At 37.9% G+C, this 115,343-nt stretch carries 118 protein-coding genes, 3 tRNA genes, 2 pseudogenes and 1 other annotated feature (2 of these 124 only partly in view); of the genes and pseudogenes, 29 read left to right on the top strand and 94 right to left on the bottom strand.

Annotation, left to right across the window (positions count from 1 at the left end):
• The 5 genes from BQ5367_RS11285 to ppdK form a co-directional block, all read right to left on the bottom strand.
• Positions 1-1,517, bottom strand: partial view of a transglutaminase-like domain-containing protein gene (locus BQ5367_RS11285; RefSeq protein WP_071442587.1) — the 5' portion only. 595 nt of this gene lie to the left of the window's left edge; the window shows 1,517 of its 2,112 coding nt (coding positions 1-1,517); the start codon lies at positions 1,515-1,517; its stop codon lies beyond the left edge, outside the window.
• A gap of 1 nt (position 1,518) precedes the next feature.
• Positions 1,519-2,442 (bottom strand): DUF58 domain-containing protein, encoded by a 924-nt coding sequence (locus BQ5367_RS11280; protein ID WP_071442586.1) that lies wholly within the window; start codon positions 2,440-2,442, stop codon positions 1,519-1,521.
• Positions 2,432-3,373 carry an AAA family ATPase gene (locus tag BQ5367_RS11275; RefSeq protein WP_071442585.1) on the bottom strand — a complete coding sequence of 314 codons (942 nt, stop codon included), beginning with the start codon at positions 3,371-3,373 and terminating at the stop codon, positions 2,432-2,434. Before BQ5367_RS11275 ends, BQ5367_RS11280 begins: the two co-directional genes overlap by 11 nt.
• A gap of 58 nt (positions 3,374-3,431) precedes the next feature.
• The gene (locus BQ5367_RS11270) at positions 3,432-5,822 is read right to left on the bottom strand and encodes a DUF2207 family protein (RefSeq protein WP_071442584.1); all 2,391 of its coding nucleotides are present in this window, start codon (positions 5,820-5,822) and stop codon (positions 3,432-3,434) included.
• A 155-nt stretch (positions 5,823-5,977) separates the two neighbouring features.
• Positions 5,978-8,602, bottom strand: a complete 2,625-nt coding sequence (gene ppdK, locus BQ5367_RS11265) for a pyruvate, phosphate dikinase (RefSeq protein WP_071442583.1) — start codon at positions 8,600-8,602, stop codon at positions 5,978-5,980.
• Between the two features lie 151 nt (positions 8,603-8,753).
• On the opposite strand from ppdK, the gene BQ5367_RS11260 reads away from it, so the two are divergent.
• Complete coding sequence (locus BQ5367_RS11260; RefSeq protein WP_083383256.1) at positions 8,754-9,635, top strand: YitT family protein; 882 nt, start codon at positions 8,754-8,756, stop codon at positions 9,633-9,635.
• A 54-nt stretch (positions 9,636-9,689) separates the two neighbouring features.
• On the opposite strand, the gene BQ5367_RS11255 is transcribed toward BQ5367_RS11260, so the two are convergent.
• From BQ5367_RS11255 to BQ5367_RS11230, 6 genes are read right to left on the bottom strand one after another with little or no spacing between them, the layout of a single operon-like run.
• Positions 9,690-13,958: a PolC-type DNA polymerase III gene (locus tag BQ5367_RS11255; RefSeq protein WP_071442582.1), complete on the bottom strand. Its 4,269-nt coding sequence runs from the start codon at positions 13,956-13,958 to the stop codon at positions 9,690-9,692.
• Positions 13,959-13,984: 26 nt separating this feature from the next.
• On the bottom strand, positions 13,985-14,665 hold the full coding sequence (gene rnc, locus BQ5367_RS11250) for a ribonuclease III (RefSeq protein ID WP_071442581.1): 681 nt from the start codon (positions 14,663-14,665) through the stop codon (positions 13,985-13,987).
• A 32-nt stretch (positions 14,666-14,697) separates the two neighbouring features.
• The gene (recG, locus tag BQ5367_RS11245) at positions 14,698-16,692 is read right to left on the bottom strand and encodes an ATP-dependent DNA helicase RecG (protein ID WP_071442580.1); all 1,995 of its coding nucleotides are present in this window, start codon (positions 16,690-16,692) and stop codon (positions 14,698-14,700) included.
• Between the two features lie 21 nt (positions 16,693-16,713).
• On the bottom strand, positions 16,714-17,604 hold the full coding sequence (locus tag BQ5367_RS11240; protein ID WP_071442579.1) for an SPL family radical SAM protein: 891 nt from the start codon (positions 17,602-17,604) through the stop codon (positions 16,714-16,716).
• Positions 17,605-17,606: 2 nt separating this feature from the next.
• A complete protein-coding gene (locus BQ5367_RS11235; RefSeq protein WP_071442578.1) occupies positions 17,607-18,746 on the bottom strand; it encodes a CapA family protein in 1,140 nt (379 codons plus the stop codon).
• A 7-nt stretch (positions 18,747-18,753) separates the two neighbouring features.
• The gene (locus BQ5367_RS11230) at positions 18,754-19,608 is read right to left on the bottom strand and encodes a M15 family metallopeptidase (protein WP_143052395.1); all 855 of its coding nucleotides are present in this window, start codon (positions 19,606-19,608) and stop codon (positions 18,754-18,756) included.
• 237 nt (positions 19,609-19,845) lie between these two features.
• Here BQ5367_RS11230 and BQ5367_RS11225 point away from each other — a divergent pair, with 237 nt between their 5' ends.
• Positions 19,846-21,219 carry an NAD(P)/FAD-dependent oxidoreductase gene (locus BQ5367_RS11225; RefSeq protein WP_071442577.1) on the top strand — a complete coding sequence of 458 codons (1,374 nt, stop codon included), beginning with the start codon at positions 19,846-19,848 and terminating at the stop codon, positions 21,217-21,219.
• Between the two features lie 15 nt (positions 21,220-21,234).
• Here the strand turns inward: BQ5367_RS11225 and BQ5367_RS11220 are convergent, their stop codons facing one another.
• The 6 genes from BQ5367_RS11220 to BQ5367_RS11195 all read right to left on the bottom strand — a co-directional run bounded on the left by BQ5367_RS11220 (position 21,235) and on the right by BQ5367_RS11195 (position 26,098).
• A complete protein-coding gene (locus BQ5367_RS11220; RefSeq protein ID WP_161940492.1) occupies positions 21,235-21,861 on the bottom strand; it encodes a helix-turn-helix domain-containing protein in 627 nt (208 codons plus the stop codon).
• A gap of 81 nt (positions 21,862-21,942) precedes the next feature.
• Entirely contained in the window at positions 21,943-22,992 is a 1,050-nt protein-coding gene (locus BQ5367_RS13435) for a GNAT family N-acetyltransferase (RefSeq protein ID WP_143052394.1), read from the bottom strand.
• Positions 22,993-23,003: 11 nt separating this feature from the next.
• Positions 23,004-23,936, bottom strand: coding sequence for a GNAT family N-acetyltransferase (locus BQ5367_RS13600; RefSeq protein ID WP_161940491.1), 933 nt, complete (start codon positions 23,934-23,936; stop codon positions 23,004-23,006).
• On the bottom strand, positions 23,923-24,681 hold the full coding sequence (locus BQ5367_RS11205) for an aminoglycoside adenylyltransferase domain-containing protein (protein WP_071442575.1): 759 nt from the start codon (positions 24,679-24,681) through the stop codon (positions 23,923-23,925). The genes BQ5367_RS13600 and BQ5367_RS11205 overlap by 14 nt, the downstream gene beginning before the upstream one ends.
• A 3-nt stretch (positions 24,682-24,684) precedes the next feature.
• Positions 24,685-25,269: a J domain-containing protein gene (locus BQ5367_RS11200; RefSeq protein ID WP_071442574.1), complete on the bottom strand. Its 585-nt coding sequence runs from the start codon at positions 25,267-25,269 to the stop codon at positions 24,685-24,687.
• On the bottom strand, positions 25,253-26,098 hold the full coding sequence (locus tag BQ5367_RS11195; protein ID WP_071442573.1) for a DUF5685 family protein: 846 nt from the start codon (positions 26,096-26,098) through the stop codon (positions 25,253-25,255). The genes BQ5367_RS11200 and BQ5367_RS11195 overlap by 17 nt, the downstream gene beginning before the upstream one ends.
• A 555-nt stretch (positions 26,099-26,653) precedes the next feature.
• On the opposite strand from BQ5367_RS11195, the gene BQ5367_RS11190 reads away from it, so the two are divergent.
• Positions 26,654-27,316 carry a lactate utilization protein gene (locus BQ5367_RS11190; protein WP_083383254.1) on the top strand — a complete coding sequence of 221 codons (663 nt, stop codon included), beginning with the start codon at positions 26,654-26,656 and terminating at the stop codon, positions 27,314-27,316.
• Positions 27,317-27,323: 7 nt separating this feature from the next.
• Here the strand turns inward: BQ5367_RS11190 and BQ5367_RS11185 are convergent.
• Positions 27,324-27,572 (bottom strand): annotated as a pseudogene (locus BQ5367_RS11185) (helix-turn-helix domain-containing protein); the annotation flags it as partial.
• 38 nt (positions 27,573-27,610) lie between these two features.
• Between BQ5367_RS11185 and BQ5367_RS14035 the strand changes: the two are divergent.
• Both BQ5367_RS14035 and BQ5367_RS13150 read left to right on the top strand, forming a co-directional pair.
• A complete protein-coding gene (locus tag BQ5367_RS14035; RefSeq protein WP_074022022.1) occupies positions 27,611-27,823 on the top strand; it encodes a transposase in 213 nt (70 codons plus the stop codon).
• Positions 27,824-28,039, top strand: a complete 216-nt coding sequence (locus BQ5367_RS13150) for an undecaprenyl-diphosphate phosphatase (protein WP_083383253.1) — start codon at positions 27,824-27,826, stop codon at positions 28,037-28,039.
• 137 nt (positions 28,040-28,176) lie between these two features.
• Here the strand turns inward: BQ5367_RS13150 and BQ5367_RS11180 are convergent, their stop codons facing one another.
• Genes BQ5367_RS11180 through BQ5367_RS11160 form a run of 6 tightly spaced genes read right to left on the bottom strand, consistent with a single transcriptional unit; the run spans position 28,177 to position 31,270 of the window.
• On the bottom strand, positions 28,177-28,356 hold the full coding sequence (locus BQ5367_RS11180; RefSeq protein WP_071442572.1) for a hypothetical protein: 180 nt from the start codon (positions 28,354-28,356) through the stop codon (positions 28,177-28,179).
• A gap of 40 nt (positions 28,357-28,396) precedes the next feature.
• Entirely contained in the window at positions 28,397-28,627 is a 231-nt protein-coding gene (locus BQ5367_RS11175) for a CAP domain-containing protein (protein ID WP_071442571.1), read from the bottom strand.
• A gap of 17 nt (positions 28,628-28,644) precedes the next feature.
• Positions 28,645-28,938: an S-layer homology domain-containing protein gene (locus tag BQ5367_RS13145; RefSeq protein WP_074022021.1), complete on the bottom strand. Its 294-nt coding sequence runs from the start codon at positions 28,936-28,938 to the stop codon at positions 28,645-28,647.
• A 36-nt stretch (positions 28,939-28,974) separates the two neighbouring features.
• A complete protein-coding gene (locus tag BQ5367_RS11170) occupies positions 28,975-29,241 on the bottom strand; it encodes an S-layer homology domain-containing protein (RefSeq protein WP_071442570.1) in 267 nt (88 codons plus the stop codon).
• A 34-nt stretch (positions 29,242-29,275) separates the two neighbouring features.
• The gene (locus BQ5367_RS11165) at positions 29,276-30,379 is read right to left on the bottom strand and encodes a hypothetical protein (protein ID WP_071442569.1); all 1,104 of its coding nucleotides are present in this window, start codon (positions 30,377-30,379) and stop codon (positions 29,276-29,278) included.
• 3 nt (positions 30,380-30,382) lie between these two features.
• Entirely contained in the window at positions 30,383-31,270 is an 888-nt protein-coding gene (locus BQ5367_RS11160; protein WP_071442892.1) for a mechanosensitive ion channel family protein, read from the bottom strand.
• 258 nt (positions 31,271-31,528) lie between these two features.
• Between BQ5367_RS11160 and BQ5367_RS11155 the strand changes: the two genes are divergently transcribed.
• Positions 31,529-32,701 carry an IS110 family RNA-guided transposase gene (locus tag BQ5367_RS11155; protein WP_071442568.1) on the top strand — a complete coding sequence of 391 codons (1,173 nt, stop codon included), beginning with the start codon at positions 31,529-31,531 and terminating at the stop codon, positions 32,699-32,701.
• Between the two features lie 205 nt (positions 32,702-32,906).
• Here BQ5367_RS11155 and BQ5367_RS11150 read toward each other — a convergent pair whose 3' ends face one another.
• From BQ5367_RS11150 to BQ5367_RS13430, 3 genes are read right to left on the bottom strand one after another with little or no spacing between them, the layout of a single operon-like run.
• Entirely contained in the window at positions 32,907-33,149 is a 243-nt protein-coding gene (locus BQ5367_RS11150) for a hypothetical protein (protein WP_071442567.1), read from the bottom strand.
• 60 nt (positions 33,150-33,209) lie between these two features.
• Positions 33,210-33,599 carry a hypothetical protein gene (locus BQ5367_RS11145; protein ID WP_071442566.1) on the bottom strand — a complete coding sequence of 130 codons (390 nt, stop codon included), beginning with the start codon at positions 33,597-33,599 and terminating at the stop codon, positions 33,210-33,212.
• Between the two features lie 23 nt (positions 33,600-33,622).
• Entirely contained in the window at positions 33,623-35,956 is a 2,334-nt protein-coding gene (locus BQ5367_RS13430) for a helix-turn-helix domain-containing protein (RefSeq protein ID WP_071442565.1), read from the bottom strand.
• Between the two features lie 241 nt (positions 35,957-36,197).
• Between BQ5367_RS13430 and BQ5367_RS13140 the strand changes: the two are divergent.
• Positions 36,198-36,917, top strand: a pseudogene (locus BQ5367_RS13140) (IS256 family transposase); the annotation flags it as partial.
• Here the strand turns inward: BQ5367_RS13140 and BQ5367_RS13425 are convergent.
• Both BQ5367_RS13425 and BQ5367_RS11125 read right to left on the bottom strand, forming a co-directional pair.
• Positions 36,830-37,468 carry a helix-turn-helix domain-containing protein gene (locus BQ5367_RS13425; RefSeq protein ID WP_235858783.1) on the bottom strand — a complete coding sequence of 213 codons (639 nt, stop codon included), beginning with the start codon at positions 37,466-37,468 and terminating at the stop codon, positions 36,830-36,832. The pseudogene BQ5367_RS13140 and the gene BQ5367_RS13425 sit on opposite strands and share 88 nt — an antisense overlap.
• Positions 37,469-37,627: 159 nt before the next feature.
• Positions 37,628-38,212 carry a hypothetical protein gene (locus BQ5367_RS11125; protein WP_071442562.1) on the bottom strand — a complete coding sequence of 195 codons (585 nt, stop codon included), beginning with the start codon at positions 38,210-38,212 and terminating at the stop codon, positions 37,628-37,630.
• A 686-nt stretch (positions 38,213-38,898) separates the two neighbouring features.
• Here BQ5367_RS11125 and BQ5367_RS11115 point away from each other — a divergent pair.
• From BQ5367_RS11115 to BQ5367_RS11055, 13 genes are all read left to right on the top strand, one after another.
• A complete protein-coding gene (locus BQ5367_RS11115; RefSeq protein ID WP_071442560.1) occupies positions 38,899-39,939 on the top strand; it encodes an AAA family ATPase in 1,041 nt (346 codons plus the stop codon).
• Between the two features lie 425 nt (positions 39,940-40,364).
• The gene (gene mobV, locus BQ5367_RS11105) at positions 40,365-41,330 is read left to right on the top strand and encodes a MobV family relaxase (RefSeq protein WP_071442558.1); all 966 of its coding nucleotides are present in this window, start codon (positions 40,365-40,367) and stop codon (positions 41,328-41,330) included.
• An 8-nt stretch (positions 41,331-41,338) separates the two neighbouring features.
• Positions 41,339-42,193, top strand: coding sequence for a ParB/RepB/Spo0J family partition protein (locus tag BQ5367_RS11100; protein ID WP_071442557.1), 855 nt, complete (start codon positions 41,339-41,341; stop codon positions 42,191-42,193).
• 44 nt (positions 42,194-42,237) lie between these two features.
• Entirely contained in the window at positions 42,238-42,462 is a 225-nt protein-coding gene (locus tag BQ5367_RS11095; RefSeq protein WP_071442556.1) for a YdbC family protein, read from the top strand.
• A 22-nt stretch (positions 42,463-42,484) separates the two neighbouring features.
• On the top strand, positions 42,485-42,676 hold the full coding sequence (locus BQ5367_RS11090; RefSeq protein WP_071442555.1) for a hypothetical protein: 192 nt from the start codon (positions 42,485-42,487) through the stop codon (positions 42,674-42,676).
• Positions 42,677-44,365 (top strand): recombinase family protein, encoded by a 1,689-nt coding sequence (locus BQ5367_RS11085; protein WP_071442554.1) that lies wholly within the window; start codon positions 42,677-42,679, stop codon positions 44,363-44,365.
• 156 nt (positions 44,366-44,521) lie between these two features.
• Complete coding sequence (locus BQ5367_RS11080) at positions 44,522-44,902, top strand: TnpV protein (RefSeq protein ID WP_071442553.1); 381 nt, start codon at positions 44,522-44,524, stop codon at positions 44,900-44,902.
• 131 nt (positions 44,903-45,033) lie between these two features.
• A complete protein-coding gene (locus BQ5367_RS11075) occupies positions 45,034-45,231 on the top strand; it encodes a helix-turn-helix transcriptional regulator (RefSeq protein WP_071442552.1) in 198 nt (65 codons plus the stop codon).
• Between the two features lie 3 nt (positions 45,232-45,234).
• Positions 45,235-45,678 (top strand): hypothetical protein, encoded by a 444-nt coding sequence (locus BQ5367_RS11070; protein WP_071442551.1) that lies wholly within the window; start codon positions 45,235-45,237, stop codon positions 45,676-45,678.
• A 6-nt stretch (positions 45,679-45,684) separates the two neighbouring features.
• The gene (locus tag BQ5367_RS11065; RefSeq protein ID WP_071442550.1) at positions 45,685-46,026 is read left to right on the top strand and encodes a DUF3784 domain-containing protein; all 342 of its coding nucleotides are present in this window, start codon (positions 45,685-45,687) and stop codon (positions 46,024-46,026) included.
• Positions 46,027-46,233 carry a cysteine-rich KTR domain-containing protein gene (locus BQ5367_RS13135; RefSeq protein ID WP_074022020.1) on the top strand — a complete coding sequence of 69 codons (207 nt, stop codon included), beginning with the start codon at positions 46,027-46,029 and terminating at the stop codon, positions 46,231-46,233.
• A gap of 456 nt (positions 46,234-46,689) precedes the next feature.
• Positions 46,690-47,115, top strand: a complete 426-nt coding sequence (locus BQ5367_RS11060) for an RNA polymerase sigma factor (protein ID WP_071442549.1) — start codon at positions 46,690-46,692, stop codon at positions 47,113-47,115.
• A gap of 83 nt (positions 47,116-47,198) precedes the next feature.
• Complete coding sequence (locus BQ5367_RS11055) at positions 47,199-47,672, top strand: RNA polymerase sigma factor (protein WP_071442548.1); 474 nt, start codon at positions 47,199-47,201, stop codon at positions 47,670-47,672.
• 64 nt (positions 47,673-47,736) lie between these two features.
• On the opposite strand, the gene BQ5367_RS11050 is transcribed toward BQ5367_RS11055, so the two are convergent.
• Entirely contained in the window at positions 47,737-48,090 is a 354-nt protein-coding gene (locus BQ5367_RS11050; RefSeq protein ID WP_143052393.1) for a hypothetical protein, read from the bottom strand.
• Positions 48,091-48,505: 415 nt separating this feature from the next.
• Here BQ5367_RS11050 and BQ5367_RS13555 point away from each other — a divergent pair, with 415 nt between their 5' ends.
• From BQ5367_RS13555 to BQ5367_RS13415, 3 genes are read left to right on the top strand one after another with little or no spacing between them, the layout of a single operon-like run.
• Entirely contained in the window at positions 48,506-48,664 is a 159-nt protein-coding gene (locus BQ5367_RS13555; RefSeq protein WP_154667094.1) for a hypothetical protein, read from the top strand.
• A gap of 4 nt (positions 48,665-48,668) precedes the next feature.
• Positions 48,669-48,962, top strand: a complete 294-nt coding sequence (locus BQ5367_RS13595; protein WP_071442546.1) for a hypothetical protein — start codon at positions 48,669-48,671, stop codon at positions 48,960-48,962.
• Complete coding sequence (locus tag BQ5367_RS13415) at positions 48,907-49,308, top strand: hypothetical protein (RefSeq protein WP_143052392.1); 402 nt, start codon at positions 48,907-48,909, stop codon at positions 49,306-49,308. Before BQ5367_RS13595 ends, BQ5367_RS13415 begins: the two co-directional genes overlap by 56 nt.
• Positions 49,309-49,317: 9 nt before the next feature.
• Here BQ5367_RS13415 and BQ5367_RS13740 read toward each other — a convergent pair whose 3' ends face one another.
• The 17 genes from BQ5367_RS13740 to gndA all read right to left on the bottom strand — a co-directional run bounded on the left by BQ5367_RS13740 (position 49,318) and on the right by gndA (position 62,350).
• A complete protein-coding gene (locus tag BQ5367_RS13740; protein ID WP_154667093.1) occupies positions 49,318-49,470 on the bottom strand; it encodes a hypothetical protein in 153 nt (50 codons plus the stop codon).
• Between the two features lie 195 nt (positions 49,471-49,665).
• Positions 49,666-49,752, bottom strand: a tRNA-Leu gene (locus tag BQ5367_RS11030).
• A 23-nt stretch (positions 49,753-49,775) separates the two neighbouring features.
• Entirely contained in the window at positions 49,776-51,542 is a 1,767-nt protein-coding gene (locus tag BQ5367_RS11025; RefSeq protein ID WP_071442543.1) for an aminopeptidase P family protein, read from the bottom strand.
• A 26-nt stretch (positions 51,543-51,568) separates the two neighbouring features.
• Positions 51,569-52,861: a polysaccharide deacetylase family protein gene (locus BQ5367_RS11020; protein ID WP_071442542.1), complete on the bottom strand. Its 1,293-nt coding sequence runs from the start codon at positions 52,859-52,861 to the stop codon at positions 51,569-51,571.
• A 40-nt stretch (positions 52,862-52,901) separates the two neighbouring features.
• Positions 52,902-53,306 (bottom strand): large conductance mechanosensitive channel protein MscL, encoded by a 405-nt coding sequence (mscL, locus tag BQ5367_RS11015; RefSeq protein WP_071442541.1) that lies wholly within the window; start codon positions 53,304-53,306, stop codon positions 52,902-52,904.
• Positions 53,303-54,862 carry an NAD(P)/FAD-dependent oxidoreductase gene (locus tag BQ5367_RS11010; RefSeq protein ID WP_071442540.1) on the bottom strand — a complete coding sequence of 520 codons (1,560 nt, stop codon included), beginning with the start codon at positions 54,860-54,862 and terminating at the stop codon, positions 53,303-53,305. The genes mscL and BQ5367_RS11010 overlap by 4 nt, the downstream gene beginning before the upstream one ends.
• Positions 54,862-55,818 (bottom strand): metal ABC transporter substrate-binding protein, encoded by a 957-nt coding sequence (locus BQ5367_RS11005; protein ID WP_071442891.1) that lies wholly within the window; start codon positions 55,816-55,818, stop codon positions 54,862-54,864. The genes BQ5367_RS11010 and BQ5367_RS11005 overlap by 1 nt, the downstream gene beginning before the upstream one ends.
• Positions 55,819-55,835: 17 nt before the next feature.
• The gene (locus tag BQ5367_RS11000; RefSeq protein WP_071442539.1) at positions 55,836-56,468 is read right to left on the bottom strand and encodes a zinc metalloprotease; all 633 of its coding nucleotides are present in this window, start codon (positions 56,466-56,468) and stop codon (positions 55,836-55,838) included.
• Positions 56,465-56,923 carry a M23 family metallopeptidase gene (locus BQ5367_RS10995; protein ID WP_071442538.1) on the bottom strand — a complete coding sequence of 153 codons (459 nt, stop codon included), beginning with the start codon at positions 56,921-56,923 and terminating at the stop codon, positions 56,465-56,467. The genes BQ5367_RS11000 and BQ5367_RS10995 overlap by 4 nt, the downstream gene beginning before the upstream one ends.
• Positions 56,920-57,708: a septum site-determining protein MinD gene (gene minD / locus BQ5367_RS10990; RefSeq protein WP_071442537.1), complete on the bottom strand. Its 789-nt coding sequence runs from the start codon at positions 57,706-57,708 to the stop codon at positions 56,920-56,922. Before minD ends, BQ5367_RS10995 begins: the two co-directional genes overlap by 4 nt.
• Positions 57,666-58,247 (bottom strand): hypothetical protein, encoded by a 582-nt coding sequence (locus BQ5367_RS10985; protein ID WP_071442536.1) that lies wholly within the window; start codon positions 58,245-58,247, stop codon positions 57,666-57,668. The genes minD and BQ5367_RS10985 overlap by 43 nt, the downstream gene beginning before the upstream one ends.
• Positions 58,220-58,777, bottom strand: coding sequence for a rod shape-determining protein MreD (locus BQ5367_RS10980; RefSeq protein WP_071442535.1), 558 nt, complete (start codon positions 58,775-58,777; stop codon positions 58,220-58,222). Before BQ5367_RS10980 ends, BQ5367_RS10985 begins: the two co-directional genes overlap by 28 nt.
• A complete protein-coding gene (gene mreC / locus BQ5367_RS10975; RefSeq protein WP_071442534.1) occupies positions 58,774-59,601 on the bottom strand; it encodes a rod shape-determining protein MreC in 828 nt (275 codons plus the stop codon). Before mreC ends, BQ5367_RS10980 begins: the two co-directional genes overlap by 4 nt.
• 34 nt (positions 59,602-59,635) lie before the next feature.
• On the bottom strand, positions 59,636-60,301 hold the full coding sequence (gene radC, locus BQ5367_RS10970; protein WP_268874464.1) for a RadC family protein: 666 nt from the start codon (positions 60,299-60,301) through the stop codon (positions 59,636-59,638).
• Positions 60,302-60,311: 10 nt separating this feature from the next.
• Positions 60,312-60,710, bottom strand: a complete 399-nt coding sequence (locus tag BQ5367_RS10965; protein WP_071442532.1) for a hypothetical protein — start codon at positions 60,708-60,710, stop codon at positions 60,312-60,314.
• A 45-nt stretch (positions 60,711-60,755) separates the two neighbouring features.
• On the bottom strand, positions 60,756-60,929 hold the full coding sequence (locus BQ5367_RS13545; protein ID WP_154667092.1) for a hypothetical protein: 174 nt from the start codon (positions 60,927-60,929) through the stop codon (positions 60,756-60,758).
• A gap of 65 nt (positions 60,930-60,994) precedes the next feature.
• Positions 60,995-62,350 carry an NADP-dependent phosphogluconate dehydrogenase gene (gene gndA, locus BQ5367_RS10960; protein WP_071442531.1) on the bottom strand — a complete coding sequence of 452 codons (1,356 nt, stop codon included), beginning with the start codon at positions 62,348-62,350 and terminating at the stop codon, positions 60,995-60,997.
• A gap of 114 nt (positions 62,351-62,464) precedes the next feature.
• On the opposite strand from gndA, the gene BQ5367_RS10955 reads away from it, so the two are divergent.
• Together BQ5367_RS10955 and BQ5367_RS10950 are read left to right on the top strand one after the other, a co-directional pair.
• Positions 62,465-62,552, top strand: a tRNA-Ser gene (locus BQ5367_RS10955).
• A 184-nt stretch (positions 62,553-62,736) separates the two neighbouring features.
• Positions 62,737-63,189, top strand: coding sequence for a hypothetical protein (locus BQ5367_RS10950; RefSeq protein WP_071442530.1), 453 nt, complete (start codon positions 62,737-62,739; stop codon positions 63,187-63,189).
• Positions 63,190-63,218: 29 nt separating this feature from the next.
• Here the strand turns inward: BQ5367_RS10950 and BQ5367_RS10945 are convergent, their stop codons facing one another.
• The 13 genes from BQ5367_RS10945 to priA form a co-directional block, all read right to left on the bottom strand.
• Positions 63,219-63,722 (bottom strand): superoxide dismutase family protein, encoded by a 504-nt coding sequence (locus BQ5367_RS10945; RefSeq protein WP_071442529.1) that lies wholly within the window; start codon positions 63,720-63,722, stop codon positions 63,219-63,221.
• A 48-nt stretch (positions 63,723-63,770) separates the two neighbouring features.
• Complete coding sequence (locus BQ5367_RS10940; RefSeq protein WP_071442528.1) at positions 63,771-64,508, bottom strand: serine hydrolase; 738 nt, start codon at positions 64,506-64,508, stop codon at positions 63,771-63,773.
• Between the two features lie 142 nt (positions 64,509-64,650).
• A tRNA-Lys gene (locus tag BQ5367_RS10935) sits at positions 64,651-64,726 on the bottom strand.
• A gap of 186 nt (positions 64,727-64,912) precedes the next feature.
• Entirely contained in the window at positions 64,913-65,503 is a 591-nt protein-coding gene (locus tag BQ5367_RS10930; protein WP_071442527.1) for a recombinase family protein, read from the bottom strand.
• A gap of 61 nt (positions 65,504-65,564) precedes the next feature.
• Entirely contained in the window at positions 65,565-66,866 is a 1,302-nt protein-coding gene (gene rimO, locus BQ5367_RS10925) for a 30S ribosomal protein S12 methylthiotransferase RimO (RefSeq protein ID WP_071442526.1), read from the bottom strand.
• A complete protein-coding gene (locus tag BQ5367_RS10920) occupies positions 66,863-67,375 on the bottom strand; it encodes an NUDIX hydrolase (RefSeq protein WP_071442525.1) in 513 nt (170 codons plus the stop codon). Before BQ5367_RS10920 ends, rimO begins: the two co-directional genes overlap by 4 nt.
• A gap of 37 nt (positions 67,376-67,412) precedes the next feature.
• Entirely contained in the window at positions 67,413-67,652 is a 240-nt protein-coding gene (locus BQ5367_RS10915; protein ID WP_071442524.1) for a TIGR04076 family protein, read from the bottom strand.
• Positions 67,649-68,467, bottom strand: coding sequence for a pyridoxamine kinase (locus BQ5367_RS10910; RefSeq protein ID WP_071442523.1), 819 nt, complete (start codon positions 68,465-68,467; stop codon positions 67,649-67,651). The genes BQ5367_RS10915 and BQ5367_RS10910 overlap by 4 nt, the downstream gene beginning before the upstream one ends.
• A gap of 79 nt (positions 68,468-68,546) precedes the next feature.
• Positions 68,547-69,281 carry a TrmH family RNA methyltransferase gene (locus tag BQ5367_RS10905; RefSeq protein WP_071442522.1) on the bottom strand — a complete coding sequence of 245 codons (735 nt, stop codon included), beginning with the start codon at positions 69,279-69,281 and terminating at the stop codon, positions 68,547-68,549.
• 10 nt (positions 69,282-69,291) lie between these two features.
• A complete protein-coding gene (locus tag BQ5367_RS10900; RefSeq protein ID WP_071442521.1) occupies positions 69,292-69,609 on the bottom strand; it encodes a branched-chain amino acid transporter permease in 318 nt (105 codons plus the stop codon).
• The gene (locus tag BQ5367_RS10895) at positions 69,610-70,281 is read right to left on the bottom strand and encodes an AzlC family ABC transporter permease (protein ID WP_071442520.1); all 672 of its coding nucleotides are present in this window, start codon (positions 70,279-70,281) and stop codon (positions 69,610-69,612) included.
• Between the two features lie 36 nt (positions 70,282-70,317).
• Entirely contained in the window at positions 70,318-71,568 is a 1,251-nt protein-coding gene (gene rsmB, locus BQ5367_RS10890; protein WP_071442519.1) for a 16S rRNA (cytosine(967)-C(5))-methyltransferase RsmB, read from the bottom strand.
• A gap of 7 nt (positions 71,569-71,575) precedes the next feature.
• Positions 71,576-73,720: a replication restart helicase PriA gene (gene priA / locus BQ5367_RS10885; RefSeq protein ID WP_071442518.1), complete on the bottom strand. Its 2,145-nt coding sequence runs from the start codon at positions 73,718-73,720 to the stop codon at positions 71,576-71,578.
• 74 nt (positions 73,721-73,794) lie between these two features.
• Between priA and BQ5367_RS13735 the strand changes: the two genes are divergently transcribed.
• From BQ5367_RS13735 to BQ5367_RS10870, 3 genes are read left to right on the top strand one after another with little or no spacing between them, the layout of a single operon-like run.
• Positions 73,795-74,115 (top strand): DUF6440 family protein, encoded by a 321-nt coding sequence (locus BQ5367_RS13735; RefSeq protein WP_071442517.1) that lies wholly within the window; start codon positions 73,795-73,797, stop codon positions 74,113-74,115.
• Positions 74,105-74,968, top strand: a complete 864-nt coding sequence (locus tag BQ5367_RS10875) for an HAD family hydrolase (protein ID WP_071442516.1) — start codon at positions 74,105-74,107, stop codon at positions 74,966-74,968. The genes BQ5367_RS13735 and BQ5367_RS10875 overlap by 11 nt, the downstream gene beginning before the upstream one ends.
• Before the next feature lie 10 nt (positions 74,969-74,978).
• The gene (locus tag BQ5367_RS10870) at positions 74,979-75,830 is read left to right on the top strand and encodes an aldo/keto reductase (protein WP_071442515.1); all 852 of its coding nucleotides are present in this window, start codon (positions 74,979-74,981) and stop codon (positions 75,828-75,830) included.
• A gap of 201 nt (positions 75,831-76,031) precedes the next feature.
• Here BQ5367_RS10870 and BQ5367_RS10865 read toward each other — a convergent pair whose 3' ends face one another.
• From BQ5367_RS10865 to gmk, 3 genes are read right to left on the bottom strand one after another with little or no spacing between them, the layout of a single operon-like run.
• Positions 76,032-76,847: a zinc ribbon domain-containing protein gene (locus BQ5367_RS10865; protein WP_071442514.1), complete on the bottom strand. Its 816-nt coding sequence runs from the start codon at positions 76,845-76,847 to the stop codon at positions 76,032-76,034.
• A gap of 47 nt (positions 76,848-76,894) precedes the next feature.
• Positions 76,895-77,812: a M28 family peptidase gene (locus BQ5367_RS10860; protein ID WP_071442513.1), complete on the bottom strand. Its 918-nt coding sequence runs from the start codon at positions 77,810-77,812 to the stop codon at positions 76,895-76,897.
• Between the two features lie 36 nt (positions 77,813-77,848).
• A complete protein-coding gene (gene gmk, locus BQ5367_RS10855) occupies positions 77,849-78,412 on the bottom strand; it encodes a guanylate kinase (protein WP_071442512.1) in 564 nt (187 codons plus the stop codon).
• A gap of 99 nt (positions 78,413-78,511) precedes the next feature.
• Here gmk and BQ5367_RS10850 point away from each other — a divergent pair, with 99 nt between their 5' ends.
• Positions 78,512-80,149: an Rqc2 family fibronectin-binding protein gene (locus tag BQ5367_RS10850; RefSeq protein ID WP_071442511.1), complete on the top strand. Its 1,638-nt coding sequence runs from the start codon at positions 78,512-78,514 to the stop codon at positions 80,147-80,149.
• A gap of 114 nt (positions 80,150-80,263) precedes the next feature.
• Here BQ5367_RS10850 and rpe read toward each other — a convergent pair whose 3' ends face one another.
• The 31 genes from rpe to BQ5367_RS10695 all read right to left on the bottom strand — a co-directional run.
• Positions 80,264-80,923: a ribulose-phosphate 3-epimerase gene (gene rpe / locus BQ5367_RS10845; protein ID WP_071442510.1), complete on the bottom strand. Its 660-nt coding sequence runs from the start codon at positions 80,921-80,923 to the stop codon at positions 80,264-80,266.
• Entirely contained in the window at positions 80,923-81,786 is an 864-nt protein-coding gene (gene rsgA / locus BQ5367_RS10840; RefSeq protein WP_071442509.1) for a ribosome small subunit-dependent GTPase A, read from the bottom strand. Before rsgA ends, rpe begins: the two co-directional genes overlap by 1 nt.
• Positions 81,779-83,455: a Stk1 family PASTA domain-containing Ser/Thr kinase gene (gene pknB / locus BQ5367_RS10835; protein WP_071442508.1), complete on the bottom strand. Its 1,677-nt coding sequence runs from the start codon at positions 83,453-83,455 to the stop codon at positions 81,779-81,781. Before pknB ends, rsgA begins: the two co-directional genes overlap by 8 nt.
• Positions 83,448-84,173: a Stp1/IreP family PP2C-type Ser/Thr phosphatase gene (locus tag BQ5367_RS10830; protein ID WP_161940489.1), complete on the bottom strand. Its 726-nt coding sequence runs from the start codon at positions 84,171-84,173 to the stop codon at positions 83,448-83,450. The genes pknB and BQ5367_RS10830 overlap by 8 nt, the downstream gene beginning before the upstream one ends.
• Before the next feature lie 19 nt (positions 84,174-84,192).
• Positions 84,193-85,236, bottom strand: coding sequence for a dual-specificity RNA methyltransferase RlmN (gene rlmN, locus BQ5367_RS10825; RefSeq protein ID WP_071442506.1), 1,044 nt, complete (start codon positions 85,234-85,236; stop codon positions 84,193-84,195).
• A 65-nt stretch (positions 85,237-85,301) separates the two neighbouring features.
• On the bottom strand, positions 85,302-87,191 hold the full coding sequence (locus tag BQ5367_RS10820) for an LTA synthase family protein (RefSeq protein WP_071442505.1): 1,890 nt from the start codon (positions 87,189-87,191) through the stop codon (positions 85,302-85,304).
• Between the two features lie 71 nt (positions 87,192-87,262).
• Positions 87,263-89,107: a DUF5696 domain-containing protein gene (locus tag BQ5367_RS10815; protein WP_071442504.1), complete on the bottom strand. Its 1,845-nt coding sequence runs from the start codon at positions 89,105-89,107 to the stop codon at positions 87,263-87,265.
• Positions 89,108-89,129: 22 nt separating this feature from the next.
• Positions 89,130-91,877 (bottom strand): isoleucine--tRNA ligase, encoded by a 2,748-nt coding sequence (ileS, locus tag BQ5367_RS10810; RefSeq protein ID WP_071442503.1) that lies wholly within the window; start codon positions 91,875-91,877, stop codon positions 89,130-89,132.
• A gap of 31 nt (positions 91,878-91,908) precedes the next feature.
• Positions 91,909-92,106, bottom strand: a binding site (T-box leader).
• A complete protein-coding gene (locus tag BQ5367_RS10805) occupies positions 92,103-92,561 on the bottom strand; it encodes a DivIVA domain-containing protein (protein WP_071442502.1) in 459 nt (152 codons plus the stop codon). (Overlaps the previous feature by 4 nt.)
• Before the next feature lie 11 nt (positions 92,562-92,572).
• Complete coding sequence (locus BQ5367_RS10800) at positions 92,573-93,325, bottom strand: YlmH/Sll1252 family protein (protein ID WP_071442501.1); 753 nt, start codon at positions 93,323-93,325, stop codon at positions 92,573-92,575.
• Positions 93,309-93,704 carry a cell division protein SepF gene (locus BQ5367_RS10795; RefSeq protein WP_071442500.1) on the bottom strand — a complete coding sequence of 132 codons (396 nt, stop codon included), beginning with the start codon at positions 93,702-93,704 and terminating at the stop codon, positions 93,309-93,311. Before BQ5367_RS10795 ends, BQ5367_RS10800 begins: the two co-directional genes overlap by 17 nt.
• A gap of 284 nt (positions 93,705-93,988) precedes the next feature.
• Entirely contained in the window at positions 93,989-94,225 is a 237-nt protein-coding gene (locus BQ5367_RS10790; protein WP_071442499.1) for a YlmC/YmxH family sporulation protein, read from the bottom strand.
• A gap of 41 nt (positions 94,226-94,266) precedes the next feature.
• The gene (locus BQ5367_RS10785) at positions 94,267-95,043 is read right to left on the bottom strand and encodes a SigB/SigF/SigG family RNA polymerase sigma factor (RefSeq protein WP_071442498.1); all 777 of its coding nucleotides are present in this window, start codon (positions 95,041-95,043) and stop codon (positions 94,267-94,269) included.
• A gap of 83 nt (positions 95,044-95,126) precedes the next feature.
• A complete protein-coding gene (sigK, locus tag BQ5367_RS10780) occupies positions 95,127-95,831 on the bottom strand; it encodes an RNA polymerase sporulation sigma factor SigK (RefSeq protein ID WP_071442497.1) in 705 nt (234 codons plus the stop codon).
• Complete coding sequence (locus BQ5367_RS10775) at positions 95,828-96,532, bottom strand: hypothetical protein (RefSeq protein ID WP_071442496.1); 705 nt, start codon at positions 96,530-96,532, stop codon at positions 95,828-95,830. The genes sigK and BQ5367_RS10775 overlap by 4 nt, the downstream gene beginning before the upstream one ends.
• A gap of 108 nt (positions 96,533-96,640) precedes the next feature.
• Positions 96,641-96,979: a hypothetical protein gene (locus BQ5367_RS10770; RefSeq protein WP_071442495.1), complete on the bottom strand. Its 339-nt coding sequence runs from the start codon at positions 96,977-96,979 to the stop codon at positions 96,641-96,643.
• 3 nt (positions 96,980-96,982) lie between these two features.
• Entirely contained in the window at positions 96,983-99,418 is a 2,436-nt protein-coding gene (locus BQ5367_RS10765) for a hypothetical protein (RefSeq protein ID WP_071442494.1), read from the bottom strand.
• A gap of 239 nt (positions 99,419-99,657) precedes the next feature.
• Positions 99,658-100,290: a manganese catalase family protein gene (locus BQ5367_RS10760; protein ID WP_071442493.1), complete on the bottom strand. Its 633-nt coding sequence runs from the start codon at positions 100,288-100,290 to the stop codon at positions 99,658-99,660.
• Positions 100,291-100,293: 3 nt separating this feature from the next.
• Entirely contained in the window at positions 100,294-101,055 is a 762-nt protein-coding gene (locus BQ5367_RS13295) for a spore coat protein CotJB (protein WP_202615299.1), read from the bottom strand.
• A complete protein-coding gene (locus BQ5367_RS10750) occupies positions 101,045-101,233 on the bottom strand; it encodes a spore coat associated protein CotJA (protein WP_071442492.1) in 189 nt (62 codons plus the stop codon). Before BQ5367_RS10750 ends, BQ5367_RS13295 begins: the two co-directional genes overlap by 11 nt.
• A gap of 171 nt (positions 101,234-101,404) precedes the next feature.
• Complete coding sequence (locus BQ5367_RS10745; RefSeq protein WP_071442491.1) at positions 101,405-103,255, bottom strand: ABC transporter ATP-binding protein; 1,851 nt, start codon at positions 103,253-103,255, stop codon at positions 101,405-101,407.
• Position 103,256: 1 nt separating this feature from the next.
• Positions 103,257-105,404 carry an ABC transporter ATP-binding protein gene (locus BQ5367_RS10740; RefSeq protein WP_071442490.1) on the bottom strand — a complete coding sequence of 716 codons (2,148 nt, stop codon included), beginning with the start codon at positions 105,402-105,404 and terminating at the stop codon, positions 103,257-103,259.
• A 2-nt stretch (positions 105,405-105,406) separates the two neighbouring features.
• Complete coding sequence (locus BQ5367_RS10735) at positions 105,407-105,871, bottom strand: MarR family winged helix-turn-helix transcriptional regulator (RefSeq protein WP_071442489.1); 465 nt, start codon at positions 105,869-105,871, stop codon at positions 105,407-105,409.
• A gap of 64 nt (positions 105,872-105,935) precedes the next feature.
• Positions 105,936-107,045 (bottom strand): amidohydrolase, encoded by a 1,110-nt coding sequence (locus BQ5367_RS10730; protein WP_071442488.1) that lies wholly within the window; start codon positions 107,043-107,045, stop codon positions 105,936-105,938.
• Positions 107,046-107,109: 64 nt separating this feature from the next.
• Positions 107,110-108,042, bottom strand: a complete 933-nt coding sequence (locus tag BQ5367_RS10725; RefSeq protein WP_071442487.1) for a 3'-5' exoribonuclease YhaM family protein — start codon at positions 108,040-108,042, stop codon at positions 107,110-107,112.
• Positions 108,032-110,023, bottom strand: coding sequence for a glycosyltransferase (locus BQ5367_RS10720; RefSeq protein ID WP_071442486.1), 1,992 nt, complete (start codon positions 110,021-110,023; stop codon positions 108,032-108,034). Before BQ5367_RS10720 ends, BQ5367_RS10725 begins: the two co-directional genes overlap by 11 nt.
• A complete protein-coding gene (locus BQ5367_RS10715; RefSeq protein ID WP_071442485.1) occupies positions 110,020-111,042 on the bottom strand; it encodes a lysylphosphatidylglycerol synthase transmembrane domain-containing protein in 1,023 nt (340 codons plus the stop codon). Before BQ5367_RS10715 ends, BQ5367_RS10720 begins: the two co-directional genes overlap by 4 nt.
• Positions 111,039-112,049, bottom strand: coding sequence for an LTA glycolipid anchor biosynthesis glycosyltransferase, IagA/BgsA family (locus BQ5367_RS10710; protein ID WP_071442484.1), 1,011 nt, complete (start codon positions 112,047-112,049; stop codon positions 111,039-111,041). The genes BQ5367_RS10715 and BQ5367_RS10710 overlap by 4 nt, the downstream gene beginning before the upstream one ends.
• Before the next feature lie 111 nt (positions 112,050-112,160).
• Positions 112,161-113,765 (bottom strand): CTP synthase, encoded by a 1,605-nt coding sequence (locus BQ5367_RS10705; protein ID WP_071442483.1) that lies wholly within the window; start codon positions 113,763-113,765, stop codon positions 112,161-112,163.
• 2 nt (positions 113,766-113,767) lie between these two features.
• Positions 113,768-114,325 (bottom strand): ANTAR domain-containing protein, encoded by a 558-nt coding sequence (locus tag BQ5367_RS10700; protein ID WP_071442482.1) that lies wholly within the window; start codon positions 114,323-114,325, stop codon positions 113,768-113,770.
• A gap of 1 nt (position 114,326) precedes the next feature.
• Positions 114,327-115,343 carry the 3' portion of a glutamine synthetase beta-grasp domain-containing protein gene (locus tag BQ5367_RS10695; RefSeq protein WP_071442481.1) on the bottom strand. Its footprint extends 87 nt past the window's final position, so only the last 1,017 of its 1,104 coding nucleotides appear in the window; the start codon falls outside the window, past its right edge — the gene reads right to left on this strand; its stop codon occupies positions 114,327-114,329.

The raw sequence follows: 115,343 nt of genomic DNA, 5'->3' as shown, positions 1-115,343 counted from the left end.
ACAACTTTTGCATTCATATAGGAATCAAAAGAAGAAGCATCTACATGATAACCCTCTGCATAACGGGCAGGAATGCCATAATAACGAAACATCAATGTAGCTGCTGTTGCAAAATGAACACAATAACCTCTTTTATTTTCTAGAAGGAAGTATTCTAGAAAATCTTTTCCATCTGGTATGGAACCTGGAGCAAGCGTATATCTATATTCACTAAGAACAGATAAAATACGGCTTGTTGCCTCATCTATTGACAGCCTTTCTTGACTAAGATCCATTTTATCTTTAAAGAGTATTTGTACATCATTTGGAACATCTAAATAATATTCATCTACAAAACTTGCATATCCTCCATATTTTCGATTAAAGGTAACTGTTTTAGGATTCCATACCTGATAAACAGCTGTTTCATTTTTATTCTGAAGCTTTATAAAAATATCACGATTCATCATATAATCAGCATCAATAGAACGCAAATAATAAGGAATAGGCGCATAAACGTTTCCTGACCTTAAATCTGTTACGGTAATATCTTCGGTATCAACAGAACTAACATCATATTTAACGATCCATTCATAAGAACGTTCAAATTCCGACTCACTCAATTCTGAGTAAGCTTCTTCTTCCAAAGCTTTCCAGCTATTATCCTCATAAATCGCTCCACTATAATATTTAAGATATAAATCTTCTCTTCTATTTCGTCGAACTTCAAGATGCTGAACACCTGTATAAAAACGATTGCCTGCCAGATTTAAATCAAGCCGGTCATCATCAAACTGTAATGTTGAGAAAAAAGTAATCAGTGAATTCACCTGATCCAAAAGAAAATCTATTGCAAAAGGTTTATAAGCCATCGCTTTAAATCTTGATTCACTCAGGACTTTCATGAAACCACCCGAAACCAGGCAAACTGAAAGACTTACGATCAAAAGCTGTCTGCCTCTTGCTTTCCAGTCAATCAAGATCTTTTTATCATTCAAGACAATAAAAAGCATAAACCAGAAAGCAAACTGCAAAATCATCAAAAACCAATTTAATTGAATTTGAAAAATCAAAGAAGGAGAGACAAAGATTAAAGTAACTGTAAAAATCAAGGATGTTTTTTTTCCGTTAAAAAGTAGACACATGATTTCTGAAACAAAAATCTGAAGCAATAAAAGGAGCATCAACACTTCATTTTGTATTTGATTCACAGAAAAATAAACATTAAATATTTGAAAATTTAATCCTGTATATATTCCGTATGTCTCTACAACTTCATTGTATACGTACATTAACGCATCAATCAAAATACTTTGATTCAATAAAACTAAGATCACACCGCCAACTAAAATGGCCCAGCGAATCCAGACATATTTTACATAATTCCATAAGAAATAAATTCCTACAGTAATGATAAGCAGCAATAAAAACGCTGCAAAACCACTATTTAAAATATCAAAATGATAAATAAGCATCAAAGGAGGAAGCATACACCCCAGGCAATAAAGAATAAAGGTAAGCAGATCATTCTTTTTCATCTTATTCACCTCCTTCAATACCCAAATCAGTAATCACCCATTCAGAATGAACAGAATTTCCCTCTAGTGCTTTTGGATTTGAAAGAATAGTCGTTAATACATTTTCATACTCTTTTAAATCAGATATCTTTTCTTCCATCAGCTTATTTTTTGAATACCATTGTATCTGACACTTTGATTTTTGTAATGTCAGATGATAAACAAATTGATATAAATAAGAAAGAACCTGTCGGCAGGATTCTTCATCTTTTGAAAGATCAAGAAACAATTTCATCGTCATACTTGAATCTTTATGTTTATCTTTGATCATTAATTTTGATTGACGATAGCTCACCTTATAATGAATATCCTTTATCGAATCACCCTCACGATATTCACGAAGATCATAATCATCTTTTTTTTGATAATTATAATACTGAAGCTTCTCATTTATCTGAGAATTTAATCTGCGATAAACTTCATCAATATATGGATAACAAATATCCTGCATCGTTTCCTGATATTTTATTTTTTTTGAAAAAAGGCCTAGCATATCAATGATTCTGCATGATTTAATAGAAATCACTGATTTACCTAATTTAAAATTAGATTCATCCAGAGGTATCACTACCTTGTCTCCACTAACAAGAAATTGTTTAGATTGTGAAAAAGAGGTATCCAAAAAAAGATTATGAATCACAATATCCACTTTCATTCGCCCTATAGGAAAAATACCTTTCCCTATAAATACCAATGTAGCATTTTTTTCTTGTTTGACGAATTGAAATGTAATTTTATGATGCATCATGAGCATGCTGAAAAGACTTATCAACATCATTGAAAACAAAAGCACGATCAGCAGCAATAAGTAGTAGGCTCTTGTTATAAGAAAAACAATGATAAGAAGAAAAGTTAACAGTAAAACAAACAAACGTCTAGCCAGCATTATTTTCACTCAGCGAAGGCTGCTGAACAGAATTCAGAACTTCCTGAAGAATCTGCCTTTTTAAATCATTTTCTTTTGATTGTCGAGCACTCGCCAATAAGATACGATGTCCTAAAACATCAAATAAGACTTCTTGTATATCTTTCGGAATAACATAATTACGATCATGAAGATAAGCATTTGCTTTTCCCATTTGAATCAAACAAATTGATCCACGTGGTGAAGCTCCCATTGAAAGCTGAGAATGAGAACGTGTCATATACACTAATTGAACAGCATATTTCATAATCTCATCATGAACAAAAATCTGATCTACTTCTTTCTGCATTTCCCGCAATTCATCAGCAGTAACTACTTGTGAAATCTGATAATTCTCAGGATGCTGTTTACGTCTTAAAATTTCAACTTCATTTTCAGCGCTTGGGTAACCGAGCGAAAGACAGATCATGAAACGATCCAGCTGACTCTCCGGAAGGAGCTGGGTGCCTGCAGATCCAAAAGGGTTTTGGGTTGCTATAACATTAAATGGATCATACGCTTGAAAAGTAACCCCATCTACAGTTATCTGGTTTTCCTCCATGACTTCTAATAAAGCAGATTGTGTTCTACTTGAAGTACGATTAATTTCATCAGCCAAGAAAAGATTACAGAAAACAGCTCCTTTATGTAATACAAAATTACCACTATTCTGATCAATAGCATTAAAGCCAACGATATCACTTGGCAACACATCAGGCGTAAACTGAATTCTGCGCCATTCAAGTCCTAACGCTTTCGCAAAAGCATTCGCCAGCGTAGTCTTTCCGACACCAGGCATGTCCTCTAGCAGAATATGTCCCCTGCTTAGAAGTGCCATCATGATCTTACTCACTTCATTTTCTTTGCCAACAACAACTTTATTGACTTCATCAATTATTTGTCTAGCTCTCATATTTCCCTCCTGTTTTTCTTATTTTAACATATTCTGCATCAAATAATCATAAATCTTTTTACCAGCCGCGAGAGCCTCCGCCTCCGCTGCCGCCACCGGAACTTCCACCGCCAGAGAAGCCTCCGCCTCCACCGCTGAAGCCACCACCGCCTCCAGAGGATGAAGATGAAGGAGAAGCCATACTATGGCTCATTGAACGAGACACCGTTCTTGCGAAAGTATTAAAAGCTGCATAGGTCATTACATCACCAGTCTGATATGAAGGAGGTTCGACCGTCAGATCATCAAATTTATCCTGCCATATCTTTGTAACGTGCAAAGCTTGAGCATAAGGAAGAATATGATAGTAATATTCAGGATTTTCTTCTAAAAGTCTTTCCAACTGATCTTTTTCAGCTTCCTTAATAAAACGTTTAAAGCCTCTTAATTGACCAACCAGTTCTAATGCCTGAGGCGTATATTTTTTTATTCCTTTTGCGATAAGAAATGTGAATATACAGCTTATAGTTACAACGATCAATTGCATCTGATAGATTTCTGATATAACTTTAATCATCAATAAAAATATGATAATTGGTGACAAAAGGAAAAGATAATAGAAAAACTTGAAAACAATTGTATCCTTAGTAGCGAAAAGTCTTGAAAGCAATGCCATAAATACCATAAATACAAAAGCAGGGGAAAAAGAAAGCAGCTTAATAATAAACTCACTGACCCATTCACTCGATTCTGCCATACTTAAAGCTGCCACCATCGCTAAAAAAAGCACAACAGCCAAACTGCAAAAAATAACTTTCATTATTTTCCCGATAGTTTCATACATAGGCATTTCTTTATAAATCTGAATAATCTTTTTCTTTGCACGATTGATATCAACATAAAATCTATGTTCTAAATCATCCGCAGTAACTTCATTGTCATGTCCATAAGCAAACATACTTTCAAATAATTTTTTCTCATACATCGGACATTGACTAGGAAGTTCACTGACTTTAACCAAAGTAAAATCATCATCGATCCCTTTGATTTGTAAAGCCCCTAAACCAGCCCAATAAAAAATTAAAGAAGTCATATCATCATTAGAAAGGCGATTATCAATGACATAACCCACTTCAGCACTGTTCATTCCCCTTGGAGGATAAAAAGTAACAGGTTCCACAAAACGAGGCCTCATCACGACATATCGCAAGATGATAGCAATAATAACCAATCCAATGCTTAAAACAGGGATCACCTTGATAGATGCCGGAGTAGGACGATAGAAATCAGCAGCAGATAAATACAACGTAAATTCTAATCTTTCTGCCGGCTGCAAAACATCTTTTGTTGTTAGTATCAGTGTATTCCCATTTTCACTAATTTCGTAGCGTTGTGAATCAGATGTATCATTATATCTTCCAATAAAAACATTATGATCAGCAAGTGCAGGCATTGTAATCTCAAAATGTACATTTTCTGTCTGTGCATCCTCATATCGATCTAATAATGACATATTTAATTCTCCGTCAAAAATAATTTTTGGATGTAATATATAATTCATTTCGATTGTATATTCACCTGCTTCATCTAAATGAGCATAATATTCGGAAGACTGATTTACTCTATTAACAAGACATTCAAAATCACGCACCTCTGTTTCAGAACTATAAAAAGCATCAAAATCAGGACTTAAAGGATAAGAAACATCTTTTTCATTTGCAGTAAGCTGAATTGTCTGCGTTACATGAAAATCTTGCGCTTCATCAATACTAATCTGAATTGTTTTCTGATGAACGATATACGGATATACATAGACAGGTGCATCTGCGAATGCCCCCTGATTAAGCTGGATCTGTACAGTTGCTGCTTCATATGGTTCAATCGTCTGATTTGATTCTATAAATATTTCGTTTTCACCTATTGTATAATCTAATTTTTCATTATCTCTGCTGCCGTAATATCCTTCAGTAAGAGTTACATTTTCAACTGTTGTATTCTCTGGCCATACGATATGAGCACTTAAATGATTGGTTGGCGAATCAAAATCATCACCTATTAGATTTAAATAAATATAATCATGGTCCTGATCATAATCCTGATAATGCGCAAGCGTATAAGTCAATACATAACGTTGATTTCCTGTAACTGTTTTATCCTCATCACCTATTCTTATATCAATACCTGAGTAGGTTTCTTCTATTTGATAGGGTGCCCCTTCTACATGAATATCTGTGATCTTATATCCTTCTACATCACTTTCTTCAGGAATACTACGAATAATTCCATGCATTTCTTCTTCATAATAAACATCTAATGTTTCAGTGATCTTAAATTCTCTTTTAGAGTTTACTTCTACTTGAATATCAATATTTTCATAATAATACCCTGTCGAATCTGCCTTTACATTAAATGAAGGCAAAAATAGAAATATCATTGAAAAAAGAACAAAATACATTATTTTCTTACGCATTCCTATCCCCCTCTCTTTTTTATTAATTATATGCTATCTTAATCATACAAAACAAGATAAAATCATGGTTCAATTTATATAAGATTTATATCAAAATTTGTTTTTATCACAAATCAGAAAAAGCAAGATATGAAATCATACCTTGCTTTACATGATTACTTATTGCGAATAGCAGCCTGTGCAGCCGCTAAACGAGCAATTGGTACACGGAAAGGTGAACAAGAAACATATGTCAGTCCTATACGATGACAGAAGTCAATAGAACTTGGATCCCCACCATGCTCACCACAAATACCTAACTTGATATCAGGACGAGTGGCTCTTCCGCCTTCAGCTGCCATCTTGATCAGTTTTCCTACACCTTTCTGATCAACACGGGCAAATGGATCTTGTTCGTAGATTTTCTTTTCATAATAATCTTTCAAGAATCCACCGGCATCATCTCTTGAGAAACCGAAAGTCATCTGAGTCAGGTCATTCGTTCCAAATGAGAAGAATTCAGCTTCCTCCGCAATCTCATCTGCTAATAAGGCAGCACGAGGAATTTCAATCATCGTTCCAACCTTATAATCTAAATGGACACCATTCTTTTCCATGACCTCTTCAGCCTTCTTTACAACAATATTCTTAACAAATTTAAGTTCTGCTTTATCACCAACAAGAGGAATCATGATTTCTGGATGAACATCAAATTCAGGATGTTTCTTATTGACATTGATTGCAGCCTGAATGACAGCTTCCGTCTGCATTTCGGCAATTTCAGGATAGCTGACAGCCAAACGACAGCCACGGTGACCCATCATAGGGTTAAATTCGTGTAAAGAAACAACGACATTCTTCAATTCATCAAATGTCATATTCATTTCCTCAGCTAAAGAGGCAATTTCTTCATCCGTATTAGGCAAGAATTCATGCAGAGGCGGATCTAAATAACGGATCGTTACCGGAAGTCCCTGCATCACTTCATAGATAGCTTCAAAGTCACCCTGCTGCATAGGAAGAATCTTTGCTAAAGCAACACGACGCTGTTCTTCAGTCTTAGAAACGATCATTTCACGAACAGCCCTGATACGATCACCTTCGAAGAACATATGCTCTGTACGAACCAAACCAATACCTTCGGCACCAAATTCAACAGCCTGTTTCGCATCTCTAGGAGTATCGGCATTTGTTCTCACCTGAAGCTTACGTGTATTATCAGCCCAACTCATAAATCTTTCAAAATAACCACTGATCGTTGCCGGAACGGTCTTAACAGCCTCACCATATACATTTCCTGTAGAGCCATCAAGTGAAATCCAGTCTTTTTCATGATAAGTCACACCATTAACAGTAAACGTTTTAGCTTCTTCATTGATCTTAACATCATCACAGCCGGATACACAGCAAGTACCCATACCACGAGCAACAACGGCTGCATGACTTGTCATACCGCCACGAACAGTTAAAATACCTTCACTGGCAGCCATACCCTGAATATCTTCCGGACTTGTTTCCAGACGGACAAGCACCACTTTTTCACCATTATTATGAGCAGCAATCGCATCTTCTGCTGTAAAATATACCTGTCCGGCAGCAGCCCCTGGAGAAGCTGCAAGACCTTTCGCAATAACTTTAGCTTTCTTTAATTCATCGGCATCAAACTGTGGATGCAACAGTGCATCTAACTGTTTTGGGTCTACCATCATCAAAGCTTCTTCTTCATTGATTAATCCTTCATCAACCAAATCACAGGCAATTTTCAACGCAGCTGCAGCTGTACGCTTTCCATTACGTGTCTGAAGCATATACAGATTTCCATTTTCAATAGTAAATTCCATATCCTGCATATCTTTATAATGGTTTTCCAGAATACCGCAGATTTTCACAAACTGATCATAAGCATGAGGAGCGACTTCTTTCAGTTGATCAATTGTCTGAGGCGTACGAACACCGGCAACAACATCCTCACCCTGAGCATTCATTAAAAATTCACCAAATAATTTCTTTTCACCTGTAGCTGGATTACGTGTAAAAGCAACCCCTGTACCACAGTCATTTCCCATATTTCCAAAAACCATGGATTGAACATTAACGGCTGTACCCCATGAAGATGGAATATCATTAACTTGACGATAATAAATTGCACGTTCATTATTCCAGCTCATAAATACTGCTTCAACAGCTTTGATCAATTGAACACGTGGATCTGTAGGAAAGTCATCATGAAGCTGTTCACGATAGAATTCCTTAAATTTTGAAACCATTTCTTTCATTTCATCAGCATTTAAATCAGAATCCAGCTTCACACCACGTTCAGCTTTGATTTCATCAATAATTGTTTCAAAACGAGCCTTGGATAATCCCATAACTACATCTGCAAACATCTGGATGAAACGTCTATAAGAATCATAAGCAAAGCGTGGATTATTTGTCTTTGCTGCAATCGTTTCAACCACTTCATCATTGATACCTAAATTCAGAATGGTATCCATCATCCCCGGCATACTAGCTCTGGCCCCTGAACGAACTGATACCAGTAAAGGATTTTCCTTATCTCCTAGTTTTTTTCCTGTTTTCTTTTCCAATTCGCTTAACGCTTCAAAAATTTCCTTCTGAATGTCTTCATGAATTTGTTCCCCGTCATCATAGTAACGGTTACAAGCCTCAGTTGTTACAGTGAAACCAAAAGGAACGGGCATGCCCAATTTTGTCATTTCCGCAAGGTTTGCACCTTTTCCACCTAAAAGCTCACGCATCTGGCCATTACCTTCAGAGAACAGATAAACATATTTTGTCATTAATAATTCCTCCTAGCAATTGTAATCGCTTACCTTAATATTATAGCTTTTTTTTTCTTAATTGACTAGTCTAAACTATAAATAATTCAAATCTTGATTGACAAACGATTCTTTCAATAGTATAACAACATCATTAAAAAAGGAGACAATTATGAATCATATAAATAAATCCAAAAATCAATTATTTAATCAACACCTTAAATCGCTATTTCTCGTCATTCTCTCCAGTCTTCTTTCAGCAGTTGCTGTTCAAGGATTCGTGGAAACGGCTCATCTATATCCATCGGGTTTTCTAGGGATCGCTGTTTTGACCAGCCGGCTATCTCTGAAATTTTTGAATTTTGATCTTTCGTTTAACTTTCTATATTTGATACTCAACCTTGGTTCAATTTTTTTAGTAAGAAAAGTAGCAGGCAAAAAGTTTCTTCTCTATTCAGGTTTACAATTTGTTCTCGTTTCTTTTTTCATTACCCTGATTCCACGCTTTTCTCTTGTTGATGATCCTCTGCTTCTGAGTCTTTTTGGAGGTGTTATTGCAGGCTTTTCAAGCTTATTGGCTTTACAGGCAAATGCCAGCAGTGGCGGTATGGATTTTATCGCCATCTATATGTCTCATAAATACAATAAGCCTTTCTGGAATCAGATCATGATCTTCAATATTCTTATCCTTATCATTGCCGGTATTTATTTCGGTTTCTATGATGCTTTTTATTCCATGATCTACCAATTTGCGGCAACCTATATCATCAACAATTTTCATGACCGCTACAAGCTTGTATCTTTACGTCTGATTACCTCCAAACCTGAAGAAATCAGTGACCTGATATTTAAAACGACCAATCACGGTGCTACCCAGCTCTTTGCACAAGGAGCCTATACCAAAGAAGAAAAAAGCATGCTGATCCTTGTCTGTAACTCATTTGAAGTCAATGAACTTGTAACAGAAGCACAGCTTATTGATCCCCAGATATTCATCACTGTATCTAAGACTGAGCAGATCATTGGCAACTATGATCAAAAAAATATTGAATAACAAAAAACTGCAAACAGATATATCACCAAAATATCTAACTTGCAGTTTTTACTTTTAAAATAATGACATTTGATTTTCTTCCTGAAGACCTTTTAATACTCCCATGCTTTCCAATTTCTTGATATGGGTTCCATTTAAAGAGGTGCGTGCCATCAGATCTTGTTTTGATAAGAATGGACGTTTTTCTCTTTCTTCAACAACCGTTTCTGCAACGTTGCTTCCCAACCCATCAATTGTTGAGAAAGGAGGTATGATCGTGTTCTTATGATCAGGGTCCACGATAAAGGTACTTGCCTGCGAACGATTCAGATCGATATTACCGATTCGATAACCACGCAATACCATTTCTAAAGCCAGTTCCAAGGTAGAATAAATATCTTTTTCTTTTTTAGATACTTCATTTTTATGCTCATTAGAATACATCTTTTGAGAAATCTCATTCATTCTTAAGCGTATCATATTTTCACCGGCAATCATCGTTTCAATCTCATAGGCATCGCAGCGAATCGAGAAGAACATGCAGTAATAATAGAGAGGCTGATGTACCTTGAACCAGGCAATACGAACCGCCATCATAACATAAGCTACAGCATGAGCTTTTGGGAACATGTACTTGATCTTTAAACAGCTGTCAATATACCAAGGATCAATATTATATTCCTTTTTGCTCATTTCTTCCTTCCATTCATCTTTTAATCCTTTACCTTTACGAACACTTTCCATGATCGTAAAAGCTAATTTGGCAGGAAGTCCCTTATGCAGCAAATATACCATGATATCATCACGACATCCGATAACATCTTTCAATGTACATTGACCACTATCAATCAAATCCTTGGCATTATTCAGCCAAACATCCGTACCATGAGAAAGACCAGAAATACGTACTAATTCATCAAAGGTCGTTGGTTTTGTCAATTCCAGGATACCACGAACAAACGGTGTACCAAATTCCGGAATACCGGCAGCTCCTGTAACCTCTGTATTTTTGGAAGTATCAATATGTAAACTTTCGACACTTGAGAAGATTTTCATCGTTTCCGGATCATTCATCGGGATCGTTTTCGGATCGATCCCGCTTTGTTCTTCCAAAAGCTTCATCGCTGTTGGATCGACATGACCAAGAATATCAAATTTCAAAAGGTTATCATGAATATCATGGAATTCAAAATGAGTTGTTTTCCAATCTGCAAATGGGTTATTGGCAGGATACTGCACTGGTGTAAAATCATGTACATCAAATTCATTCGGTACTACCAGGATACCACCAGGATGCTGTCCGGTCGTACGTTTGACACCATCACATCCTTTCGCCAGATGAAGAACCTGTGCCTGACGCATTTGACCCTCAATCCCCATTTCTTCTTCATAACCCTTTACATAACCAAAAGCTGTCTGCTGAGCAACCGTACCGATCGTACCTGCTCTAAATACATGATCTTCACCAAAGACTTCTTTTAGATAATTATGCGCACGTGGCTGATAGTCACCTGAGAAGTTCAAGTCGATATCAGGAACCTTATCCCCTTCAAAACCTAAGAAAGTTTCAAAAGGAATATCCTGTCCATCCCCACGAATGATCTCACCACAGTTTGGACATTTTTTATCCGGTAAATCAAAACCACTGGCAACAGAGCCATCGGTAAAGAATTCAACATAATGACATTTTGGGCAGACATAATGAGGCGCTAATGGATTTACCTCTGTAATATTCGCCATAGTTGCGACAAAGCTACTGCCGACAGATCCTCGACTACCTACCATATAACCATCTTCCAGACTCTTTTTCACTAATAGATGCGAAATATAGTAAACAACATAAAAGCCATGTCCGATGATGGAATCCAGCTCACGTTTCAAACGATCTTCAACGATCTTTGGAAGTGGATTTCCATATTTCTTATATGCATTTTCATAACAGATCTCCGCCAGTTTCTTATCTGAGTTCTCCATCTTAGGCGGGAAGAGCGTATCATAGACCGGATTGATCTTTTCAATCTGATCAGCAATCATATTTGTATTCTCAACAACGATCTCATACGCTTTTTTCTCATCAAGCCAGTTAAAACATTCCAGCATTTCATTAGTACTTCTAAAATGCTGATCCGGATTGACGGTCGTTCTGCGCCGCTGTGCATCATAGATATATAAAGGATGACGTTTTCCACCAATCGCCTGAGAATTGATATAGATATCACGAATTTTCTTTTGAGAAGGTTCTGCATAATGACAATCCCCTGTCGCAACGACTGGTTTTCCCAATTCATCTGCAGCCGCTATGATACCTGATAAGATTTCTTTCAAGCGTTCATTACTTGCAATCGTATTTCTTTCAATTAAAAAACGATAGTTTTCCAATGGCTGAATTTCTATGAAATCATAGAAAGAAACAACTTTTTTCAATTGCTCTTCATTGCGAGTATGTGCAATCTCAAAAACTTCTCCATTACTGCAGGCACTTCCTAAAAGAAGATTTTCTCTTCTTTCTTCAATCTCCTTTCTAAAAATACGGGGTTCTGCCACAATATTGGCACTATTTTTTCCATTATAAGCCAAATGCTTGGTATGTGATAATGTAATCAGTTCAAAAAGAGATTTCAAACCTGCTTTATTTTTCGCAAAAACAATGATATGTTTCGTTCTTACTTTAGAAAAACAAGCTTCTGTATAAAAATGAGCAAGATCATTTAACGTTTCCACATCTTTTAGTTCATTAAGCATATTCAAGTAAACATCACTTAGCACCTGGGCATCATAATCTGCACGGTGAGCTACTTCTTCATCATATTTAATATTATAGATACGAGCAATATTACCAAGACGATGGGCCTTGCGATCCGCATGCAATGAATAAGATAGATCAAGTGTATCGATCACTGGATTTTCTAGTGGTTTCCGACCAATACGAACCAATGAATCATTAATAAAATTCACGTCAAAAGAAGCATTATGGGCCACTAATACTCGATCACCAATAAATTCTAAGATTTGATCAGCAGCCTGTTCAAAAGGCAAAGCATTTTCCAGATCATCTTCTGTAATATTCGTTAAATTTGTCGTAAATGCACTTAAAGCAACCGGCGGCTTGATAAACATTTGTAATTTACCCTTTACTTCACGATTCTCAACGATCACGCCACCAAACTCTATAATGTGGTCATAACGACTTGATAAACCCGTTGTTTCAAGGTCAAAGATACAGTAGCTGGCTTCTTCCAGCTTTGTATCATTTGGATGGGTCACTATATTTAATTCAGGATCCACCATGTTCATCTCAACACCATAAAGCATCTTGATCGGATTTTCTCTGCCCTTATTGATTTTCTCTAAATAACGCTGGGCTTTTGGAAAATCCTGTACAACTAAATGATCCGTGATCGCTAAGGCCGTATGATTCCAGGCTGCTGCCTGATCGATATACTGTGAAATATCACTGACACCATCCATTTCGGAAAGCTTCGTATGCAAATGAAGTTCTACCCTTTTCTTTTCAGCAGTATCTTCACGCATCTTTTTCTCGATCACTTCCACTTTATCCGGCATGAAAACAAGAGTACGTAAATAAGAGTCATCCACGACTCTTCCATAAGCACGTATCCGCTGGCCTACCTTGAGCTGATTCATTTCTTCTTCGCTTAGACGGGCACCAGAAAAACGTTTCATGACGATCGCGTCATCATCATCTGCCAGATAAACGCTTTGAAGCATGCTTTTTCCTACCGGACGCATTTCAATTTCAAAAATATCTCCCCATATCTCTACATTTTCACAAGCTTCATGAATCTCATGGAGAGACAGAGGCAGATATGATTTTTTACCTCTTGGAACATACGTTTTCTTTTTTTCTACATTGACTTCAGGTGTAAACGTCACTTTTGGAGCTTTTACCTTTTTCACTTCTTCCCTAAAAATAGCTTCTTCTTTTTCTTCTTCTAATTTTAAGCCAGCTCTTTTTAACCATTCCTGAAGCACATAAAAATCTTCTAACTGATCATCACTGATCTTCATCTTTCCCTGATGAATATCACTATGTAAACGCAAATGATTCAAAACGATACACTCTTCGGCATACTCTTTGATAAGATTATCTTCAAAACTCATATCTTGAACGCTGATTTCTATCTCTACACTGCATTTTAAATGTTTCATCAGACGATCTTTCAACATTCTCCATACCTGAAAAGGCAGCACTCTTTCAAGTCTTAGATGAATACAAAGCTTTTGAGCGCTTTTATAGTAAATAGGCTTTTCCAATTGTGCTTTTTGAAAATACGAGCTTTCTTCATCCATTTTTAACTCTTTCAACAGATACTCAATATTCATGAAAAACCTCCTCTCTAAAAAAATGGCTATTTCACCATTTTCTCAAAAGCATCCTTTGCAGCTGCCTGTTCAGCTTTTTTCTTGGAAGGTCCTTTACCTCTGCCAAGCGTAATATCATCCATTTTCACAATGACTTCAAACACAGGCTGATTATTTGGCCCTTCCATATGAATGACCTCATAACTAACCGTTCTGCGGGCATCTGCTTGTACATATTCCTGAAGCTTAGTCTTATAGTCAATAAGATTTTCAGCCTTAGGCGCTAAGATATGTGGCGTGATCACACTTTCTAAAATCTTGCAGACATTGTCAAAACCACTATCCAGGTATAAAGCACCGATAAAAGCTTCAAACATATCGGCCATGATCGATTCACGTTCACGTCCACCCGTTTTTTCTTCACCGACCCCTAATAATAAAAACTGGTTTAATTTCAATTCACGTGTATATTGGGCCAAGGCTGCCTCACTCACAAGCTGGGCACGCAATGTTGTCATATGTCCTTCATCTAAAGGCGGCTGAAGCTCAAAAAGTTTTTTTGCCGACCAAACCTGTAAAACAGCGTCCCCCATAAATTCTAATTGCTCATTATCACTTTTAAAAGTACGATGTTCATTCACATAAGATGAATGAACAAATGCATTCTGTATTAGACTTTTATCATTTACCTCAATATTTCTTTCTTTAAGCCAATCGAATATTTCCATATTTCCTCCATGTTCCCCCATTATATCATATTTTAATCAAGATATTTATTTTCTAAAGTATATTTTTCACAAATCTTTTTTAAGTTTGGATAATCCTCTATTTTCTTTACAATTTCCATTGCATCATCACGTGCACGATTCAAAATATTAGAATCCTGAATCAGATCACCCAATATAAAGCTCGGCAATCCACTCTGTCGTTTACCAAGAATATCTCCCGGACCTCGCATCTGTAGATCATACATTGAAAGTTCAAAACCATCATGGCAGGCTTCCAGCTTTTTTAACCGGGCAATGCTTTCTTCATCTTTTGTATCACTTAAAAGATAACAGATACCCTGGCGTTTTCCTCTGCCTACACGTCCACGCAACTGATGAATCTGACTCAACCCAAAACGATGAGCATCATAGATCACCATGATATTGGCATCTTTCACATCAACACCCACTTCAATCACACTCGTAGCCACAAGAATATCCAGTTCATGTGAAAGAAAACGTCCCATGACCTCATCTTTTTCTTCACTTTTCATCTGACCGTGAAGAAGACCAATATGATAGTCTTTTAAGACACTACACATTCCTTCATAAATTGAAATGACGCTACTCATTTTATAATCTTCATTTTCTTCAATACTTGGACAAACAACATAACATTGTTCACCCTCATGAATTTTCAAAAGCACATCCTTTAAGATCGGTTTCATGCTTTTGGATGCAATATAATATGTCTGAGTAATATTTCGTCCTTTCGGATACTCACGAATCGTCGAAACATCCAGATCACCATAAATCGAAGAAGCCAGTGTACGAGGAATCGGTGTAGCACTCATCAAAAGCATATCGACCTTTTTTCCTTTATTTAAAAGTTTCCGTCGTTGCTCCACACCAAAACGATGCTGCTCATCCGTGATCACCAAGCCTAAATCAGCATAATATACATCATCCTGAAATAAGGCATGTGTTCCTACCAAAATATCAATCTGCCCCTCTTTAAGTTCCTTTAAGATTTGTTCCTTTTCATTTTTCTTCAAAGAAGAACAATATAGTTTTAAACGTACACCAAAACCTTCATAGACTTTTGAAAGAGAGGAAGCATGCTGCTTCGCCAAGATTTCTGTTGGTGCCATAAAGGCTACCTGTTTATGTGCACAAACACAGCCATAAGCCACAAACGCTGCCACCAGTGTTTTTCCACATCCCACATCTCCCTGAAGCAAACGCATCATACAGGTCGAAGCATGCAGATCACTTAAAATTTCATCAATACATTTCTTTTGATCTTCAGTCAGTTCAAAAGAAAGATTACGAGCCAGTTCATACACATCATCATTTAAAAACTCTTTGCCTACACCCTGATTTTTCATATTTTCACTGCGTTCGATCTGCATGCAGCACTGAAAAATCAAAAATTCTTCATACTTTAATGTCCTAAGTGCCTGAACAAGAGCATGATGTGTCTTAGGTTTATGAATATAATAAAGTGCTTCTTTTCTTGATAATAACCTATATTTTAAGCGGTATTCCTCAGGAATCCGCTCTTCGATCTTATCTAAATAAACCTCTAATGCTTTGTCAATCAGCTTGATCCAATCTTTTTGAGAAAGAGATTGGGTCGTAGAATAAACAGGCTGTAACCCAAGCTGATCATCAATTGGCAATGAATTGATATTTGTCAATGTGATCTTATTACTTCCCTGATAAACACCACTGATCGTCATCGTCTTACCAACAGGAAAAATATTGGTCCATGGCCGATTAAAAATACTACAAAGAAATTCCTCTTCATCAATCATCATTGAAAAACGAGTCATACTTTTCTTACCGCCAAGACGAATAACACGTGCTGATGAACAGATAACACCACTAGTAAAGACCTTTTCGCCAATTTTCCAATCTTCTATTGGTTTACGCTCATGATTTTCATAACGAAAAGGATAGTGAACGAGGACATCTTCGACACTTTCAATTCCCATAGCCTTTAAAATTTCAATTTTCTTAGGTGTTGTAATTGCTTTTAATTCCATGCGGATATTATAGCACAAAATCTAATCAAACAGCGATAGCTGACTCATTTCTTTTTTATGAGATGTGATCAGATCAACAATATCCTCCATCTGATAAAGAATCTTTCTTTTTTGACATTCCTTTTTCAATATTTCATAGTTTTCACGCCATTTCAAAGATTCACAGTGATAGCGATTCCCATAAATACGCTGATATTGATAAGAAAGTCCCAGATAAAGTTCATCCAGTTTTTTATAATAGTAATCACGTTGGTTTTGTCGCAGCGTTACTCCCATATAAGTCATGATATAATCGGCATGACACTGATCAGCCATATCAATCATTTTTAAGATATTTTCTTTGCTATCTGTAATAAAAGGTAAAACAGGATTCATGATGATACCACATATAAGACCTGCTTCTTTGCATCTTCGCACAGCTTCAAAACGTTTTGAAGATACTGAAACATGAGGTTCAATTTTTAGAGAACATTCATCAGAAGCACTTGTGATCGTAAAATTCACAACTGCAGTCATATTCTCATGAATCTTCTTCAAGTGTTCTAAATCTTCTAATATCAAATCACTTTTGGTCGTGATCCCTACACCAAAACCATAGCGCTCGATAAGCGTAAGGGCCCCTCTTGTCAGCCTTGCTTCTTTTTCAAATGGGTTATACGGATCTGACATGGCACCCATTCCAATGATTCCCTTCTTTCTTTTATGACGTAATTCTTTTTCAAGAATTAAAGCTGTATCTTTTTTCCCTCTGACTACATCAAAATGATCGATCCGATAACATTGACTTCTGGAATCACAATAGATACAGCCATGACAACATCCTTTATACAGATTCAGATTATAATCAAAACCAAACCATTCTTCAGGACGTTTATTTTTAGAAAGAAGAGTTTTTACTTCTATCCATTCCATAACTACTCCAAAAAGGACGCATCAATCACCTGATGAGTAATCTCATAAATATAATCTAAAGAAACAACATTCCCTTCATAACCATTCAACACATGTTTTGAAGCCAATTCATCCGTATAATTTTCAACCTTATAAGATTTATAATGATAACGTTCTGCATTGATATTCGCCTGGTTTCCTTCAAAATGAATCATCAGCGGCACCCACTTCACATGATCGATATAAATATCTTCCTCATCTTTAATAAAATCAAATTGAATCATCCCGCCAATCGCATTATTCGTTGTCAGCATACCTCCAATGAAATTACCTAATGAATAAACAACAAGCGTCTGATTTCCTGTTTCACCCGTTACCCATTCAACAGGCTGGATCACATGCGGATGCGTTCCAATTACGACATCCACATCCAAATCCGCAAATAATTGTGCATAATGACGCTGAAAACTATTAGGAACAAAAGAATTTTCATCTCCCCAATGAGCACTCACGATAACAACATCACTGATTTCTTTAGCTCTTTGAACATCACGTGTAATTTGCTCATCATCAAAATAAGAAACCTCATAAGAATACTCTGGTATGATACCATTGGTTCCATACGTATAAGCTAAAAAACTAAAAGTAATGCCCTCGACTTCAAAAGTCACGATCGTATCATAAGCTTCTTGTGACATATACGCACCATCAACGACCATATCCTCAATCGAAGAAAAAGTATTTAGCTCGTTGATAATTCCAGATAAACCTCGATCTAATGTATGATTTGTTGCCAGATTGACAAGATTAAAGCCGCTTTCTTTTAAATTTAAAGCAATCTCACTTGGTGAATTAAAACTTGGATAACCGCTAAGTCCTAATTCACTGCCTCCAAGTACTGTTTCCTGATTGATAAAAGCAATATCGCTTTTTTTCATATCATCTGCCACATCTTCATACATCTTCGTAAAATCATAGCTTCCTGAAGATGTCAATGCATCTAAATAAACCGTTTCATGGATCAGATTATCTCCCACTCCTGAAAAAGAAACGACCGTAACAGGATCTGGCTCATAAAGACAGACAAGCGGTTTTTGAGCTTCTTCATTCTTTGAACAGGCCAACAGCAAAAAAGCCATTAGCATGATACTTACCTTTTTCATAACATCCTCACTTTCGTGCCAAATATTCTTCCAGGCACCAGTTATTCTCATACATCGTTGTTGCAGCCTCTACGCCAACATAACGTAAATGCCAGCTTTCATAACCATAACGGGTAATCTTTTGCTTATCTTCAGGATAGCGCAAAATAAAGCCAAAACGATGCATATTTTCTAAGATCCACGGATAGGCTTCATGAGATTCTATATCTGTATAACGAATATGATCAAACGTAATATCTACGGCTAACCCGCTATTATGTTCGCTCTGTCCGGGACGTGCATAATATTGATCGGTTCTTTCCTGTCCATAAATCGGTAAATAATAATTATATAAATCCTTCTGATACTGATAAGAACGATAAGCGGCTATTGCCACGATCGAAATCCCTTTTTCCTCTAAAGCACTCTCGACAAATCTTTCAAAAGCTTCTTCTGCCTCCTGGCGTAAAACAACTTGATCCATCGTCGTACAAGAATAGTCCACGCCCTGGACACAAACATACTTTACATCCACCATATCATCAGGAACATATCCTTCCGGTAAAGCATTAAACTTATTTACAAGCAGAGTCATATCAGAAAAATCACTTACATATGAAGTTGTTTCAAAAGGCTCCAGGTCCATATTCATATTTACTGCTAATACTCTTTCCTCATAACTGCCATCAGCTTCTAAATAACGTGCAATATTTTCATCTCTGAAATAAGGAATCGTACTAAAACCTATCACATCTTCATCATTCAACCCCTGATCCAAAAGAAAATTTACATGTTTCGAAGAAGTTAATTCCATTCGACAATAATCTTCGATATATTCCTTTTCAAAAGCTCCCTCATCCAGCATCATCTGCAGTGTCGTCACTTGTTCACAGCTATTTTCCGCATAATCTAAAACATCCGCATCACGAAGGATTTCCTGCTGCTTTTCTGTATATAAAGACTGCCTGCTCTGACATCCGCTTATAATTTAACAAAAAATCAAAAAGAATAGTTTTTTCATGTTTTCTCTCCCATAGCCATTATATCATAAATAATATTATAAATTCATTGAAATTTTATTGCTTTGCCATGTATAATAGAAAAGTGTGAGGTAAGAAACATGAAATATGATATTTTGATTATTGGTGCCGGTCCCGGTGGTATTTTCTCTTGTTATGAATTAGTAAAAAAAAGACCTGATCTAAAGATTGCTGTATTTGAAACAGGAAATCCCTTAGAAAAAAGAAAATGTCCGATTGATGGAAAAAAAATCAAATCTTGTATCAATTGCAAGACTTGTGCCATCATGAATGGATTTGGAGGTGCAGGTGCATTCAGTGATGGAAAATACAACATCACAAATCAGTTTGGTGGTGACCTATATGAATATATCGGGAAAAAAGAAGCTATCGATCTGATGCACTATGTCGATCAGATCAATACATCCCACGGTGGTGAAAACACCCGGCTCTATTCAACAGCCAACACAAAACTTAAAAAAATCTGTCTACAGAATGATCTCCATCTTTTAGATGCCAGTGTACGTCATTTAGGAACGGATATCAATTATATCGTCCTAAAAAATCTATATGAAGAATTAAAGGATCATGTTGATTTTTATTTCAACAGTAAAGTTGATGAGGTTCATCATCTTGAAGATGGTTATGAAATCATGACCAATGGTCAAACATATCATGGAAAAAAATGTATCATTTCTACAGGTAGAAGCGGTTCTAAATGGATGCAAACCATTTGTGATCATTTAAATATCAAAACAAAATCAAATCGTGTAGATATTGGTGTACGTGTTGAACTTCCTTATGAAGTCTTTTCACATCTAACCGATGAGTTATATGAAAGTAAGATCGTTTATCGAACTAAAAAATTCCAGGATAAAGTCAGAACCTTTTGTATGAACCCTAAAGGTGTCGTCGTAAATGAAAATACAAATGGTATTGTCACTGTTAATGGACATAGTTATAATGATCCATCTTTATATACTGAAAATACAAATTTTGCCCTTTTGGTATCCAACCATTTCACCGAACCTTTTAAAAGTTCCAATGAATATGGCGAAAGCATTGCCCGACTCTCCAATATGCTTGGCGGGGGTGTAATCGTTCAACGCTTTGGTGATCTCATCAGAGGACAACGTTCTACACCATCCAGAATTGAAAGCTCCTTTTTAACACCAACCCTTTCCGCAACTCCAGGAGATTTAAGTTTAGTCATTCCTAAGCGTCAGATGGATGACATCATCGAGATGATTTACGCTCTTGATAAAGTTGCGCCAGGTACCGCAAGCGATGATACCCTTTTATATGGTGTTGAAGTCAAATTCTACAATATGCAAGTAGAAATCGATGAAAATTTAGAAACCTGTCATGAAGGATTATTTGTGATTGGGGATTGTTCAGGAGTCACCCATTCCCTATCTCATGCTTCTGCCAGCGGTGTCTATGTTGCCCGCTATATCTGTGAGCAAATGAAATAAAAGCCGAGTCAAAACTCAGGCTTTTTTTAATTTATGATGAATGATGCTATAAGCGACGAAACACAAAATTCCATATAAAATCCAATAATATAAATAATGGAAACCATATCCAAAAGGAAAATGAATCAATGGCTGAAACGCTAAAATATTCGTTAAGACGACAAAAGGATAAAAAAGCAAGATCCATGTATTCAAATACCAAAAGATGCGTTGCGCTTTTATTTTATCTTCTTGATTTTTATGATTCATCATTGCCCAAACATAAAAGACACAGCTAATGATCATAACAAGTGGACCTACTACAAAAGCAGGATAGCTCATATATTCAAGCCACAATGCACATCCAAAAATCAAACCACACAGATTAAAAGCGCTCACTAACAGCACGATCGTTTTAATATTCAAATGCCGTTTTTCATCTTCTGATTCTTTTCCTAAAATAAGATGATCCGATGATACATCGAAATACGTACAAAGCTGAATGATTTTATCTAAATCCGGAACGCTTTGAGAGCTTTCCCACTTACTGATAGACTGTCTTGATACACCAATCACTGCCGCTAATTCTTCCTGTGAAAGACCTTTCTTCTTTCTTAATATGGCAATACGCTCTCCCATTTGCATGGCTTCACCTTCTTTCATAGACATTTTAACACTATCAGAAATGCTCCTTCAACCAACTTTTATAAACAAAGTGTCAACCATTGGTTGCCTCTATATTTTTTAAGCTTTTTTTGTCAGGATGAATACATGTTCATCCAAATCTATTCCATCATAACGATGATACGCTTTTTCTAAGTATTTATAATACTGAAAACCACATTTCTCAGCCACTCTTGCTGAGCGAACATTATCATCAAAGCAACAAATAAATAATGCTTCTTGATGAAGTCTTTCAAAAGCAAAGGTACATACCTGTTTTACAGCTTCACTCATTAATCCCTGACCCCAATAATTTTTAGATAGCACATAACCTAGCTCCAGACTTCGATTTTTTTTGATTTTAGGCTGATGAAATCCAATCGAACCAATGACCTTATGATTTTCCTTAAGTTCAATGGCCCACTCCTTCTGCCTTATAAACAATTCTATGATCTGTGCAGATTCTTCGATTGATTCATGAGGCTTCCATCCAGCCATAGGTCCTACCTCTGCATCACAAGCATATTCATAAAGATCATTCACATCTTCTTTTCGCCATTTTCTCAAACGTAATCTTTCTGTTTCTATCTCTTTACCAAATAAAAGCTGTGGAAAGCGACTGATATAAAACTGAGCTGCCTGTGAAGTTTCTTCTAAATGATATTTTAGAAATTCTTCTTCAATAGAATGAAGGATCCATCGTAATGCTTCAGGACTCATTTCTTCATATTTATGTAAGACCAGTTCCCCTTCTTTCACTTTCTCCATGAACCAGCTTCCCATATCCTCAATTTCAATAACTTCGATTATTCTTTCTTCATGTTCACTGACAAATACATCTTTCATTCCTGTAGGATTATAACCTTGAATATCTTCACACACATATAAATATCCTTTTTGACCCGCATAAACATCCATGAGTGCATTCTCATAATACTCCTCATAGACCACTCTTCCCTTTTCATCAAAGCCATAAGGAAACCAGTTTAACGGTCTTTCTAAAACATGTACACAATATAATGCCGCTAAAACAGGATTCGTTGAAAAATAAACATATGCTTTCTCATGTTCACTAACAAAAGGTTTTAAATGATTTAAATTGGCCTTATTGCTTCCATGATAATATTTCATTTTGTTCCCCCTTATAAAGTGATCCAATATCTCTCAATATATTCATTTTCATCTGTCTCAAAACGCTCATCCTCATAAACTCCACCATTTTTTAAAATGGTTTTTCTTGAAGCCTCATTGTTCTTTAAACAAGTCACTAACACACGTTCCATATTTTTCTCACGACATACTTCCATTAGCTTTGAAAGCATGAGTGTTGCATATCCTTTTCTTCTTTCACTTGGACGCACGCTATAGCCAACATGGCCACCATAATTTAAAAGATATTCACTCAATTCATGACGTAATTGAATCATACCTAAAATTCTTTGATCGTTCTTTCTGACAAGGATATATTGTTCACAAGTAACCCAATGTGAAGGAACTTTAGAAGCATCTTCATAATCACGACTTTGACTGATCCATTTTAAGGGATCTTCACACTCTCTTAAATTTCCTGTACCATCCATCGAATCATTCGCATCTAAAAACTCTTGTCTATAAGCAGCGATTTCAGCTGCATAAGACTCATCCGGTTTTATGAAAAGCAGATCATCAAATAATTCATCATGATAATCTTCTGCCACCTTCACCATATGTCCGATATTCCCTTCACCGGCATAAACATTCATATCAAAGAAATTTTCATTTTTATCTACCCAGCACAATTCATTTTCTTCCCCATATACCTCTACATGATGAAAAAGAACGCCCATATAAACTTCTACAGTTAAATCATCTAAATGATATACCATATCCATTAAATGCGTTAAAACAATATCCTTTGATGAAATACCGCTTTCCTCATATAATTCACGATAAGCCGCATGTTCACCCGTCTCATTTTTTTCAACTTTTCCTCCAACTAAATTCAATAATCCCTTATAAGGATTTTTTCTACGTTTGCACATCAAAATTTTTTCTTTATTTTCATCATAAACTAAAATTACATTACTTTTTTTCATTTAAGATCCCCTCTTTTTTCATAAAATCAAGAAATAGCTTTCCCTCATTATCATGAAATTTATACTCAGCATCACTTTGATAACATATACAAGCTCTAGAAACAATATCATCAAAAGGATGCGGAAAATTCTTAACTGCCCATTTTCCTGCAGAAAGCTTGCTTGAAACGACTCCTTCTTTTTTATAATAATACACCCGACATAAATTAAGGATCACATCTACAGGTTCTTCTTCAAGACGTTTTTTAGAATCAGCTATATCATTTTCAATACTATTTAAATAAGCTTCTTTGGGTACCTCTAAAAAGATCTTTTTTATATCCGCCCCATAAGCACAGATACCAGAATGAGAAACAACCATAAAATGTGCTGCAAGATCACGATCTTTACCATGCATTTTTAAAACTGTTCCTTCCAAGTCTTCCTTAAAAGAGGAGCGATACATGGGTGAATAGTGAAGTTCATAAGGTGTCGGATAAGTAAAATACATACAATAACGCTTTAAGACCAAGCTCATTTCAAAGCCCTTAGCCGGTGCTTTTGGTTCAAGTTTCATCAAAAACTGAATCATTCTTTTTTTCTGATTAAAGGTTGGCATACGTTCACAAATAACAAGAAAATCCAAGTCGCTTTTACTTGGATTAAAACAGCCCATAGCATAAGAGCCATGAATATAGATACCTGTCAAATTATCTTTTAAAATCGCTGCATACTTGTTAACGATTGTCTGAATAAGCTCTTCCATAAACTAACAGCAGCAAAAAAGCGGCATTCCAAAACCACCTAAGCACATGTTACAGAGAATTAACTGACAGCAAAGCGAACTGCCATCTCCAAAAGGCTGCTGCATCCTGCGATAACGATTTTGACCTTGCTGAATCTGAGCATATAGCTGGCGATACTCGTTATTCGTCGGATCCATCTGGCAGGCTCTTTCAGCAGCTTCCATCGCTGCAATCTGCTGACCAAGTCCATAATTCGCAATCGCATACAAATAATACCAGGTAGCATCACGATTGCTCATATTGCTTAAAAGCTGATAAGCATACACATATTGCCCAAGATTCAGGTAAGCAACGACATTCTGATAATCATTGTTGGCATAGGTCTGCTGAGAACCATACTGATTCCAGAATTCACGTGCATTGCCACCATTTTTACGCATATTCATGATCGTATCATAAGCATTCTGAATTTTCTTAAAGCGCTCTTCCGCACCCGCTTCCTTATTTACATCAGGATGATATTTTTTTGCTAATTGGCGATATGCCTTTTTTACTTCATCGTCAGTAGCATCAGGACTGACACCTAAAATCTTATACGGATCTTCCATTTTTGCTGTCCTCTCTTTTCTTTCTTACCATTTCATATCTTGCCCAGACTCCTGAATAAAGAATATTTCGCAAAATATTCGCATATTCAAGAATTGGCAGTTTCTCAAACGCCTCACTCGAGTGCGCCATCATCAATTCCAGTATATTCTTTATCCGCTCATCAAATCCAGTTGTCTGATGGCTTTTTATAAACGGATTAAAACAATTTTTCGCAATATCTTTTTCGACATCCTCATAAGCATCCATGATATAAATGAAACGACCTAGATAATCACCCATTTCATATAAAAGATCTTTCCATTCATCTTCCCGATAAACCAGAATTTCACCCAGCATCGCACCACTCAAACCAGCTAAAGCATCAATATTTTCACATTTCTCTTTCTCCAATTGATGAGTTTTCTCAAGCACTTCCCGAATTTTTCTAACTTTATCCGGATACATTGATTGTACCTTAAAAAACTTCTTATTTAAAGCTTTCTGATAAACATAACTAGATTTTTTACGTTCATCTTCCCAGTTATCCTCACATTTAAGATATGTGAGAAGAATGGTCATATCAGATGCATATTCAATCATTGGATTATGATAGAGAATTCTTTTCTTCATCGGATGAAAAGGACAACGGTATTCCCTTGTCACAACTTCACTTTCATATAGACCACTCAGCAATATTGCCAGAAATGTCATATCAAAATTTAAAGCTGCCTGACCACTTTTTCCATATGCTTTATGAAGGCAGTAACACAAACCGCAATAAAAACCAAGATAAGTATCATTTTCTTCTTCACTCAGTTTTTGTTTATTCACCATTACATATCCAAACATATCTTTTCCTCATTTTATATAGTTTACAGATTTATGACACATAATTCAAGAATTCTTTTTCAAAAACATGATTCAACATAATTTTCCCGTCATCCTTTTACAATACTTTAGATAAAAGATTCAAATAACTGTGATTTAACACCCTTATCTATACAGCATTCCAATGACCCTTAGAAAAGCTTCCTATATTTGTAATAACAATAAAAAGCCCGTACAAAGTATACAGGCTAAGTCAATACCGTCTTTTTATGGAAAGAGATTTGTCAAGGGTGTTTTTTACAAAAACCTTTGCGGTAATCTATGAATTTATTTTCTTTAATTTCTTAATAAAAGATGATTTGGCCCTTGAAAATTTCCTCGTTGAATTGTACATTGCCTGATTCATTTTTGCGCAACTTATTCTACCTTACCCTGTCCCTAACCCTTTCTAAATACTCCTATCCACTAAAACGGGAGTAGAGCCAAAATTTTTAGGCGACAAAAAAAAGCCGCCTATTTTCCTCACAATCAAGGTCAATAGACGGCGGGTAGAAATTTTAACATTTATGATGTATAATGAAACACAGAGGTAGATTTGAATTTTTGCATGAATTTGGAGAGAACATCGTGGGAAGAAATTTTGATTTGATAAAGAAAAACTTGATTTCATTAGGCTATATTGTTAATTGCTTTGAAACTGCTTCCGAAGCAGCTAACTATATAAATTCCCAAATTGATAATCAAACTGTAGGATTTGCAGGTTCTATGACATTAGAAAAGATGGGACTTTTTGAAAGTCTAAGTACACATAATCAAGTGTTTTGGCATCATAGGATACCGGAAGGAAAAACAAGTAAAGATGTTCGTCTAGAGGCAAACGCAGCATCCATATATATTACGTCAGTAAATGGAATTGCTGAAAGTGGTGAAATTGTCAACATAGATGGAAATTGTAATCGTGTTGCATCCATATTTTATGGGCATGAAAAGGTTTATTTTGTCATAGGTGAGAACAAGATTGAGAAGGATTATGACAGTGCATTGTACAGGGCAAGAAATATTGCAGCTCCGTTAAATGCCCAAAGGCTAGGAGTCAAAACGCCTTGTGCAATAAAAGCGGACAAATGTTATGATTGTAAAAGCCCGGAAAGAATATGTAGAGGACTTTCGGTATTATGGGAAAAACCTATGACTGGCGAATTTGAAATAATTCTAATACATGAAAACTTGGGATATTAATAAACATTCAGTAAGAAATTGCTCTTAAATCAGCAGCTTTCGACTCGGAAATCGTTTCTCCAAGCAAAGTACTTACTGGTGTTTCTAACACTTCTGATATAGAAATCAACATATCAGAATCAGGAACAGACAACCCTTGCTCCCATTTGGAAATTGTCTGTCGAACCACATTCAGCTTAACAGCAAGTTCCTCTTGTGAAAGTCCTTTTGATTTCCTGATTGATTTTATGTTTTCGTTTAACATTATGGATAACCGCCTTTCTCTGAGTCGTTACCATAATTGTATGTTGGACCATGAAAGACGCTGCCACCACACTACGCAACCACAAGGAGAAGATACTGGCCTACTTCTACCACCGCATTACCAACGCTGTCTGTGAGGGTATTAACTCCATGATACAGGCAGCCAAACGGAAAGCCCGTTGCTTTAATACCTATGAGGGCTTTGCCTCGATGATTTACCTCGTTGCTGGTAAACTCCAACTCGCTGTCCCTAACCCTTTCTAAATACTCCTATCCACTAAAACGGGAGTAGAGCCCATAAAATTTACAGCTATTGAGTGTGCTGTACTACTTACCGGAATGTTGGTTGCGTTTTTGGTATCGATAATATCTATTCGTTTCCTTATGTCGTTCATCAAAAAACATAATTTCAGAATTTTTGGCTGGTATCGAATCGCTCTTGTCGCAGCTGCTGCGATATACTTTGGTTTTATTGAATGATGGGATGTAAATAATTATCAAGACAAATCAAATGTTATGGGGAAATCCCGTTAAGGTTTGTAGTGAACAGGAACGGTGGGTTACCGTTCCTGTTCACTCTTTTTCTTTTGAAAAGTCTGCTGCTCCTTATGCGCCTGTCACATCATTCTCCGTACTGCCTGCCGCTCAATATCCTCATGCAGCATACGGGAAACCGACTTTTTGCTGTCAAACATCAGCAGTGGGTTGTACTTCTCGCCGTAAACCTCTTGTGCCCGGTTCTCCGCTTCTTGTTCTTTGCCGGGGCGGATGGCCTGCCTTGCTTCATACAGCTGCACCAGGTCGAAACCCTGTGCCTGCTCCCGAAGCCCGGCATACTCATTCAGGGCGGATCATGTCCGCGCCATGGTTTCGGGCAATGCCGGCCAGGGCGTTGCTCCAGGACAACGCGGGAAGTCCGTTCTCCGTCCGTGCCGTGTTCACCATCTCAAAGAGCGCCTGCTCATACTCCTCGGAATAGCCCTCCACAGTGCCCTGCACCCCCTGGGCAGGCGCGCTGGCGGCCACATCGTCGATCAGGCCGTCAATGATGCCGTTAAGCTTTTCCACGTCGGCTTCCTCAGGATTCAGCCGGCTGAGCAGGGTGCACAGCTCGCCCGGGTCATGTATTCGTAAGGCGCGAAGCCGCTGCCCGTTCCCTTCATGATGCCCCTGTCCAGCGCCGTGGAGATTACGGCGCACACGTCCGCGTCGCCGGCGTATCCGGCATAGTCGCCCATGGACTGGACCGAGGTGCTCTCATAGTCAAATTCGATGTCATGGGGCATGAGGATGGCGTAGGCCGCATCCAGCCGGGTCAGAGGCTCCTCCGGATAGATGTAATGCCCCGGATACAGCGGCAGCAGCAGACCGGCTCCCATACAGGGGGCGTACCATGCGTCAGAGCGGACGTCTGTTCAAAGGATATAAGCGTCTGACCGTTCCGTCAGGCCATACATGGAGGTCAAGATCCTCATGAACTCCGCCCGGCTGATTGTGTTGTCCGGCCCGAAGGTGCCATCCGGATAGCCGCTGAGATAGCCCTTTTCCGTCATGGCGCGTATGGTTTCCTCCGCCCAGTGCCCCCGGGTATCGCTGAAGGCGAAGGCCGTCACGGACATTGCCAGGGCAAGTACCAATGCGAGGGCCAGGGATAGCAGCTTCCTGCCCCATTTTTTTACCATTTTCTCCACTCCTTCCTTTCTGTCAATTTCAGTGTCAGACCAGCGGATCTATAATCGGTTTTTTGTAGGTAAACCGGTGCCCGTTCAACTCCATATCCAGCGCGACAGTCACCTTGGCATCGGCGGAAATGGGCTGCGGCAGTGTGGCGGTGATCACTCGGATATAATCTGTGACAGTCTCCACCTCATCCGGAGTATCCATATGGGACACCTGGCTTTCCTCTGTTTCATCCGCAACCGTGTAGTTTTCCTGTGGGATGGGCTGGCCGTCCACGAACACCGTCACGCTGACCGTCTCGCCCGCAGCGTCTTCCGGCGCGCCGCAAACCACGGGGATGAAATCCTCGCCCAGCAAGTTATACAGCCGGACCTTCACCGCGCCGGCATCCTTTTCGTACCGCACGGATATGGAGCTCGGGCCGTCTCCCATATGCTCGGACGCGTATTCCTCGCTTTCTCCGTCTGTCCGCTCGATGGTCAGTGTGAACGCAAAGTCAGGGAAAGCGCCCTCGCCGTTGGCCGCCCAGTAGGCTTCAAAATCCGGTACATAATTATAATATGTAGTGCTATAATGCCCGGTCTTAATATCCTCCTGGGGAATACCGGCGCCAAATTGGTCTTCATAGTATGTTTCTCCTGAAATCTGATCGAACATGGTGATCTTGGCCGATGAAATGGTCTCAGGATCCGCCAGGGTCACATCGATCAGGCCGTAAGAGCTGCCTATGGTAGCGGTGTAAATGGAGCTTTCCTCTTTAGGCTCTGGGGGCAGTTCCTCTGCTGATGGCGGAACCTGCATAGAATTATCATTAGGCTGTACTTGCGTTGCATCGTCGGGTGGGATAGAAGAGGTCATATCTCCAGCTTCTGGCAATCCGGCCTCATACACCGCAACGGCCAACAATATCAGCGAGAACAACATAGTTGCCATACGCCATATGTTCTTGCGCTTCATCCTAAACGAATTGTTTTTTCCGCTGCTGTGAAACTCAGGAGGTAACGGTGCGCGTTCTGGTCCAGGAGAAGGTTCCGGCGGGATCATATACTCCTCTGGCAGAGGAAATTGTTCAGGTAAAGTATCCTCTGACGGAAGCTTATGCTCTAAAGGCGGCTCATGCCGCACATCTTTCCTTTTCATAGCCTATCTGCTGTGAACATCCAACTGCGGGAAGGGGCACTCCACTCCCAGCCGACGGAAGCCTAGCAACAGCTCTCGATTGAGGATTCGGGTTGCTGAGTAGATATCTTCCTCTCTCACATCCACACAAAAACGCAGTATAACAGCGCTGCCGGCCAGACTTTGCACACCCAAGTAGACAGGCTCCGCTTTCATTGCATCACTATGTGCTTTGTAGATCTCATCAAGCAGCCCTGGAAGAGCTGCCTCCAAGTCTTCCAAGTCGGTCTTGTAGGGAATAGGTATATCGCAAATAGACTTTGAGACGCGATCAGATCGATTTAAAATGTTGCGCATATCCGAGTTATTGATGACTTTGATGTTCTCGCTGGCATCGGTAATTGATGTCGTGCGAATGCCAATATCGGTCACTGTCCCACGAAATCCCCCTATCTCCACAATGTCTCCCACGTTGTATTGATTTTCAAAGAGCATAAATAGGCCAGTTACAAGATCAGCAATAAGACTCTCTGCACTGAACCCAACGATCAACGTCAGTACCCCTACGCTGGCCAATACCACCGTAATATTTACTCCAATGATCGTCAGGCCCCAACAGAGTATAACGATGGCAGCTGCGTATTTCAACAGGCTGCGGATAATTGTAATCACCGACCGGGCACGATGTGCCTCTGGCTTGCAATATCCCAAGATAAGCTCTACCAGGTATTCCACGAACAGTACCCCTGCCATCATGATAACAAGGCGCAGCAACACATCGGCACTAAACGCCCAACTGGAAGCAAGCGCATCTGGTTGTATTGCCCCAGTTAAAAAACCGGTAATTATCGCAGCGACTAGTACCACTGCCAAGATCAAAAGCTTTATTACTCCTGCACGTTTCTTATCCATATTTATCCTTGTATGATAATTACATACCTTGAAGGTAGTAATCATCGTTTTCCTTTCTAGTCATCTATAGTATGATATAAATAGCCTGTGTTCTCTTTATATATCATGTAGCTTGACTACTCTAAGGAGACTATTGCCACGGCCTATTTTATCTTTGATTAGTTGGATGTGTCTTTGAATACTTATCTCACGCAAGGTTATGAGAATAGATCACCGTGGAATTACTATCACAGGTAATTTAGAAAGGTGGTCTTTTTTATGACTCTATTTGTCGGCGTGGATATCGCCAAAGAAACTCACTATGCTGCGATGACTGATCAGCACGGTGTAATCCTGATTGAACCTTTTCCTTTTCAAAACTCAAAATCTGGTTTCGATTTGTTTCTGGGTTCAATCTTATCTTTTCTACAAGAATCTGAAAAACTAATTATCGGCTTTGAATCTACTGCCCATTATGCTGATAACTTCATTCATTTTCTTGTATCAAACAATTTATTTTTTAAAGTAATCAATCCCTTGGTAACGAGTTCTTTACGTAATGCCAACATTCGCAATACCAAGACCGATTCCATCGATGCTCTGCTTATTTGTTCTGCTCTTTACAAGGAAGAACAGAAAAACACTTTACATCGCGACGAAACTTTCTCTGAAATCTATTCCCTCTGCTGTTCCCGCAGAAATCTGACCAAGATGAGAACCAAAGCGAAGATTCAGCTCGTATCCTATATGAACCGTATCTTTCCTGAATTAGCCCCTTTTTTTAAAAACAACCTGCACATCAACACTTCTTATGCACTGATCAAGGAATACCCTTTGCCTCAATCCATTAAAAAAGTCCGAATTGATGTTCTTACCAGACTTCTTATAAAGGCTTCCCACGGTCGTTATAAGAAAGATAAGGCACTAGAGCTGAAGAAGATCGCAGGGGAATCCATCGGTATCCCCAGTCACTCCTTCGCTCTTCAAGCCCAAATGGCTGTGAATCAAATCGAACTTTATGATGAACAGATTGCTTCTATCGATAAACAGCTCGAAGCATTTGTGAATAACTTTGATACTCCATTGAAGCCCATTACGGGACTTGGTCATTTGGAAATCTCAGTCATTCTATCTGTCACTAATAATCTTAACAATTTTGATTCACCAAGTAAAGTCCTAGCCTATGCAGGTTTGGATCCTGTCGTCCGCCAATCAGGGAAATGGCATGCCTCAAAATCACGAATGTCAAAGCGAGGCAATTCTCTGCTTCGTTATACGCTCATTTGGGCTTCCTACAATGTCTGCAAGAATAATAAAACTTTTATGAATTATTATCTTAAAAAGACAAGTGAAGGAAAGTCTCACTATGCCGCACTTGGGCATTGTGCAGGCAAATTAGTGAGAGTGATATTCAAACTGATCAAATCAAATGAATCATTCAATTTAGATTAGTCAGATATCAACAATTTTTCAAAAAATCCTACATCGTTAGGAATTTTTGTCATGGTTACTCTTACTACCGAAAATTTCTAATATTTTCTATTGACTTTTCATAGTAGGTCTCCTTCTGCGGCATTATTATAGCAGCGCGATTATTCATCAAAAGCTCGTTTTCCAGATATTGTACGATTCGATCCATCACAGCGGTCATGGCCCTCTATTTTCCCTGCTCAGACAATCCCACGCAGGACTGCAGCATGGTGACCTTCAGCTCGGTCCCCATCTCTTGCTCCTCGGCAGAGATAGAAAAGGTGCTGAGATTGCCGTATACCTCCGCTTTGGCCACGACCGTGTCCTCTTTCTTTTGATAAGGCACTCCTTCGCCGTCCAGCACGTCATAAATTCCAAGGAGCACATACCGACGGACATATGGGATGATCTTCGAGATACTATAATTCATTCACGCTCCTCCTGTTCGTTAAAAAAATGCAGCTACCTGTCGTTGTAAGCAGGGCAGTTTTCACTCAATATAGCCGCTGATGGGCTGTACGTACATCTCGTCTTCCGTCACCGGCTGATAGCGCTCCCCAGAATAGCTGTCGCTCCAGCCGTTCTCCGCCCGGTAGATATCACCTGTTTCCGTGTCGTAAACGCGCTCATATCCCAATGTGGCGTCGCTCTGCTTCTGGCTCTGGATGTCCACGCTGGTGTCTCGCGCCTTCCAGGAAGACATGATCCCGTTCAGCACCTCGTTTGCATTTCGGCTGAAGTCTATGGCCTGCTGTACCACTTCCTGCCCCGCCTGGATGGTGGCGTTTACAAAGTTTTCCGAGTACTCCAGTGTGCCGAGGCTCTCGGTCAAAATGCCCTCCCACTCAACGAAGGTGTCCTTGGCCGCTGTGACCGCCATGATGTTATGTGACCGCCATGATGTTATACGCCATATAATACCCGCCGTCCGCCTGGGGGGAGCTGGTAGCCTACCGGCGGGCCGGCCGCGATGGGAACACTGCCAAAATCCACGACCGACGCGGCAAACATCCCCTCTCCCTCTCTGCCGTCTTCGGTGAAGGTGGCCCGCAGCAGCTCATCGCCCAGCGCGTAGGCGCTCAGGCTGCCGGTGGACGGGAAACGCTCGGTCACAGTGAAGGCCTCAAACTGGGGGAAGGTATAGCCGGCATAGCCGGGGCCATATTGGGCGGCAAAGTCGGCGTACTGCGGGAAGATCTGATAAAAATTCTCTGTAGATGGGCTGGACAGCACGGGAGCCTGGGCAAATATCTGCATATCAGGCATACCGGTCACGCCGGAATAATAGGTCCAGGCGTCCTTTCCCTCCTGACTGTGGAGCAGGATATCCGCCTTCAAGAGAACGAACATCTGATTGAGGGGCTCAGCGGGGTCCTGAATCCGGATGGAGTGATACATCCCTTTACCACCGCTGGTGACCGTCCAGCCCTTGGGAATCTGGATGCTGAAATCTGGGGTTTCATACAGTTCCAAATCCACAGTCCTGGCCGCCGTTTCCGTGATCGACACCGCGGGTTCCTGGGAAGATGGGGCAGGCTCCGATGTTATCTGACCTATACAGCGACTGCCTGACCTGAGCGTCCCACACCGCTGCGGACGGGGTGGACGCAAAAAACCGCGCCAGGAGATCCTGACGCGGTTTGTCGTAGGCCGGGATGCTGCGCCAGTATCTGTGGAAAGCGTAGCATAGATGGCCTTAAAATATAAGGTTACATTTGTCTCTTTTTTTATTTTACATCGTTTTTTTCGAATGACAGGGGGTACATTTGTCTCACGCCTTGAAATCCGGCTTTTTTCAGGGGTAACGCCCTTGTTCTCCGACATCCACTCATAATAGAACTGCAGCAGGCCGATCCGGCTCTGGGTTCCGGTCTTTTCATTCAGGCTGCTGATATGGCGATACAGCACAGACCGGGAAAGGGACATCTGCTGCGCGATATCCTGCACGCTGCCGTCCGAGACCAGTAAATACTGCAGCACATCCCGCTCGCGGTCAGTCAATGAATAGAGGCTGGCAAAGGAAGAGAACTTTTCCTTCGGCGTGTAGCCCGCCGCCGGAGCCGGGGGCGGCGCCAATACGGCATGGACTTTGACAGTGTAGGCAAACGTCAGGATGCTGGCCGCGACAAACAGCACGAGCATGAGGACGATCAGCGTAATACTCCTGCCGGCAAGGAGCAGCGTCACCGAGCCGTTGGTAATCAGCGCCGCCACGAGATTATTCACCGCCCGTCCCATGCCGGCCCAGATATCCGGCAGGCGCATACAGGCAGCAAGCTCCAAAAAACTGGTGGTAAAAAACACGACAAAAAATCCGGAGGCCACATAGGCGACCGCTACTCCGGTCAGGAATGGCCCGCCCCACCGGAGAACAATCACACACAGCACCGAGAGCACCATCACGCAGTACATCATCAGCGCCATATATTTTCTTTTCCGGATATCAAAGAGGAAACCGGCAGCCAGGCCGCTCAGGGCAAGCAGCATACGGGGCCATTGCCCGATGTCCATCGTGCCCGCCGCATGGCCCAGGGTGATCGCGTTATCCAATGTGCTGAATACGCAGGCCATCAGGGCCACCAGAAGGACCAGGAGCAGTCCCGCCGGTATTTTCTTTCTGGACGTTTCATCGGGGCGAAGCGCGGTTCGGAGCGGCGCCGTCTCATCCGAGGCGAGTGCTTCTTTGTGGATACGGCGTGTGCGCATGATCAAAACACTCAGTACCGCAAGGGAAACAGAGAGTACCGCGGCCTCCGCGATCTCTATGTTCACCAAATTGTTGTTTGCGTACTGCAGCAGGATGCCGGCCGCATAGGAGATTCCCACCAGGCTGGCTATACGTTCTGTCCGGATCGTGCAGGCAGCCAGATAATGAACGGAGCCGCCAAAAACGCCCAGCAACAGAAACAGAACCACGCCTGCCGCAAGCGTGACGGAAAACGAGATGTGCTGTTGGATCAAAAATATGCAGATAATGGAGAGGAACGATAGGGAAAATATAAGGATCGTCTTGTTCCTCTCGCGGACAGCGCGGTTTATCAGCGGGTATATAAGAAATCCAAGGGCATTGACGCCCAGCGCATAATTTTGTGCAATGACCGTCTGGCTTTCCTCGACAATGCGGGAGACCATATTGACATATAGATATTCCGAACCAAGAAACACAAATGTAAAAATACTCAGCAATAAAAACATGGCGCTATGCGACGCCATAGCCTGCGTTTTCCTTCTCTCCATTGCTCCTCCATATGGCATGAGTATACTGCACTCATATCATTTGCCCACGTACCGTGTACTATGCCAAGATGCTTCGCGCACCTGCTGCATCTTTCGTTACAATCATACCACACTTTCTACTGCAGTGAAATAGATAAGGTACAATAAATTTCGCAAATTAAAAAGCAAATAAAAAGACATGGTTTGCAGATCTCTGGTAGAATGAAGTCGCGACACACCATTCGAAAGGAGACAGCAAACCATGTCCGAGAAGATTGTACAGCTAAACGAGGAAGTAATCAAGGGGCAGCTCAAGGAGCTGGTGCGAGGCAGCGTAGAGGAAACGCTCAACGAGCTACTGGAGGGCGAAGCGGAGAAACTAACCCAGGCGGCCTGGTACGAGCGTAACGAGCAGCGACAGGGCTACCGCAGCGGCCACTATAGCCGCAACCTCACCACCCCTTCTGGGGATGTCACTCTCAAGGTGCCTAAGCTCAAGGGAATCTCCTTTGAGACTGCCATCATCGAGCGGTATCGCCGCCGGGAGAGCAGCGTGGAAGAGGCTCTCATTGAGATGTACCTGGCCGGCGTATCCGTCCGGCGTGTGGAGGACATCACCGAGGCCCTCTGGAGTAGCAAGGTCTCTCCCTCTACCATCAGTGAGCTGAACAAGAAAGCGTATGTCCACATTGAAGATTGGCGGAACCGCCATCTGCAAAGCGGACGGTATCCGTATGTTTATGTGGATGGAATCTACCTACGCCGCAACTGGGGTGGAGAGTTTGAAAATGTAGCCATTCTGGTAGCCATTGCGGTCAACGAGGATGGCTACCGCGAGGTTCTTGGTGCAGCCGAGGGTATGAAAGAAGACAAGGCCAGTTGGGTCAATTTCTTTCAGTGGCTCCGCGGCCGTGGTTTGGATGGGGTTAAATTGGTGGTTGGAGACAAGTGTCTTGGTATGCTGGAAGCCGTGGGTGAAGTGACATCGCCAAACCAAAGATGAGGAGAAGCGTCCATTTGAATCATTTCACCAAAATAAGCACAGCGAGGTCTTCTTGGATGAGCTTCAGATCTATCCAAGAGTTCAAGCTTGTTTTCGATCTTAACGATCTCTTTATTTGATTTGGATTGTTTCTTTCGATCTTTTAAAATACATTTCAGCTTTTTGACAGTTTTTCTTCTTGCTTTAGGAGAGAGGACATCTACATCGAAGAGCCATTTTCTGATAGTGGAATCACTGACAGAAATATTTTCATCTCTTAAAAGAAGTTCAGAGAAATGAGTAAAATTAGAACCCAAGTACTTCGTACGATACAAATCAATAACTTGATGTTTTATCTCTTCAGGAATCGTAGTAGAAGGTTTTCTGTTACGGTTTTTATGAACAAAACCGTCTTTGCCTTCATTCTTATATAAAAGAATTAATCTGTTAATCGTACGAACAGTACAATTCAATTTTAAAGCAGCATTCTTCTTGTTTCCATTGCTGTCAACTAATTTCTTAATAATTTCATATTTAAATTGTTCGTTCATTCTTAATACAACCTTTCGCATATAAACCTCTCCTTCATGAAAGGTTTATCATATATGACTTTTGGGACAAAATCAATTTCGTTATATTAAGACATTATCATTTTCGAATCATAATATTGTCAATAGATTTTTCAAAATCCTTGACACGAGCTGCCTCATTTAGTATATTATAGGCGTAAGCAACAACGTCTTGCGTCCCTGAAATATGGGTCTTGTGCATTTCGCTTGTTGCTTTTTCTTTATCAAAATAATTAATTCGTGGAGATAATATCGCATATTTAACCCATTAGATCCTGTATACTGTTCAATAATAGCTGACATAAATTTATCATTATTACCAATTTTGATAGGAGCAATAATAATTACCGTATCTTTTTCTCTTCCTTTCCAGTTATTTTCAACTCTAATAATTTCACCTTTGCTGAATATATCCAGAATTGCTTCAACTGCTGCGTATTTTTCTACATAAAACTCTTCGCTACCTAACAAATCCTGCGTTTGAATGGCCACATATTCTCTGATAGCACTACCCTCATTGAGATCGATTCCATTTTCATTATATTTATCTTTAATCAGATCCAGTCCGTAACGAATATCCTCATCATTCTGTAAACTGAAAACAAGATTCTGAAGAGATTCATAATATTTCGATGATTCCGCTCCGTGTGTCAATTCATGAACGAAAGTTGTTAGCGGTGCTAATTCTGATTCAGGATTGATATATACCACTCCATCATAATACATGCCTGCGGAATCTATATTCGTATCAAATACGGTTTTGATTTTAAGCTCGTTAGCGAATGATTGAATCTTTTCAACCTGTTGTTTTGCATTATTATTTAATGCTGTATATTGGTAACATCCATGTTGATACCTTTCTACTGATGTGAACTTCTGTTAGAGAACATATACAACTGAATACGGATTTATCTGATGGCAAGCACTTGCAACTATCCGAGAAAAGAACGGATACATGCAGGTGCTTTTCTTTTTCAAAAAATCAGAACACAGTGTCCAAAATCGGCTATCCGCACGGGCTGTAAGGTAGGGGCAAGTCTGCCCGTCTGTACCTTGACAACTTCACAGCAGCCGCCAGAGGGATACCTGCCGCAACGGACAGTGCCGCCTAATTCTCGGAGCCCTCGCAAAATCGGAGATTTTGTGAGGAGAGGAGGAGCAGCGAAATGAGTGAATTTTCGTGCTTGCACGGAAATGAACGATATAAAGCTTGCGACGACGAGAGCGCACCCATTGCTTAATCCATGCACAGCATTGACAGTGACAACACCGCTTTGGGAAAGCGTGGAACCGTATGGAATGGCTGTGCTTACATATCCCCGTCCTTGTGACAGGGATATAAAAATTTTAAGGAGGTCGAATGCCTATGGACAAGTATGCAACAACCAGACGAAAGCGGAAGGAGGATACCCATGCAAAAGCTGAACATGGTGGACGCAGACACCCTGCTCTATCAGCCGCTTGATAAACCCCGTTTTGTGGTGGACGGTCTTATCCCCACGGGATTGATATTGTTCTGCGGCTCACAGAAAATCGGCAAAAGCTGGCTCATGCTGAAACTCTGCTTATGCGTGTCGGCGGGACTGCCATTCTGGGAAATGGAGACACGGGCAGGCGATGTGCTGTACCTCTGTCTGGAGGATACCTTTTTCCGCATACAGGACAGGCTATTCCGATTGACGGACGAGGCGGACAGCCGACTGCACTTCGCTGTGGCGAGCTGCAAGCTGACGGACGGGCTGATCGTGCAGTTGGAGGACTATCTGAAGGAGTACCCCGACAGCAGGCTCATTGTGATTGATACTTTGCAGAAGGTACGCACCGCTTCAAAGGACAATGCCTATGCCAGTGATTACGGGGATATTTCCCAGATTAAGGAGTTTGCTGACAGACATTCCCTTGCGGTCATCGTTGTCCACCATATCCGCAAGCAGAACGACAGTGATGTGTTCAACAAGGTATCGGGAACAACAGGGCTGACGGGGAGCGCAGACGCCACCTTTGTACTGGAAAAGGAAACCCGTGCGTCCGATACCGCAAGGCTCTACTGCGTCGGCAGGGATATTGAGTATCAGGAGTTTGTCCTGCGTTTCAGGGAATGCAGTTGGGAAATGGTGGAGCGCAAGGGGCAGGAGCAGCTTGCGAGGGAAAGCATACCGCCTGTCCTTTTTCGGCTCGTAGAGTTCATGCAGGACAAAGAAAAGTGGTGCGGCACAGCTACGGAGCTTCTGGCGGCGATGGCGGAAACAGACACCCCGCCCACGGTCATTACCAAGTGGCTCAACGAGTACCGCACAACCTTTTTAGCGGTCAACTATATCGGCTATGCGTACCGCAGGAAGAAAGAGGGCAGGCTGATTGCGCTCACAAAGCAGGCGGGTGACAGTGATGACGGTGGTGACGGCGATGTCGGGATACCCCCTGCGTCTGTCACTGACGACACAGCAAAGTGAAATCCGGCGGTCTTGCCCTTCGGGTGGCAGGCGTGGCGGCAATGGCAATGCTTTTTCGATATGCGTCCTGCCACCCTGCGGGAGAACACCCCGCAAACGCTCCGTGCAGGCGTGGGCTTTTCTCGCCTCTTGCGGCTCGTAAAGCCACCCCTGCGGCTGAAAAAACCGTCCCGGTTTTTACAGCCCGCTTTTGCAGGGTGTAACACACTACACCTTGCAAGCAAGGTCGTGTGCCAGACTTTCCCTCTGGACTCCCTTTCAGCAGGGCTTACGCACTGCTCCCCGCCGCCTGCGGCTGCGGGGAAAGGCGGTGCCGGTGACAGTGCCGCACAGGTTTAGGGGGCATCCCAAAACCACCGTCATCGCTGTCACCACCGTCACCGCCCAAAGAACACCCGCCGAAAAAAGAAAGGAGTTGAACGCTTATGCCTTATGCAATCCTGCGTTTCCAAAAACGCAAGGCAGGCTCCGTGGCTGCCTGTGAACGCCACAATGAACGGAAGAAAGAGGCGTACAAGAGCAATCCCGATATTGATATGGAACGCTCCAAGTACAATTATCATCTTGTGCCGCCGCCACGCTACACTTACAAAAAAGAGATCAACCGCATGGTGCAGGCGGCAGGCTGCAAGGTACGCAAAGACAGCGTGATGATGGTGGAAACCCTCATTACCGCTTCTCCTGAATTTATGAACAGCTTACCGCCAGAGGAACAGAAAGCCTACTTTGCTATGGCTTTGGACTTCATAGCGGAGCGTGTGGGAAAAGAAAATATCCTCTCTGCTGTGGTGCATATGGACGAGAAAACACCCCATATGCACCTTTGCTTTGTACCGATTACGCCAGAGGGAAAGCTGTCTGCCAAATACTTTTTAGGCAACCAGAAGTCTTTATCCGAGTGGCAGACCGCCTACCATGAGCGTATGTCCGCACGGTGGAATGAGTTGGAACGGGGGCAGTCCTCAATGATTACGGGGCGAAAGCATATCCCCACATGGCTCTTTAAGTTAGGCGGCAGACTGGATAAGCAGTATGAGGAAATCGTGGCGGCGCTGTCCGATATTAACGCCTTTAACGCAGGGAAGAAACGGGATAAGGCGCTCTCCCTGCTCTCCGCATGGCTGCCTGAGGCGAAAAAGTTTTCACGGGAAATCGGGAAACAGAGCGCCTATATCGACAGCCTCAAAAAGAAAATCGGGCAGGAAATCGACTATGCGGGGCGGCTGCGTGACGAGAAATACGCAGAGGAATTAAAGGCGCAAAAAGCCAACCAGAAGATATTTGAGCTGCAGCGCACCAATCAGCAGTTGGAACGCCTGCTTAAGAAAATCCCGCCCGAAGTGTTAGAAGAATTGCAGAAACAGAATAAAAACAGGTCAAGAGAAAGGTAGGAAAGCCATTGAAAAAACAGGATTTTACCGTGCTGAAGATTGAGGATTTACACCCGTTCCCCGATAACCCGTTCCGTCTGGTGGAGGACGAACTGCTGATTGAAATGGCGGAGAGTATCAAAGAGTTTGGTGTGGTAACACCCATCATAACCCGCCCGAAAGAGGACGGGAACGGGTACGAAGTCATCGCAGGGCAGCGGCGTGTCCGTGCTTCACAGCTTGCAGGGATAGAGACAATCCCTGCTTTTGTTTTGCCCTTAGACCGTGACAAGGCGATTATTACCCTTGTGGACAGCAATATCCAGAGGGAAAATATCCTGCCGAGCGAGAGGGCTTTTGCCTATAAGATGAAGTTGGAGGCGATGAAAAGGCAGGGATACCGCACGGATTTAACTTCGTCCCAAGTTGGGACGAAGTTGCGGACGGACGAAACGGTGGCGCAGGGCTTTGGTATTGGAAAGACCACCGTACAGCGATATATCCGCCTGACCGAGTTAATCCCGCCGATTTTACAGATGGTGGACGAGGGGCAGATTGCCCTTACCCCTGCGGTGGAACTGTCCTTTTTGAAGAAAGACGAGCAGGAAAACCTGCGGATTACGATGGAAAGCGAGGACGCTACTCCCTCTCTTTCGCAGGCGCAGCGCATGAAAAAGTTAAGCCAGATGGGGCGGCTTGATATGGATACCATCTTTGCGATTATGACCGAGGAAAAGGCAAACCAGAGGGAAACCGTGAAAATCGGTATGGACAAACTGCGGAAATATTTCCCCAGAGGCACAACGCCAAAGCAGATGGAGGATTTTATTATCCGCTTATTAGAGCGTGAATTGAAGAGAAAACGAAACCGTGACAGCCGATAATCTTCTTTTCTCGGCGGGTAACAGACAGAAAGGACAGGTCTTTGATGAAAGAAATACAGTATGAAATCGTGAGAGAAATCGCTGTCCTCTCCACGGGCGACAGTGGCTATACAAAGGAAATCAACCTGATTGCGTGGAACGGGAAGGAGCCAAAGTACGACATCCGCAGCTTTTCCCCTGCCCGTGAGAAATGCGGCAAGGGCATTACGCTGACAAAGGAAGAGGCGGAGAAACTCCTTGCGGCTCTGAAAAAGGAACTAAAGCAGTGAGATTTTGAAGGGAGGTATGCCTATGGCAAAGACAGCGGTGCGCCCGAAAATCATCGTGCAGGCGGCTTACACGGGCGGCGCAGATATGCGGGAATTATTTATTTCCCTGCTTGTGAACGAGGTGCGGAGGGGAAAATCCTCTCCCCGCACCTTTGAGATAATCAAACTTCCGCAATACAATGAGGGCAGTACAGATACAAAGGAGGCGAGCTGAATGGCGATGTTAAGGGCGGCTCTGTACTGCCGCTTATCAAAGGACGATATGCTGCAGGGCGACAGCGAGAGTATCAAAACGCAGAAAGCCATGCTGACGCAGTACGCAAAGGAGCATGGCTTTCTGGTGGTGGAAATCTATGTGGATGATGGGTATAGCGGCTTGAATTTCGACCGTCCGAGCTTTAACCGTATGCTTGATGACATCGAGGCGGGCAAGATTGATGTGGTCATTACGAAAGACTTATCCCGTCTGGGGCGTGACCATCTGAAGGTCGGACACTTCACGGAGATTTACTTCCCAATGAAGAATGTACGGTATATCGCAGTCAATGACGGTGTGGACACCGCCAACAAGAACAACGATATAGCGGCTCTGAAAAATGTGATGAACGAGTTTTACAGCCGGGATAATTCCCGCAAAATCCGTTCCTCTATCCGTGCGAGGGCAAAAGCGGGGCTGTACCGTTCTTCCTTTAACCCGATTGGCTACCGCAAATCCCCCGATAACCACAACAAGCTGATCGTGGACGAGGAAACAGCGTGGATTGTGAAACGGATATTTGAACTTGCCAACGCAGGAATGGGAGTGCATAAAATCGCTACCGTGTTCCGCAAGGAACAAGTACCCTGTCCGTCATGGTGGCTGCACAGCAGAGGCGAAAAGGACTACTCCAAGCGGTTTGAAAATCCAGAGAACAAGTATGAGTGGTCGCACACTGTCATACGCAATATCATCTCCAATCCCCTCTATCTGGGGCATTGCGTGATGTGCAAGGCCGAGAGTATCTTCAAGGTCAACGCCTCAAAGAAAGTACCAAAAGAGGACTGGATTACCGTGGAGAACACCCATGAGCCGCTTGTGACGCAGGAGGTTTTTGACGGGGCAAACGAGAAGATTTTGAGCCGCAGGCGGGATACCGCCGATAACTTTGTATCTCCCTTTGCGGGGCTTGTGAAGTGCGGCACCTGCGGAAAGGCGTTAGGATTACGCTTTTGGGGCAGGGAAAAACACCGTATTTATATCTGTACCACTTACGCCCACGACACCAAAGCCTGCACAGACCACCGTATTTTCTATGAGGATTTATACAAGGCGGTGCTTGCGGATATTCAGTACCACGCTCGTCTTGCCTATGAGGACAGGGAGAAAGCGGTGGCTCTGGCAGTGAAGATGAACGCCAAAGCGGACGGGAGCAAGGGGAAAAACAACGCCGACAGACTGAAAGCGGCAAAGAAACGGTATGAGGAAGTGACGAGATTGTTTGATCGTCTGTATGAGGACAGTGTATCGGGGCGTATCTCCCATGAGAATTTTAACCGTCTGATGGATAAGTACCAGACCGAGCAGGAACAGCTTTTAGGGCAGATACAGGCTTTAGAAACCGCTATGCAGGAGGTTAAGGACAATCAGCAGAACGCTGTCAGGTGGGCGGAACTGATGGCGCAGTATGTGGGGATACAGGAATTGACTGCTGAAAACCTCAATCTCCTTGTGGAGAGGATTGAGGTCTATGACCGCACGGAAACCAATGCCGGGGCAGAACAGATGATTAAAATCTGTTACCGCTTCGGCGGCTACATAGGGGAACGGGTATTTTCCGCAAAGGTGCTGAAACACCCTTGCAGGAAAAACGCCTGCCCTCTCAAAGAAAGGAAAGGCTATGGGAAAATATCACTTGTATCTTAGCGAGGAAGAAAGGCAGCTTGTATTCCACGCTTTGATTGACTTCCGCAACAAGTTACTTGCGGCGGGCAGATATACGGACTGCGTGGACGAGCTGCTGATAAAGGTCATGTACGCAAAGACGAAAAAGATAAAAAAACGGTAATGGAGGGAATGACAATGACGAAATCAATCTTTGAACAGTTGGGCGGCACTTATGAACAGCAGGGGGATTATCTTCTCCCCTGCCTTACCGTGCCAGACGAAAAAGAACAGCCCATAGGCGTATGGGGGCAGCGGCACTTGCGGTATCTGAAAGAATACCGCAGAGCCACCCACATAACCCTGCTCACAAGCGGCAGGCTGAACGCTTACCTTGCCGACATCGACAGACAGGCGCAGGAGCGCATGGAAAGGCTCACGGAGCAGATGAAACGGGCGCAGGGTATCACAGAGCAGCTAAAGGCGGAAAACGCCTTAGAATGGGTGCAGAGAATGAATAACATACGGGCGTGTGCGAGGGAGATTGTGGAGAGGGAAATTATTTTTTCATTGAGATAAGCGAGATTGAATGTAAATATATTTTGAATAAAAGTCAAAGTTACTTGACTTTTCGGAGCGATTTATGCTAACCTTAATTATGAAGTAGAATGAGGAGTGGGATATGCACTTATGAAAGTAGGATAAGTATTATGGCTAAAAATTTGAAACTTAAGGCTGCACGGGCTGCACGGGATATGACTCAAAAAGATTTAGCTGAGGCTATTGGTGTTAGCCGTCAAACTATGAATGCTATTGAAAAAGGTGACTACTATCCGTCTGTAAAACTCTGTATAGAGATATGTAAGGTGTTAGGAAAAACATTAGACGAGTTATTTTGGGAGGAATAGATTGTGAGAAAAATAAAGAAATTAGATGAACTTCAATTATTAAAAAGAGGAAATATATTTAAACATGGTATGTTTTGCCTTATAGGCTTACTACTACTTAATACACTATTATATTCGCAAGGAATAGAATGGGCATCGGGGAAATGGGCTGAATTAACAATTATTCTATTTACCATTGTTCTATGCAGTATCGAATTTATTTTATATGACATATATCCGTTAACAGAAAATAAGCAGAAACATTTAATATATTTTTTGGGATTGTTTGGTTTTGTGGCTCTCATAGCTTGTATTTACGATTTGATAGTTGGAAAGTCTGGTATAGTTGTCGATGGTAAAATTACAGAAACCGCTTTGGGAATTATTTATGGGTTAATGTTTATATCTGTTTTTGTTGTGTATAAGCTAAAAAAACAGTATAACGCCAAGCATGAGAACGATGAATAGGAGGTTATGAAAATGAATGCACCAATATTGTTATGCTGGGCTGTTGTTATTATGCTTGCTGTATTTTCTCTACTTTTACTTGCTGGAAAAGGCAGTTGTTTAATCGCTGGTTACAATACATCGAGTAAAGAGAAAAAGCAAAGATATGATGAGAAAAGATTATGCAGAGTTGTGGGCAGTGGTATGGGGGTATTAGCTATAATGCTTGGAATAGCGACATTTTATCGTTTTGAAATGCCCACTAATCTTTCATGGATAATCCCGTGGGGCATACTCGGAACAATAGTAATTGTGGAAATTTTAGCAAGCACAATTTGTAAGAAAAAATCGTCCACAACTAATCAATAAATCAAAGGCGGTGATGTTACGAACGATAGGAAATGGCTTTTATGCCCTGTTTGTGGTAATAAAACCCGAATACAAATATGCTTTGACACGATATTAAAAAATTTTCCGTTGTACTGCCCAAAATGCAAACAAGAAACACTAATTGATATACAGAATCAAAAAATGATAATTATCAAAGAGCCAGACGCACAGACGCAGAGCCGATGAACTTGTGAGTTACCTCACGGATCATCGGCTCTTTCTTTTTCGGATAGTGCTAATCAGTCCGCCATATAAAAAAACGGAGTTTTGACGGACTGTATTGTTATGCCCTAACGCTCCCTCTAAACCCGTTTTGAGTTTGGAGGGATTTTTTGCGTCTTTTTTCACTTTCTATTCTGCCGCTGATCCGTGCGGCGTTCTACATATTGCCAGACAGAAACGAGGATAATCTGTTAAAAAAATCCTTGTTCTGATATGGCTCTTTTATGCGCTAAAAGCAGAGGACAAATATCTACATAAAAGAGCTTTTACTTCTGATAACCGCAATGGTCTGACAGCCTTTGCGGTTTTTCTTTTGTCGTTTTTTGTCAGGACACAGGACAAGCCTGTTTTCGGTGTTGGGTGTCGTTCCCCGCCTGCCAATCTGGATTTTCAAAAAATTCAGATTGGAGGTAAAGAACAGTGGCATACAACCACGGAAAGGCAGAGCGCAGATGGCGGCTCTGGAAAGAGAAAGAAGAAAAGATTTTACGGGAGTGCGGCGTTGATGAAGAAACGATTGAGGAAATCCGCACTTTTGACAGAGAAGAATTTAATTCCGACAGACGGTTTTACACACGCCTGAATGATGTTGGGGAATACATAGCGGAAACTGCCATGCAGGAGCCGCCTATGGAGGTCAACACAGTCTGGGATATGCTGAATGAAATCGAGGACGAAAAACTGTATCGTGCATTGCTTACGGTGGACAAGCGTACCCTGCAAATTGTCCTGCTGAAAATGCAGGGATATTCCCTAAAGGAGATTGCTCCGATGGTTGATTTATCGGCGGGTGCTGTCTATGCAAGGTTAGACCATCTTCGGAAAAAGCTGAGAAAACTCTTATAGTATCTAAAGCCCTGCTGTTTCCTGCGGGCTACTGGGTGAGAGGACAACCCCTCTCACCCATTTTTTAGCAGGAGGACAAGGCAATGGCGATACCTAAACGGTCATACTGGCTTCGGGAGGTAGTGACAGAGGAAGGAACAAGCTATCATATCAGTTTTCGTGACGGGCAGGGAAAAATCCAAAAGTTGTGCGTATCGTATGACTTCTACATGGCGTTTCGGAGACTGGAACTTGATGAACGAAAAATTGAGGGATGGGATTACCGTCACAGAGAGTTTTCGGAAATTATGGAGGAGACTTTGAACTGGCGGGCGGTAAGACAGCCTAAAAGCATTGAGGAGGTCATTCTTGAGGAAGAACGGGCAGAACTGCTCCAGAAAATTATCAGAAATCTGCCAGAAATGCAAAGGCGGCGTTTTCTGCTCCATTATGAGTATGAGATGACTTATAAGGAGATAGGGAAAATCGAGCATTGCAGCCAACAATCCGTAGGTCGTGCTGTAACCGCCGCCAGAGAAAAGATAAAGGCTGAGATGAAGAAATACCTAAACGCATGACCGTTAAGCATACCCTTGTATCTTTGGATATGAGGGTATTTTCTTTGTGTTCTTTAATGGAACTTCACAGAAGTATAGCCTGTGCATTCTGCAATACATTCATCACAGCCTGTTTCTCGCTAGCCAAACGCGATTCCGCATCCACCTGTAGCTGAAGAAATTTATAAAAATTGCGAGTAACCTCACGGGCCGACATCTGCTGCGCTTGATCACTGGCAAATTGCACTGCATTCCCTATAACAGATTTGTTATTAAAATTATTCAATACCTGTTGAGCAATGTTCATAGTCCTGTCAAGAACAATTTTTTCTTCCGTTGTCAGATCAGTAATATTTCTAAACTGTTCTAGTGTATTCATATCTGCCTGAAGCTGGTTTGACTGCTTTCTTGTATTGATGACAATAACAATGTTTCCCACACCTCCAAGAACCGCACCGGCAGACATACCTAAAACAACCGACATAAAGAGTTCTTTCGAATCATAATTAATTTCTTTTCCCAAAAGCCTATGTTGAAACTAACGATGAAGGAAGAGAATATATTAGAAACTGTATTTTAAAAATCTCAGAAAATTTGAAACAAAAAAAGACAGCGAGATCATTATTTCTCGCTGTTTTCATTCGATGAATAAACGCATCACTTACTTTTTCTGTTGAAAGCTCTTGTTACATCTTTATGATTTTACTTATTAATTCATCTTTAAAATACCTTAAAATTAACTCGGAATTTTATAAATATTATAAAAAATTTTCTCAAATTCTATTTTTTTATATTATTGTAATATTGTAATATTGACCATGGACCATGGTCAAAGAACGAGAGGAGGATTATTTATGGCGACGCAAAGTTTTGATAATACGATTAAGGTTAATAAAAAAACATTAAAGTCATTTAATAACATCCTTGAGAGTACTGATAAAGTTAGTGTCAGTAAAACTCCAATTGCTAAAATTAAAGATGCAAAATCAATTAAAAAGTATTTTGAGAAGTGATTAAATGGATTTGCATGTATTTCAATTATGTGACCTTATTAATGAAATCGGCGAAGAAATAACAAAAAAATTTCTCGCCGATTTTTCTTGTCCAATAAATCCGGATATAGAATCGTTCATTAAAGAAAAGGCAATTCTATTTGAGAAAATGGATAAATCAAGAACATATATCATTTTAGGAATAAATGAAACTGATATAGCACCTGTAGCATATTTTACTTTGGCCAATCGACCTATTACTCTTGAAGATACAATCGGTCGTCAAAAAAAAGAAACAATATTTAGGAACAACTTTTGAAGCAAATTCTCAAATACCAGCTATACTGATTGGACAAATAGGAAAGAATTTTTATAACGATTACAATCTTTTAATTACAGGAGAAGATATATTCGATCTACCTCTTCATCAGGTCATTGAAGTGAATAGAGTCATCGGTGGAAGAATCGTTTATCTTGAATGTGAAAATAATGATAAATTAAAGAGTTTTTATACTGAAAGAGGATTTGATTTATATACAGACGATGACAATAATCCTATTTTCACCAATACAGGTTTAATTATCTTTATGAAAGCAATGAAAAATTTAAAAATAGATAACTCTATCAATAGAAAACGAAAACATGCAATCCAAGCAAAAAAATAAAGCAAGTGCCTATATTCCAAGCACTTGCTTTTTCTTTTGATTAAATTCATCATATGTGACAATACCCATGTCCAGCAGCTTCTTTGTCTTTGATATTTCTATATCCTGATATTTTCTTAAAAAATCAACTTCATAATTTCTTGCTTCTTTTAAAATTTGCACATTATCTGCTTTTCTATGATAATAAGTCAAACATCCATTTTTCTAATGTTTCCTTTAATATAAAAGTTTTCATTTCTTTTATAAACTGCCACAACAAAAAGTGGCATAAAAAGCAATAAAAAATGCGTCACGAAATACGTCATGAGCAAAAATAAGCATCAAAAAAGCCCTATTTCTAGGGCTTATCTTGAATAATGGTGCGGATAACAGGACTTGAACCTGCACGATATTGCTACCACTAGAACCTGAATCTAGCGCGTCTACCAGTTCCGCCATATCCGCATATTAAAAGCAGTTGCCTGCTTTTAAATTTCTCTAGTATATTCTTTTAACTTTTCCAGTTCATAAGAATTCATGTACGGAGAAAGCTTTTCAAAAACCTCTCTGTGATAATTATTTAACCACAATCTCTCACTGTTTGTCAACATGTTTTTTAAAACCGGATCCAAATCATATGGACATAATGTCAAGGATTCAAATCTCATAAACTGTCCATATTCATTCTTTATATCTTTGACACATAACAATTCATTTTCAATACGTATTCCATGAGATCCTTCTACATAATAACCTGGCTCATCCGTTGTAATCATACCTTCTTCAAACACACATAAGCCTCTAGATGGATTCCAATAAAAGTTATTTGGACCTTCGTGTACATTCAACACATGACCAACACCATGTCCTGTACCATGCTTAAAGTCCATGCCTCTTTCCCAGAAAGGTTCACGACAGATACCATCTAATGACGGCCCGCTACAGCCGTATAAAAACTTTGCCTTTGCAAGCGCAATATGACTTCTTAATACCGTTGTATAATCTTCTTTAAAGGCTTCACAGGTTTCTCCAAGCATAAACGTACGTGTTATATCTGTAGTACCCTGCTTATAAGTTCCTCCGCTATCTACTAACAAAAAATCCTTTGCTCTGCACATAGCATAAAAGTCTTTTGTTGCGGTATAGTGCATGCTTGCACCATTTGGCCCATATCCAGCAATCGTATCAAAACTTGGTTCAATCAAATCTGCCCATTCTTCTCTAAAGCTTAATAGCTTTTCACTTACTTCTAATTCGCTAATTTCACGTTTTTTGATTTCATCTTTCAGCCAGATCATGAATTTTGTAACAGCCACGCCATCCATGATATGTGCCCATTTCGTATTTTCAATTTCAACTTTATTTTTAATTGCTTTCATCATCGTACTTGGATTTGGCACATTTACAATTTCACAAGGGATGCATTCTAATAAATATGAATTGATCACAGCCTCATTGACCATCACACGATGATTCTTATCCAGCTTTTTCAGATATTCATAAACATCATTATATGGATAAAGTTCAACATGACATTCCTCAAAGTTCTTTTTCATGCCCTCATCACATTTCTTTTCATCGATAAATAAAGCTGCCTTATCCATAAAGATGACACCATAGCTTAATACTACCGGACATGAGTGAACATCATCTCCACGCATATTAAAGATCCAAGCTAGATCATCCAATGTAGAAACAACATGTACATCTGCATGATGTTCTTTCATGACCTTACGAATATCCTCTAATTTTTCACTTGTCTTTTTACCACTATATTGTTCTTCCATAAAGAAAGCTTTTTTATCAGATAATGCCGGGCGATCTTCCCAGATCATACCTACTAAATCTTCATCACATTTAAAATTTAACTTAAAACTTTCTTTAAAATGTTTAAATTGAGTTGCAGTCACAACTCTTCCATCAAAACCTAGCGTATCATTTTCATTTAAATTCATCTTGATATATTCATCTAAGGTTGGTACACCAGGCTCATTCATTTTCATTAATTTAAATTCGCTGCCTTTGATCGCATTCGCTGCAATAATGAAATAACGGGCATCCGTCCATAAACAAGCCTCTTTCTGTGTAATAAGCAAAAAGCCTGCACTTCCCTTGAAACCGCTCATATAAGCTCTAGCCTTAAAATAATCTGAAACATATTCAGAGTTATGAAAGTCACTCGTTGGAATATAATAAGCATCAATTCCTTTTTCTTTCATAAGATTTCTTAATTTTTGAATTCTTTCATTGATCATAACACACCCTCTTTTCTGCAGTTATTTTATACCTTTTTAATTTGACTTACAAGTTCAAATGAATAACCTTGACGTTTAGCTTCCAGTATAAAATCTTCCATTGCTTCATAATTTCCTTTATTTGCCGGATGAAGAAGATAAATAGCTCCCTGATGAAGATGAGAGATAAGATTATTGTAAGCGGCTTCTTTTGAAACATCTGTACTATAATCATCATAAGCATGACTCCAGAAATACGTACGATAGCCTAGATCGCTTACCATCGCTAAACAGCGTAAAGAAAAATCTCCTTTTGGAAAACGAAAGATCAATGGAGGCATTTTTTTTGTAACTTCATAAATGGCCCGTTGTGTTTCCATAAGTTCCTTGACAAACAATTCTGATCCTTGTGCATTTGCCAATTGTGTCATATCTGGATGTGTACGTGTGTGATTCCCGATTTCATGACCACTAGCACTTAGCTCCCGCATAAAATCTGCTTCTTTTAATATATAATTACGAGTAAGAAAATACGTGGCATCTACATCATGATTATTTAAAATATCTGTAATTTCTTTAATATATGTCTTATCCTTTCCTCCTTCATCAAAAGTCAGATAAATCGTTTTTTCATCTTCTCCAATATAATAAGTCTGATACTGCTCCATTAATTTTTGATCATAGGTAGGAGGTTTGCGTTCATGATCATTTGCTTTTTTGATCCACCATCCCTGTCTTTGATTATCTAATTCATCATAATGATAATGAAGATTCATCGAAAAAGGATTTTCTACAACTTCGACGATTCTTTCTAATTCACTAAGATTCCCTGCCTGATCGCTTACAGTATAATTGACCTTATATTCACCGATAACTGATGGATCGATATGATGGGTAATTTTTAATTTGCTCATTAAATCTTCTTTAGAATTATCATAAATTTCCACCCCTGCTTCTTCATAAGGCTCATTTTGAAAAAGAATCATATGTGCATCTTCTATTAATGTCATGACAGGCGGTTGTGTATCTTTTACATTGACATAACGAACGATTTGTTGATTTTCAAAAGTATAACTAATTTCATATTGACCAAGTTTTTCCGTATTGACATTACTTTGTATGTGAATATTTTTCGTGATCGACTGAAAATTTTTATGAATCATGATACCCTTTTCTTCATAAGCTTCATTGATTTCCACCTCCACATATTTATGACCGATAAGACGCATATAAGTACCTAAAACTCCCTGGTAACGAAGAAACACAAACATTCCTATAAGGATAAGACAAAGAAAGAATGTTAAAAGAAATATCATCTTTTTTTTGAACGATTTTGACATAAAAAAACCTCCCCTACATCTTATGCGGGAAGGCTGATCCTTATTTTTGTTTTCTTAACTCTTCTAAAATTTCCATTAAAAGTTTATCCGTTGATGAAATTTCCGGTTCGACTGGCTTTTCCTCTTCTTTTTTCTTTGCCAGTGCAAGTGTTCTTACTTTGTTAAGTCCTTTTACCATTAAAAAGATAATTAAGGCAATGATAACAAAGTCAATCACATTATTAAGAAAAAGACCATAATTAAAATTGACACCATTGATCGTAAATACCATTTCACTTAAAGCAGCGGTTCCACCTGTCACAAGGCTGATCAGTGGTGTGATAAGATCTGTAACGATCGAGCTGACTACTTTAGATACGGCAGAACCCATAATGACTCCGATTGCCATATCAAACATATTTCCTTTTAACGCAAATTCTTTGAATTCATTGATGAATTTTTTCATGATTTACCTCTTTTCTTCATCCATTCCTCAGCACATCGAATACCATCTATGGCCGCTGAAACGATACCGCCAGCATACCCGGCTCCTTCACCCATCGGGTAAAGATTTTTCACATTGACACTTACACAATCCTTTGTACGTTCAATTCTGATCGGTGAAGTGCTTCGTGATTCAACACCACACATAATGGCATCTTCTTGCGCAAAACCTTTCATCTTCTTATCCATGGCAAGTATGCCTTCTTCCAATGATTCATTGATGAATGCAGGAAAAAGCTCATGGAGATCACATGGCGTTACACCTGTGCGACAGGAAGGCTGTATACTGCCAAAGGCAGTTGTTGGCTGATGTTTCAAAAAATCACCCACCCTTTGTGCTGGCGCATGATAATTTTTTCCACCTAGCTCAAAGGCCTTCTTTTCTAATTCTTCCTGAAAATTCATGCCATCAAAAAGTCCATGACCCACATCATCCGTTGTTACTTGTACCAGTAAGGCGCTATTCGCATTAACTGAATCACGTTTATGATAGCTCATGCCATTGGTCACTACATGATTGAATGCGGAAGTAGCCATGACAACTTCGCCTCCTGGACACATGCAGAAAGTATAGACACCTCTTCCCTTTTGAGTCGTATGGGTTAAACGATAACTCGCCGGTCCTAAAAGAGAAGCATAAGAACCATACTGGCTCTCATCAACAAATTTCTGTAAATGTTCAATTCGAACGCCAACAGCAAAGTTTTTCGCAATACAGTGCACCTTTCTTTCATTCAACATCCTAAACGTATCTCGTGCACTGTGACCAATTCCCAAAAATAAATCATCACATGGAAGCCATTGACCATTGATTTGAACCTGACGGATTTGATCATTCTCAATATACATATCCTCAAGGGTATGATCGAAATGAATCTCACCACCAAGTCTTATGATTTCTTCCCTCATTTTCTTTATGATCTTTACTAGTTCATCCGTACCAATATGCGGATGACTCTGATATACGATGGCCGGATCAGCACCAAAGCGTACAAACTGTTCCAGTACATAACGTCCTTTAGGATCTTTGCTGCGAGAAGTCAGCTTACCATCTGAAAAGGTTCCTGCACCACCTTCACCAAACTGAACATTACTGCTTTCATTTAATGGACCACCTTGAAAAAAGGCTTCTACATCCTTCATTCTTTTTTCTACACAGCTTCCTCGCTCATAAAGGATCGGTGCCGCATGATGCATCGCTAGATACAACGCACAGAAAAGACCGCTGGGTCCCATACCTATGATCAGTGGTCTTGTCTCAAAAGAAGTATAATGAATCTTTTCTGGTTTTTTGGTTTTAGATAAAGTTACATCTTTTAGATGTAAATATTTTTCCTCGTGATCAATTTGTACATCTACACTATAAGTCAGATATATTTCTTCTTTACGTGCATCAATGCTTTCGCGAACGATTTCATATTCAAAAGTATCCTTTGTTTTTAGTTTTTTCGCAATCACTTTTCGTAATTGTGAAATCTCACTTCCCGGCACTAACCGGCATTCATTCACCCTAAGCATTAATCAAGAGCCTCTATCTGAGAAAGATTCTCATACATCAAAGTCATGTAATCCATATTATTTGCCAATGCATCATCCGAAATAGAAGAAATATTATTTAACTTAATTTCTGTAAGATTACATCTTTCCTTTACTTCATTAAACAAAGCTTCCATCTCTTCCGTCAGATTTTCTTCATGAGCAATATATTTTACACCATCCTGTGTAATTCTATCACAGATAAGATTTAACTGCTCATCGCTTGGTAAAGCGCCATATTTAGATAAAATCAGCGGATAAACATTAAATACATACGATTTCTGCCAGTTTCCAAAGCTTGGCGTTACACTCACAAAAGAAACCTCTTTATTTGACAAACGAATATTCTGAAACTGTGTATCTAAAACAGCTAAATCTACTTCGAGTTCTTCATAACGTGCTGAAAAGTCCCTCTCATATTCAGGATATAATTCTGAAAGTGTCTCAGCAATTGTCTTAGCCATGCTCATCATAGAAATCGGATCCATCCATAAGATCACATCACTGTCATAAGTATCGATATTATCAAACACTTCTCCTTCATAATAATCACTTTCTACAACAACCTGCTGATTATTTACTGTCGTTGTTGTATAACGATTAAATTTATAAATAGCACTTGTACGTGATAAATCAATCGTCTTTGAAGATGCTCTTGCAAATTCTTCACTATAGATTGCTGAATAGGGCTCTAACTGTGAAATCGTGAAAATAACATCCGCTTCATCCAGATCACTTTCAAAAGTATTGCTGACAGAGGCTACCTGAATCAGATCATTACTGGAAAGATTACAAGCATCTACATAACTACCGCCAATACGGTTAATAAGATAATATACAGGATAATTGGTCGCACATACTTTTGCTGCACGAATACGGCAGCCGCTCATCGTAGCGATGACCAATGTCAAACATAATATTTTCCATAATTTTTTCACAAACATCACCATTACCATTATACATGATTTTTATCAAGTTTGAAATGATTTCTTTGACGGTAACTAAATTCCACAAGATCTTCCCCATTTCTTCTTATTTCATTTATTAGAAGAAACATCAAAAAAAGCATGATGATTTTCATATTCCACATTCCTATAATAAAAAGTAATATTGAAAAGATCAATGAAAAAAATAAAACTACTTTTCTAGAAAAGTCATATGAAAATATGAAACGTAATATACAAAGAAAAATCCTTCCCCCATCCATCGGATAAAGCGGCAAAAGATTAAACAATAAGATAGCAGCATTGATCTGCATCAAATAGTCACGAAATCCAAAAGAAATCATATCCCATCGATAAACAAATTCAATAAGCGGGAAAAAAAGCAGATGCATTCCTAAGCCGGCAAAAAGAATGAGCAAAATTTCAAAAACTTGTCCATGATCCAAATGATAGATCTGTGCACTAAAACCAAATGGATAGACATGAATCACCCCTACTTGATACCCCAGTTTCAAGGCCATTAAAACATGTGCCATTTCATGAATAAAAAGCATTAAAAAAATGATCAAATAAACTTTTAATGCATGAGAAAATAAAGAGAGTATCAAAAAAAGAAGCCAGAGGAATGAAAAGTGAAGCTTCACAGTTTCACCACTTCCTCATAGCTCAGTTTTTGATCATCCTTTTTAAATTCTAATTTAAGCGAATCTTTAAAAGCCCCCAGACTCTGTCCTTTCAATACCCTTTCATCACCTTTTACCACAACATCTTCCAGCTGTGCATAAACACCTAAAACCCCATTGTCATGCAACACCGTTACTGATTCCTCATCCGTTTTCAAAACGATTCCATCAAACAGTGAAGCACATGAATTGGTACCATTGGTATACATATCATCCACTAAATGATGATATTCAATAGAAGCACTGACCTCATGATCATAAAATTGAAACCAATTTTCATAAGGAAGCCAAGTTCCAATAGCAGGTATCTGGATCCAATTCTGTTTCTCATTGATCTTAAATCCAAGAAATAATGCTATACAGAAAAGGAGGAAGATAAACGGATTAACAAAGTTAGCTTTCGATTTCTTTTTCATATTCTATCGTATGATGAGAAAAGACGTTTTAGAATGGATTTATGAAGTTTTGGAATGACCACTTCTTCACCAAGAAAAGCATTGCAGATATGATCAAAACATTCCCATGCTTTAGAATTCTCACGATAGACGGCAGGCTGTCCGATATTATAGCCACGAATGATTTGCTCATCCTCATACACGATACCAATACACTCTACGCAAAGCCAGTCTAAAGCGTTTGTAAGCTGAACACTGATTCCTTTATCAATATATCGAAGATTAAGACGATTCAAGACACACTTGATCTGATGAACATTTTCTTTCATTAAAAGACCAATGATACGATCTGCATCCTGTAAAGCTGTCATATCTAACGTAGAAACGACGATGAAACTATCAGCAAGAGCACATGTATATAAAAAACCTGTTTCAATGCCTGCCGGTGTATCAAGAAGAATATAATCAAACATTTCTTTTAATTCATCGATGACTTCAGTCATCATTTCTTGTTTAAGCATATGTACATGAACACTTTTACACGCTGGCAATAGCTTTAAACGATCCTGATTCTTAGCAGAAACGATGGCTTGAGCAAGACTGCATTTCCCCTGTGCAATATCCAGAATGTCGTAAAACACACGATTTTCAAGTCCCATCATAACATCAAGATTTTTCAATCCCAGATCCATATCTACTAGACACACCTTATAGCCCTTTCGTGCCAGAGCAATTCCTAATCCAATACAGACGCTGCTTTTCCCTACACCACCTTTTCCAGAGGTGATTCCAATGCAACTTCCCATGTCTTTTCCTCCTTCATGATCTGACCATTTTCATAATATAGAACACTGCTGGAAAAACTTGTCATTTTATGAAACGGACTATCAAAGATACGAATACGGGCCTGTTGAAAACTTGAAGCAATACAACGACAATCCTGATAATGAAAGTCAATACAGCCTTTGATCTTTCCTACTACCATTAAATTGCCATAACACTCTAAATAACAGTCAAAAGGAATATCCTGAAGGATCATCATATCATCTTCAAATACCAGACATTCTCCAGGATAAATTTTTCGATTTAAGATTTTCATATTTTTTTCTTTCTTTTCACTGACAAATCCAAGAAACAAGGTATGACTTTGTTCACAAACCTTTAAAAGCTCTATCAACTGTTTTTCATTACAGCTCATACAATCAAAAAAAGCTTCAAACCTTCCCCCGTTACGCAACGAGCAGGCCAAAAGCTTTTTAGCACATATTTCCATCATTATATCAAATTCACTGCGACTTACATACACAAACGAATGATTTACCGCTTTGATGATATCTTCCACCATGAGATCGTTTCCTCTTTTCTGATCTTTTTCTCACGCATCAGCATAATGTCTTCGATCATTCTTGAAGCCCACACGATAATGACCACCAATACTCCATTCAAGAGCAGGGTCAAAGAAGCACGGGAAACAAGCCACATATCAAAAGGCATCAGTGTTTCTGAGAGTAAGGTCATGATGAAGTATACCAGAAACTCCTTGACAAATATTGTCGTAAAGACTAACAGGCAGCTTTCAAGCATCGATTCAGTAATATGTTTCTGCCACTGTGATACTGCCAAGTTTATGATTACAAAGACAATCGTACAAACTAAAAACGTATGGGCAGCAAAATAATCATAAAGCAAACCAAAAATAATCGTGATCAGCAATGAATCGATCCTCTCCATCTTACGCTGCATCAATACCAAGGCACTTAGTCCCAGACACGATGTGATCACAACATCTCCTGGCATAAAAGAATGCGGAAGCAATCCTCCGATGATCTCATCTACAAGAAAAGCTGCAGCAATAAAAAGTACTTGCAGGATCATGGCTGTACCTCACAATATACACTTACATATTCAAAGCTTGAGAAATCAGCTGCCGGTGTTACATAGACGATACGCCCATTTTCATTGCGCATTTCTTCAATTTGCATCACTGAACCAACAAGAATACCACTTGGGAAAACACCACCAGCACCACTTGTGGTTACATTCTGATCAATTTTGATCTGGTCGGTATTCGTATAAAGCCGTACGATAAAAGCGCCTTTTTCCAAATCATATTGTTCAAGATATCCATTGACAACCTCGGTATCGCTGACATGGATCTGTACCGAAACCATACTTAACTGATCTTGTGAAGTTAATAGACGCACTCTTGAGGTATGTTCATTGACTTCAGTGATCTTTCCCACCAATCCATAGGCAGAAACGACCGCATTATCCAATGCAACATTATCCGCTGAACCAACATTGATCGTAATCTGATTATTGTAAACCTCTGGATTACGACTAATGATACGAGCATTCACTTTTTCATACTGTGCTGCCACATCCGTACCAAGAAGTTCCTTTAGTTCCGCATTTTCCCGCTGCAAATTTTCAATCATGGCACTCAGCTGATCACTTTCTGCCAATTGCTGGCGAAGGGCATCATTTTCCTGCTTTACTTGCCACAAATCATTAAAATCACTGATAAAATTTTGCAATGTTTCAATTGGATAATCCAAAACACTATATTTCAACATGACCAAAGGATCATATACGATGCTTTTTATAGTGCTTCCCTTGCCATTCGTAAAAAGAGCAAAAGCCAGCAAAACTGCAATAAGCGCAAGAAGTAGTTTCTGAAGTCTTGTAAATCTTGACATAACATCACCTTATCTAATTATAAGAAAAACCAGCCTAACTTGCAATCATTTGTTTTTCTTTAAAGCTGAAATAATGATTCTGTCCTACGATCAAATGATCCAAACACTCAATTCCACAAATTTTACCAGCATCAATAAACCGGCGTGTTACAGCAATATCCTCTTTAGATGGTTCAACATGACCACTTGGATGGTTATGTACAAGCATGATCTTCGACGCATTGACCCGTAAAGCATAGGTAAAAACTTCTTTGACTGATACATTACAGCTATTCTCTAAACCAATAAACATATCTTTATATGTCAACAGTTCATTTTTATGATTCAAAAAAAGAATCATAAAATGTTCCTGTTCCTGATACCCAATTTCCATATTCAGCCACTGTACAAGATTTTTCGGTGATTGTATAGTTATCTTCTTTTCTACACGTGCAGCTGCCATCCTCCTGCTTAATTCAAAGCATGCTAAGATTTCTAAAGCCTTGGCTCTTTTCACTCCTTTTAATGAAATAAGTTCTTCCAAGGATACATGACTTAAAGTACTTAAATTAGGACGTAGCTTAAGAATCTCATCTGCCAGCTCAAGAGCACTTTTTCCTTTATAACCACTTCTTAATAAGATAGCGATCAATTCACGATGCTGGAGGTAAGTAATCCCATATTTGACTGCTTTTTCTCTTGGACGTTCTGCTTTTTCAATTTCCTTTACCTTAATCTGACATCAGCTCCATAACTAATTTCATATCTCCTTTCGTAACAGCTTCATTAAACTGTTTCCCTGTAGATGTTACTTTTTTTAATATATAAGAAATCTGATTTTCACTCAGTATCTTTTGAGCTTCTAATGTTTCTTCTTCATTTAAACTAAGTGAGGTGACAACAATGATCAAATCATCTTTTGTATAGCTGAACGCCTCATATCCTAATCCTTCCAGTTTCTCAATACAAGCCATGCTATTTGTCGTTTCTTTAAACATTCCAATCTGATTCATATGTAACGTTATTTCTTCTTCTCCGCCTTTCCACTGGCTTAAAAGAACAAGAAAAAGAAAAGCAAAAATCAGATCCAGTATGATTGCTAGAAAGACACTGGCAGATGTTTTATTCATGTGTCACCTCTGTTATCATCTTATGATTCTAACTATTCAAAAGAACTAATTTCCCCAAGTAATATTGATTCCTGGTACAGAAACACGCCCTTTTGATGAAGTCAAAATCTTAATGATAGCGGCTACTCCGGCTGCAACCGCCAGATAACCTAAAAGGGCACTCGCTGTGATAACTTTGCCATACATAGAAGAAAGCTGTTGATTGCTTAGCTGGATCATGATATCACCTCCTACTATTTTATATGCACAAAAACTCCAAATTTCCCAAAAAAAAAGAAACTTTTTTAGTTTCTTTGCCATTCTGTATGATAAAAGCCACTCTTATCAATCCGTTCATACGTATGAGCCCCAAAATAATCCCGCTGTGCTTGAATCAGATTCATACCTAAACAAGTACTTAAACCCTCATAATATGTCAAAGAAGACAAATATACGGGAGCATAAACACCTTTCATGATAAGTATTTGCATAGCATGACGCCAATTTCTTTGATCATGATCAATCATCTGTAAGATTTTTTCATCTTCCAGCAATGTTTTTCCTTCACGATAAACAGAAATGATCTTTTTCAAAAATGCTGACTGAATAATACAACCTTTTTGCCAAATTCGAGCTATCTCCGTAAAGTCTAATCCCCAATTGTTTTCATCAGAAACTTTTTTCATCAACTCAAAACCCTGATGATAGATCATGACCTTAGATAAATAAAAACTCATCTTCAAATCATCTATAAAACTATCATCAACCTGTTCATCATTATCATATGCATGATTCACTTTCTTTTTAGAACTTATAAAACGTGCTTGAAGCGCCGCAATCAGACTAGGAACCGCTTCGTTGTATTCAATAGCACTTAAAGCGCTCCATGCTCCCGTACCTTTATGATGAGCTACATCTTTGATCCGATCAAGCACTTCTCCTTCTTCATCACTAAATCTTAAGATATCAATAGTAATTGTTATCAGATAGCTAAAAAGCTCCCCCTGATTCCACGTTTCAAATATATCTGCAATTTGAGCATTGTTATAATTATTTTTTTTCAAAGCCATATAGGTTTCCGAAATCAACTGCATATCGGCATACTCAATACCATTGTGGACCATCTTCACAAAATGCCCACTACCTCCTTGACCAATATAGCTGACACAGGCATCACCCTCATCATTTTTAGCTGCAATATTTTCTAAAAGACTGACAACTTGTACATAAGCTGCATGATCTGATGAAGGCATCAGGCTTGGACCATGTAATGCACCTTCTTCTCCACCTGAAATTCCCATACCTATAAAATAAATACCTTTTTGAGCACATTGCTTCATTCTTCTTTCACTATCACGATAAAACGAATTACCACCATCCATGATGATATCTTCTTTTTCTACAAGTTCAAGCAATTGATCTAATACGTAATCTACCGCATTTGCACTCACCATCAACAATATCTTTCGTGGTTTTTCTAATGAATTTACAAAATCATTTAATTTTTCAAAACCGCTAAAAAATGGATGTTGCTTTATAAAAAGAGCTGTTTTTTCATAAGTTTTGTTGTAAAGGGATACTGTATAGCCATGATTCCCTATATTTTGTGCAATCGCTTTTCCCATTACACCTAATCCAATAATTCCAATATTATTTAACATATCATTACCTCTACTTATGATATTACGCTAATATAAAAAAGATGCAAACGATATGCCTGAAATATCAATAAATTTCTTGACAAAAACTAGAAATTCCTTAAAATTGAATATACTGGAGAATTGGCCGAGCGGTTTAAGGCACCATCTTGGAAAGGTGGCGAAGTGAAAGCTTCCGTGGGTTCGAATCCCATGTTCTCCGCCATTGTTTAAATAAAGCCTTGTTTCCAGGGCTTTTTTATTATTCCTCTTTATTTTTGGAAAGATTTTGGAAAGAAAAATACATAATCTAAATATAAATGCTTTCTCCCATTCATTAAAATGATAAATATTTATATTGATTTTTAAAGCCTTTTTTTATAATTTTAATAAAGGAAAAGGAGCTTAGTATGAAAAAAGTTATTCGTATTTTTCTATTTTTAACTGTTTTTATTTTAGTTGGGGCATGTTCACATACTGAATCAGACATCCAAGGAAACCTGATATATGAAGAAACGATTTCTCCTAATGAGAATCATGTTTCCTCAGAAGATAATATCGTTTATTATACAGTCCAGATTTTCCAAGACAGCGATTATACGATAACAGTGAATAGTGAATCAGATTTTGCTTTTTTTGAACCTGTACAATATGCTATTGAATTTGATAAACCTATTTCTAAGGAAGATATTAAAATTCAATGGACAACTTTTATGGGAAGCAGTGAAGCCTCAGAAGATGATGAATTAACAACTGCCCATATATTTTTATCATCAAATAATGAAATTTTTAGTGAAAGATCCATTAATTTTATGAATGGAGTCTGGGGGCCTATCATTGATGCCATTGAAAGTGAAAAATAACTATGAAAGCTTAATGCTCTCATAGTTTTTTATTTATTTTGTGAATATGGCTGTGGCCGATTATTCGTAAAAGGTCTGATAACACCACAAGCAATCATCTCTCTACTGTTTCCAGATGGCTGTGTTTTAAAATCATCTAAATCCTGATGAAGAATCATCACTCTCCCCAATACTTCCTCTACTGTAAAGCGATCATTCAACATGCTCATAAATGCACTGCCGTTGCGATTGATAAATAAATTGCCTAAATCGCCTGCATGATAAGGATGTGAACAATTATTTGGATTATAATGTCCTTTGGCATCTGCAAATGGATTTCTGCTGTTTCCAGTACAGCTTTTCCCTTCATGAATATGAAAAGCTACTATTGGCTGATTACATCGTATACGATTCGGAATTGGAAATCCACGTACATTCATTCTAATTAAAACACCTTCATTTGTCTGATGAAGCATACATACTGCTCTTAAGTTACGGTATTCTCTTGAACCTTGAAGCATACAGACAGCATCTGCTTTTTTATTTATTTTCATCTTGTCCTCCACTTCAGACTATGTGCTTCAAACAGCAGTATCTAGGCATTATTCATAAAGATGGACAATATTATACTCCACCATGATCTTAGAAATATCAGCAATGACCTGACTCGCAATTTCTTCGATGTTTTGTGTAAAGACACCCGCAAGAAAAGATTCGAATGTATAAAATATTCCCATATCATGACGATAGATATCATAATTCCCATATTTATGTGCTACTTCAAAATCATATTCATTTCCTTTAAAATAGTCATTTGGTAAGGCATTCTTCATATTTTCTATAATATCTGCATATTTTAAAGAATCATCATATAATGTTTTCATAACATTCAACATCATGGAAGCATTCATTTGATTTCTAGAATAAAAGGATTCTGGAACTATTTCATCAGAGAATGAAACAAACCATTCTCTGAATGTTTCACAAGCATAGCTCGTATAGTTAACTAACAAAATATTAGCAGCTGTATTATCAGAATACACGATAGCATGTTCCATGAGGAAAGTAAGCGGAACATAGCTATTTTCCGGATAAAAATAATATAAATCTTTCATACTTGCTTCATAAAGACTCTCTGAATAATATAAAGCGGTTTCTTCATTAACAGTGCCTTCTGCAATTAAATTAGTCCATCCCATTACTAGTGGAACTTTAATAGTACTGGCAGCCATCATCGTTGTAGATCCATTATACAAAACCTGCTGCTGATTAATCGTATTATAGTAAAAATAAGCAACATCTTCAGCATGATTGTTTGTTATATAAAATGCCAATTTCATATAACAAACGAGTTATACATGATTTTTTATCAAAAAGTGGCGGAAAAGTGGCGAGTTTAGATAACTCAAAACCACGATATAGCTAAATATCCCATAAATAAAGGCTTTCCTCATTATCGAAGAAAGCCTACATCCTATTAAATGGTGACCTGTCAGGGAATCGAACCCTGGACCCACTGATTAAGAGTCAGTTGCTCTGCCAGCTGAGCTAACAAGTCATAGCGCTCAATTATAATACAATATGTTTTCAAACTTGTCAATACCATTTTTTTAATATTACTCCTTACATTCGTATCACTTTGAATATGATATCGTTGATAGAATCACTAAAAAATTTCTTTTAATTTTTCTCTATATTATCTAACTTGAAATTAGGCATTCCATCTAGAAATGCCTGAATTTCTCTAGCTATAAGTTTTATTCCATCTTAAAAAAGTATCTTGTGATACACTTAACATCCTTGCACTTTCTCTAGAGGTGATCATCTGTCGGCGATAAAGCTCACTGACTACATGAAAATCACTTGGAAGAGGAATTCTTGGTCTCCCAAATTTAACACCTCTTGCTTTTGCGGCTGCTATTCCTTCAGCCTGTCTTTGACGAATGGCTTCACGCTCTGTTTGTGCAACATAGCTTAAAATCTGAAGAACCAGATCAGCGACAAATTTACCCGTAAGATCTTTCCCTACTCTTGTATCTAATAAAGGCATATCGATTACAACGATATCTGCATCGACCTGTTTCGTAATCACACGCCATTGTTCTATAATTTCATCATAATTTCTTCCTAGACGATCAATGCTTTTAATGATTAATACATCGCCCTTTTTTAACTTACAAATCAATTGCTGATAAGCAGGTCTTTCAAAATCTTTACCGCTTTGTTTGTCCATGAAAACATTTTTTTGTGGAATTTCATAAGCTTTCAATGCATCTACTTGTCTGTCTTCATTTTGTTCTTTTGTCGAAACTCGAATATAACCATAATATTTCATAATATTTTCCTCCTAGCTATATTCTAACCAAAATTTAAAATTCAAACAAAAAAGGCGTCTTTTACGCCTCTTCTAATTCTCCATATAAGTCATATTCATCTGCATCATTGACCTTAACATGAACAAATGATCCTAATTCTAAATGCTTCATAGATGTGAAAACAACGATACCATCCACATCATCAGGAGCATGCATTCGTCCACGACCTACATATTTATCTGATAGACCATCCTTACCTTCTACTAATACTTCAATCGTCTTACCAGCCAACTGTCTGTTATTCATATAAGAGATTTCACTTTGCAAGCTCATTAGTACATCCAGACGTTCCTTTTTCTCTTCTTCACTTACTGTTTGTTCCATATCATAAGCAGGTGTATCTTCTTCAATTGAATAAGTGAATGCTCCCATCTTATTCCAGCGAATTTCCTTTACAAAATCACAAAGCTTATCAAAATCCTGTTTGCTTTCTGTTGGGAAACCTACGATATAAGTTGTACGTAATGTCGCATCTTCAAATGTATCACGAATCTTTTTAATCAATTGTCGAACTGTATGTTCATCACCACGACGATTCATCAGCTTTAACATTCTCGCATCACTATGCTGCATCGGTATATCAAAATAAGGCAATACCTTATCCAGTTTTTTCATACCTTCAATGAGCTCATCACTAATTTCATCCGGATACATATATAAAATACGAATCCAATGAATCCCATTGATTTCATTCAACTTTTCAAGTAACTCTAAAAGTGCATAACGATGATAAAGATCAATACCATATTTTGTCGTATCCTGAGCAATCACTACTAATTCTTTTACCCCTTTGCTTGCAAGATCCTTTGCTTCTTCAACAAGATCTTCCATCGGTACAGATACATTTTCACCACGAATGAGCGGGATTGCACAATAAGTACAGCGATTCGAACAGCCTTCAGCTATTTTTAAATAAGCTGTCCATGGTTTTCCTGATGAAAGACGTTCACTTTTTCCATATACATGTAAAGGTATCTGAAGTTCCTCTTTTAATATTTCATGTAACTGTGGATATTCCCGAATAGCTATAAAACGATCAACTTCCGGCATCTCTTTTTCCAGATCTTCTTTATAACGTTGTGCCAGACATCCACATACGATCAGCTTCTTACAATTTTTCTTTTTATATTCAGCCATTTCTAAGATCGTATTGATGGCTTCTTCTTTCGCACTTTGAATAAATCCACAGGTGTTGATAATGATAGCTTCCGCATCCGATGGTTTGGAAACAAACTCATGTCCGCCTTCTTTCAACATACCCATGATCTTTTCACTATCTACAAGATTTTTCGCACATCCTAATGATACAAATCCAATTTTCATCTTTTTTCCTCCAAAAAATACTTGTCTAATTCTTTTTGATAAGTATGATAATGTCGTACGATCGGTTTGGCTACCTCATCATTTTCAATCATCTGCAGCCACTGCTGACGACTTACAAACTTTATATCGATGGTTTCTCCTTTTTGACATTTCAAAATATTTGAATCAACTTCTTTCACAAGAATAAAGCTTTTAATGATAGAATCTCCTTCTATTTTCGTGACCAGAAGCTGTAGTTCATTCTCTAAACATTGAATACCTGTTTCCTCTCTAAGCTCACGTATTGCACCCTCAAAGGCCGATTCATTCGCCAGGACACTTCCTCCTGTTACTTCCCATTTCCCACCATAGGGCTTATGAGGATCACGCTGAGAGACTAAAAGTTTTCCATTTGAAAAAGTCCATACATGAATCACTAAATGATAACATCCCTTTGGCAATGCTTTTCCTCTTTCATGTGTCAGATGCAGTAAATTTTCATTTTCATCATACAAATCCCACAACTCCATTAACTTCCTCCTTATAGAAAAATATCCTTGACGGATATCATTCATCAATCTTTTCTATTTTAAATACATTGATCGTATCTACATCCGGACAGCAAAAGACATCACTTTTTAATTGACCTCCGTAACGCAAAATATCGATCATCGGAAAAAGAACATGCATTGCTAAAGGACATAGCTTTCCTCGATCATGATCATAATCAAAGACATCTCCTACATGATGTCCTCGATGACAGGGACAGCTTCCTTTTTGATCCACTATGCTGATGCGGATTTTCATAAACGTCCTTCCTTAATAAACTCTTCAATGCTGATACCTAAAAACTTTTCCTTTTTATCCAGATTCTCTTTAATCAGTTCACTGACAACATTCATTGCTTTAAAAGCAGCATCATGCAGATTACGGCCATTTAAAACTTCACCAATCAAAACAGCTGAAAAAATATCTCCCGTTCCTGGAAAACGAGCCTGAATCAATTGAAAATCAATCGTAAAGAAATCATCCTTTAAATGATCATAGCCAATCACACAGTTATGATCATTGATCTTAGCGCTCGTAATGACTACAGACTTAGCTCCTAACTGTCGGCATTCATCAATCAATTGATTGGCATCTTTTAATGTCATATTATTCTTATAAAAATGGCTGGTCAAATAACAAGCTTCAGTAAAATTAGGAAGTAAGATATCTGCATGAGCACTCAGTTCTCTCATGATCTTAACATTTTCTTCGCTCATACCATTATAAAGATGTCCTTCATCTCCCATGATCGGATCAACAACAACTAAAAGATTTTCCTTCTTCTGATTATGGATCAGCTTTTCTACCAATCGAACCTGTTGAGGATTTACCATAAACCCTGTAGAAATACAATCAAAAGTAAAACCCAATTCTTTCCAGACATCAATGGTCTTATCCATATAATCACTTGTGTCAAGAATCTCAAACTTGCCAAAATCAAGCGTATTTGATACTAATGCTGTAGGCAAACAAGTTACCGAGATTCCTTTTGCTGAAAGAATCGGTATCATTGCCGCCAGAGCAATCTTACCTACTCCCGGCATATCATTCACACAACAGATTTTCTTATTCATCGCTCATCCCTCCAGCATCTATTATAATTTCAAATTCAAAAAAAGCAAATCATGAATGACATATATTCTATAAAATTAACTAACTACGGAACCAATAACAACAAATTGTCGCTGCCATTGCGACATTTAAGCTCTCAAAACGATTCATTTCAATAAATATACGATCATCTGCCATCTCTAATAATTCCTGACGGACACCTCGTCCTTCATTACCAAAAATCAAAACTATCTTTTCTTCGTTTTTAAATTCACTTAATCCTTTCGCATCTTTAAGCGAAGTTGCATAAATCTTATAGTCTTTTCTTTTTAAAAGAGTTATAAAATCTACTAAATTACCACGACAGACATTCATATGAAATATAGCCCCTTGTGTGGATCGTAGTGTTTTATCATTGTATAAATCAGCACTTAAATTTGATACGATAAAAGAATCAAAACCAAAAGCATAAGCGCTACGAATCATCGTTCCTACATTACCCGGATCTTGAATATCATCACATAAGATAATTTTATTTCCTAAATGCTGGTTGGTTTTAGGAATGCGACAAACGCCCATACAAGCTGGGAGTGACTGACTCATCTTCAATTTCTTCATGACCTCTTCACTAACATAATAAACAGGTCCTTCAAAATCAAAAGAGATTTTCTCATCTTCCTTTAATATGAGTGTTTCTAAAAGATGAGCTGATATGGCCTCATTGATCAAATGCTCATTTTCGATCAGAAACTGCTGTTCTTTTTCACGATACTTTTTCTCATGAAGCTTGCACCAGCTTTTAATACGTGTATTTTGTAATGAACGTATGACTTCCATAATTTTCCTCCTAAAAAATGACCTGTATCAGAAACATATAAGTAATCGTAGAAGCCCCAATCGAAAGTAACTGATTATGCTTCCATAAATGCAAGACAACACAAAGAGCTCCTGCGATCAGTTCCGGTAAACCAAAAGGACTTGTCGTAATTGAAACGCTTTTAAAAGCATAGACAACCAAAAGAGCCATCATCGCATAAGGAAGTGTTTCCCCTAAATACTGAATGATAGCAGGACAAGGCTTCGATCCCCAGATAAAGAAAGGCAGTGCCCGTGTAAGATAAGTAATGATCGCCATCACTAAAATAGTAACAATGATCTTATCCATCTAATTCACTCCTTTCAGTTTTCGATAAGCTAAAAGAGAAGCTAGAATCAAAATCATGCTCATGATTACCATCTGATTTTGTCCAAACACCACTAGACAGACAAGGGATAGCACAATTCCTAAGATAGCAGGAAAATGATGCTCCACCGACTGCCACTGTTCTACAAAAATAACCAGGAAAAGAGCATTCATCGCAAAATCGATACCAGTCGTATCAAAAAACAGATATTCACTCAGCCAGGAACCGATCAGTGTACCCGCAATCCAGTAAAGCTGATTGAATAGACCAATCAAAAGCAAAAGCGGACGATCATTCTTGTCCTGAGTACATAATATAGAATAAGTTTCATCACTTAATGAATGAATGAAATAATATTTTTCTTTTTTCATTTTCTTATAAGGCTCAATCAGACTCAATCCATAGAAAATATGACGAATATTCACCATAAGCGTCATGATCGCTGCTGAAAGAATTCCTGCACCACTGCTTAATAATTCCACTGCCGCAAACTGCATGGCACCTGCATACACAAATATGCTTAAAAGCAATGAATAAAGCGGGCTCAAGCCCTTTTCTTTCATCAATACCGCAAATGCGATTGCCACGAAAATATATCCCATCATGACTGGAAAGGTCAATTGAAAAGCTTTTTTGATCACATCTTTTTTCATGGTTATTATTATAACGCTTTTATGAATAAAAGAAACCTATTTTTTTATAAGACGAGCCATAAAAAAGCCATCACTATCATATTCATATGGAAAGATCGTTCGCATCTTTTCACATATAAAATCATCATGCTTTTTTAAAAAGTTTTCAATTTGTTTCTCATTTTCTTTTTTATTTAATGTACAAGTACTATAAACCAGTCTTCCACCTTTTTTCAAAAGAACACTGACACTTTCTAATAACTCCTGCTGGAGGGGGATGATTTCATCCATATCACTGCTTTGCATATGTACTTTGATATCATTTTTTCTTTTTAATACGCCATATCCGCTGCAAGGTGCGTCAAGTAAGATACGATCAAAAGACTCATGTTCAAATACTTCATGACTCTTTGTTCCATCATTTACCATGGGCTGTACACAGTGAATACCGAGTCTTTTCAAAGAACTTTCGATCAGTTCGACACGATGTTTGTGTATGTCACAGGCAATGATTTCTCCTTGATCATGCATCAGCTGAGCCAAATGAGTACTTTTGGTTCCAGGAGCAGCACAAACATCTAAAACTTTCTCATTGGGCTGAGGATCAAGAAAGAAAGCCACACACTGACTGGCCTCATCCTGAATCGTAATCTTACCTTCATTATATTCTTTTGTCTGAGCCAGTGCTTCTCCATCATAAATCAAACCATCCCGACTCAGTTTTCCTAATTGAAAGTGTTCATTTTCTTTCATCAGCGTTTCTCGATCAGTGAATAGAGTATTCACTCGACATGCCTGTACAGGTATTTGCTGATCATTGTCACAGATTTTCTGAGCTGTTTCAAATCCATATTGTCGCTCCCACATCTTGACAAGCCATAACGGATGCGAAGTAGTAATCGAAAGTCTTTCTAAAGGATCATGACTGACTTCTCTTCTCTCTTCTCTTAAAAAGCGTCTTAAAAGAGCATTGATGACACTTTTATATTTTCCTTTATGCTTTTTAGAAGCAATATCGACCGCTTCACTCACAATTGCATAATTTGGAAGCTTATCTAAAAAGACAAGCTGATAAATGCTCATATCCATTAAAACAGCCATATCATTGGGAAGTTTCTTTGAAACGAAATCTTCCCATAAATAGCGAACATAAATATAGTTCTGCATCGTTCCATAAACGATTGAAACGATCAAAGAACGATCTAAGGCTGAAAAATCATTGATTCCATGTCTTAAAGCCAAATTAGAATACTTTTTTTTCAAAACGATCTCACATAATAGCTCATAAGCTTTTTCTCTTGCGTTCATATTCCTCCTAATCATCCAATGTCAAAGGATTCATGTCGATATGCAGTTTTACTCTGCTTTTTGATGTACGATGATGCTGATAAACATCATAGATTTCTTTTTGAAGAAGTTCTAATGATTTACTTTTGACACAGATACGATAACGTTTTTCATCCTGAATCTTCAAAAGTTCACTGACTCCTAAAACTTTAAAATCTTTTTCTTTTAAAAGTTTCATCACATGATTTGCTTCATCAGAGCCACTTTCATCCTTACTGATAAAAGTTAAGGCACATAAATAAGTATAAGGCGGATAACCCGCTAAATGACGATACTGCATCTCATGTCTGAAGAAACTGTCATAGTCCTGTTTTAAAGCACATTGAATCGCATAATGATCTTCATCATAGACCTGAATCAGAACCTTTCCATTTGTGTTGCCACGTCCGCTTCTTCCACTAGCCTGCGTCAATAAATCAAAAGTTAGCTCTGCACTGCGATAATCACTTCGTGCCAGCATGGCATCTCCCTGCAAAATACCTACTAAAGTGACATTTTCAAAATCAAGTCCTTTAGAAATCATCTGTGTTCCTAAAAGAATATCTGCCTCATGATTTTCAAAAGCCTTCAAAAGTGTTTCATGCGCATTTTTACGAGTTGTCGTATCCGCATCCATACGAATCAAACGAGCATCCGGGAAAAGCTGTGCTACTTTTTCCTCCAGCATCTGCGTTCCAAAACCACTGCCGCTAAGCTTACCATGACACTGTGGACATTCATAAATTCTTTTCAATACCGTTCCACACAAATGACAATTTAACGTATTTTTTTCTTTATGTAATACTAAAGGCTTATCACAGTGTGGACACATTAAGACCTTACCACATTGGCTGCATCGCAAAATTGGCTGATAACCACGACGATTTAAAAGTAAGATGATCTGCTGTTTGCGATCCAGCGTCTTTCTCATTTCGGTGATCATTTCATCACTCAGGATATAAGACTGTTTTTTGCGAATCACTTCATTCATATTGATCAGCTTTACATGAGGTAAGCTCTGATTGACACGATGCTTGATTTCTACCAGCTCATAAACCTTCTTTAGTGCCCTTGCCATCGTATCTAAAGAAGGTGTGGCACTTGCCAATACCACTCTGGCATGATGTGTCTTAGCACGATGAAGGGCTACATCACGTGCATGATAGCGACAGTTTTGATCCTGCTTGTAACTAAGATCATGTTCTTCATCCAAAATAATTAATCCAAGATCTGAAAACGGCATGAAAACAGCACTGCGAGTCCCTACAACGATACGTTTTTCTTTGCCTCGTACGCTTTGATACTGTTCATATTTCTGTTGTGCACTCAATCCGCTATGATAAATGGCCACATCATTTCCAAAACGTTCTTGGACTCTTTTAACCATTAAAGGTGTCAATGAAATTTCCGGCACTAAGATCAAGACCTCTCGTCCCTGCTTTAATACCGCTTCAGCTGCATGAAGATAAACCTCTGTTTTACCACTTCCTGTAACTCCCTTTAAAGCAATCACATCTTTTGAAGAATGCAGGATACGCTCTACCGCATGTTTTTGTTCTTCATTTAAAACAATATGGCATGGTTTTTTCTCAATAACCTCTTCATATGTCCGCTTTTCTTTCTCAAATATTTCTACACAGCCCATCTCTTCTAATTTTTTAGAAAGAGAGGAAAGTTTCAGCCATTCGCTGCGCTTCATTTCTCCTTCTTTGATTAATCGTTCATAAAGCATGGCCTGCTTTGGTGTTTTTGTATGATCATCTAGTGGGCGAACCCATTTTTCCATTTTGATCTTAATGTCATTGCTTTTAGGCTTCAAAGCTGGCGGTACCATTGCCTGCAAGGCACTGATCACCGTTGAAATGCTTGTCTTACTGATCCACTTCGCCAAATCGATCATTTCCGCATTTAAGATTGGCTGTTCATCAAGCACACTTAAAATAGGCTTTATTTCATAAGGAAATGTTTTTGAAGAGTTCATTTCGATACTATCTACAAAAGCCACACATTCACGATAATTAAAATTAACAAGCACTCTTTTTCCTATTTCTACCGGTTCATTTTTAAACTGATACGTATAGGTCTGATCTAAAGCACTTGTATTATTCTCAATATAACAAGATGCAAGATTCATGAAATTCACCGTATACATCATACCATAAATTCAGTATAATATAATCGTAAAATCTAAAAAAACGAGGTAGCGTTATGAAAAAAGAACAACGTTTTATTATTACTGAAATCTATCAGAATGATATGCATGCTGTCGATAAAGTCCTTGTCGATACTCAGACCCATGTTCAATATCTTCTTCATCAGGAAGGCAGCGGTTGTAGCTGTACACCTTTAATCGATGAAAACGGCAAGCCTTTATTATGTCATCACATAACCCCTCATCCGGATTCTATCCGTAAAAAAACGGTCGTGATCGAAGAAAAAGACCTCATCTGTGAAAGAAAAGAAGAGGAGGAAATTGAAACGATAAAACCCGTAAAAATAAAAAGAGGCAGGAGAAAAAATGTCAAATAAAATTAAAATGATCGTATGTGATTTAGATGGAACCTTATTGAATAATCATAAGGTTTTATCTTCAAATACTGTTGAAAAAATGATTGCCTATCAGCAAAAAGGCTATCTGCTTACCTTAGCAAGCGGACGTTATTTTAAAGAAGTAAGACGCTTTGCGGAAGAATTAAAATTAGATGAATACCATGGCTATGCTGTATGTGGAAATGGCTATGAAATTGTCGATATGGCAGCTCAAACCACTTTCCATTTCAGTGGTATTCCCAGTGAAATTGCACGTGATTGTATCAAATTGGCCAAAAAATGTCATTTGATGCAATATGTCAAGATCAATGGCACCTATCACCTTTCTGTTAGTAAACATATCATGAATGGTATTCAAAAAAGCTGTCATCATTTAAATGAAAAAGGTATACGTCAGCTATCTTATGCCGCTCATTTACTAGATGAAACAATTTTTGAAAAAGAGCTTATTCATCTGATTCAAGAAGATATCGTAAAAATATGTGTCATCGGTACACCTTCAAATCAGAAAAAATGGATTCATCTGCTTGAAGAAAAATATCCTGATACTTTTGCATATTATCCAGTCAATAGTGTTTCACTTGAAATCACTCATAAAAGCGTTTCTAAAAAACATGCTGTCGAAACAATTGCCCATGAAAATGGCTTTACCTTAAATGAAGTAATTGCTTTTGGTGATTCAGGAAATGATGAACCCCTACTTTTAAGTGCCGGTATTGGCATTACAATGAAAAATGGTACAAAACGTGCCTTAAAAAGAGCTAAGATCATTTCCAAATATACAAACCATGAAGATGGCGTCATTGCTGAATGTGAGAAATATCTTGATTAAGGAGGAAATTATGAAACATTTAAACGATTCTTATCAGCTTGTAAACGGAGTTGCAATCCCTTGTGTTGGCTTTGGAACATGGCAAACACCTGATGGCGAAGTTGCCAAAACAAGTGTTCGCTGTGCTATTGAAGAAGGTTATCGTCACATCGATACAGCAGCTGCTTATGGCAATGAAGAAAGTGTGGGACGTGGCATCAAAGCTTCTCGTATTCCACGTGAAGAGCTTTTCATCACAACTAAATTAGCGAATACTGTTCGTGGCTATGATGAAACGATTGCGGCATTCAATGAATCTTTGAATAAGTTAGGATTAGATTATCTTGATCTATATCTCATTCACTGGCCAAATCCTGTATTTTTCCGTGATAACTGGGAAAAATACAATGCTCAGACATGGAAAGCAATGGAAGATTTATATAAAGCTGGACGTATTCGTGCTATTGGTGTCAGCAATTTTAGAATTCATCATCTTGAAGCACTTATGAAAAATGCAACGATCATGCCAATGGTCAATCAGCTACGTCTTTGTCCAGGAGAAACACAGGATGAACTTACTCAATGGTGCAGGGATCACAACATTCTTTGCGAAGCCTACAGTCCTTTAGGAACTGGACGTATCTTTGAAGTCGATCAAATGAAACAGCTCGCAGATAAATATCAGCGTTCAGTTGCACAGATATGTATTCGCTGGAGTCTGCAAATGGGCTTTTTGCCATTACCTAAATCGGTTACTCCACAACGCATCAAAGAAAATACTCAAGTCTTTGATTTCACCCTAGATCAAAAAGATGTTGAGATGATTGCTTCACTCAAAGGATGCTGTGGTGAATCTAAAGATCCGGATACAGTAAATTTCTAAGCTCCTTTTAATAAAGGAGTTTTTTTAATCTTTCGCTAATAATGAAACCTGATAGCTTAACAATCCAAGGAAAATTCCATAAATAACACTATAAATCGTTAAATTCTACAAATAAAAACTCTGTTTAAACAATAATTATATTGTATCAAACAGAGTTTTTATGAATATCTTCTATCAATAGAAATCTTGCAGCTATTTCTCTTATTCCGCTATTGCATTCATGATCATATCATAAGTGATCGTCATTTGATCTTGTCCACCTTCATACTGGAATGAGAGTGTATACTGAGCATTTTCATTGATGCCTAAAGTGAAATAAAAAGAATTACTTCCTTCTCTTAATTGAATAGGACCAATGTTCAAAGAACCACCATCAGTTAAATAAATTTCACCTGTAGTTTTAGACTCACATGTAATATCCAAACGTGTCTGCCCATTTTCATCAGAAGCCTGGATTGCTGTTATCGTTACATTTTCACCTTCCATGTTTTCATCGATCACATTGACAGGTGTATCTGGTGTTGTTTTATTTGACTCATTCTCATTTTGCTGGGTATCATTTTCATCTTCATTTGGCTGTGAAGGTGTTGATTCATCTTCTTCTTGCTGGTTATCCTCATTTTCACTTGGCACATCTTCATTCACGACTGGTTCATTTGTAGGAAAAAGATATGTTTTCGCTATAAAATAACCGCCGCCTAGAAATACCACCACAAGAAGTACAATTAGTACGAGTAAAATTTTATTCAAAATGTTATTTTCTTTTTCTTCTTTCAGTTTCTTTTGCTTTTCAACTCTTGAAACAGGTGGTTTCTCTTCTTTTACCTTTTCTACATAAATAGGCTGTGTTTTTTCAACTTCTGTTTTCTTATCTTCAGAAGGATTTTGTTCCTCATCAAAAAGTTCATCCATTACATTTTTCAAGTCCTCATGATAATCATGGTATTTCTCACCACAATAAGGACAATAATTCATATCATCATTAAAAACTTTCTTACATTTTTCACAAGTTCTCATCATATACCTCCTTGTTTATCTCTATTGTACCACAAAATTGAATCTACTTAAAACCTCGCAATCAGTTTTACTGTTCCCTCTTTTAAAATATCGATATTTTTTTCATCCATCATTACATCTTTTTTCGTATGAATACGGGAAATATAATAACCAATGAATTTATTTTTATGAAAAGCAGCTACACCAGCTGAACATTTAAAATTAAGCTGATCAGAAGGATAAAGCGTATTTGAGGATCTTGTAACGATGATTTCTTTGGTAGTACATTGAAAAGCTTCTTCAAACATAGAAGTATATTTTTGAGCCTTCTTATTTAGAATAAACATGAAATGATCACCATCAGATACACAATCAAAATTGATCAACAATTTTTCTTCAAGAGCTTTTTTATGATTTTTCACAAATTTCATCGAACCAAAAAGACCTATTTCTTCATGATCAAAAAAGACAAAAGCAGCTTTTTCTCTCATTTCTTCATCTAATTCACCCATTACTTCTAAAAGTGTGATAATACCAGAAGTATTATCATTGACGGTATGTTTGTTAGCTTTACCTGCAAGCAGCATATAAATTAAACCAAAACAAAAAATAAGACTTCCTAAAGAAACGACCACGTTATTTTGAGTTAATGAATACAGGATGAATCCTAAAACAGACTCTAAGATAAATATGATAGCCACAATGATAAGATTAAATAATATATATATCGGTATATTTTTAGGTGTTAAAAAATTAGGAAAAGGTAACTGTGCACAAGTATCATAATGGGCTCCCAAAATCACTTCTGCTTTCTCTACATCTCCTACAACAAGATTACGGCTTTTAAAGAAACCTCCTTCTTCAACAACCATCTCAAAACCAAGCTTTTTGATTTCCTGATTTAAATAATCAATAAAAACATCTTTCTGTTTCCTTGTTTTTCGTATTTGATATTTATTTAAGATTTCTCTTGAACACTCTCTCATGATAAACTCCTCTATATAAAAAGCAGGATTCGCCTGCTAATTCTGATTTCTTTTTATTATAAGTCCAATAACTTCCGCAGCTAATTCCGGATCATCATTGCAGACAACATACTTATAATTTCCTACAAGTTTGAGCTCCTGTGAAGCTTTTGCGAGTCTTTGCTGGATAATTTCCTCAGGTTCACTTCGACGTCCACGAATTCGTTTTTCGAGTTCTTCCATAGATGGCGGAATTATGAAAATACTAATTGCATCCGGACATTTTTCTTTTACGATCGTTGCTCCCTGTACTTCTATTTCAAGGACGACATTTTTACCTTCCTCACGCAGCTTTTCTACCTGTTTGATGCTTGTCCCATAGTAATTGCCGACAAATTCAGCCCATTCCAGAAATTCTCCTTCTTTGATCTTCTGTTCGAATTCATCACGCGAAATAAAAATATAATCAACCCCGTCCCTTTCGCCTTCACGAGGTGCACGTGTTGTCATAGAAATGGAATAGGTCAGATTCAATGAAGGATCTTTCATATAGTATTCTCTTACTGTACCTTTTCCAACACCACTTGGTCCACTGACAATAATAAGTAATCCTTTTTTCATAATACCCCCACTAATATGGTTCAATTATAGTAACAAACACAGAGAAAGTCAATTAAGTTTTTCCTATTTGTGGTATAATATCATGGAAATGGAGGTATTATGGCACTCGATGGATTATTGCTGCATAAGCTGCAGGAAAACTTATCACAGATGACACCCATGAAAATCAATAAATGTTCCCAGGTCAGTGAACATGAAATGTTGTTTTATATCAGAAGCAAAGCGAAAAACTGTAAACTGATGATTTCTACTCATTCACAGTACAATCGTATTAATCTGACAAATGAAAACTATCAAAGTCCGGCTGTTGCCGGTAATTTCGGCATGGTTCTAAGAAAATATATTGATGGAGGCATGATCATATCGATCAGACAGCTTGGATTAGATCGTATCTTAGATTTTGAAATCATCGCTTATGATGATCTTAGTGATCCGCATACTTACCATCTCTATGTTGAACTGATGGGTAAATATGCCAATCTAGTCTTAGTAGAAAATAACAGGATCATAGATGCTCTTAAGCGGATTCCCCCTTTTGAGAATAATATTCGTCCTATTTTCCCAGGTATGGAATTTACGCTTCCTACCCAATTTGAAAAAAAAGATCCTTTTTTAGAAGAAGATTTTAACTGTGATGAATCACTTTCGAAACAGTTTCATGGCTTTTCACCACTGCTTTCTAGAGAATTTATCTATCGCCTTCACAATCATGAATCATTTAGAGATATCATGAATGAGTTAGAAAACAGTGAATCGCTCTATGTGTATGAAAAAGAAAATCAGTTTCACTGTATTGAACTGAAACATCTTCATTCTTCTTTCAGTGTTTATCCTTTAATGCGTGGATTTGATGTTGTCTATTACCATGCTCAGGAAAAAGAAAGAATCCGTGAACAAAGTGGTGATCTATATAAGGTCGTAAAAAAAGAATTGCATAAAAATACTTCGAAACTAAAAAAACTAAAAGAAACCCTCGCATTAGCAAACGATTGCGATCATTATCGTATTTATGGTGATTTACTTTATGCTTACAGTTATCAGTATCCGCAGAAAATGGAAGCTGTTGATTTAGAAGATTTTGAAACAGGTCAAATGATCCATATTCCATTAGATGTGAAATATGATATTAAATATAACGCTAAAAAATACTATCAAAAATATAAAAAAAGCAAGACAGCTCAAATAGAAGTAGCCAAACAGATCGATCTTTGTGAAAAAGAAATTGAATATTTCACCCTGCTTCAATCCCAGCTTGAATATGCTTCCTTTGATGACGCTAAAGAAATTCGCAGTGAATTAGAAAAAAACGGTTACCTTCGTATTCAAAAGAATATCCGTAAACCTAAAAAGAATGCTCTTCCTCACTTTATTACGTTAAATTTTAAAGGAAATAATATTTATATTGGAAAAAACAATCTTCAAAATGATTATCTGACTTTCCACTTTGCAAGAAAAGAGGACTGGTGGTTCCATACGCTTGATTATCATGGTGCTCATGTCATCGTACAATGTGATGAACTATCCGAAGAAATCATCCGTACCTGTGCCATGCTGGCAAGTTATTACTCACAAGGTAAAGATTCCAGCAGTGTGCCAGTCGCTTATACCAAGATCAAGAATCTGAAAAAAGCCAAAGGAAAAGCCATTGGACAAGCTTTAATGAATAGTTATAAAACGATATATATCGACCCAGATGAAAAAAAGGTAATTGAATTATTGGATACCTATAAAAAATAGTATCGCATCTCATAGAAAAGAAGCATTTTCCATTGATAAATGCTTCTTTTTTACATGTTAGCTTTCATATTTTGTAACCATAGAAAAACGCCCAAGATAGACGTTATATATGTTTTACTTTAACAGTTCATTCACTTGTTTTTGAATATCCCCTTTAAATACATAGCTTCCTGCTACCAAGACATCAACTCCTGCTTTTTTAGCCAAAATAGCTGTTTCATCATTGATACCCCCGTCAATTTCAATCAGACAAGGCAAGTCATATGCATCAATTCTTTCACGTAAGATTTTTACTTTATCTAAAGAGCTTTCCATAAATTTTTGACCGCCAAATCCTGGTTCTACTGACATGATAAGTATCAGATCACATTGATCAAGAAAATCAAATAAAACCTGTGCATCCGTTTTTGGTTTGATGACAAGCCCTGCTTTTATGCCATAAGAGTGAATTTTTTCTAATATTTTTTTAATTTCATCATGACTTGTACAGGCTTCATAATGAAAGGTGATTAAATCAGCACCTGCTTTCACAAAAGATTCAACAAACATGTCTGGATGATCTATCATCAAATGCACATCTAAGATCATATCCGGACAAGCTTTTCTAAAACCTTTTAAGATATCCGGACCAAAGGTAAGGTTTGGTACAAAATGTCCATCCATGACATCAAAATGAAGGTAATTGGCTAAACTTTGATTTAGATCTGCACATTGTTTTTCAAAAATTGAATAATCCAGTGAAAGTACACTAGGGGCAATTTCTATTTTTCTCATCAGTAACTCCTTTTTCCTTGTTTGATCAGCATAGCTACATCTTTATAATTCTGATAACGAATAGAAGAAATTCTTCCATCCTGAACAGCTTTTTTTATAGCACAATCAGGTTCATCCAAATGAACACAGTTTCTAAAACGACATTCTTCATCAATTTTAAAATCTAAGATTTTATCTTTTAATTCTAAAAGATCAACTCGTGAAAAATCAAGAGAAGAAAAGCCCGGTGTGTCTGCTACCCAGCCATTTCCTATCGCAAATAATTCGCAATGACGAGTCGTATGTTTACCACGTCCTAAAGCTTTGCTGGTTTTTTGCGTATGCAGCTGAAATTCAGGATTGATACGATTCAATAAAGAACTTTTACCAGCACCACTTTGTCCTGTTAACACCGTAATTTTATTTTCAAAGCATGCGATGATCTCTGACTCATCAAAATCTTTGCCTGTCGTATAAACACGATAACCGCTTTTTCTATAATCTTCAATATAAGAGTAGATTTCATCATTTTCCTTGACAAGATCCATTTTAGTAACACATAACACAGGCTCAATGTCCGCTAATGAAATCAAAAAGATCAATCGATCCACAAGTGTCGTTGAAAAATCCGGTTCAATGCTGGACATAACGATCAGTGCCTGATCCACATTGGCAATCGCAGGACGTGTCAGATAATTCTTTCTATCAAGAATCTTTTGAATACCGTACTGTGATTCAAATGTTTCCACCATGACATGATCTCCTACCAGCGGTTTTTTATCAAGACGTACTTTTCCCATGGCAACACAAACATGAATTTCGCCATTGTCAAAAAGCACTTCATACTGATTCGATATATTTTTTATAATCGTTCCTTTATTCATAATATGACAGTGTAATTACTTTCCCTTCACTTTGTATATAATAGGTTCCCTGTTCCTGGCTTTGCGTAATCACCACTCCTTTTTCAATTTCAAGTAATTCTTCCTCACTCATGCCTTCTGTCGAAAGAACTTCCAGCTCGACAACTGCACCTAAATCAGTCAATGTCTTTTGAGCCTCTTCAATTGGTTTTCCAACCAGATTCATCATGACAAATTCTTTTTCACCAGCAACGCTGAATCGAATACGATACTTCCGGTCATCTGGATCAATTTCAGCTCCTGGCTCTAAGATATCCTGCGTCAATATCGTATTGGTTGGCTGATCTGAACTAACTTTATTCACCACAACTTCAATATTCATTTCTTCAAGATAGGACTGAACTTCAGTAATGTTTTTACCTACATAGTTTTCAACGATAAAACTTGGTCCTTTTGATACAATCAAACTGACTTCTGCGCCAATTTCCTGCTCACTATCGATAGAAGGACTTGTACGAATCACTAAACTATCTGCAAATTCTGATGAGTTTTCATAGGTAATATCTTCATTGACGATAAATCCTAATTCTGTCAATGTCTGAGTAGCTTCTTCTATCGTTTGATTAGATACATCTGGTATGATCGCTGTTTTGGGTCTTGTCAAGTAATCAAAGACACCACCAAAATACATCATGGTCACGCTAGCCGCAACTGTTACAAGTATAATGAAACCGGCAATCAAACCTTTATTTTTTTTCTTTGGTTTTTCTTCCTCATCTTTGATAATATTGTCATCAAAACGATTCATGACCACAGTAGTGGTTGCTTTATCCTTTGGTGGCTGGAAGACAATTTTTTCATCATGAAGATGATCTTCATCCAGACAGGTTTCTACATCATGCAGCATTTCTTCGACGCTTTGATAACGATATGCTTTATTTTTAGCGGTCGCTTTTATAATAATATTTTCAATTGACTGCGGTAATGAAGGATTGAATTCTCGAATGCTTGGAATTTCTTCACTTAAATGTTTCATCGCAATCTGTACAGGATTATCACCAGTAAAAGGCACGCTGCCACAAAGCAGTTCATAGAAAACGATTCCTAGCGAATAAATATCACACTGGTTGGTTGCTGCTTCCCCACGAGTCGTTTCAGGCGCTAAATAATGAGCACTTCCTAAAACAGAGTCACTTTGCGTTAACTGCACTGCATTATGGGCCAGAGCAATCCCAAAATCTGTTATCTTAACCGTTCCATCATCTTTTACCAGCACATTCTGAGGCTTGATATCACGATGAATGATATTGTGACGATGAGCTTCCGCTACAGCGCTAAGCAGCTGTTTCATGATGCTGACTGCCTCTTCCTTATGCAAAGCACCTCTTAGCTGAATCAGCTGTTTCAGTGTTTTACCACGGATATATTCCATGACGATAAAATGACGATCCTCAGAAGTACCTACATCATAAACTTGAACGACATTAGGATGGTTCAATTTACTTGCGGCATTTGCTTCACGCTGAAACCTTAATAATGTTACAGGGTCATTTCCTAGTTCTCCACGAAGGATCTTAATCGCAACTTCCCGGTTAATGATCGTATCAATGGCAAGATACACATCCGCCATTCCGCCTTCTCCTAGCGATTTAACAATTTTATAACGGCCGGCAAGCAAGTTTTCAGTCATTGCTTCCTACCTCCTTTTCGATAACAATGACGCTTGTATTGTCATAGCCTCCAGCAATGATAGCTGCCTGAATCAGCAAAGAAGCTTTTTCTTCAGCACTTTTTTGCTGTGTCAGAACATTTTTAATGATCTGCTCATCAACATAGCCATGAAGTCCGTCACTGCATAAAAGCAAACAGTCATAATCGTTATTTGCCAATCCAATATCCACCTTCGCTCTATCATAAACGCCTAATGCATTGGTTAATACATGTTTTGAAGGCTGACGTTTAATTTCTTCACTTGTCAGCTGACCGGCATGAAGCAATTCCTGAAACAGATTATGATCCTGGGTTAAACATACCATACGGTCAAAAAGCCCATAAACACGTGAATCGCCTACATTCATGATCAGCGTCATCTTATCATTCATTAAAACACCGGCTAATGTAGTGCCCATGCCATGTAAGTTTTTATTACAGCTTGCCATCTGATAAATCACATCATTACAGTGATCAATCTCATTTTTGATCCAATTGCTCGCTTCTTTTGGTGTCTGTAATGAAGGAGCCTGATCAAAGTCATTTAAAAATGTTTCAACAGCACATTTGCTCGCAACATCTCCTGCATTGCTGCCACCAATCCCATCACAGACGATCGCTAACAGCATGCCATCCTCTTTTATTTTAAAACCTATACAATCTTCATTATTCGGACGTACAAGACCTTTATCACTCAATCCTGCCACCTTCATAAAATCACCCCATTCTCTTCTTTTCTTCCTTAGCACGAAGCTGTCCACAGGCAGCGTCAATATCACCGCCGTGTTCTTTACGAATCGTTGCCCGAATACCCTTTTTCATCAAACGATCATAAAACACCATCGCACTTTTTCGATCTACGCTACGATACCCATGTTCATCAACCTCATTATAAGGTATCAGATTTACATAAGCATTGATTCCACGGATCAAATCTGCTAACTGATCCGCATGTATCTGCTGATCATTAATTCCTTTTAAAAGAATATATTCAAACGTTAAACGACGATTATTCAAATCCGTATACACCTTTAGTGCCTTCATCAGCTCTTCCAAAGGATAAGCTTTATTGATCGGCATCAGTTTATTACGTAAGGTATCATTAGGTGCATGCAGCGAAATGGCTAAATTATATTGTGTTTTTGCTTGCGCAAAAGCCAATATCTTCGGTACGATCCCACAAGTTGAAATCGTGATATGTCTTCCACCGATTCCCAATCCAAGATCATGATTGATCGTTTTCGCAAAATTCATCACATGTTCATAATTATCAAACGGTTCTCCCGTTCCCATAACAACAACATGGGAAACACGATCATCCGTTTCATCTAAATCTTTCTGAACGCTTAATACCTGGGCAACCATTTCCCCGCTCGTCAAATCTCTTCTTTTTTTCAAAAGACCGCTTGCACAAAAATCACACCCCATATTACAGCCCACCTGTGAAGAAACACAGACACTTTTTCCATAATCATAGATCATTAAAACACTTTCTACTAAAGCTCCATCTGTTAACTCAAATAAATATTTAGTCGTACCATCACTCGATACTTGTTTATCTACGATCTTACAAGGATTAACGATAAAATTTTCTTTCAAAAAATCACGACATTCCTTGCTTATATCACTCATCTCATCAATACTCTGTACTCTTTTCCGATACAGCCATTGAAAGATCTGATGGCCTCTAAATTTCTTCCATCCCTGATCTAATGCATACTGCTGTATCTGTTCATAATTAAAATCATATAAACTTTGCATTTTATCACCTTTATTTATAATAGCATAATTTGCCGTTCTTCGATAGGAAAAAGATTTGAATCCATCTATTTCAGATATAAGCTGCGATAATAATCTTTCTCTAAGATCCAAGCAGACATTTCAAGCTTCTTGGCAGCTTTCTCATACAATGATTTCAAACGTGTCTCACTTATTCGCTTATCCAAAAAAACAGCCTTGCTATTTTGTGCATCATACTTTACCTCACCATTCATAAAACTTCCATCCGCCAATACGACCAAAGGCATTTGATCACCAAAAATATCCACTCCCATTAAAAGTCTGGAATCATATTCAAATCCTAACAGGTTAGAAACTGTTGGCAGGATATCAATGCTGCTGCAAATTGTATCGACCTCGATGCTTTCTTTCATTGAAGGAGCGTACATGATCAATGTACTTTTATATAAATCAAAATCATCTTCAATTTTTCTTCCGGAAAGTTCTTCAATATTTTCTTTTTCTAATCCATATGGATAATGATCATATCTTTCTAAATCTTTTAAAAGCTGTTCCATCGCTTTATCCAATTCGATCTGAGCAGCCAGATATCCTTTAGAAAGCTCGCTCATATTCAAATCAGCCACTGCTTCATGATTCTTAGAAGACATCGTATTCCCTGTCCATGTATAATTCAAATGACCGCTGACACTCATAAAATAAGTATGAAAACGATCCAGCTGCATATATTCATCACTTGTCTTCTGAATCATCTCTAAATCACTTTCAGGCCATGTTGCCTTCACATCCAAGCCGTTTCCAAGTCCCTTATAATTTTCCCATAAGTAAGCATGGGTCAGATCACGATCATAATAATTATAGTAATGATTGTGATAAGCAAAAGTCTCCACACCTAATTTCTGATACTGTCTTGCCAGAACGAATGGCAGCTCATGTCCATAAGACTGTGAAAAGCTCCATACTCCAGGTTTAGGATAAAGTCCCATCACATTGACATATTCACCGTCACTCGTAGAAACCTCCCATAATGGATTATAGAAATTTTTAAAATCAAAGCCTTCTGTTTTCATCTTATATAAAGTAGGTGTCAATTGCTCATCAATGGCATAATCACTAAAAGCTTCAGCTGTGATCATAATGAGATTATAATCCTTAAACATACCCGTATATTCATTTTTCAATGTTGCTTTCTGATTGGCAAAATACTGATGCATATCTTTGATCATTGGATCACTTTCACTTGCGATCAAAGATGAAAAATCAATATCCATCTGATTTACTTCAGTTTCATCAAATTTAGTATTATTGAATGGTTTTACCGTTTTCTTGATTGCACGATTATCAAATTCGATTACCATTTCACGTAACTGTAATCGAAATGAAGTTATGACCCCAAAACGTTTCATCACCATGATACTAGGACGATTGTTCAGATAAAGTTCTAAGGTTGGTTCCATACCGCTATGCGGTATCATCAGACATAAGATACCCGTCAAATAAAACAAAGAAGCAGTTATCACTCGAATACAGCCCTCTTTAAAATGAATTTTTCTCAGATCAAATTTCACCAGTACTAAAAGATACATGATCAAAGGAATGAAACAAAGAAAGATTAGACCTATATTTTTTAAAATAGAATCTATGATTTCACTGCCAAATCCTAATACCTGCTCCGTTCCATGAAATACAGAAAAAATACTTGTAAATACTTTAAATTTATCATAATAAATCATCTGTATCAAAAATACGATGATCATAAATACAAGAAAGACAGTTGAAAGTACTTTTCCAGCTTTTCCTCCAAAAAGATGAACGATGAACAATAAAAGCATGATAACAGAACATCCAAAAAGAAAAGGATATATGATATCAAAAGAGAGCTCATGAAAAATATGTATCTGAAATAGAATTTCTAAATACATGAAACAGACAAGCAAACATATATCAATCACATAATTTTTAAGTATTTTTTTCATGCTACTATTATGTCACAAGATAAACTTTTTTTCTATGTCTTTCAAACAAAAACATGGGCTTCATACCCATGTTACTTAATATCATATGTATTATCATTTAAATTGATTTCTACTCTTGTACCATCTTCAAAAAGACTATACTGTTTTTTATAATCACCATCCATAAAGCCAAATTCCGTCATTTCATACTTTGCTACTTTTTGCTGCAGATCAGCAACGATACGATAACGCTTTATTTCTTCATCCAGCGCTTTTTTACGATATTCAAAAGCTCCATCAATATTTGGATAAGCCCCATCTTTATCGACATAAGCCGCTCCACCATTTAAAAGAGCATACAACATATAATCTTCATTATCTGTATGATCCATCGGCCATGGCAAGATAACACAGTCATGATAAACAAGATTCCATAGCGGGACCGGTATACCTAAACGTGGTGCATCCGGCATTCTCAACATGAAGTCATAAGGACCATAATGAGCAAATACCTGTGAACGAACAGCCCAGTCATTTACCTCTTCACTGCTTGGTAAAATATTTTTTGACCAAAGATACTGAAAACAGGCTTCACGATATTCCAGACACTCTTTTCGTGACATTTTATGCTGCTCATTATAACATTCATCCGGTTCATTACAAGTAAAGACATCCAGATAACTAGCCTCCAAATGAATATCATGCGCTAATATTTCTTCAAAATTACGTTTGACATAATAAGGAGCTAATGATGCACACAGATAAGACTGTGCTCCTCCTGCCCAGCGGCATTGTTCAAAGATATGACCATCCTTCTGCATAAGTGCAAAATTTTCATCAAAGCTTGGAGCACTTTTATAATAATCACGATACTGATCATGCAAACCAAACATGTAATCATATTTTTTTAGCGTATCTGAGAGCTTTTTCATACCTTCCCAGCCACCAGCTTTTTTACATGCAGGAAGATAATCCGGATGAGCATTATCATAGCCTGGTTCAGCCCAGCCATCTAAATGAAGATAAAGTTTTTGAATTCCTTGTTCATGAAAGTATTCAATTTCCTTTGCTCGATCTTCAAAAGAAACCACATGATCATTCTTTTCAGGATGTTCATGATCATAGAATTCACACTCCTTTGAAAGATGTGTTTTGATACCTTTATGCAGAATCGCACTACCGATCAGTTTATCCACATAGGATGAGCGAGCGGCCTTCTCTTTCAATGTCACCAAAGATCCTTTTTCTATCGCATATTGACGATAGATCTTACAAATCGAAGTGATACTCGCTGATTCCTGAAGAACCATTCTCATGACCCTGCGATAACCAAGCTTTCCTAAAGAAGAGAGATGACGCATCGAAACATGGGTATATGGACCATTGGCTGGATGATCTACCTGATACCCCATATCCCATGGTGTACATGACATCATAATATAACCATGCCCTTCTTTGATCTGAGCCATCCAAGGCATATAAGCTCCATTGCTGCAGAACTGTCCATCAAAATTCAAACGTGTACACTCATTTTCATAATCATTAGGGATCATAAGTCCTTGCATATGCGGTAATAAAGTGATCCACTCTTTTGAACAGTGATCAAATTCAAAATACCCTGGCCAGTAAATCGCCTCAAAATCTTCTTCAAAATCAATTGGAATTAATTCAAAATAAATATTTTCACTAACATATTCCACCCAGATCAGTGTTTGAAACTTACCATGATTTCCTTCATATACAAAACAAAAGCCTTCCCCTACACCACTTTTATAATGCATGCTTGTTGTTTTCATTTCATCAAAACAAACACGATTCTGTTCATCAAAAACAATTTTCCCTTTCTCTTTGCTTACCCAGCGAACATCATCCTTCTGAAGAGCAAAACTACCATCTTCAAAACATTCTAATTCTGTATTTTTAACCTTTATTTTCATACATACTCCCATAAGAAAGTTCCTATAAAATAGGAACTTGTGGATATTCTTTCTTTAATACATCAACACAGCGGTTGCAGCATTCATGGGCATCACTTTCATCATGCATGTTCCAGCATCTTGGGCATACCTTTCCTTGACACTTTTCAACGCTGACTTCACAATGATCATATTTTTTCATGGTTGTATCCGTTAAGATGGCCTCACTGACAATGAGCCACTGTGCCAGCTTACAGCCAAGTACTTCATTGATGATCTTCTGATCATCTGCACTTACATGCATATAAACCGTTGCCTCCAATGATTTACCAATCTTCTTTTCTGCACGTGCTTCTTCCAGTGCTTTAAAGACATCACTGCGTAATTCCATCAAACGTGCCATCTTTTCAACAATTGCCTGTGCATCATCAATTTCATAATTTTCATTAAATTCTTTTAAATGAACAGATTCACCCTTGTCAAAATGATCATTGATTTCTTCACATGTATGAACTAAGATTGGTGCCCATAAACGCATCAGCGTATCTACACAATAATAGATGACGCTTTGTACCTGGCGGCGACGAACATCGTCATGAGCCTCAATATAGAGGATATCTTTTGTGAAATCAAGATAATAACTACTTAATTCATTACTCATGAATGTCGCAAGTGTTGAAGTTACGCTCATAAAATCATAATCTGTATAGGCTTTCTTAACTTTATCAGAAACCTCATTCAGTTTTAATAAAATATCTTTATCAACCATCGTACATTCATTTGGATCCAAAAGATCATCCTTTGTGAAATCATTTGGGTTGATATTTGCTAACATGAAGCGGAAGGTATTACGTACTTTACGATAAGTTTCAGAACACTGTTTCAAAAGTTCATCACTCATGACACAGTCAGCCTGATAATCAACACTGCTAGCCCATAAACGAAGAACATCAGCTCCATACTGCTTCATGATATTTGCAGGTGATACCGCATTGAACTGTGATTTGCTCATCTTCACACCTTTGCCATCCATGACAAAGCCATGAGATAATACCTGCTTATATGGTGCATGACCATAGAAGGCCGTTGAAACGATCAATGAAGAATTAAACCATCCACGATACTGATCACTTCCCTCAAAATACAGATCTACTGGTAGTGTATATCCTCTTTCTACCATACATCCTGTATGTGAGCTTCCTGAATCAAACCAGACATCCATCGTATCCGTTTCTTTTCTAAAGATATTATTTGGAGAACCTGGATGTGTATAACCTTCAGGTAAAAGATCTTTCGCTTCTCTTTCAAACCAGACATTGCTGCCATATTCTTTTACTAAAGAGGCAACATGCTTAAACACCTTTTCATCCATGATCGGTGTACCATCTTCAGCATAGAAAATCGGAATTGGAACACCCCAGGCACGCTGTCTGGAAATACACCAGTCAGAACGATCCTTGATCATGTTATACATACGCTGTTCACCCCATGCAGGTTTCCAGTCAATTTTCTGAATTTCATCTAACAGTTTCTCACGAATCTTATCAACCGAGGCAAACCACTGTGTCGTTGCTCTGAAGATGATTGGTTTTTTCGTACGCCAGTCATGAGGATAAGAGTGCGTAATAAACTCAAGTTTCAATAAAGCTCCTAACTCATCCAGCTTTAAGGTCACTGTCTTATTCGCATCATCCACATACTGACCCTTCAGCCAGTCACCGCACTCTTCCGTCATGCAGCCATGTTCATCAACCGGACAATAAGCCTCTAAGCCATATTTCATTCCGACCATAAAGTCTTCAACACCATGACCTGGAGCTGTATGTACACAACCTGTACCAGCATCTGCCGTAACGTGATCACCTAAGATAATGATACTTTCACGATCATATAAAGGATGACGAGTAGTAATACCTTCTAATTCTTTTCCTTTAAATGTTTTTAAGATTTCTTTTTCTTTTAAACCAAATTTCTCCCAAAGTGAATCTACCAATTCTTTTAAAACTAAAAGATTACCTTTTTCACTCTTTACCAAAGCATATTCTAAGCGTTCATTCAAACAGATCGCAAGGTTTGCCGGAATTGTCCAAGGAGTCGTTGTCCAGATTACAAAATAATCATTTTCATCTAAAAGACCTTTGCCGTCTTTTACCTGGAACTTCACAAAGATCGTAGGTGATTTTACATCTTTATATTCAATTTCAGCTTCTGCCAAAGCACTTTCACTTGATGGTGACCAATAAACCGGTTTTAACCCTTTATAAATCAAACCATCCATGGCCATCTTGGCAAAAATTTCAATCTGATGGCCTTCAAATTCTTTCTGTAAAGTGATATATGGATGATCATAATCAGCCACTGTACCTAATTTTTTCATTGTTGCCATCTGGTTATTCACCTGTTTTAAAGCATAGTCATAACACAGCTTTCTAAACTCATTGATCGGCATTTTCTTACGATCATAACCAAGCTTTGTGATCGCTGTTTCAATTGGCAGACCATGCGTATCCCATCCTGGAATAAAGGGTGTCTGATAACCCGCCATATATTTAGAACGAACGATCACATCTTTCAAGATCTTATTCAATCCATGCCCAATATGGATATCTCCATTGGCATATGGAGGCCCATCATGCAAAACAAAAGTCGGATATCCATCATGTTTGGCAAGCATTTCATGATATAGATCCTCTTTTTCCCATCTTTCCTGAAATAAAGGTTCTTTCTTAGGAAGATTTCCTCTCATTTCAAAATCCGTCTGTGGCATTCTAAGTGTACTTTTATAGTCCATTGTTATCCCTCCTAATAAAAAAAGCGCCTCATCTAAGGACGCTTAACGTGGTACCACCTTAGTTCACGATTGCTCGTGCACTCATCCTTTTAACGCAAGGTTACGTGTTAAACTACTTATCGCTCAACCTACTCCTAAGTGATTCCTTATAGCTTTCACACTGCTTTCCACCAGCCAGCAGCTCTCTATCGATCCCATCTATAAGACATGTCTTATTCATCGTATTTATTCTTCCAGTAAGTTTAGATCAATCTTATGAGGAACTTCAAATTCACTCAACGCCTGATCCAGCTTATCCAGCTCTTTGATCATCCGCTGTTTGATTTCACCTGTTTCTTCACCCAGCTTGTTGACCTCTATCAGGATGGCCCTAGCACTTGCTAAAGCTTCCTTCACAATCACATCCGCATTCTCATTCGCTGTCTGTACGATGACATTGGCTTCCTTCAATGCAATACGGGCAATATCCTCAGCCGCTTTTTCCTTAATACGAATCTCTCCAGCAAGCGTCAAATACTTTTCCTTGTAACTGGCACTCTGCTTTTCAACCTCATCCAAACGACTGATATATAAATCAAGCTTTTTTTGTAAGGTTTCTACTTCATTTGTTAATTGAGCGACCTTGTCATCCACCTGATAGCGATTATAGCCATTGCGCATCGTATCAAATTTCACATCACTCATAACTTCACCCCTTACTTATATTTTCCCAGACTAACGACATACTTCTGATTTTTTGTTTCCTTAACAACGCCTTCAAACAAAAATCTTCCGTATCCCCGAATGGATAGAATACTACCATTATTGCACAAGTAAGCGCAATCTTCAAGACAAATGTGATTTACTTTTACATATTTAGCACGCACTAAATTCTGTGCTTTTGCACGTGAAAGATTCGTACAGGCAGACACGAGCGAATCTAAGCGAAGCGTAGTCACGATCTTATGAAACTTTTCGATATTTACTTTCTTTTCAACGATACGTTCATCTTCATGAAAACTGACCCGGCTTCTTTTTATTTGCGTGCAGTTATCTTTGACATATTCCGCAATGCTCTGGCATACAAATACTACAACTTCTTTTTCATTCACCAGAATATCACCAAAATGATCATTCTTACAGCCACAGTTGTAGAGTGCCCCCATACAGTCTGAATGTGTAATACGCTCATAAGATGATAACTTTGCACGAAGCTGTACAATTTCAAAATCATCTGTTTCACCGATCAGGGCTCTTTTTCGTTCAGCATTCTCATATCCGCCAGAAAAAGAAAGTGTCACACGATTTCCAGCCACCTTTCTTAAAATTTCCTGTTGAGTTTCATCTAAAAAAGGAGTTAAGATGCGACGTCCCGTTCTTAAATGGCTTTCGATCTGATCGTCAAAACGAAGCGCCAGCGCTTCGTTTCCTTTAAAGTGAACAAGCCAGTTCTTATTCGTCGTCCCCATCTATATTGATCGAGCCGCCGACACCGATTGTTTTAGGCGCACATAAAATAATATTTGGTCCAATTTTCTGAATAGTTCCATCCAGCGCAAAAATTACTCCCGTCAAAAAGTCAATCGTACGCTGTGCATAATCATGAGGCAAACGATGCAAATTAACAACACAAGCTTTATTTTCCTTTAAACGAACGGCAATTTCCTGTGCTTCTTCATAAGAGCGAGGTTCAAATAAAACCATCTTCGCATCGATATGTGCATTCGCCATCGCTTTAGAGCGAGGCTGTTCGTATTTACTGCTAATTGTTTCTACTTCTTCTTCATCCAGGTATAATTCTTCATCATCCGGACTAATAAAATCCTTCAATTTATCCTTAATACTCATAATTACCTCCACACTTCATTATTATAACACAAAACCATTTGATTGGTAGTTGAAAATAAACAAATTAAGCACAAAGAAAAGGTGTTTCCACCTTTCCATTTCTAAAAAGTTCATTATCAGCCTAACAATCAAATCATGATAACATATCATAAGCCTGATAAACCAGTTCGATACATCTAAAGTCATAAAATGATATATTTAAATCTTATTCAAAAATCATCAATATTTTCTACATCATTTTGATTTGGCATCCGATCAAAAAAAGAAGGCATTGCCTTCAATCACTATCGTTTGACTAAGATAACATCGCATCCAATATTCACGATACAGTCTACCGCAATCTTCTCACATTCCGGTTCAAACAAGAAAGGACAAAAACGTGCAAAGCCTTTTCTTTTCATACATACAATGATACAGACGATCTTTAAATCATGTGTTAAGATCGCATCACTGACAAAACCAATATTTTTTCCATCAACAACGCAAATGACTTGCTTGCTCATTAACTCACTTAGTTTCATACCTTCACCCTGCTTCAGTCTATGCATAGATGATTTTTATGTTACTCAAAGTTCTTTTTCAAACATTTTAAAGCACCCTTCTCCAGACGTGAAACCTGTGCCTGAGAAATTCCCAGCTCCTTAGCAATCTCACTTTGTGTATAATCCAGATAATATCGTTTATTTAAAATATCAAGCTCTTTTTCATTCAGCTGTTTTAAGCTCATGCGCAATGTAAGAACATTACTTAAAAGAGCAATTTCATCTTTAGAGTCACCAATCGTATCTACCAGACACATTTCATCTCCATCGCTGTTATAAATAGGTTCAAATAAAGAGAGAACGCTTTGAAAGGAATCCAATGCTTCAATCACATCTTTGCTCTTTGCTTGGGTCATTTCACATAAATATTCAATACTTGGTTCCTTGCTGTATTCATGATAATAATCCTCTTTAAGCCGGAAACACTGATGAGCCAGATCTTTACAGTTTCTTGATACCCGTATCATCTGATTATCTCTTAAATAACGTTTTATTTCTCCTAAGATCATCGGAACTGCATAAGTTGAAAAACGTACCTCATGGTTGAGATCAAAATTCTCAATACTTTTCACAAGTCCAATACAGCCTACCTGAAAAAGGTCATCCATATTTTCACAACGATTTGAAAAACGCTGCACCATACTTAAAACAAGCTTCAAGTTTCCTAAAAGAAGCACTTCTTTATAGCTTTCATCACCCTGCTGATAGCGAATAAAAGCATCTTTCATTTCGCTTACGCTCAATACTTGTAGATCAGCCGTATTGACATTACATATATCTACCTTAAATTTACTCATGATTCACTTCCTCTTACTTACATTTTTCCCTTAGAAGTGAGTGAGTATTCAATTCAATTTCTTCCTAATATTTCCAGTCGTTCTTATTTACCCTTAACACTGGTCAAAGTGGCTTTTAATTGCATTAAAATCCGCTTTTCTAAACGTGATATATAACTTTGGCTGATTCCCAGCTTTTCCGCAATATCTTTCTGGGTTGCCTCATTTTCACCAATACCGTAACGCATCTGAAGAATCATTTTCTCTCGTTCATTCAATGTTGAAATGGCTTTTAATAAAATACGTTTATTTTCATTACGTTCAAACGCCTTCTCTACTAAATCCCCCTGAGTTCCAACAATATCTCCCAATAAAAGTTCATTTCCGTCATAATCAACATTTAACGGTTCATCCAAAGAGATTTCTTTACGACTTTTACTTTTTTTACGTAAAAACATTAAAATTTCATTTTCAATACATCTGGAAGCATAAGTAACCAGTTTGATATTCTTATCTACCTTATAAGTATTTACAGCTTTAATCAAACCAATCGTACCAATACTGATCAGATCTTCCATCTCACTGCTGCTGACTTCATAACGCTTAGCAATATAAACAACCAGACGAAGGTTGTGTACGATTAATTTCTTTCGAGCTTCTTCATCTTTTTTCATTAAAAGATCTAAAGCCTCTTTTTCTTCATCACCTTCTAAAGGCTTAGGAAGTCCTTCTTTGCTTTTGATATAATGAACATATCTGACTTCCTTAGGTATGAAAAGCCAGTTAAACAGTTTTCTTAATAGTTTCATAGGATTCCTTTCATATTTAATAATGCGTCATAAGGATAATCTTCTTCTAATGGACAACAAACTACTTTAATTCTTTTATGATTCATGATTATTTCACCTTTGATTCCCTGAATTTTTTCAACTCCGGTAATCTGTTCGATTTGAATGAAAGATGACGGAGCTTGTATCGTTTCATAAATGCTTCTTTTCACAAATATGATAGGAAATGATTCATAGGTTGCTAAATTGCCGCTATCGACATAACCTGTATATCTCTTATGATTCATTTCAAAGTGATATAGAAAATCTTTTTCAGAAAGGATATATCTGCCTTTTAACAATAAAATTAAGTATAGAAATAAGAGCACTATATCTGCAACAAAAATCATTGGCTCATCAGAAACAAAAAACTGCAAATGATAAATAACCCCTTCAAACAACATATAATAAATAAAATGAAATAAAAAACGAAAAGTTATAAATAATAAATATGTGTGATTTCTTTTTTGAAAAAGCATTAAAAACATCAGAATCTCATTCAGCCATATCCAAGTCATGCTCTTTTCACAAAATAAAAAGCTCGATAATACAGTAACCATCAAAATTATCTTCCAAAAATGAATCCGATGCATAGGCTTTCTAGAAAGAACAAGTGAACATGTTAGTGAAAAGGCACTAATTAAAAGATTATGCATAAATGTAAATTCAACGTAACTTTCCATAATCACCCCCTATTCACTTTATTAAAAGCCATCATCATAATTTGTCATACTTTTTAGATGAAATCCAGACATAAAACAAAGCGACGTGTTTATAACGCCGCTTTGTTTTTATAATTTAGTTTTAGAAATTTCAGAACATTTATACTCATTACACCATTTAAGAAAAGTACTTTGAGCAACTCCTAACATTTTAGCTGCTGAACGGCTTGATATACGATGATTTTCATACATCTCATATATAACATCAAACTGTGCAGGAATCTTTTTCTTTGGTCTGCCAAAAACAATTCCTTTATTCTGGGCAGCTCTTATACCGTTTACTATTTTTTCTTTACGTTTCTCTTCCTCTTCTTTTTTATTTTTTAATACCGCTTTTATGACTAATTGAGCTTTTTCATCATCTTGTATGATGTCATTTACTTCCTGCTGCAATTTCTCTATGTTCATGTTTTAATCAGAAAATTCTTTTTTAAAATGAGTTAAAGCATAAATACATAAAATCAGCAAGGATACTGAAGCAGCCATTAAATAGATATGCATTGTATCTCCGGTATTAGGCGTGTGAGTTGAATCTGAAGCATCATTGTCATCTGAAGACGAATCAGAATCATTTGTTTCATCATTCTCACCTTCTTGAGGATTAGATGGATCTTCACCTGGATTTGTAGGATCATTTGGATCTTCTTCATCTCCTGGATCTGTTGTAGATCCACCATCTTCACACTCTACAGTAAAGGTTACAGGAGCTTCATTTTCTGCTACTGCCCATCCTTCTTCTGTATAAACCAGTGTAATGACATCGCTTGTCTTTGAATCAGCGCTCAGCGTATGCTGTGATCCCATATCTGTGCTGTAGGCTTCTACATAAACATCAGCTTCTACCGTTACATCTACATAGTAGATATTATCTTTAGTATATACATCACCAATTGTATAGCCGTCTTTTAAACCATATACTTTATCGTCATGATCTGCTTCTGTATTGACACAATCGATCTTTACTGCATTATCTAACAGTAATTCTTCTACAGTTGGCTGATCAGGCTTTTCAGGCTTATCTTCACCCTGATCACAAATCACATCATAGGTAGCTGATCCAACAGCTTTCCATTGGCTTTCTCCATTTACAACTTCCCATTTTAATGTAATAACTTTTACGTCGCTATCTACACGTGTATGTTCACCATTTACCTGATTATATCGATTTACATATTCACTTGGCTGAGTAATAATAACTTTGGTAGTATAACCAGTTGCAGAATTACCTTCTAATTGACCAATAGTAAATGTATCGGCAATTAATCCATAATTACTAGATTCGTGTTCTAAGTTATTGATACAATCTACAACTACAGCTACATTTCCGTCAAAACATTCATCTTTATTTGAAATCAAATCATCTTCAGTAGGAAGTTTAACTTCTCTTACAGCATCTATGTAAACAGTAACATCTGTATAAGCTGTAGAAGTTACTTTAATAGTAGCACTATTACCATAAGCTTCTGTATTATTTTGTCCTTCTGATCCTGTCAGTTCAACTCCAGTATAAGCATCCGCACTTGACCATTGACTAACTTCATATGGTGAATTACAGATAGCAGTAATAGTAACATCCGTATTAATAGGAATCATTTGGCTTTGAGCTGCTAAGAAAGAAGTAGCTTCATAAGTAAAGACTTCATTCTGTTTTGTTTCAGGATTATAAGCTTCATAAGAAATGATATAACCCGTAACATCATCATCAACCGAAAGTCTACGCTCTACATCCAAGCTGGCATGGTTTTCAAATGTCCATAGATATACTTTTAGAACATTGTCATCATCTCTATCTCCAACAATTGTTATCCAGCCAGTTCTTTGATCCCAAGATGACGCTCCATCTGTAATCAAATCATAACTATTCTCATCATTAAAATAATAATATCCACTTGTTGGTGTAAAATTCAAGCTATCTACTTCACCGCTTCTAATTCGTAATTGATCAGTCGTATGTTTTAAAACTCCATTCACATAGGTTTCAACAGTTAAATTATAACCGCCACCTAACCCTGGTTCTTTATATTCTATCACACCATATGGAGTACGAATTTCATTATCACCTAAAGGCGGATTACATAATTCACATTCACAGTCTTCATGACAAGTACAATCTGTTCCGCCTGGACAGTCACAATATGGATTTCCACATGGACATTTTGTAGTCAGATAAATTTCCAAATCAGAGTTAGCTGCCGTATCTAAAGCATACGGATGATTATATGTAACTTCTTCATTATAATCATCTGAAGGTGTAAACCAGAACTGCTTATTCGATCCAGTTGCATTATTAAGCAGACTAGGTGTGTTTACATACTGTTCATATGCATACTCACCATTCACATACACAGTCACCAAACGACGGTAAGCACTCGTTGTAGCTTCACCTTTTACCCAAGAAAAAGTGCCATAATAAGTATTTGAATCTGTATCTTCAATTCGAATATCATCGCTGGTTTTTTCTGAAGCAAGGTTGATGGTTAGCTCATGATTTCTTCCAGCTCCAATTTGCAGATTATAGTTATTATCAATTCCTTTTGTTACACCAATATCTCCATCAAAAGTAACATCGTAACCATCCGCATCGATAATCAATTTAGAATTAGCCTGTGGAATATCTGTAACAACTTTATCTTCAACAACAGTTTCTCCATCAACAATAATATCAAAAGTAATTGTTTTAGGATTATAAGCATTGTTATTATTTTTAATAGAAATAGAAATATTTTCATTTTGATAAAGTGTTTCATCTACAGCCGCAGAAACATGAACAGGCATTAAACTTATAATCATGAATAATGCTGCTCCAAGAGCTATTCCCTTTTTAAAATGATTCTTTAGAAAATTCATATTTTTTCTCCTTTCTTTTTTTAAAGCATCATTTTTAATTAGATTTTTCTTTTTACCTCCTTTCTTATAATTCGAACGATAAATCAGACATTTTCTTTCATTAGATTTATAATAAAAACGAAAGGATAAAACAGATATTTAAATGATTTTTATGGTTTTTTATATCGTTCTCAAAATGTCTACCTTTTGATGTGTTTTTCATTTTTTTCAGAAAAAAAGAAGCACCGAAGTGCTTCACTTTATTTTGATTCAAGTCCTCTGTCTTCCAAAGAAGCTTTTTTATCGTATGCCGGATTAAAAGCATAATAATTTTTACAATCAAGTTCACGACGAATAATTTCTAATGCTTCGCCAAATCTTTGATAATGCACGATCTCACGTTGACGTAAAAACTCTAAAGGACGAATGACATCATCATCGTCTGTCATGCGAATTAAATTTTCATACATTGTGCGCGCTTTTTGCTCAGCTGCCATATTTTCGTGAATATCAGTAATTGGATCACCTTTTGACTGAAAATAATGTGACATAAAAGGATCGCCACTTGCACTTACTGGATACATTCCTAAAGTATGATCGGTATAGAATGCATTAAAACCAGAATCTTGAATTTGCTTAGAAGAAAGATTTCTTGTCAGCTGGCGTACAATAGCACTCACAACTTCCATGTGATTCATTTCTTCACTTCCGATATCCGTTAATAAAACAACGATTTGTGGATAAGGCATAGCATAACGCTGATGAAGATAACGATTACTTGCTCCCATCTCACCATCTGGACCACCCAATGCTGTTAATATAAGTCTTGCCATTTCTGGATCGCATTTTTTAATATTTACTGGAAACTGAAGTTTCTTTTCATAAGTCCACATAAATTATTCCTTTCCTTCCCAAGGCCATGGACACGTTGCCCATTCCCAGCCAAATTCTGTATCAACGCCCTGATTTGTCAGAGGTCCGAATTTACATTCATAAAGTTTTTCTAAACGAGCTAATTTTTTTCTAATAATGCGGTAATAACGTAGTGCTTCAAAATCACAAGGATGCGTGTCTAAAAATAAAATAGTTTCTAGTAAAGCAAAATCCAATACTTGAATACGACATTTTAATTTTCTCTTAAAATTTCTTTCTTCTTCACATAATTCACGAGTTCGCCCACAGCAATCATCATCTTCACGATGATCAAACCATGAATCTTCACTCTGTGCCGCATCATATGCAGAATTACATCCAAATCTTTCATCTTCATTAAAATCTCTAAAATCACTGCAGCGAGCTGTTCTTTCACAACATCCGTTATCATGATTATTTTCATGGCAGCAGCCATCTTCTCTATCATGACAACGGCAATCATCATGATCATGGCATCCGCATCTATCAGTTTCACGTCCGCATCGTTCTTCACAGTCACAGTCACGATTTCGTCTATGGCTTTCACAATCATCATGATCACAATCTCTATCCCGGCGGCGAGAATCATAATCATCACAGTCACCGCCATTTCTGCGATCATAATCTCCTATTCGACGACGGTCATATCCATTGTTATATTCACAATCATCTTCACAGAAATCAAAATCACAATCATCATTATGACGATCAATATCGCAAAAATCAAAATCATCATTATTTCTCACAATGTCTACCTCCTGTTCCGCATCCACTAAAAGGCATATCCAGTTCATTAAACAGTGTTCCACGGGCAATCGCTACATCTAACTTATAAATTCTGCGCCATGACTGTTTACGAACATAAGCCATAGCCAGAGGACGTGAATCCCTGCGGTTACGACTGCATCCAAATTCTTTGCTCATAATTAATTGATTCCTTTCTGAGGGGTTCCTCACTCTTAGAATATGGAAGATGATATTTTATTCGTGGGTGAATTTCTTATAGACAAAAGCATAGAGCCTTCAGAATGAGTACACAAGAATATGTAATAAGCAGATGCAAGAAATTACTACATAATATAAAACATGAGGAAACTATTCTTCCTCATGTTCAAATTGTGAATTGTATAAATGATAATAGAAACCTTTCTTTTCCAGAAGTTCTTCATGTTTGCCTTGCTCTACGATATCGCCATGATCTAGACATAAGATCAAATCAGCATCTCGAATCGTAGAAAGACGATGAGCAATGATAAAGCTTGTTCTTCCTTTCATCAGATTATCCATTGCTTTCTGTATCAGGATTTCTGTACGAGTATCAACACTTGAGGTTGCTTCATCAAGGATCAGGATCTTTGGATCTGTCAGAATAGCTCTAGCAATCGTTAACAGCTGTTTTTGACCTTGTGAAATATTACTTGCTTCCTCATTTAAAATACTGTTATAGCCATCCGGCAACGTTTTGATGAAATGATCAACCTGCGCTGCTTTTGCCGCTTGAACGACTTCCTCATCTGTTGCATCTAATTTTCCATAACGGATATTATCTGCAATCGAAGCATGATATGACCAAGTATCCTGTAAGACCATACCAAATAGGCTACGCAGATCATTTCTTGTAAACTGGCGAATATCTAAACCATCAATACAGATAGCCCCTTCATTCAGTTCATAGAAACGCATCAATAATTTTACGATCGTTGTTTTACCTGCACCAGTAGGTCCTACGATAGCTACTTTTTGTCCCTGTTTGATATCTGCTGTAAAATCATGAATGACGATATTATCAGGATCATAGCCAAACTTCACATGAGCAAAGATCACATCTCCTTTAATATCATTTACATTTAACGGATATTGAGTATCCGGTTCCTCTTCTTCTTCATTTAAAAATTCAAAGATACGTTCACTGCTAGCCATTGTCTGCTGCAAAACATTCGAAATATTGGCAACCTGTGTCAAAGGCTGTGTAAAGTTTCTCATGTATGAAATAAAAGACTGAATATTGCCTACTGTAATCGTTCCGATTGATGCATAATAACCGCCTAATACACAAATCGCAACATATCCGACATTACCGATAAAACTCATGATTGGCATCATAAGTCCTGACATAAACTGACTCTTCCAGCCGGATTCATAAAGTCTGTTATTTAATTTTTCAAATTGCTTTGTACTTTTTTCTTCACCGTTATATGCCTTAACGATAATATGTGCCCCATACATTTCTTCAATATGACCATTGACATGTCCTAAATATTCCTGCTGACTGACAAAATAGCCTTGACTTCGTTTAACAACTACACTAATAAAAACCATTGAAATAGGTAATACAAGCAAAGCAACACAAGCCATTTGCCAGCTGATTGAAAACATCATATATAAAACACCAATCACTGTTGTCAATGAAGTTACGATCTGTGTCAATGACTGGTTTAAAGAGTTTGATAAGGTATCAACATCGTTGGTAATTCGACTCAGAACTTCACCATAGCTCGTTTTATCATAAAATGATAATGGAAGCTTATGAATCTTTGCTGCTAGTTCTTTTCTCATCTGATAACTGACTTTATTGGCAACACCGCTCATCAGCCAGCCTTGTGCATAAGAAAATAAAGCACTCAGAACATAAAGTCCTAATAATAGAAGAATGATTCTTAAAATACCATCATAATCCATTCCACCACTATTTGTAATGATGTTCATCAAACCTTCATAGATTTTTTGGGTTGCATCTCCCATCACTTTTGGTCCAATAATTGAGAATATTGTTGAACAGATGGCAAATATCATGACTAAGATGACAGTAAAACGATATTTCCCAAGATATTTCACCAATTTAATGAATGTTCCTTTAAAATCCTTCGCTTTTTCTGTAGTCATCATGCCTCCAGGACCATGACCTCTTCTTGAAGGTCTTGCAGATGTCATTTTTGCTTCTGCCATCTTATAATTCCTCCTTTGATAACTGACTTGAGGCGATTTCGTAATAAGTCGGACAATTTTTCAGAAGTTCTTCATGAGTTCCTTTACCAACTACTTTTCCCTCATCTAATACAATGATTTGTTCTGCATGCATGATGCTGCTGACACGCTGGGCAACGATCAAAATTGTCGCATCACTCGTATGCTTAGCAAGGGCTGCACGCAAGGCTGCATCTGTCTTAAAATCAAGTGCACTGAAAGAATCATCAAAAATCAGGATTGTTGCTTTTTTTGCTAGAGCACGAGCAATACTTAAACGCTGGCGCTGACCGCCACTGACATTACTGCCGCCCTGAGCAATATCAAAATCATAACCTTCCTCTTTGGCACTGATGAAATCATCTGCTTGAGCGATAGCTGCTATCTCTTTTACCTCATCATCATTTAAGTTTTCATTGCCGTATTTAATATTTTCTTTGATCGTCCCAGATAATAAGATCCCTCTTTGTGCTACATAGCCAATCTGATCATGAAGATCCTGCTGATTTACATCCTTTACATTCACACCATTGACCAAAATTTCACCTTCGCTTACATCATAAAAACGTGGGATCAAATTAATCAAGGTACTCTTGCCAGAACCTGTAGAACCGATAAAGGCTGTCGTTTCTTTCGGTTTTGCGACAAAGGAAATATTCTGCAATACATTTTCATCAGCATCTCCATAATTAAAAGATACATTTCTAAATTCTACAAAACCTTTATATTCATCTTTGAAAGGAAGCGGATGAACAGGATCCTGAATCGTACTTTCAGTTTCTAAGACATCGGCAATACGTCCGGCACTGACGCTGGCTCTTGGAACTAAAATAAAGATCATTGCAATCATAACAAAGCTCATGACCACTTGCATTGAATACTGCATAAAAGCCATCATATCGCCCACCTGCATCTGACTTTGCGCAATCTGATGAGCACCTACCCAAATGATCAAAAGCATCATACCATTCATCATCAATGTCATAAAAGGCATCATGACAGCCATGGCACGATTGATAAACAGCTGTGTTTTCGTAAGATCAGTATTCGCCTTATCAAAACGTTTTTCTTCAAATTTCTGATTTTTAAAAGCACGTACGACCATTAAACCATTGAGGTTCTCTCGAGCCACCAGATTCAATTTATCGACCAGCTGCTGGATGATCTTAAATTTCGGTAAAGCAAATACAAACATAAAAATAATGAGCAGCATCACCACACCAACGCCTAACCCTAAAATCCAAACCATACTTGTATTACGTTTGAAAATCATGATCAAAGCACCGATTCCCATGATAGGCGCACTAATAATCATTCTTAATCCCATCATTACAAGCTGGCTAACCTGTGTAACATCATTCGTATTACGAGTGATCAGCGATGAAGTTGAATACTTATCAAACTCAGCATTTGAAAAACTTTCAACTTTCTTAAAAATATCTTCTCTAAGATCTCGCCCAATACCGTTGCTCACTTTTGAAGCAATAAAGCTGACTGCAATCGTTGCACAAATTCCTATGAAGGCAATGCCTAGCATTTTAATCCCACTTGATAAAATGTATTGACTTTGCATAGCTGAAGTATCTTCTCCAGCTTCTTCATAAAACATTTTTGCGAAAACAACACCGGTACTGCTACGCATTGATTCATCCAATGCAAGAGCACTGCTTCTGGCATTGCTTAAATCCATCATTTCAAAAAGGGGCTTTGTTGTATACAGTTCACGAAGATCCACATCATCCACAGATTCGCTAATACTTTCTGTTCCAGAAGTTCCCTGCAATTCCTGAAGCGCATTGATCAGTGTCCATTCACTAACAGAAAAAATTTCGTCCAGAGTCTCTCTGTCAGCATTAGAATTCAGATGATAATACCCATCCTCCAAGACATAGGAGTCTTTCACAAGTTCTGCCTCATCTTCTTCCATAAACACAGTAAGAAAATCAAGACCATCTTCACTAATTATATCCATCGAAGCATGTTCGATTCCACTTTGCTGGATTCCAACATTGACGATATCGCTCATGACATCCGGTAATTTCAAATCACAGATATTAGAAGCGAACAAAAGACCAATGGACACCACAATCATAAGCAGATATGGTTTCAAATACTTTTTTAGTCGCAGCATTTCTAACGTCCTCTCTTTTCAAAATCATCTAAAATCTGATTAATACGTATCATCAGATTTTTAAACTGTTCTTTTTCTTCATCACTAAACTGGGCAATGATCCATCCTACAGATTCCTTGATTTCAGCTTCTGATTGAAAAATGACTTCTTTTCCTTTTTCCTTTAGACTGACATAACTAAACCGTTTATCCTTTTCACTTATAAACCGGCTAATATACCCTCTAGACTCACACTCTTTCAAAGCTTTGGAAATTGCCGGCCGGCTTACATGAATCGTATCAAATAAATCATTCACCCTCATGGCCACTATTTCTTCACCAGCAATTTTTATCATCTTTGACTGTGTTTCAATCGTTTTTAGAATTGAAAACAATGACATAGAAAGTGTTGGTGAAAGACACAGATGATGTACTTTTTGTTTGATTTCAAAAAGAATCTTCATCTGTTTCCTATTGATTTCATCCATTCGATCACCTCCAATAGTTAACCATATTAACTATTATAGTCATCCTTCAAATGAAGTCAAGACTTCACATCATTTCACAAAATATTCTTTCTGCCAATGAAACATTCATTTCCACTGCCTTAAGACATTCTTCTTCTTTTAAATCAAAAGATGAGGAATGAAGATCTTCTTCACTGCTTAATCCACATAAATATAGACAGCATGGACTTTTTTTTCTATAAAAAGAAAAATCCTCACTTAAATATAACGGCTTCATTTCGACATAATCTTCTTTCGCAATCTGTAAAACATACTCATTGAGTTTTTCATCATTGACTACTTTTTCATAACCCTCTGAAAAAATGATTTCTGAAGTCGAATGATATTCTTCATCAATTATACTTAACTGACGGATCATTTGAGTGCGGATCATATCGTAGTTTATATCGTCAAAGCAGCGCATCGTTCCTTCCAAGACCCCATAAGCTGCTACAGCATTACATACTTCTCCACAATTCATCCTGCCAAAATGAATCAGATCTGATTTGAGATTTCCTTTAAGTTCATCGACCCAATTTAAAAATTGATACAATATTTTTATCACATCAATTCCTTGCTCAGAATGAGCAGCATGAACGCTTTTCCCACGGACAATCACCTTGATTTCACAGCTTCTAGCCATCAATACGCCCTTACAGCAGCCAATTTTATCCTTCAAATGTGGAAAAACATGTACTGCCAGTAAATATTCAATTCCATATTTTTCAAAAATTCCTTTTTGAATCATATAATTAGCTCCTCCACCACTTTCTTCAGCAGGCTGAAAGATAAAAAGCAAAGAATACTTAGGTGGATATTGAATAAAATAAAGCAAAGTACAGATCATGATAGCCATATGAGCATCGTGTCCGCAGGCATGCATGTTTCCATTGAATGATGCATAAGTAAATGAATTTTTTTCTCTAATTGGCAAGCCATCCAATTCACAGCGAAAACCAAGACATTTTTTATTTTGCCCTTGCAAATAAAAAACACCGCTAAATCCATCATATTCACTGACCATGATAGGAATCTGCTGTGTGATATAAGCCATTGTCTTATAAGTATCAAAACCAGTTTCCGGAATTTGATGCAATTCTCTTCTGATACGCAAAAGCGTATCATACTGCATTTGAATTTCTTTTCTTATTTTCATGTTTTATTCTATGCAATAGTATTAAGCATCATGATTTCAAAAAAAAGGATTTCAACCGAAATCCCTATTTCAAATGACTTTTATAAAAAGATCTGTTTTCAAGTGCAAACTGCCGAGAAGTAAATTCTCCTTCTTTGACTCCATCATAAGCTTTCGCAATCACATTCATACGAGCATCAATATTATCAATATAATGAAGAATTTCTGCTTCTGGTATCATTGGCAATACAGGTGAACCATATTCATATTCACCATGATGTGAAAGAATCATATGACGTACTAAAGTAATCTCTTCACCTTCTAATCCATTCTGGTGTGCAATTTCAGCTACGATCGCCTGCATGATAGAAATATGTCCTAAAAGTTTGCCTTCAACTGTATATTCAGTAATTACCGGACCACTCAGCTCAATACATTTACCGATATCATGCAATATGACTCCCGTTAACAGCAATTCTTTATTTAAGGAAGGGTAGCACTCACAAATTGCAAGAGATAAACGGATCATCCCCCATACATGCGTTGCCAGTCCACCCACAAAATCATGATGAATCTTGGCAGCAGCAGGATAATTATAAAAATCAAGCTCATAATGTTCCATAACTTTAAGAAGCAATGTTTTTAATGTCTGGTTTTCAAATGAATCAATCACTTCACTGATTTTCTTTTTCAATTCACTTCGAGGAATTTCCCCTTCTTTGATGAAATCATTTAAATTGATTTGTGAACGATCAATGACCTTAACTGCATTGATTTTCATCTGAAGCTGTTTATTGTAGTTTAAAACTTCTCCATCAATTTCTAAGATCATTCCAGGCTTAAGCGTATTGACCTCTTCACTTGAAGGCGACCAGTATTTCGCATCAATACTTCCAGTCTTATCTTGAAGCACACAAGAAAGATAGGTTGCTCCTTTGCTTGTCACTCCCTTTGTAAGTGAACTCAACAAAAATGTAAAACGTCCACGTGTTCCATCTGTCAATTCGTTAATTTTCATCTTTAAAAATCTCCATTTCTTCAATTGCCATTAACACATCATCAGAACTGAATCCTTTACGTATCAGCTGATTCAACACCATGCGCTTAAGATCCTGTCCACTATATTTTCGTGAATACGTACGTATCGCTTTCTGAATAGCTTTATATAAAGAATCCGTATCATTGAGAAAGTCATCTGTAAATTCATAGTTATTCACGACATCTTTAGCTGTGTCAAATGAATAGCCATGATTTATCAGACGTGAAATCAACATCTGTTTTTTCATTTTAACGCTGCCTTCTTTCATCAGCTTTTCATTCTTTTTGATATAACGTATTGCCTTTGTTCTTTCAGAAGCATCACTATAAGAATCTACTCCTTCTTTGACCATTTCATATGGAAGTCCTTTTTTCACAAGCGTACGAATGATTTTTTGTTTTCCTTCCAAAGAATCACTCATTTTTTCTAAATGATTCATCAGATAAGATTGATCATTGATATAACCTTTTTCTTCCAGCTTATCAATCATATCATTCATTGTCTTGGCATCTAAAGTATTATCCTTTAAAAGAATATCATACATTTCTTTACGTGTACGGTCTTTAGCAGCCAGTTTTTTTATACACAATATCCAGGCTTTTAAAATAACTTCCCTACGCTGCAGTTCTTGTAATGTCAATTCATGAACAACACCATCTTTTTTTAGTTCAAAAGCAAAATAATCTTCCAGAGAAACCATACATTGAATCTCTTCTTCTTGTGAATCTTTCAAAGTTAAAGTAACATACTCATTATTGCTCTTTACTTTTTTAATGGTCAAAGTCTTAAAATAAGAAGCATAAGCTTGTTCATAGCAGGCAGCTACACGTTCATAAAAAACTTCCGTATCATATCCCATCATTTTTTCACGGGCATATCGTCCCATTTCTTTTCTTTTTTCTTCACTGAGAGCAAAGAAATCAAATAACCGGTCTGAAAAAGTATCTTCATCAATAAAATAACCGCTTTTCCCTTCATCGATAAGATTTAAAAGTACTTCATCTTTTCTTGCAAAGACAGGAAGCGAACAACTCATCGCTTCAATATAAGTCAATCCTTGTGTTTCACTTGTAGAACAGCTAACAAAAGCCTCAGCACATTCATAAAACGCCGGTATCAGCTTTCTTTCCTGACGATCCGTAAAGATCACATTTTTTTCAATTCCTTCTGTTTTTGCCAGTTCTTTTAATTCATCAAGGCTAGGACCGCCACCAACGATCATCAGTTTATGATGTTCATCAGCCAATGCATATTTCTTGAATCCTCGAATTACGATATCAATTGATTTCTCGTTAGCTACACGGCCAACATACACAATGACCTGATCTTCTTTATTAATACCATATTTTTCTTTTAGCTTCGCTACTAATGCAGGATCAATATTATTAACATTAAACTGACTTAAATCAATTCCTGTAGGAATTATATGAATTGGTGCTTTTACACCATATCTTATCAATGTATCTTTTGTTTTCTGTGAAGGCGCAATGACCACTTGTGCTGCATCATTCCAGATTTTAGATAAGGTGCTTACAAGCGTTTTTGTAGCTTTATCAACGATCTCTAATCCGAAAATATTCAAATAATGGGTATAATCTTCATACATCGTATGGTATGTTGAAACAATAGGAATATTTAAATCTTTCGCAACATTCCGTCCAAAGATACCTACTCCAAACTCCGTATGTACATGTATGATATCTAAATTCATTGCCTTGACTTCTTCTTTCGCTTTTAACTGTAACGGAGAGGACATATTATAACCATATAGCCATTTCAGTTCAATGCCTGGAAGCCGCAATATATTGCATTCACTTTTTAAATGCAAAAGACCTTTATGGTTTGCTATCACAAAAACATCATGTCCATGCTCCTCCAGTGTCTTACGCAAAGTCTCTACACTTGTAGCTACCCCGTTAAGATCTGGCAGGTAGGTATCTGAAAATAGTCCTACTCTCATATAATGATCCTCCTTCTTCTAATCTTTTCAATAATAAACATGATACATCCTATTATCAAAGCCAAATGGAAAGTCACGACCCTCCATAATATCAATATCGTAGATACTTGTGTCAATGGTAAAATCAAAGAATAAAGCTGTAGAAACATCATTTCTGTACCGCCACTGGCTCCTGGTACCGGGAAAAAAGTATTAGCCATTGAAATATAACTGGAAAGTGCTAATGAATCAAGAAAATTCATATCTACATGAATCAGTTTTCCAATGATAAAAGGAATTGAATAATAAACAGTAAGACGCATAATATTTACTAAGACTAATTTCCATATCAAATTCTTATTGCTTCTATTTTTATTGATATTATTTGTAAATGCCTCTAAATAATCATCACATTTTTTCAGTGCTTTTTCTGAGTCACGTATTAAATGCAGCTTATGCAGCAAAGTAACTATTTTCAAACAAAACCTTTTAAATTTTACAGGAAAAAAAGCCATCGAAAACAGCATTGCCAACACGACACCATTCATCAGATAACCAATAAAGATCATAACGAAAAGTGCTGGAACACGACTTGAAAATACTGGAAAACGCAAAATAACCAGCACTGTCGTATAAAAAATCAATACGACCTGATACATCACAAAGTCCAGCCAGAGAATGCCCGCTGCATCACTAGAATCAATTCCCTGTTTATAAAAAACATAAACCTGTCCTACCTGTCCGCCGCTCGCACTTGGCGTAATACCACTAAAAAATCCTCCAACATAGGCATTTGATAATGATGGTAAAAACTTATAATGCGGATACTTTTCTTTTGCAATCACATAAAGTGAAAGTGCCACAAATGCAAAATAGAAAAGTGAACATGCCATGATACCTATAAAATTTAAAGGTGAAATGCTGCTTAATTCTGCTAAGACCACATCTTTATCATCCTTGAGCACATACCATAATGCAAAACCGGTCAATCCAATCAAAAGTACGATGCTAAAGGCATATTTTTTAAAATCTTTTTTCATATATTTCCCTCACAAACACCCTCATAGATTTTTTTCAGTTCTCGCCCTACTTCCTGAATACTTCTCTTTTCTGCAGTGATCCTTCCCTGTTCTCTTAAATCAGCACATTCATGGTTTAGAATCTTTCTGAGCTGAGCAATAAATTCTTCGTTATTTTTCCCTTTGTAACAATTCTGACCATGAACCAGCCATGGATCATATACCGGAATATCACGCAACAAAACATTCTGAGAGCTTGCTAGTGCTTCCAGCACTACAATACCTTCAGTTTCTTCATAACTTGGAAAAAAGAAACAGTCTGCATTTGCATAGGCTCCTTCAATAACTGCTCCTTTAACATAACCCGGTAAAATTACATTTGTCGGATGTTCGTCTGTAACCACATCCCTTATTTTTTTGGGAATAGAAATTAGCGGTGTATAGCCAAACCAGATAAATTTTACATCCGGCATATTTTCAGCTACTTCCATAAAATCTAATATTCCTTTTCTTTCAAAATACAACCCAACTGAAATAACGACTTTATCTTCATCTTTTAATGAAAAATATCGTCGAAACGCCTTGACCTTTTCCGGATCATAATGAAAACGATTCAGATCAATACCATTGCTTAAAGCGTAAATTGGCACCGTAATTCCATATCCTTCAAGCAGTTTTTTAGAATATGGTGTCGGTGTCAGGATAAGATCTGCTTTTGAATAATAACTAATCAGCATCTTCTTAAAAACAGGTGCGATCTGATTGCTTAACACAAACGAATTACGAAAATCTTCTTCTGTGGAATGTGCATGATAAATCACTTTACACCCCTTAGCTCTTGCCTTATTAATTACCGGTAATGAGCTAACCCCTACCGTGTTGATATGTAGAACATCATAATCATCATCCGGATCAAGCGTATAACTGATGCCCGCTGATTCACAAGCAGCCATCTGGTGTTTCAAAGCACGGCCGATCCCACTTGTTTTGATGATTTTTTTTCCTTCAAAATATAGACAAACCTTCATAGAAGCCTCCACATGATTCAATTCATCTTTATCATTATAACACGTTTTACGCCATGATTCTCATGAAAGTGAAAGTCTTACAAAATTGAAAGAAAAGTGCCAAAACTGGCACTATTTTTGCGAATGAATGATAGCTGCATGGATGAGTCCGACAAAAAGCGGATGCGGACGATTTGGCCGGGATTTAAATTCCGGATGAAACTGTACACCAATATAAAAGTCGTGATCTTTTACTTCAATTGCTTCGACAAGTTTTCCATCAAGACTTGTTCCTGCGATAACAAGTCCTTCTTTTTCCATTTCTTCACGATAATCATTATTAAACTCATAACGATGACGATGACGCTCATGAATCACCTCTTTATCATAAAGCATACGCATCTTTGTATCCGGTGCGATCTGACAAGGATAAGCCCCTAAACGCATCGTGCCTCCTTTTGAAATTTCATCTGACTGATGCTCCATAAAATGAATGACGCAATGTTTTGATAACGGATCAAATTCATAAGAATTCGCATCCTGATAATGAAGCTGATGACGGGCATATTCAATCGTCATGACCTGCATACCAAGGCATATACCTAAAAGTGGCAGATGATGGATACGGGCATAATGAGCCGCCTCGATCATTCCTTCAATACCTCGAGAACCAAAACCTCCTGGAATGATCAGCCCATCACAGCCTGCCAATTTTTCTTCAACATTATATGGAGTAATTTCTTCGCTGTCGATCCATTGGATCACAACTTTGCTGCCATGGGTATAACCGCCATGATATAAAGATTCCATTACTGAAAGATAAGCATCGTGAAGCTGTACATATTTTCCTACAAGACCAATCGTAACCTCTCTTTTGCAGTCATTGATTCTTTCGACAAGACTCCTCCATTCACTTAAATCAATCGGTTTTGGCGGCAAAGATAACTGCGTGCAAACAACTTCAGAAAAATGTTGTTTTTCTAACATCAGTACAACCTCATAAAGACTCTTGCAAGTTTCATTTTCAATGACACATTCCGGTAACACATTACAGAAAAGAGAGATCTTTTTACGCACGCCAGATCCTAAATGTCCTTCACTGCGTGTAACAATGATATTCGGATGAATACCATAAGACTGTAATTCCCGTACTGAGTGCTGCGTTGGCTTCGATTTATATTCATTACTTCCTGAAATATAAGGTACTAGTGTTACATGAATAAAACAACAGTTTTCACGACCGACTTCTAACGAAAGCTGTCTGGCTGATTCTAAAAATGGCTGACTTTCAATATCCCCTACCGTTCCGCCTATCTCAGAAATGACGATATCAGCTTCGCTTTTTTCTCCGACCTGATATACATATTTTTTTATTTCATTAGTAATATGCGGCACGACCTGTACCGTTTCACCAAGATATTCTCCTCTTCTTTCTGCACTAAGTACTTTATGATAAACCATTCCTGTTGTTAAATTAGAAAAATGATTCAAATTCTCATCAATAAAACGTTCATAATGTCCTAAATCCAAATCTGTTTCTGCACCATCTTCGGTTACAAATACTTCTCCATGCTGATAAGGGGACATCGTACCGGGATCTACATTGATATAAGGATCTAGTTTCTGACTGATCACTTTATAACCACGGCTTTTCAAAAGCCTTCCCAGTGATGCACCAGTTATTCCCTTTCCAAGCCCGCTTACAACACCACCTGTAATAAAAATATATTTTCTCATTGCTATTCCTCCTTTTCTATATGACGAATAATGATTTGTGCCACCTGCAAACGGCTCAACCGATTATCCATCGCTTTCTTTTCAATTGTATAATGTGCTTTTTCTTCTGAATAATGAAACTTTTCAATTAAAAGACATTTAGCCCGGTCCACTAGTCGGATCTCATCAATTTTTTTCATTAGATCCTCTTTCTGTGCACGAATAATATCAAGCTTCTGACAAGTCACACTTAAAAAATGCATCAAAGATTCCCACTCATCCATATCATAAAGCATATTGCAAACATACACATTTTCCATCGTCTGTGCAAGTTCTTCTACCATTTCTTTCTTCACCCACAAAACTACTAGACAATAAGGGTCTGAAGCCGCATATCGTGCCAGCATATCTCCAAATTCATCAATCAGTGGTGTCTGGATCATTACACAAGAATAAGACTGGATATTTAATCGCTGCCTGACTTCTGCACCGCTTGTCACGATATCAACTGTATCATAATACATTTGACACCGTGCTAATAAAGGCGAAGAAATCGTACCTGCAAGAAGACAGTTTTTCATATTAATGACTATAGACCTTTAAGATGCTTTCACTTAAAAAAGATGAAAGAAACGAAGAATCATGTGCTATCTTATGCGCATCTTCAAGACAAGCGGGTAATATATCGTAATCTTTTTTTTCTTCATCCATAAGAGCTTCTAAAATACACGAAACGGCTAAATATGGATTACACATGCTATCAGCAGCATGAAGGATCACACTTTCATGATCAATCTCAATGAGTTGATGAGGATCAAGATGATTCACTCTTTCATATGATTCTTTTTTAGTATTAAGCAAGGCACACATTTCAGGAAGCCGATTCTGAATACGTTTTTTTAACTGTTTCAACTCAAAATCATTTTTCTCAATCCAGACATCATCCTTTTGTATCATAATTTTTATATGGAGCCCGCTTCCCGGCTGACCTTGGATCGGCAAAGGATGAAAGCTCGCTGTATGACCGCTCAAAGAGGCCATAGTAGCTACGACACTTTTATATGTCATAAAATTATCACAGGCACATAAAGGCTCATCTTCCGCAAATACGATCTCATTCTGTCCCCATCCAGCTTCATGATGACTGCTTAATGGCTGGATGCCCATTTTTTCTAAAGTCAGACAAATGTCACGACGAATATTTTCTGCCTGATCTAATGGAGCTATATCAAAATATGAACCATGATCGATCGGTTCGTTTGTCATATTTCCATAAGTATCATTTTTAAAAAGATAAAATTCACATTCAAACGCTAAATGAAACTCATATCCCTTTTTTTTGCCCTTGATGATCGTTTGATGAAGTACATTTCGGGAATCATATTTGGTATGATTTCCTTTTTCATCGATGATATCACAAAATAAGCGAATGACACGCCCACTTTGAGGACGCCAAGGTAAAAGAGCTAAGGTATTAGCGATAGGGCGTAAAAAAGCCTTTTCATGAAAAAAGCCTTGGAATTTTGAAGTGTCAAAAGGAATTCCTTTTGAAAATGCTTTTTCTAATTCACAAGGCATAATTGACATATTTTTTTGTAT

This window comes from Traorella massiliensis (genome assembly GCF_900104665.1).
Taxonomy (GTDB): domain Bacteria; phylum Bacillota_I; class Bacilli_A; order Erysipelotrichales; family Erysipelotrichaceae; genus Traorella; species Traorella massiliensis.
The sequence above is the reverse complement of the archived record's forward strand: the minus strand, read 5'-3'. Positions and strand labels throughout refer to the sequence as shown.

What these genes read in the sequence shown, in the direction of transcription:
- BQ5367_RS10995 (WP_071442538.1), bottom strand. Translation starts at nt 56,923, where the DNA reads ATGAAAAAGAAATCGAAAGCTAACTTTGTTAATCCGTTTATCTTCCTC.
- BQ5367_RS11095 (WP_071442556.1), top strand. Translation starts at nt 42,238, where the DNA reads ATGAAAGAAATACAGTATGAAATCGTGAGAGAAATCGCTGTCCTCTCC.
- BQ5367_RS10915 (WP_071442524.1), bottom strand. Translation starts at nt 67,652, where the DNA reads ATGAAAATCCGCATCAGCATAGTGGATCAAAAAGGAAGCTGTCCCTGT.
- sigK (WP_071442497.1), bottom strand. Translation starts at nt 95,831, where the DNA reads ATGAAACTATTAAGAAAACTGTTTAACTGGCTTTTCATACCTAAGGAA.
- BQ5367_RS10870 (WP_071442515.1), top strand. Translation starts at nt 74,979, where the DNA reads ATGAAACATTTAAACGATTCTTATCAGCTTGTAAACGGAGTTGCAATC.
- BQ5367_RS10950 (WP_071442530.1), top strand. Translation starts at nt 62,737, where the DNA reads ATGAAAAAAGTTATTCGTATTTTTCTATTTTTAACTGTTTTTATTTTA.
- BQ5367_RS10720 (WP_071442486.1), bottom strand. Translation starts at nt 110,023, where the DNA reads ATGAGAGTAGGACTATTTTCAGATACCTACCTGCCAGATCTTAACGGG.
- BQ5367_RS11280 (WP_071442586.1), bottom strand. Translation starts at nt 2,442, where the DNA reads ATGCTGGCTAGACGTTTGTTTGTTTTACTGTTAACTTTTCTTCTTATC.
- BQ5367_RS10705 (WP_071442483.1), bottom strand. Translation starts at nt 113,765, where the DNA reads ATGAGAAAATATATTTTTATTACAGGTGGTGTTGTAAGCGGGCTTGGA.
- BQ5367_RS10750 (WP_071442492.1), bottom strand. Translation starts at nt 101,233, where the DNA reads ATGAGCAAAGAATTTGGATGCAGTCGTAACCGCAGGGATTCACGTCCT.
- minD (WP_071442537.1), bottom strand. Translation starts at nt 57,708, where the DNA reads ATGGGAAGTTGCATTGGAATCACCTCTGGAAAAGGTGGTGTAGGGAAA.
- BQ5367_RS10770 (WP_071442495.1), bottom strand. Translation starts at nt 96,979, where the DNA reads ATGAACATAGAGAAATTGCAGCAGGAAGTAAATGACATCATACAAGAT.
- BQ5367_RS11170 (WP_071442570.1), bottom strand. Translation starts at nt 29,241, where the DNA reads ATGGTAAAAAAATGGGGCAGGAAGCTGCTATCCCTGGCCCTCGCATTG.
- BQ5367_RS13595 (WP_071442546.1), top strand. Translation starts at nt 48,669, where the DNA reads ATGGATTTGCATGTATTTCAATTATGTGACCTTATTAATGAAATCGGC.
- gndA (WP_071442531.1), bottom strand. Translation starts at nt 62,350, where the DNA reads ATGTTAAATAATATTGGAATTATTGGATTAGGTGTAATGGGAAAAGCG.
- rimO (WP_071442526.1), bottom strand. Translation starts at nt 66,866, where the DNA reads ATGAAAATTGGATTTGTATCATTAGGATGTGCGAAAAATCTTGTAGAT.
- BQ5367_RS10725 (WP_071442487.1), bottom strand. Translation starts at nt 108,042, where the DNA reads ATGAAAATTAACGAATTGACAGATGGAACACGTGGACGTTTTACATTT.
- BQ5367_RS11195 (WP_071442573.1), bottom strand. Translation starts at nt 26,098, where the DNA reads ATGTTTGGATATGTAATGGTGAATAAACAAAAACTGAGTGAAGAAGAA.
- BQ5367_RS11075 (WP_071442552.1), top strand. Translation starts at nt 45,034, where the DNA reads ATGGCTAAAAATTTGAAACTTAAGGCTGCACGGGCTGCACGGGATATG.
- BQ5367_RS10805 (WP_071442502.1), bottom strand. Translation starts at nt 92,561, where the DNA reads ATGAGTGATGTGAAATTTGATACGATGCGCAATGGCTATAATCGCTAT.
- BQ5367_RS11190 (WP_083383254.1), top strand. Translation starts at nt 26,654, where the DNA reads ATGAAACACAGAGGTAGATTTGAATTTTTGCATGAATTTGGAGAGAAC.
- BQ5367_RS13555 (WP_154667094.1), top strand. Translation starts at nt 48,506, where the DNA reads ATGGCGACGCAAAGTTTTGATAATACGATTAAGGTTAATAAAAAAACA.
- BQ5367_RS10760 (WP_071442493.1), bottom strand. Translation starts at nt 100,290, where the DNA reads ATGTGGACTTATGAAAAGAAACTTCAGTTTCCAGTAAATATTAAAAAA.
- BQ5367_RS11275 (WP_071442585.1), bottom strand. Translation starts at nt 3,373, where the DNA reads ATGAGAGCTAGACAAATAATTGATGAAGTCAATAAAGTTGTTGTTGGC.
- BQ5367_RS11085 (WP_071442554.1), top strand. Translation starts at nt 42,677, where the DNA reads ATGGCGATGTTAAGGGCGGCTCTGTACTGCCGCTTATCAAAGGACGAT.
- BQ5367_RS10700 (WP_071442482.1), bottom strand. Translation starts at nt 114,325, where the DNA reads ATGAAAAACTGTCTTCTTGCAGGTACGATTTCTTCGCCTTTATTAGCA.
- BQ5367_RS10730 (WP_071442488.1), bottom strand. Translation starts at nt 107,045, where the DNA reads ATGAAAATAAGAAAAGAAATTCAAATGCAGTATGATACGCTTTTGCGT.
- BQ5367_RS10715 (WP_071442485.1), bottom strand. Translation starts at nt 111,042, where the DNA reads ATGAAAAAAGATTTTAAAAAATATGCCTTTAGCATCGTACTTTTGATT.
- BQ5367_RS14035 (WP_074022022.1), top strand. Translation starts at nt 27,611, where the DNA reads ATGAAAGACGCTGCCACCACACTACGCAACCACAAGGAGAAGATACTG.
- BQ5367_RS10800 (WP_071442501.1), bottom strand. Translation starts at nt 93,325, where the DNA reads ATGGGGACGACGAATAAGAACTGGCTTGTTCACTTTAAAGGAAACGAA.
- BQ5367_RS10735 (WP_071442489.1), bottom strand. Translation starts at nt 105,871, where the DNA reads ATGGATGAAATCAATAGGAAACAGATGAAGATTCTTTTTGAAATCAAA.
- BQ5367_RS10965 (WP_071442532.1), bottom strand. Translation starts at nt 60,710, where the DNA reads ATGAATAAAACATCTGCCAGTGTCTTTCTAGCAATCATACTGGATCTG.
- BQ5367_RS10920 (WP_071442525.1), bottom strand. Translation starts at nt 67,375, where the DNA reads ATGGAGTTGTGGGATTTGTATGATGAAAATGAAAATTTACTGCATCTG.
- BQ5367_RS11065 (WP_071442550.1), top strand. Translation starts at nt 45,685, where the DNA reads ATGAAAATGAATGCACCAATATTGTTATGCTGGGCTGTTGTTATTATG.
- BQ5367_RS10710 (WP_071442484.1), bottom strand. Translation starts at nt 112,049, where the DNA reads ATGAAGGTTTGTCTATATTTTGAAGGAAAAAAAATCATCAAAACAAGT.
- BQ5367_RS11200 (WP_071442574.1), bottom strand. Translation starts at nt 25,269, where the DNA reads ATGGAAGATCCGTATAAGATTTTAGGTGTCAGTCCTGATGCTACTGAC.
- BQ5367_RS10785 (WP_071442498.1), bottom strand. Translation starts at nt 95,043, where the DNA reads ATGAGTAAATTTAAGGTAGATATATGTAATGTCAATACGGCTGATCTA.
- BQ5367_RS11080 (WP_071442553.1), top strand. Translation starts at nt 44,522, where the DNA reads ATGACGAAATCAATCTTTGAACAGTTGGGCGGCACTTATGAACAGCAG.
- BQ5367_RS11160 (WP_071442892.1), bottom strand. Translation starts at nt 31,270, where the DNA reads ATGGATAAGAAACGTGCAGGAGTAATAAAGCTTTTGATCTTGGCAGTG.
- BQ5367_RS10765 (WP_071442494.1), bottom strand. Translation starts at nt 99,418, where the DNA reads ATGAATTTTCTAAAGAATCATTTTAAAAAGGGAATAGCTCTTGGAGCA.
- BQ5367_RS11240 (WP_071442579.1), bottom strand. Translation starts at nt 17,604, where the DNA reads ATGGAATGGATAGAAGTAAAAACTCTTCTTTCTAAAAATAAACGTCCT.
- BQ5367_RS10740 (WP_071442490.1), bottom strand. Translation starts at nt 105,404, where the DNA reads ATGCTGCGACTAAAAAAGTATTTGAAACCATATCTGCTTATGATTGTG.
- BQ5367_RS11260 (WP_083383256.1), top strand. Translation starts at nt 8,754, where the DNA reads ATGAATCATATAAATAAATCCAAAAATCAATTATTTAATCAACACCTT.
- priA (WP_071442518.1), bottom strand. Translation starts at nt 73,720, where the DNA reads ATGAATCTTGCATCTTGTTATATTGAGAATAATACAAGTGCTTTAGAT.
- BQ5367_RS11090 (WP_071442555.1), top strand. Translation starts at nt 42,485, where the DNA reads ATGGCAAAGACAGCGGTGCGCCCGAAAATCATCGTGCAGGCGGCTTAC.
- BQ5367_RS13145 (WP_074022021.1), bottom strand. Translation starts at nt 28,938, where the DNA reads ATGGGAGCCGGTCTGCTGCTGCCGCTGTATCCGGGGCATTACATCTAT.
- BQ5367_RS10775 (WP_071442496.1), bottom strand. Translation starts at nt 96,532, where the DNA reads ATGGAAAGTTACGTTGAATTTACATTTATGCATAATCTTTTAATTAGT.
- BQ5367_RS10795 (WP_071442500.1), bottom strand. Translation starts at nt 93,704, where the DNA reads ATGAGTATTAAGGATAAATTGAAGGATTTTATTAGTCCGGATGATGAA.
- BQ5367_RS10895 (WP_071442520.1), bottom strand. Translation starts at nt 70,281, where the DNA reads ATGAAAAAAGATGTGATCAAAAAAGCTTTTCAATTGACCTTTCCAGTC.
- BQ5367_RS11020 (WP_071442542.1), bottom strand. Translation starts at nt 52,861, where the DNA reads ATGTCAAAATCGTTCAAAAAAAAGATGATATTTCTTTTAACATTCTTT.
- BQ5367_RS10910 (WP_071442523.1), bottom strand. Translation starts at nt 68,467, where the DNA reads ATGAATAAGAAAATCTGTTGTGTGAATGATATGCCGGGAGTAGGTAAG.
- BQ5367_RS11125 (WP_071442562.1), bottom strand. Translation starts at nt 38,212, where the DNA reads ATGTATTATGATGGAGTGGTATATATCAATCCTGAATCAGAATTAGCA.
- BQ5367_RS11235 (WP_071442578.1), bottom strand. Translation starts at nt 18,746, where the DNA reads ATGAAAAAGGTAAGTATCATGCTAATGGCTTTTTTGCTGTTGGCCTGT.
- BQ5367_RS10905 (WP_071442522.1), bottom strand. Translation starts at nt 69,281, where the DNA reads ATGGAAGTCATACGTTCATTACAAAATACACGTATTAAAAGCTGGTGC.
- BQ5367_RS10850 (WP_071442511.1), top strand. Translation starts at nt 78,512, where the DNA reads ATGGCACTCGATGGATTATTGCTGCATAAGCTGCAGGAAAACTTATCA.
- BQ5367_RS10875 (WP_071442516.1), top strand. Translation starts at nt 74,105, where the DNA reads ATGTCAAATAAAATTAAAATGATCGTATGTGATTTAGATGGAACCTTA.
- BQ5367_RS13425 (WP_235858783.1), bottom strand. Translation starts at nt 37,468, where the DNA reads ATGAACGAACAATTTAAATATGAAATTATTAAGAAATTAGTTGACAGC.
- BQ5367_RS10815 (WP_071442504.1), bottom strand. Translation starts at nt 89,107, where the DNA reads ATGAAAATAAAGGTTAAAAATACAGAATTAGAATGTTTTGAAGATGGT.
- BQ5367_RS11155 (WP_071442568.1), top strand. Translation starts at nt 31,529, where the DNA reads ATGACTCTATTTGTCGGCGTGGATATCGCCAAAGAAACTCACTATGCT.
- ileS (WP_071442503.1), bottom strand. Translation starts at nt 91,877, where the DNA reads ATGGACTATAAAAGTACACTTAGAATGCCACAGACGGATTTTGAAATG.
- BQ5367_RS11145 (WP_071442566.1), bottom strand. Translation starts at nt 33,599, where the DNA reads ATGGCGGTCACAGCGGCCAAGGACACCTTCGTTGAGTGGGAGGGCATT.
- BQ5367_RS13430 (WP_071442565.1), bottom strand. Translation starts at nt 35,956, where the DNA reads ATGGAGAGAAGGAAAACGCAGGCTATGGCGTCGCATAGCGCCATGTTT.
- recG (WP_071442580.1), bottom strand. Translation starts at nt 16,692, where the DNA reads ATGGAATTAAAAGCAATTACAACACCTAAGAAAATTGAAATTTTAAAG.
- BQ5367_RS10945 (WP_071442529.1), bottom strand. Translation starts at nt 63,722, where the DNA reads ATGAAAATAAATAAAAAAGCAGATGCTGTCTGTATGCTTCAAGGTTCA.
- pknB (WP_071442508.1), bottom strand. Translation starts at nt 83,455, where the DNA reads ATGACTGAAAACTTGCTTGCCGGCCGTTATAAAATTGTTAAATCGCTA.
- mscL (WP_071442541.1), bottom strand. Translation starts at nt 53,306, where the DNA reads ATGAAAAAATTCATCAATGAATTCAAAGAATTTGCGTTAAAAGGAAAT.
- BQ5367_RS10790 (WP_071442499.1), bottom strand. Translation starts at nt 94,225, where the DNA reads ATGAAACTAAGTGAGTTAATGAGCAAGCAAGTCATTTGCGTTGTTGAT.
- BQ5367_RS11115 (WP_071442560.1), top strand. Translation starts at nt 38,899, where the DNA reads ATGCAAAAGCTGAACATGGTGGACGCAGACACCCTGCTCTATCAGCCG.
- BQ5367_RS10980 (WP_071442535.1), bottom strand. Translation starts at nt 58,777, where the DNA reads ATGATCCTGCAAGTACTTTTTATTGCTGCAGCTTTTCTTGTAGATGAG.
- ppdK (WP_071442583.1), bottom strand. Translation starts at nt 8,602, where the DNA reads ATGACAAAATATGTTTATCTGTTCTCTGAAGGTAATGGCCAGATGCGT.
- BQ5367_RS11205 (WP_071442575.1), bottom strand. Translation starts at nt 24,681, where the DNA reads ATGGAAGAGCTTATTCAGACAATCGTTAACAAGTATGCAGCGATTTTA.
- rsmB (WP_071442519.1), bottom strand. Translation starts at nt 71,568, where the DNA reads ATGAACGCAAGAGAAAAAGCTTATGAGCTATTATGTGAGATCGTTTTG.
- BQ5367_RS10985 (WP_071442536.1), bottom strand. Translation starts at nt 58,247, where the DNA reads ATGGTGGAAGATATCATCAAAGCGGTAAATCATTCGTTTGTGTATGTA.
- rsgA (WP_071442509.1), bottom strand. Translation starts at nt 81,786, where the DNA reads ATGAATAAAGGAACGATTATAAAAAATATATCGAATCAGTATGAAGTG.
- BQ5367_RS11150 (WP_071442567.1), bottom strand. Translation starts at nt 33,149, where the DNA reads ATGAATTATAGTATCTCGAAGATCATCCCATATGTCCGTCGGTATGTG.
- BQ5367_RS10940 (WP_071442528.1), bottom strand. Translation starts at nt 64,508, where the DNA reads ATGAAATTGGCATTTTATATAACAAACAATCATGCTGAAGATGTTGCT.
- BQ5367_RS11255 (WP_071442582.1), bottom strand. Translation starts at nt 13,958, where the DNA reads ATGAATATTGAGTATCTGTTGAAAGAGTTAAAAATGGATGAAGAAAGC.
- BQ5367_RS10820 (WP_071442505.1), bottom strand. Translation starts at nt 87,191, where the DNA reads ATGAAAAAAATACTTAAAAATTATGTGATTGATATATGTTTGCTTGTC.
- BQ5367_RS13735 (WP_071442517.1), top strand. Translation starts at nt 73,795, where the DNA reads ATGAAAAAAGAACAACGTTTTATTATTACTGAAATCTATCAGAATGAT.
- mreC (WP_071442534.1), bottom strand. Translation starts at nt 59,601, where the DNA reads ATGTCAAGATTTACAAGACTTCAGAAACTACTTCTTGCGCTTATTGCA.
- BQ5367_RS11010 (WP_071442540.1), bottom strand. Translation starts at nt 54,862, where the DNA reads ATGCTTAGGGTGAATGAATGCCGGTTAGTGCCGGGAAGTGAGATTTCA.
- BQ5367_RS10900 (WP_071442521.1), bottom strand. Translation starts at nt 69,609, where the DNA reads ATGGATAAGATCATTGTTACTATTTTAGTGATGGCGATCATTACTTAT.
- rlmN (WP_071442506.1), bottom strand. Translation starts at nt 85,236, where the DNA reads ATGCAAAGTTTATATGATTTTAATTATGAACAGATACAGCAGTATGCA.
- BQ5367_RS10860 (WP_071442513.1), bottom strand. Translation starts at nt 77,812, where the DNA reads ATGAGAGAGTGTTCAAGAGAAATCTTAAATAAATATCAAATACGAAAA.
- BQ5367_RS11055 (WP_071442548.1), top strand. Translation starts at nt 47,199, where the DNA reads ATGGCGATACCTAAACGGTCATACTGGCTTCGGGAGGTAGTGACAGAG.
- BQ5367_RS11025 (WP_071442543.1), bottom strand. Translation starts at nt 51,542, where the DNA reads ATGATCAATGAAAGAATTCAAAAATTAAGAAATCTTATGAAAGAAAAA.
- BQ5367_RS13600 (WP_161940491.1), bottom strand. Translation starts at nt 23,936, where the DNA reads ATGAAAAAAAGTAATGTAATTTTAGTTTATGATGAAAATAAAGAAAAA.
- BQ5367_RS10930 (WP_071442527.1), bottom strand. Translation starts at nt 65,503, where the DNA reads ATGAAATATTATGGTTATATTCGAGTTTCGACAAAAGAACAAAATGAA.
- mobV (WP_071442558.1), top strand. Translation starts at nt 40,365, where the DNA reads ATGCCTTATGCAATCCTGCGTTTCCAAAAACGCAAGGCAGGCTCCGTG.
- BQ5367_RS10745 (WP_071442491.1), bottom strand. Translation starts at nt 103,255, where the DNA reads ATGGCAGAAGCAAAAATGACATCTGCAAGACCTTCAAGAAGAGGTCAT.
- BQ5367_RS10865 (WP_071442514.1), bottom strand. Translation starts at nt 76,847, where the DNA reads ATGAGAACTTGTGAAAAATGTAAGAAAGTTTTTAATGATGATATGAAT.
- BQ5367_RS11270 (WP_071442584.1), bottom strand. Translation starts at nt 5,822, where the DNA reads ATGCGTAAGAAAATAATGTATTTTGTTCTTTTTTCAATGATATTTCTA.
- BQ5367_RS11220 (WP_161940492.1), bottom strand. Translation starts at nt 21,861, where the DNA reads ATGAAAGAAGGTGAAGCCATGCAAATGGGAGAGCGTATTGCCATATTA.
- BQ5367_RS13435 (WP_143052394.1), bottom strand. Translation starts at nt 22,992, where the DNA reads ATGAAATATTATCATGGAAGCAATAAGGCCAATTTAAATCATTTAAAA.
- BQ5367_RS11165 (WP_071442569.1), bottom strand. Translation starts at nt 30,379, where the DNA reads ATGAAAAGGAAAGATGTGCGGCATGAGCCGCCTTTAGAGCATAAGCTT.
- BQ5367_RS13545 (WP_154667092.1), bottom strand. Translation starts at nt 60,929, where the DNA reads ATGATCCAGCTAAGCAATCAACAGCTTTCTTCTATGTATGGCAAAGTT.
- rnc (WP_071442581.1), bottom strand. Translation starts at nt 14,665, where the DNA reads ATGGAAATATTCGATTGGCTTAAAGAAAGAAATATTGAGGTAAATGAT.
- BQ5367_RS11225 (WP_071442577.1), top strand. Translation starts at nt 19,846, where the DNA reads ATGAAATATGATATTTTGATTATTGGTGCCGGTCCCGGTGGTATTTTC.
- gmk (WP_071442512.1), bottom strand. Translation starts at nt 78,412, where the DNA reads ATGAAAAAAGGATTACTTATTATTGTCAGTGGACCAAGTGGTGTTGGA.
- rpe (WP_071442510.1), bottom strand. Translation starts at nt 80,923, where the DNA reads ATGAGAAAAATAGAAATTGCCCCTAGTGTACTTTCACTGGATTATTCA.